We start from the raw sequence: 115,343 nt of genomic DNA, 5'->3' as shown, positions 1-115,343 counted from the left end.
CCTGGAATATCAGTCCAGAATTACTGGAGGATGCAATTTTAAACCGCATCTCCAATGGAAAAAAGCCTAAGGCCATAGTGGTGGTGCACCTTTTTGGTATGCCAGCTAAAATGAACGAGATCCTGGAGATTTCCCGTAAGTATAATATTCCTGTTTTGGAGGATGCTGCCGAAGCTGTGGGCTCGGTCTATGAAGGGGAAATGTGCGGTACTTTTGGACAGATTGGTGTGTATTCCTTCAATGGAAATAAAATCATCACCACCGGAGGGGGAGGAGCACTGATTTCAGATGATACCAACATACTTCAAAAAGCCCGGCACCTATCTACCCAGGCCAGGGAAGACCTGCCGTATTACCAGCATTTAGAGATAGGCTATAATTATAAAATGAATAATCTGGCAGCCGCGGTGGGGCTGGCTCAGTTGGAGAAGCTGGAGAATCAGGTCAAAAGCCGTAGAGCGGTGAATGCCAGGTATAGGGAATTGTTCAAAGACATTCCCGGGATTAGTTTCCATACGGAACCAGACTCCAGCCAGTCTAATTATTGGCTAACAGCGATTTTGATTAATTCAGAAATTCTAGGCTTTGATGCAGCTTGTTTACAGAAGTCCCTGTCCAGACATGGGATAGAAAGCAGGTATCTTTGGAAGCCGTTACACATGCAGCCGGTGTTTGCTGATGCCCAGTTTTATGGTGGTAAAACCGCCCAAAACCTTTTCGAAAATGGGTTGTGCCTGCCAAGTTCAGCTGATCTCAAACTGGAAGATCAGGAAAGGATCTTGGCTGTTATCAAGAAGGAACTCGCCAAATCATTTAAGTAAGTGTTTTACAGGAAGTACATAAAGAGAGCGATGGACATCATCCTTGCTTTTTTGATGTTTTTAATATTTCTCCCCATCTTCTTGTTGGTGATGGTACTGTTGATTTTCCATCACAGAGGAAATCCATTTTTTTCTCAGGAGAGGCCCGGCAAAGATCATATTCCATTCCGAATTCTCAAGTTTAAGACCATGCGGGATCTAGTGGATCAGGATGGGCTGCCCTTAGCAGATTCCTGTAGAATTACAGCCTTAGGTAGAGTGATTAGAATGAGTTCCTTGGATGAGATGCCCCAGTTGATCAATGTGATAAAGGGGGATATGAGTTTGGTGGGGCCCAGACCATTGTTGAAGGAGTACCTGACTTTGTATTCAGAGGAGCAGTCCAGGAGGCATGAGGTGCGCCCGGGTGTCACCGGTTGGGCCCAGGTCAATGGGAGGAATGCCATTAGTTGGGAGAGAAAGTTCAAGTTGGACGTATGGTATGTGGACAATCATGGTTTTTGGCTGGACTGGAGGATATTATTTACGACACTTTTTAATGTTTTGCAAGGCAAGGGCGTGACACAGCAGGGCCATGTGACAGTTGGTAAATTTGAAGGTGCGGGCAAGTGACCCAGCATCTTGGTGGAGCGTAGGGAGTAGTTTGATTGAATGGTTTATAGTTTTTTTAGTTGATAGACGATAGTCCATAGACCATGGAAGATGGTCCATAGTTGACAGACCACGGTCCACAGCCGTGAGTGGTTATATTTAGGCAGGTTGTGCTGCTTCTCATGTTGTGCTGCTTCTCCAGAAGCTGCACTCTGAGGTGTCTGGTGGGGAACTCATATTTGGCGCAAGTCTCATTACTTATCCCTATCCAAATGCAGTATTTAGACTGCCAATCGCCATTCACATCGCTGTTTGAGATTTGTAATCTCGAACCAATCCCGTAGGATTCCAATCTGGTTTTTCGGTATTCTTGCTGGCGTCACGCCTTCGTCTCCGAATCAGGATCTCGGGTCAGCGCTGGTTAACCATTAAAACCTTAATCCCAGGGTTGAAACCCTAGGCACTAATATGAACCGCCCCTATGAGGCTGATTTTCTTTTAGTTATTCCCAAACACCTATCGAGAACCAGAAACTGGATTTTGAACAATAATATATTTCCTTAGAATCAGTTAGCGAATAGGGACTAAAACGCTTCGACTCCGCTCAGCGTGACAGGCTTCCTACCCTTCGACTTCAGGGTTAGGTAAAAATAAGTTCATCTAATTATTATGTGCTTTTAGGAATGGGATTGGGTTTTGTCACCTATCGCTATTTAAAGTATTATTAAAATGTAGTCGTCACTTGGACTGCGCGGTGGGCTGTCGCGGCAGCGGGCCGGGCTGTTGGGATGTGCGGTGGAAGCTTTGCCGCGACGAAGACTTTTGGATACTTTTGGTCTCAAAAGTATCGAGAGAGGAATTTTTAAGTTAAGCCATAACGGTCAACTGAGAAGTTGTCGATTGAATAAAAATAGTTGTCCAATCTGGTTCTCCCGTATTCTTGCTGGCAAAACGCCTCCGTCTCCGAATCAGGATCCCGGGCCAGCGCTGGTGATAAATTGCGATTTTTTACCCAGGGTTGCGTCGTACCTCCTTACCCTGGGCTATTAATAATTTGACCCCTTCAGGGTCAGGTAAAAACCTATTCGTCTCCGACAGTCGATCCAAGGTCCCAAAATCCTGAATCTGCCTATATAGCTGAAAGACAATCTAAACCTGATACTGGAGAGTCATCTTTATCTCCATACTTACAATTTCCCACTTCCTAACTACCAAACTTCCCGACATTTGATACCCGACCTCCAAAATATTGAATTCCGAATGTCAAAGTACCTAAAACGGCAACTTTAAACTTTACATTTTAAACTTTCAACTTTTCCATCTTGCTGGCATGACAATGCCGTCTCCGAATCAGGATCCCGGGCCAGCGCTGGGGGAATCGTTCTACTTTGAACCCAGGGTTGCGTCGTGCCTCCTTACCCTAGGCTACAACAAGGCAGGCCTTCAGCCTGCTTCCAGACTTCCATCTCTGCCACCCTAGCGAATAGGGACTAAAACGCTTCGACTCCGCTCAGCGTGACAGGCTTCCTACCCTTCGACAAGCTCAGGCCAGGCGACTGACAACCGAAAACTGACAACAGACAACTGACTTCCGACTTCCCAACCTCCAAAATTTTGAATTCCGAATGTAAAAGTACCTAAAACGGCAACTTTAAACTTTACATTTTAAATTTTCAACTTGTCCATCTGCGACTGAGTCTAATTCTGGCCAAGCGTATGAGGTTCAGGTTTTAGATTTCATACTTTAGCCATCTGACTTCAAAAGAGATTTCCCCTCGCATCAGCATTTTCGAATAATATAACATCTACGTTTGCTCGTCGAAATGACCCCGGAATCCAATTTTAGTAAACTCGGAAATTGGGTTTGATTCGCGCTATTCGAGATTTGTAATCTCGAAAATATTACCGTAGGATTTATAATCCGGTTCTTAGGTAATTCCCTGTCGTTAAGCGAGCATTAAATTTAAGGATAGGATTTGCCTATATTTGAATCTGCATTCTTGAAAAATTAGCGTTTAGCCTAATTGAAGACTGTACAAATTTTATTCACCACCATGTTCGCTATGATGTCAAAAACTGCTGCACTTATACCAGCCCGATATGCTTCTACCCGTTTACCTATCAAATTGGTTCAAGATCTTGGAGGAAAATCCATTATCCAGAGAACCTACTTGAGTACCGTGGATACTGGGGTCTTTGATGAGGTTTGGGTGGTAACAGATCATGAGGAGATTCATCAACAGATAGAGGAAGTAGGGGGTAAGGTGTTTAGGAGCCAGCAGGAGCATCAAAGTGGTTCGGATAGAATTGCTGAAGCCTTGGGAACTGTAGATGCGGATTTAATTATCAATGTGCAGGGGGATGAGCCTTTTCAGGATAAGCAGTCACTTGAGGATTTGGTCAGGGCATTTGAAGATGAGTCTGTGCAGGTGGCGTCTTTGAAAACGGAGATTTCTGAGCTGGAGGCACAGAACCCTAATGCGGTAAAAGTGGTAACGGATGCGCATGAGAATGCCCTGTACTTTTCCAGATGCCCCATACCCTACAATAGGGAGTCGGCCAAGGTGACCTATTGGAAGCACGTGGGTGTATATGCCTATAGAAGAGAGGTGTTGAGAAAATTCACCCAGTTGCCAAAAAGCAAACTAGAGTCTATAGAAATGCTGGAGCAATTGAGGTTATTGGAAAATGGGTATCAGATCCGGATGGTAAAGACCCTGCATCAGGCAGTTGCCATAGATACCAAGGAGGATTTGATCCGGGCGAGGAAATTGGTGTAAGTAAGTGTTGGAGAGGGCTAGAGAACCGATAGTCCTGCGAGCTTGGCTGGTATTGTATGACTATTCAGCTGTCACTATGGAAAGAAAATATTAAATTATGTAAACTTAATAAAAGTGATTATTTTGTTCGCAAATCTGTATGTGAAAAGCTTGGAAAGAAATAATTAAATATGATTAGATTTCTACTATGAATTTTTTGACTCGGTTAAAAATTCTTCCGCGATGGATTATTGCAACATTGGATTCTATCATATTATTCAATTGCGCTCTGTTTGGTTACCTGGTCAGATTTAATTTTGAGTTAGATCAGATAGAGGAAGGTAATGCTTTAGGTGGAAGTATATTTTTTATGCTTGGTGGATTGCTGGTTATGCAAAATACACATAGTTATGAAGGAATTGTCAGGCATACTGGATTTAGGGATGGTTCAAATATTTTTAAAACAGTCCTGATCAATTTTGTTCTTTTTCTGTTTCTCAGTTTCTTTCATGGTAATTTCCTTAATCAACAGTATTTGTTGCCTACTTCGGTATTGATTATAGCTAGTTTATCTTCCTTGTTTATGCTGATTTTTTACAGGCTTGTGGTAAAGGAGCTATTTGTATACCTAAAGAATGGTTTTCTGGTCAAGGAATTGAAAAACGGAGTGATTTTCGGAGCAGGAGAAGCTGGTATAATAGCTCAGGAGGCTATTAATCGAGACAGTAAAAGCCTTTTCAACACGGTAGCATTTCTTGATGATGATCCAAAGAAAGAGGGAAAGAATATAGACGGAAGACGGATATACAAAGGTCTTTCAGGCCTAGAAAAGTTGGTGGAAGAGTTTGGTGTTACTGAATTGATAATTGCAGTTCGGGATCTTACCGTTCACCGCAAAAATGAGATCATGGACGAGTGCCTGCGCCTGAAAATCTCCGTTTCCATAGTGCCTCCAGTTGATCAATGGCTGAATGGAGGGCTTACTGTAGGGGCCATTCGGGAAGTAAAAATCGAGGATTTACTAAGCCGTGAACCAATTATTTTAGATAATCCAAAACTACACGAGGAATTATATAATAAGGTGATTTTGGTAACAGGAGCTGCAGGCTCCATAGGTTCTGAGTTGTGTAGACAAATCTCTCATTACAATCCTAAGCTATTGGTGATGTTGGATATCGCTGAATCAGCATTATATGATGTGGAGCAGGAGTTTAAAGAAAACCGAATTAACTGCCCTATTAAGGTGGTTTTGGGAGATATCAAAAATAAAAAGAAGCTCAAGGAGGTTTTTAGAACTTTCAGGCCAGAGGTGGTCTTTCATGCCGCAGCTTACAAGCATGTGCCTATGATGGAAAACTATCCAGAGGAAGCCATACTTTCCAATGTTATAGGTACCAAGTTTTTGGCTGATATCTCCGTATTAGCTAAGGTGGAGAAGTTTGTCTTTGTATCCACAGATAAGGCTGTGAACCCTACCAATGTTATGGGAGCCAGTAAGCGGGCTGCAGAAATGTATGTACAAGCTTTGAATGAATATTTGGCTCAAAATCACAATAATTTTCATACCAAATTTATTACTACTAGATTCGGAAATGTACTGGGGTCGAATGGATCTGTTATTCCCTTATTTAAAAAGCAGATTTTAAGAGGAGGCCCCATTACTGTTACCCACCCTGAAATTACCCGGTATTTCATGACTATTTCAGAGGCTTGCCAACTGGTGCTGGAAGCCGGGATCATGGGAGATGGAGGAAAAATCTACGTGTTTGATATGGGTGAACCGGTGAAGATTTTAGAGCTAGCTAAGAAAATGATTCAGCTCTCCGGAAAGAAGGTGGATGAGGATATCAAGATCATTTTCTCAGGACTTCGGGAAGGTGAAAAGCTGTTTGAGGAATTACTTAATGATTTTGAAATCCTTAAAATCACACATCATCCTAAAATAATGATTGCACAAGTCCCCCCTTCTTCCTATCACAAAATTGATGGACAGATTGAGTTGTTTAATGATTTGGTGACCAAGCAATCTGAAAATGAAGTAGTAGCACACCTGAAAGTAATTGTGCCAGAATTCATTTCAAATTCTTCCAGATTCGAGGTATTGGATAGGTTGAATTGATTTATTGAGCAATCGCCAATTTTTTTTGGATTTGCTAAAATGGCCAGTTAGGAGAGTAACAGGTTTATCAGGTGTCTAAATGCTAATTCTCTCCATGATTTTTTCTAACAGAAAAGCAGGGCAACTAACTTCTTTAGATTTTACCAATTATGAGCCCGAAGCTTAATAGAATTGGCATATCACTAGCATTTAGGCTGCTTCAGTCTTCGGTTTGCTGTTCTTTATTTCAAAGTTCAAAGGGAATTTGGTTACAAGTAATATCCAGTATAAGCCTATTTCATTTACTCAATTTCATCCCTTTTACCGCTCGGTAAAGGATACTGTTGTAAAGTAGGAGATTTGAACCTCTGCTGTAATAAAGTCACTGTATTTCTTTTGTTTTTAGATTTTAAAGTTAATTTAGTGAACTGAATCGAAATATTGTTTCGGTCCCTTCATCACGATTAGGTTCTGATGTGGGTTGATTTTTAGTAATCCCAATCTTTTTATGAATGCTGCCTTATGGCCTGCCGTTTAGCTTGTGATTTGTACAAGTTGGACCAAAGCAAGCCCAATGTATGGCTATGTATAGCCATTTTCATAAGGCGCCAGTTTTAGAAATTTTGAATTCCTAACTATTAAACCCTAACTAACCTATGAAATCGAATTTCATTTTTTGCTTGAATCCAAGCAAGTTCATCCTAACGCTACTTCTAATAATGGTCTTTGGAGGTATTTTCTCCAAGGGCATTTTTGCTGCAGATCCTCCGGGTATTCCTGATGGTTGGAGTGATGGATATGCCTATGTCAATGGCATTAGGCTGCATTATTATCAGGCTATCCCTGCGCCTGATAAGCCAGTGGTAGTGATGGTTCACGGCGTTACAGACATTGGTCTTTGCTGGACTACATTGAGCTGGGAGCTGCAGGATGATTATAATATCTACATGCTAGATACCCGTGGTCATGGGCTTTCTGATCCTTTTACCCAAAATGATGATGGAGAAACTCTGGTGAAGGACGTAGTTGGCTTTGTGAAATCAATGGGGTTCGAAAAGCCAATATTAATGGGGCATTCTATGGGGGCTGCTACAGTCATGAGAATAGGAGCAGAATATCCTGATTTGGCAAAAGCTATAGTCATGCTTGACCCTTTCCTAGCACGATTGGAGACGCGCAGAGAAGAACCAGCCACTCCAGCGAAAAAACCACAAGAGGAAACTACTAAACAGGTAAGTGCAAAAAAGATCTCTATCAATATGTTTGGCGATCCAGAGACCTTGGTAAAGCAAAACAACTATGCTTTCGAAGATTTGGTGGAATTGGGTAAAAAGCAAAGCCCTAAATGGGATATAGTAGACGTACAATATTGGGCACTTTCTAAAAAACAATATCATGGAGCTTATACCCCAGAAGCGCAGCGGGCTATGAGCGGAACCATGAGAACGGAAGGAGCTTTGGAGAAAATCCAAGTACCATCACTCATCCTAAAAGCTGATGCATCTCCCGAGGCCAAGGCTGCCAATAACAAGGCAGTTGATGGACTTGAGCTGGTGAAACTCCTGCATCTGGAGGGAACTGGGCACAATTTGCACCACGACGATCTACAAACTACAACTGAGGAAATAAAAGCATTTCTACACGCTTCCCTTTCCTATTAATTCAGATTTACAAGATTTTCATCTACCACGTTTATAAAGTGGGAATTCAGGGTGTTACCCTCGCTAGTTATTGATAGGTAAACACGCTTTTGTGCCATTGAGTCGACTAAAACAAAAATGGCTTAGGTAAATCCTGAATAGATGCGATCATCGAACTCCCCTAGTTTTAATCAAAGAGAATAAGGTCGGTAGAATCTGTATTATCAATTTAGTAATACCAATATTTCAAACCCTACTGGCATCAGTGATGCCGTTCAAAATAAATCTCAAACCTAAAATAATCATGATCAAAAACAGTCTGAAATCCCTAGTAATCATTTTACTAGCAGTTTCATTTAACACATTTGCGCAGAGCGATTCCTCTTCTGAGGCTTTACTTTCTACTTATCCTACTATTACGGTGACAAAGGATATTCCATACCGGAAGGGAGCAAGCGATTCATGGAAGCTAGACTTAGCTATGCCTTCAAATTTTGGCACTGAACTCCGGCCAGCTTTGGTTATAATTCATGGAGGAGGCTGGGCTGGTGGCTCAAAATCTGTAGATGTTTACCAGAAAATGATGGTAGACTATGCAGAAAAGGGATATGTGACCATCAATGTGGAATATAGGCTCACTGGTGAGGCCGGTTTTCCTGCTTGTATAGAAGATGTGAAAAATGCAGTTCGCTGGCTTCGTGCCCATGCCGAAGAGCTAAAGGTGGATCCGGAGCGAATTGGAGCATACGGACATTCGGCAGGAGCACATTTGGCACTAATGATTGGTATGACTCCAGAGGAGAGTGGATTGGAAGGTGAAGGGAGTTACTCGGAGTTTTCCAGCCATGTGAATGCTGTAGCTGCTGGATCACCGCCTACTGAGCTAGGCCGTGATGTCCCTTTGGCAAAAACCGAATGGTGGCCTATAGGTTATATTTCTGCGGCTCACCCTCCATTGTTTTTGATACAAGGAACAGAAGATCCGGTGGTGAAGCCTGAACTGACTCGTGATTTTGTGACTAAAATGAAAGATGCGGGGGCCGATATCAACTACCTGGAAGTCGAAGGAGGACATGATGTGGCTTACTCCAGCCAGTTAAAAGTTACTGATCCGGCGATTTCTGATTTCTTCGAGCAACATCTAACCCGGACTAAGCATTAGGTTTCGTCATAGCCTGTCCCGATTTGTCGGGAAAGGCATTAATTGCAAGAAAATCAGGCTTTGATATCAGGTTTCAGAACCCTGATATACGGACAAAGATCTGGATTTTCAAACCGCTTAAAGTTTTCCCGGCCCAAAACTCTATTCGACTTTATCACTTAATATCCTCAAACCAAACCCATATCAAAAATGACCAAAATGTATTTTGTTAATCCCTTAAGTAATCTTGAAAACTCTCATTCCCTGCCTGCACTTCGGATATTTCTTTCCCTTTGTTTCCTGGCATTAGGCCTATCTAGTGCCCATGCCCAGCGTAGAATGCCGGATGATTCCAAAGGCCTAATCGCTCATGATCCCGTGATGATCAAGCAGGATAGCGTTTATTACCTCTTCATGACTCATGGGGGAATTGCGAAGAGTACTGATCTAGAAAACTGGACCAGAATTCAGTCAGCCCCCAGAGATTTGAAATGGGTGACAGATGATATTGTGCCAGGCCATAGAGGAGGTTTTTGGGCACCTGACATACAGTATTATGATGGCTTGTATTACCTGTATTACTCTCCTTCGGCTTTTGGTAAAAACACCTCGGCGATCGGGGTGATGACCAATAAAACCTTGCATCAGGATAGTCCGGATTATCAGTGGGAGGACCAAGGTATGATAGTTCAGTCCATACCCGGTAGGGATTATTGGAATGCCATTGATGCAAATGTAATCTTCGTAGAAGAGGAGGCCGGCAAAACCGTGGGATGGTTGTCTTTTGGATCTTTCTGGGGAGGCTTGAAACTGGTGAAATTGGGTCCTGATATGAAGTCTGTGGCTGAACCACAAGAGTGGTACAGCATAGCCCAGCGTGAAAATGGCACAGCGATAGAAGCCCCCTTTATTTATTACAGAGATGGATACTATTACCAGTTTGCATCTATAGATTATTGCTGTCGTGGACTGGAAAGTACCTACAAGACCATAGTAGGAAGATCCAAAGACGTCAGAGGTCCTTACCTGGATAAAAGCGAAACGCCTATGACTAAGGGCGGAGGAGAATTGATCGTGGGTGAAACAGATCAGTATGTAGCAGTGGGGCATTGCTCCGTGTATGATTTCGATGGAAAAACTTACTTTGTAGCTCATGGCTATGACAAGGAAGATGACGGAAAATCAAAACTGGTCATCAAGGAGATTCAATGGGATGCTGAGGGATGGCCTGTCCTGAACTTTTAAAGGTATCCATTTCCCCTTTTCAGGAGGGACTTAGGTTCCTGACGTGATTTTATAGGTCAGGAACCTTCCATTTTGGATACAAGACTTTTGATCTAAAACTCCAGAGTCAAACTGCCCTCAAAAACCCGATTATCACCTTATATTTATTTGATTAATAACAGACCATACTATGGAAAATAATACAAGACTTGTCCAACTCATACATCCCTCAGAAGGGCGGAAAGTGGCTTTGGTTCAGGAGCCAAACCTGATCCTGCTTAAGGACTTCGATTCCATTTACCAACTCGCTTTACATGCTTTGGACCATAAACAAAAGCTTGGTGATTTGATCCGAGCATATATTTCTGAAGAAAGTTTCAGCTATGACTCGATATATGAGGGCAGTAGCGATTGGAAAATACTTCCAGCTTTTGATCATCCTGAATCTGCTTTTCAATGTATGGTTTCGGGTACCGGACTGACCCATCATAATAGTGCGCTGAATAGGCAGATGATGCATAGCAATCAGGAGGAAAAGCCTACGGATAGCCTGCTCATGTATGAAATGGGAGTGAAAGGAGGTTCACCAGGCCCAGGGGAAATCGGAACTCAGGCAGAGTGGTTTTACAAGGGAAACGGTTCTGTGCTGAAAGGTCACGGAGAAAGCCTTAGTCTTCCTTATTTTGGGGATGATGGAGGAGAGGAGCCAGAGATAGCAGCAGCATATATTGTGGACAGGGAGGGAAACCCCAGAAGAATTGGGTTTACCACAGGAAATGAATTTTCCGATCATGTGATGGAAAAGAAAAATTACCTGTATTTGGCACCCTCAAAAATTAGGACCTGCGCTATAGGTCCGGAGTTGGTGGTTGATGCAGATTTTGAAAGTTACTCGGGGGAGGTCTTCGTTTCTCGACAGGGAAAACGAATTTGGGAAGCAGAGATCAATACTGGCCAAAAAAATATGTGTCACAATCTGGCAAATCTGGAGTTTCATCATTTCAAATATGATTCCCATAGAATTCCCCTTCAGGCTCATGTTCACTTTTTCGGAGCAGATGCTTTTAGCTTTGGAGCCAAAGTTAGTCTGGAGGATGCTGATCTAATGTCCGTAGCTTGGAAAGGCCTGGGGAGAGCCTTGGTTAATCCTTTGAAAAAAGAAGACCCAAAATCCACTGACTTCAAAAAGGTGTTGCCGCTGTAGCGTTCTTGGAGCAAATGATCGGAGGGCAAAGGAAAGGGATTTGGGATTTAATAGGGATTTGGGTTAATAAATATTTTAAATCAAGTAAATTTAACTTTATTAAAAATATTTACTAACTAAATCTAAGCACTTTGAGTCTTAAAACCACCTTTGCCCAACTACTACTCTTGCTTACCCTCGCGGCCTGTGGGAGCAATACCGAGCAGATAAATCAGGAGATTGCGGATAAACCCGTAATCATGGCCTATTATGTAGCCGAAAGGAATTACAAGCCAGAAGAAATCCCGGTAGAGAAACTTACCCATATCATCTACTCCTTCACCAATGTGATAGACGGTGAAATGAAATTTAGAAGACCCGAAGCCGCAGGTCCCAAGTTGGCAGCTTTGGTAGAGCAAAAGAAGCGTAATCCGGAATTGAAGGTGATGATAGCCTGCGGGGGATGGGGAGCAGACGGGTTTTCAGACATGGCTTTGACGGAAGAAGGTAGAACTAAATTCATCCAGAGTGCCCATGACTTTATCGAGCAGTACCAGCTTGACGGTATGGATATGGACTGGGAATACCCGGGCATTTCAGGTGCAGGTACCATGGCCAGGCCTGAGGATACGCAAAACTTTACAGCCCTGATGAAGGGACTACGTGAGATGCTGGACAGCTTTGATACTCCAAAAGTACTCACCTTTGCATCTGCGGGATGGAAGCGATATTATGATTTTGTGGAAATCAATGAGGTGATGAAATATGCGGATTATACCAATGTGATGACTTATGATCAGGTTTCCGGTGTGTCTATTTACACCGGGCATCATACGCCGCTTGGAGCAGTGACAGCTGATGAAATCACGGGGACTCCCTTTCAGCTACACTTGGATAGCCTGTACCAAAACGGGGATAATCCAGATGCAGATCCAAGGTCAGCGCAAAAGATTGTGGACTTTTTGATTAACGAAGGAGTGGATCCGAAACAAATTGTGATAGGAGGAGCTTTTTATGGAAGAGTTTGGAAGGGAGTGCCACCAGTGAACAATGGTTTGTATCAATTGAGCGGGGGGCTTCATCAAGGCTGGAAAGCTTATCATCAGATCCGTAACGAGTACGAAACAGATCCTGATTTTGTAAGGCATTGGGATGATAACGCAGAAGCTCCGTACATGTATAATGCCAAGGACAGTCTGTTTGTATCTTATGATGACACCGTATCTGTATCCCGTAAAACCAAATATGCCATGGAAAAGGGCATTGGAGGAATTATGTTTTGGGAACTGGGAAATGATACCAAAGAAGAAGGAAGCTTACTGGATGCTATTTTCAAGGCAGCACATTAAGCTTTGGTTTTCTTTCGAATGTATCAAATGGTCTGTGGGTTCGCAGACCATTTTTTTTGCTTTCAAGTCAGTGCTTCAAGTCTCATGACTTGGACCTAATTAGTTGCAGTCTTCAGACTGCTTAATAAATAACAGAGGTTTAAAAAAGCAGCTTACTTTTGAGTAATTTAATAGCAGTATTTTCAGAGCTATTTGAATGAGCAGAAAATATAAAATCCGGGATCAAGGAAAGCTTTACTTTGTGACTTTCACAGTCATAGATTGGATCGACCTCTTCATCAGGAAAGATTATAAAGACATCGTTTTGGGTTCCCTGAAATATTGCCAAAATCATAAAGGATTGGATTTGTGTGCTTATTGTATAATGTCAAGTCACATCCATCTGATAATAGGAAGAAATGGTGAAATAAGCATTAAAGCTATAATCAGGGATTTCAAGAAATTTACTTCCAATCAGCTGATTAAATCCATTGAATCAAATCCTGTAGAAAGTAGAAAAGGATTTTTACTTCTTCATTTTAGCAGAGCTGGAAAACGAAACCCGAATAACACCAATTATCAAATATGGCAGCAACATAGCCATCCGATTGAGCTTAACACAAATGAATAAATCAGCAGGTGTCTCAACTACATCCATCAGAACCCAGTTGTTGCCGGAATTGTCTTTTCTCCAGAGGATTATGTCTATAGTAGTACTGTTAACTATGCCGGATTACCAGAAAAGTTGATTGAAGTAATTCTAATCGAAAATCAATTTTAAATCCATTTTAAAAAATAGCAGTCAGGAGACTGCATTTAGGTGAGTCCAAGTCAGGAGACTTGAACTACTGACGTAAACTTGGTTCTCATGCCTGAAACCCAATCGGTGAAACCCTTCGAGGGTTTAAGATAGGATGAAGGTTATTTAGCCAAATTATACATTTGTCTTTAGAAAAAGGTTAACCCTCGAAGGGTTTATTCAAAAAAAAACCACAAGAGAAAATCCCCTGTGGCTTTGCGCATTTTTTAATTCTTGAAATCAGTTGCTCAAGGTAGCGGTTGCCTGTCCATATTCCCATCGGATCTGGAAACTGTCAGGCTTCACCTCATATACCAGGCGCTCTTCCATGGTAGGGCTTTCGCCGGAAGGAACGCTTACACGAAGTACATCTTCCTTAGAATCGTAATTGAACGCTCCCCATTGCTTGGCCACCTTGTTGAAAATGAAAGTGGACTGGCCTGTCTCACTAGGAATGATGAAGAAACCGTAAGTTCCCGCCGGTAATTTCTCACCCTGCACCATGATGTCTTCGGTGGTGGTAAAAGTGGTAGCCTCATTGGCCCCAGCTCTCCATACCTCATTGAAAGGAACCAAATCCCCCCAGATCATTCTTCCTTTTACAGCTGGGCTGCTGTAATTAATGGTGATTTTGGCGTCGCCTACCATTCCTTCAGCGGTTCTCGCTGGGCTTGGTTTTTCTTGTGCTTTGGCAGCAAAGCCTACAAAAACAAGTAGTACTAATGCTAAAAGACTCTTTTTCAAATTCATTGTTATTGGTTTTAGATTTGGTTTCAAAATACGACAATTTATCAAAACTGAACATCTTCACCTAGACTTTATTAGAAATGTAAAAGGCCGGAATCATGAGAAATATCAAAGTTTCATTTCTCAGATCTCCGGCCTTTGTTTCTAAGGTAGAGTAAGGTTTAACTTAAATCTTCACCCAAGCTTCCTTCGCGTTACTTTCTACTATAGCCTCGCCTATGATCAATTCTCTCAATCCATCTGCAAAGGTAGGGTAGGTAGCTTTCTCAGGCTGTTTGCCTTCTCGTATGGCTGCATAAACCTCCTTGAACAGTTGCTTTGAGGTGTCAGGGAAGCCTTCTTGATGTCCTCCCGGGAAGCTGACCAGTGAGCGTGCACCCTCGTCCACCAGGGCAGGGTCTTTCATGAGTACAGCGTTAGGCTCGTCTCGCTTGCCTATCCATAGCTCATTTGGCTTTTCAGCATTAAATTCAAAGTTGGATTTTGAACCTGCTATTTCAATATTCAGTCGGTTTTTGCGTCCGGCATTTACCTGACTTACGGTGATGGTGCCAGTACGTCCATTATCAAATCGAAGCAGGATAGAAGCAAAATCCTCAGAAGTTACCTCATATTCCTCATAATCTGAAGGATCTAGCGCCTTGCCAGAAAAGGATTCTACTGCCTTCAAAGGCTTCAGTCGTGTAGGGTGAACTATGGAGAAGTCTGCCATCACAGCTGTGATTTTCAGTCCAGTTACATACTCCGTCATATCCAGCATGTGAGAGCCAATATCTGCTACCACTCTGGAGCCTCCGGACTGCTTTGGATCCAATCTCCAGCTGTAATCGGTTTTATGAATCAGCCAATCCTGTAAGTACGAACCCATCACGGAATAAACATCTCCCAAATCGCCTTTTTCGCGCATAACTTTCATCTGGCGCACCATAGGGTAGTAGCGAAGGTTGAAGTGAACTGCATTGATCAGGCCGGTTTCCTTGGCGATAGCAACCAGTTCTTCAGCCTCTTCTATGGTCATGGAAAGGGGCTTTTCACAGACCACATGTTTTCCGGCAAGCATACATGCTTTGGCCTGTGGGAAATGGAGGAAATTAGGCGTACAGATATGTACCACTTGAATGCTGTCATCCTTCAGCATATTTTCAAAAGTGTAGGCATTTGCGATGCCAAGCTCTTCAGCTTTGGAGTCTGCTACTTCTTGATTGACTTCCACAAGGCCGGTTACCTCGATATTAGGAATTCTTCTAAGTGCTTCTAAATGAGCTGGGCCGATAAATCCGGTTCCCACGATAGCAGCTTTGATAGTCTGAGCCATAGGTTTTTTAGGTTGTTTTAGAATAAATATTAAAGTGTCAAATTAGGAAAAATGGCGTAAAAAATGGCAGGGATGATTTCATCAAATTGTGAAAATCTCCGCCATTCGTGCTTCATAGCCTGTATGGTTTACCGGATAAGTTTGGTTTTGATCTGATTTACAGCGTGTTAGTTACTTCTTTTCCACCACTGTGTTTTGGTGGCCAGATTTTCATCCAAAATGATAAAATCCCCGATCACGGGCACCACAATATCCTGCTTGATTTCTTCGGCTTTTTGGATCACCCGGGTCACTGGATCTGTCCAGGAGTGCATGGCCAGGGTGAAAGCTGCCCAGTGAATGGGCATAAACTTTTGGGCTTGTATATCCTGTGCCGCTTGGGCGGTTTCCTCTGGAATCATGTGTATATCGGTCCAGCGTTCGTTGTATTGCCCACATTCCATCATGGCAAAGTCAAATGGTCCGTATTTTTCTCCTATTTCCTTGAAGTGCGGCCCATATCCACTATCCCCGCTGAAGTAAATGCTTTTGGATTTGCCCTTGATCACCCAGGAGCCCCAGAGGGTGGAGAACCTATTGTTCAGGCCTCTTCCTGAGAAATGCCGGGCAGGGGTCAAAGCCAGGAAAACCCCGTTAGCCTGGATTTCATCCCACCATCCCAATTCATGGATTTTGGATGTTTCCACGCCCCATTCTTCAAAGTGTGCCCCCATTCCCAAAGGCATGTAGAAAGCCTTGGTTTTAGACTTTAACTTCTGGATAGACTCATAGTCCAAATGATCGTAATGATCATGTGACATAATGATCATATCTATATGAGGGAGCTTTTCCACCGCGATGGGCAGCTCCTTGCTGTAGCGTTTCTTGCCGAGAATTGGATTGGGAGCGGGCACTTCACTGAACATGGGGTCTATCAGAATGTTCTTGCCCTCGAGCTGAAGCAAAAAGGAAGAATGCCCAAACCACACCAATCGGGTTTCATGGACTTGCTCCGTCAGTTCTAGGGAATCTCTTTTTACCACAGGAAGCTCAAAATCCGGCCTTCTGGAAGGATCGTTTTTGAAAAATTCAGGAAGCATTTTTATTGCTTCGGTGAAATCCATATCCATATTGGTGGGCATCAGGTTATGGAATTTTCCCTGGGAAAAGTAAGAAAGTTGCTGGTATTGCTGCATGTCCTCCTTTGATGGATTGCCGCCAAATTGTGGGCTCAGATTGACAAATAATACGATGATCAACCCAAGGATCAGTACGATTGAAATAAGCGTGATCATAAAAACTTTGATTGTGTGAAGTAGATTTCTACGCATAGAATTTAGCTGCGCTAGTGGTTACTGGTGTGAGATTCTTTGGATAAACTCATTTAGGGTAGAAAAGGTGCAGTCCAGGGGCGAAATAGTGTGGGAATTTCAGTTTTTGTTTCCAATGAAGGATTCACTTTATCCAAATAGTCTGAGAATTTACATGGTAGGTTTTAGCAGCTACCTGTTTTTCTTTAACTTATTATGCGAAACAATAAATAGCCTTATGTCAACATTCAATCTCAAAATCAACGGAAAAACCCACTCCGTAGATGTAGAAGATGATACTCCACTTCTTTGGGTATTACGGGATCATCTAGGTCTGGTGGGGACCAAATATTCTTGTGGAATAGCCCAGTGCGGCGCTTGTACCGTGCATATGAATGGAGAAGCCGTTTTTTCATGCTCCTTACCTGTGTCCAGTGTGGCCTCAGATGAAATCACCACCATTGAAGGACTTTCGGAGAAAGGGGACCATCCCGTACAGAAAGCATGGGATGAGGTAGATGTGGCGCAGTGTGGCTACTGTCAAGCCGGACAGATCATGAATGCGGCAGCTTTTCTGGACAAAAACCCTAGTCCTAGCATGGAGGAAATAGAAAACGCCATGAACAGGAATATTTGCCGATGCGGAACTTATCATAAAATCAGAGAGGCCGTTGCAATGGCTGCTAAATCCAAATAACTATGGCTACACTTACCAAAACCAACCGAAGAGATTTTCTGAAAATCGCCGGTACCACAGCCGGAGGATTGCTGATAGGATTTAATTGGATGAGTTGCGACTCACCGGAGATGCAGGTGCTGAGTACAGACGAGGTTCTGGCTCAGGCAAATAGTTTCAATGCATTTTTGAGCATAGCTCCGAGTGGAGACATAGTGATATACTCACCCAATCCAGAATTGGGACAAAATATTAAAACATCCTTTCCTATGGTGGTTGCCGAGGAGCTGGATGCTGACTGGAAGAAAGTACGGGTGCTGCAGGCAAATCTGGATACGGATAAATATGAGCGTCAGCTTACCGGTGGATCAGGAGCTATGCCGCATTCCTGGGAGAGACTGAGAATGGCCGGAGCTACAGCCCGTCATCTTTTGGTAGCCGCCGCTGCCAAAAAACTGGAGGTTCCCGTCTCGGAACTGTCCACTAGTGAGGGGATTATTTATCATAAGGGAAGTGGAAAGAAAATAGGCTATGGAGAGGTAGTGGCAGAAGCAGCACTGCTGACGGCGCCGGAGGAAGTGACCCTAAAGGATAAAAAGGATTTCAAAATCATAGGTACTCCTGTGAAAAATGTGGAAAATGAGGCATTATTTACAGGGAAGCCGCTTTTTGGGCTGGATTTTCACAGAGATGGAATGCTACATGCCATGGTGCAGCGTGCGCCTTTTGGGATGAAAATTAAATCCCTTGATGATGCAGCTGCAAAGAATGTGGCGGGGGTGAAAGATGTGGTAAGCTTTGACAATAGTGTGGCCATAGTGGGAACTTCCACCTGGCCCCTGATGAAAGCCAAAAAACTGCTCAAGGTAGAATACGAGGCAGATGGAAAGGTAGAAAGCTCAACGGATCACGATCAGATTTTTAAGGATTTATTGGCAAATGGAAAGGCGGAAGTGAAGCGGGAAGATGGAAATGTGAATGCTGCTTTCAATAACGCTGCCCAGGTGGTGAGCGCTGAATACCAGTGTCCTTTTCTCTCTCATTCTCCTATGGAGCCTATGAATTTCTTTGCACATGTGCAAGCAGATAAGGTAGAGTTGATCGGGCCCACGCAAACTCCTGAGCGAGCCAGAGGAACTGCTGCTCAAATAACCGGAATTGCCCCTGAAAATATTACCGTAGAAATTACTCGACTGGGAGGAGGTTTTGGCAGGAGACTTCGTGCAGACTATGTGGAGGAAGCGGTGAAAATATCCCAACTGATGAAGGCTCCGGTGAAGTTGACCTGGAGTAGAGAAGATGATCTTACCGGCGGAGCTTATAGGCCAGCGGTTAGGTATAGATTTGAAGCGGCACTGGATGCAGCAGGAAATATGACCGGCTACAAACTCAGAGGAGTTGGCATGAATGCAGGAAATAGTACCCGAGAGCATAATTTCCCTTCAGGAGCAGTGGACAATGTGCTGATAGAAAATGTGAATTACGAGTCTAGCATTACTACTAATGCCTGGCGCGCTCCGATCACTAACTTTCTGGCTTATGCAGAACAGTCATTTCTGGATGAAGTAGCTGAAGCGGCTAAGAAGGATCCTGTACAGTTTAGGTTGGAGCTGATGGAAAAAGCAAAGGCAAACCCCGTTGGTGGTGAATTGCGATACGATGTGGATCGCATGATAGCGGTGACCAAGGAAGCAGCTCAGCGATCAAATTGGGGTAAAAACCCGAATGTAAAGCAAGGGTTCTCGGTTTATTTCTCTCATAGAACTTATGTGGCTCAAGTAGCTGATATTGAGATGGAAAACGGAACTCCTACACTTAAGAAGATTCACGTGGTCACTGACTGTGGCATGGTGGTCAACCCTACCGGGGCAAATCACCAGGTACGTGGAGGAGTGGTAGATGGGATGGGACATGCGATGTATGGCAACCTGACTTTTGAAGGAGGCTTGCCTACGCAGACTAACTTTGATAAATACCGCCTGATCCGGATGAAAGAGGTGCCGGAGGTGGATACTTATTACCTGGATAGTGGATATGATCCTACCGGTCTTGGGGAGCCTTGCTTGCCGCCTACAGGAGGAGCCATCGCCAATGCCATCTATAGCGCTACCCAGCGAAGGTTAAGAAGCCAGCCTTTTATAGAGCAAAAGGAGTTTCAGGATTTGAATCTGGCGATTAAGAGAGCTTGAAGGGAGTAACAAGTATCTAGTATCAAGTAGAAAGTAACTAGAATCAAGAGCCGAGAGTCAAGAATCAAGAGTTGAGATTAGTAGAAAAGCACTTCCAGCGTTTATTGGAGGTGCTTTTTCTTGAGGTTTATAGCTAGTTATTACTGACTAAATTTCATCCATTTCTCTCTCTGGCCAATACGGGCCTTTGAGAATAAACTGCTTGCCCTGGATCTCAAATGTGATTTTCAATTGTTCCCGCTTTTGCTCATGAATAGCCAAGCAGGCATTGAAGTGAATCAGATCAAATTCCAAATTAAAACTACCCGTTTCCGGATCATTGAAGGTGATTTCTGAGGCTAAATCCACTTTCTCGGCCAGTGCTCCCTCTTTTTTGAAGTAGTAGGAGAGGAAGATCCCTAAGTCCTTCTGGTTTTCTTTTAAGGTTTGCTTGAGTACTTCTGAATTTGGATTTTTAGAGTTGGGGATAGTTAGTGACCAGATTTCTTGCATGGTGGAAATTATGAGAAATATTAGATAAAAGTAAAAATTATTGCTCTAATGTCCGACTGACCACTCCCTGCTGTTGACTTTCGTCTGTGGACCGTGGACATTTTTATATAAAAGACATTAAAAATCCCGATATACAATGGTCTAATAACTAGGCACTACTTACTTTAGAAAATGAATTACCCTATTTACCTAGATTACAATGCTACCACTCCTTGCGCTGCAGAAGTGATTGAAGCGATGATTCCTTGGTTTGGAGCGCATTTCGGGAATGCAGCAAGTAAGTCACATGCTTACGGTTGGGTGGCTGAAAATGCTGTTGAGGAAGCGCGAGAGCAAATTGCAAACTTAATAGGCGCGCAGCCCAAGGAAATCATTTTTACCTCGGGAGCTACCGAAGGTATCAACTTGGCCATCAAAGGCGTTTTTGATTTGTTTCCGGGAGAAAAGCAGCATTATATCACTTGTCAAACCGAGCATAAAGCAGTACTCGATGCCCTTCAATCACTGGAAGAAAGAGGGATAGAAGTCACTTACTTGCCTGTGGATAAAGAGGGGAATATTAGCATTGAAGAACTTCGAGCCAGCATACTTCCGCACACCAAAATGATCTGCCTGATGTGGGCCAATAATGAAACAGGCGTAATTCATCCGGTAGAGGAGATTTCCAAACTCGCTGAGGAAAGAAATCTTATCTTTTTCTCAGATGCTGTCCAAGCTGCGGGAAAAATTCCGCTAACTCTTCAGGGCATACATTTAATGGCGATTTCCGCGCATAAGTTTTATGGTCCTAAGGGTGTGGGGGCACTTTTTATCCGGCATAATCATACTCTGCCAAAGCCTATTGCCCAGATTCATGGGGGAGGGCATGAAAAAGGCTTTCGATCCGGGACCTTAAATGTGCCTGGGATAGTAGGGATGGGAAGAGCCGCAGTGCTTAGAAAATCGGAAATGAAAATAGAATCCCAGCGACTGCAAGAATTACGGGATCTTTTGGAAATGAGACTTCTGGCTATTTCGGACACACGTTTGAATGGGGGGAAGCATAGACTTACTCATGTGAGTAATATTGCCTTTGGTGGCGTGGAAGGTGAAGAGCTTTTGAAAAAAGTCTGCCAGAAAATAGCCGTAAGCTCTGGCTCCGCCTGTACGAGTATTTCCCCAAAACCCTCTCATGTGCTTCAGGCTATGGGATTAGCTACTGATCTGGGAAGAGCTTCTATACGCTTCAGTTTGGGAAGAAATACCACTGAGAAGGATGTACTGGATGCGGCTGAGTGGGTCGAAGAGGTGGTGAAGGACTTGCGGTAGGTTAGAGGCTGCGCTTAGTGACTTTCCAAATTACAAATTCAAATCTCTCAAGTCCTCCTCGGTATCTATATCCACCTTTCCTTTGGGAAAAGAAACGTACTCCATATCATCTTCATGTGCCAAAGCGAGTTTTTTGGCGCCCTCGTCACCGCTAAGCTGCATCAACTCCTTTAAATATGCTTTTCCGAAAAGTATGGGAACTCCAAAGGTTTTAGAATACTTACAGGACACTATGCCTTTTTCGCTTTCCTTCTGCGCTTCGATTAGCTTGTTCAGAAGCTTGGAATCCACAAAAGGTTGGTCACAGAGCATGATGATCACCTGATCGGGCTTGTCAAATTTCAGCATGTATTCCAGCCCGATTTTGATACTGGAAGACATGCCTTTTTGAAAGTTTGGGTTGGGAATGTTAGGAATACTGGCTCCAGAAAAGGTCTTCTTAATTTCGTCCCGGTTTGCTCCCAAAACCACCACTCTTTTCTCTGCATTTGCTCCGTTGGCGGCATCTATCGCCAGTTGCAGTAGGGTTTTACCCTTGTATTGCGCGATTTGCTTGGGGTAGCCCAGTCGGGTGGATTCTCCTGCAGCAAGTATGATTATTCCTGTTTTCATGTGTTTATCATTGTATTAAAATGGCCAGAACCTATCTGGTGACGAAGGGAACGGGATGGAATCTTGCACCATGGGTAATCATCCCCCTTGTGTAGTTCCCAACATCCTCGATTTATCGGTCTTCTTCGTGTATGGGGCCGTCCTTTTGCCGCAGAAAGCTACCACTCTTTCCGGCAAAAACAGCTTTTATTTCTGCCAAAATCGAGAGGGCGATTTCTTCAGACCCTTCCGCTCCTATATCCAAACCCATGGGAGAGTAGATACTGCCTTGATTCACAGGTATTCCCTGAGCGTTCAGTCTTTCCAGCATCTTTTCAGATTTCTTTTTAGGTCCCAGAATTCCTATATAATGCAGATTTTTTGATGCCAAATCTTTCAAAACCAAGGCTTCATACTCGAAATTATGGGTCATAAGCAAGGCAGCGGTATAGGCATCTGTCTGTACATGCTTGACTACTTCATCACCAGAACCTGTGATAATTTCATGGGCTGTAGGAAATCTACCTGGGTTAGCCAGGTTTTTTCTTCCGTCAATCAGTATCAATTCTAAGCCAAGTAAGTCCGCCATCTTCGCCAATGGAAGGGTGTCATTACCGGCCCCAAAAAGTAAAACCCGAATTGCAGGGCGTATGGATTCTATAAAAACCTGAATCCCGTCCAGTTCCGGATAGCTTCGGATGATATGCTGGCTACTTTTGGTATGGTTGATTTCCTGCTCTATACTTGCCCAAAGTTCAATAGCCAACTTTTCCTTTGCTTCGTAAATCCGATTTTCCTTTAACAGCACCTTAGTTCCGATCTGCTCCTGTTTGGAATATTTTACAGAAAAAACGGTGATTAGCCTACAAAATACTCTGTCCTTTAGGGCTATTTTCAGTAATTCAATTGGGTTTATAGTATTTTGATAATCAATAGGTTCTATTAATACGTGGATAATTCCATTGCAGCCTAAACCCACTCCGAATTTTTGGTCATCCTCGTCTGTGGTATCGTAGGTGACGAGCATGGATTTTTGCTGAAATATCACCGTTTGGGCTTTGCGAAGCGCATCTCCTTCCAAGCATCCTCCACTGATGGCTCCAGTAAGTTCCCCACTTGCACTTACAAGCATTCTTGCTCCGGGTCGGCGATAGGCAGACCCATCCACCTGCACCACAGTCGCCAGAGCAGTTTGTGTATTTTGAGTTTTATAGGATTCGTAGGCTCGAATAATAGCTTGAAACTCCTTCATGTACTGATTTTAACAAAATGGATGAATGAACCTGCGGAAGATAAGTCCCTGATCCAATTATTTCAAACCGCTGGTCCTTAAACCCCGGTAAGGTTTGAAATTTGTAAGAAATTAAATGGCAAGTTGTCCAATGTCTGCATTCTAAAACCAAAGTCGAACCTATTTTCCTAAATGCGTATATGTTCAGGTTTTTGACAAAGCGTGCTGATAGATCAGTGAAAATTACCAAAATTTGAAGCAATTAAATCATACGCTACTCCATGCAAATCCCTAGTCTCGCCCAGCTCAAAAAAGACCTCAGTTACCTCAGTGAAAAGGAATTGATAGAATTGCTGGCAGATCTGAGCAAATTTAGTCGGGACAACAAGTCTTATTTGTTTTTCAAACTCAGAGAAAAGTCTGATCCTGGACTCTACCTGGAAATGGTTCAGGAGGAACTGGAGGCTGATTTCCAAACTGCTAGAGCAGATCATTATTATTATGCCAAGAAAGCTGCGCAAAAGCTGAGGCGAAAGATGAATAAGCTCCTGAAGCTATCCAAGGTCAAAACAGATCAAATAGAGCTGCTTTTATTTTTCTGCGAAAAGCTGCGGGAATATGGGTTTATGCGACATAGAAATCAGGTTCTCGATAATATGTATCAAATGCAGCTAAGCAAGGCTGCCACACTAATTTCAGGGCTTCATGAAGATCTACAGTTTGACTATGAGGGCCGGTTGGAGGAACTAATCCCGTAGAAATTTGTCAGGCGGTTTGTGTGGAAAGCATACAAAGGATAATTTGTAGGTATCAAACCTATACCCAATCTAAAACCTAATGCATGAACACCTGTATGAAGTATCTTTTTGTTTTGCCTTTTATGCTTACTTTTTTAGTGCACGGACAAACTTCTCCACCTGATCATTCAACTGAACTCTGGCAAGGCAAACAAGCAGCAGTAGTGCTGACCTACGATGATGCGCTCAATGTGCACCTGGACCATGTGGTGCCAGATCTGGAAGCCCGTGGACTGAAGGGGACCTTTTACTTGTCAGCGTTTTTCCCGGGTAGTAAAAACCGCATCCAAGATTGGAAAAAAGCAGGAGCTCTGGGGCATGAGCTGGGCAATCATACGCTTTATCATCCTTGTGATGCTTCACTGCCGGGTAGGGAATGGGTGTCTCCGGATAATGATTTGCATCAATACACTACGGATCAGATCTTAAAGGAAATAAGAATGACCAATGTATTTTTGGAATCCTTGGACGGTCAGAAGGAACGGACTTTTGCTTATACCTGTGGGGACACTGCCACTGGGGAAGGTTCATTTGTAGCAGCTATCCAAGATGATTTTGTGGCTTCCAGAGGAGTGCGGGGAGCGATGAATAGAATAGGAAATATCAACCTTAGCAATGTAGACAGCTATGGGATCAATGGACAAACCGGTGAAGAACTGATTGCTTTGGTCAAAGAAGCTCAGGAAAAACAAGCCTTAATTACCTTTCTTTTTCATGGGGTAGGAGGAGAACATAGCCTGAACGTCTCACTGGAAGCTCATCGCGAACTCCTGGATTATTTGGAAGCCAATAAGGATTTGATTTGGACGACGACCATGCTAGAAGCAGCCAGGCATGTAAAAGAGCATCAGCAATAAATCTCACTAAACCCTTTAACCTATGAAAACCAACGCAATTCTTGTCTCACTGCTTTTTGGAATCACTGGAGTAGCTTTGGGGCAAAGCTCCAAAATAGACAGCACAAAATACCCCACGCCGGTCACTTTTACCAATCAGCAGGATCACCAAAATATGCAGCAGCAATTGGGTATAAAAGTACTGAGACCAGGGCCCAGTGGTGACGAGTCCGCCCCGAATGCCGCGAATTATGATGAGGCACTGGCGAATCCTTGTCCGGAACTGCCGGATATCTTGACTACCAATGACGGGAGTGAGGTTACCTCAGCGGAAATGTGGTGGGAAACCAGAAGGCCTGAACTTGTGGATGCCTTGGAGCGGGAAGTTTATGGCAAGCTTCCTGAAAATATCCCGGATGTAAACTGGGAGGTGAAAATCACTGATCGAGAATTTGTAGCTAGGACACCGGTAATTGCGAAGCAAATCATAGGACACGTGGACAATAGTTCCTATCCACTGATCAATGTGGATATCAATATGATGTTAGTAATACCTGCCAATGCCAAGGGACCGGTACCTGTGTTGATGATGTTTGGCAGACCCTCATTTCCGGCTCCGGCACAGCCAAATGGGGAGGATATGGAAATTTTGAATTCCTCTTTTAAGGAAATGATGATCAAACATGACCCTTCCCTTCAGGCATTGTTTGATAAATATCCGGCGTATAATCCTGTGACCAGGCTTCCAGGTCCCAATTTCTTTGCACCACCTGTAAATGGGGATTCCCCGTCTACTGAGCAGCTTTTGGCTGCTGGATGGGGGTATGTGACCTTGGATCCCAGTAGTATTCAGGCTGATAACCATGCCGGGATCACGCGTGGGATTATAGGTTTGGTGAACAAGGGGCAGCCCAGGTCTCCGGAAGATTGGGGAGCCTTACGTGCCTGGGCATGGGGAGCAGCCCGTGCTTTGGATTATTTGGAGACTGAGCCTATGGTGGACTCCAAAAAAGTGGGAATCGAAGGAGTGTCCAGGTATGGTAAAGCTGCTTTGGTGACCATGGCGTTTGAGCCAAGGTTTGCCACCGCATTGATTGGCTCCTCCGGAAAAGGGGGGACTACTTTGCATAGAAGAGTTTTTGGAGAGGCTGTAGAAAGTTTGACAGGGGGAGAAAACTATTGGATGGCAGGGAATTACATGAAATATGGTGCAGAGGAATCAGTTTTTGGCAAGATGACAGGTTGTGATTTGCCCGTGGATTCCCATGATATGCTGGCCCTTTGTGCACCTAGACCCGTATTTGTGAGTTATGGTATCCCCGAGAGAGGTGATGCCAAGTGGCTGGATCAGAAGGGAAGCTATATGGCGGTGGTAGCGGCCGGCGTAGCCTACAAGCTTTTGGGAGCTCAGGATCTGGGTGTGAGCAATGATTACATGAAAGAGGAGATGCCCCCATTCAATACAGCTATGCTGGGTGGAGACTTGGCGTGGAGGCAGCACGATGGAGGACATACGGATGGTCCTAATATACAGCACTTTATCCCCTGGGCCAATCGGGTTTTAGGTGTGGGGAAATAAGGATTTCAGAGCCCTGCAATTTTGACCGAATTGCAGGGCTAAGTCTTTGTGAAGAAAATGACAAAGCGTTACATGTTTTAAACAGAAAAACATATAAACGGAATGATGTCAGTACCCTAATTCCCTTTTTCATTAAAGGACGGGAGACTGAAAACTAAAAAGACCCAATACTATAAACCTCTGTATTCTATTTGATTTAGTCATCTTACTGACAGAAAAGCGTATATGCCTATAGAATAATGGGAACTACCACGAGGTTATTGAAGGTGTCCGAAATGGCTTGAGCAGCATACGAAGTAAATCCAGCGGTTATGGAAAAGGAATGTAAGCGTAGGAAAAGTTGAGTCTTATGGAATTTTGATCTTTGACTTTTAGCCGCATTAATTAAAGGGTAGAGCCGTAAAATGTATTGTAAGAGATAGGTTGTCAGATGATTAAGTTTTTTTGTATATTTCTTTTTTTAAGGATTTTTCAATTTAGCGCATCGATAATATGACAGGTTTAGCAGTTTTAGACATTTTTATCAGTTTGGTTTTTGTTTACCTTCTTTACAGTCTATTAGCCATGACTGTGATAGAGGCGATTACTTCTACTTTCAGCTCAAGGGCAAAAAATCTGATTACAGGTATAGATAGATTGCTAGCGGATGACCAGCAGTCCAAGCGGATCAATCACACCATGTTAAATCTATTTTGGGTAGATACTATTAATCCGTTGACAAAGGCTTTTTATGCGCATCCTTCTATCAAATATTTAGGGCACAAAGGGCTTAATTCTAAACCTTCATATATCGCTAAAGACCGGTTTGCAAGTACTTTGGTGGACTTATTGAAAAAAGGTAAATACCTAGATGATGTAGATAACATTGCAGCTACATTAGAACTCATCCCAAAGTTTGACCATACTGAGCTAGAGTCAAAAATAGAGATTCTTGAAAAGGATTTATTGGACTTGAAGCAGTCAGAGTCACCTGATAAATTTGAAATAGAGGCCTTAGTAGATGAGATTGATCATTTGAGATCAGACTTATACAAACGTACCAGTTCGGATTTTGAGTGGGAAATAGACGGCTTATCCATAGGTACGGAAACCAGATACCAACTTAATTTGCTTTGGGCGGAGGCCGCAAACGATATAGAAAAATTCAAAGCATTGATAGAAAACTGGTATGATGACCAGATGGACAGGATCACAGGCTGGTTTAAACGTAAACTCAGGTTTTTTACCTTTGTCATTGGGCTTTTGCTCGCATTTTTATTTCAAGTGGATACTATAGAGTTAGCTGAGAAACTTACTGTAAATGAAGAGTTAAGAGAACTATACGTGGAGGGTGCTAAGGAATTTATTGCTAAGAACCCGCAGGGAATAGATTCGGCAGGTGCTATAAATACCAAGGATTTTATAGCTCAATTTGATACCCTGCTAAAGGCGCACAGCCAAACCTTAAGTACCAGAAAATCAACTACGGATATATCAATACCGTGGTTTGATACAGAGAATTCTCGTAAAATATTGCAATGGCTGGGCTTTTTGATCACTGCATTTGCTATTTCACTTGGTGCTCCATTTTGGTTTGATATGCTAAACAAACTGATGAAAGTTCGGAATTCAATCCAGATTCCCGCTACTCAAAAAGGGAGTGCAGCTCAAGAAGAAATCGAAGATACTACCAAAACTATTGGGTGATGAGTTCATACATAGGATTAGTAACTGCCCAAGTAAATGCTCGAAGGGATTTTCCAGATGTGAATTCTAAAAAGCTTAAAGTATTGAGGAAAAATACTGAAGTGGTGATTTCTCATGCTGTAAAAGGGGAACGCTATATGGATTCCGATATTTGGTATGTGTTGGAGAATAATTGTTTTGTATGGAGTGGTGCCATAAGTACCAGTAGGGACATTCCTTTGATAGAAAAGAGTATTATTGTTACTGCCGATGACATTGGCGTGGTAGAAGAAATAGATATTGGAGCTAAGCTTGCCTTGTACCATGGTTATATCAACTCTTTGGCCGTATTTGTAAATAGACCTAATGATCCAGAAGGAGAGTATTTAAAGGGTTTTGCTGATTCATTAAAAAAACATAAGCGGAGAGGATCTTCCATCAGTCTGTATCAAAGTAGCCATATTGGTTTGCACTTTACGATCACCAGTGGAAAGCCAGTGGCAGATGTTTCAGAAGTGAGGAGCCTAGTAGACTCAGATGGGTTTTTTAGAAGGTTCCATAAGTTTAATATCGACTATGAGGACTCCAACCTGATTGAACAAATCAAAATTGAATTTGATGCACAGTATGAAAGGTTTAAACGTGTTTTTGGACGTGAACCAGATCATTTGACCTCGCATCATGATGTTCATACTTTTAATAAGCCTTTGTTTTACTATTTCCACAAGTGGTCATTAATGCGTGGTATTCCTATTAGAACCCATAAATTTTTGCCATCCAGCAAGAGGTTTTTATATGATCTTTTAGCTGTATCACCCCTTCAGTTAGATTTGCCTTCAATTGATAGCATGAATGTATGGGAAAATGAAATCAGAAAGGAAGGATCTGGAGCACCTGATCATACTTTTGTGGGACATTATGGGCCAGTACCACTTTTTGGGATTTTATGTTATCGTTGGGCTGTGAAGAGGAAACATAGGAGGTTGAGAAAGTGGATGAAGGAATTTTTAACAACTAAGGATTCCAAGGGAGAAATTCTAATTCACCTGATGAAATCTAAATATAAAGATCAGAGAGATTTTAAGAGAGCATATGCTTATCTTGAAGCAGAGTATCCGGGTGTGGAAATAAAGTATTTTGATGGAAGAGTAGCTGAATATAAGTCTTTGGAGGAGTACCAACCTTGGGACTCCTTGAATTCTTTTAATTTAGCTCAAGTTCGGGTGAAATTGGTCTGAATTTGTATTTAAATTATTTCATTCCTGTTCACTTTGGATGACAAATTGAGTAGAGAAAATTGAAGAATTATGGTCCAAACCATAGAAATAAGTTATAGCTAAAATTTAAATGTATGACTACTATCAATCCATACCTGACCTTTGAGGGCAACTGTGAGAATGCCTTTAATTTCTATAGAGCTGTTTTTGGTGGGGAATTCACCTTTTTAGGTAGATTTTCAGATATGCCGGAAGATCCGAATTACCCGGTCTCTGATGAGGCCAGAAATCAGATTATGCATGTTTCCTTGCCCATAGGCGGAGACACCATCCTGATGGGTAGTGACACCGGAGGACATGATTCGGGCAATTTTAATGTGGGGAATAATATATCCCTCTCCATCACAGCCGACTCTAAGGAAAAGGCCGATGAGTTTTTTTCCAAGCTGTCCTCAGAAGGAAAGGTAAGCATGGAAATGAGCTCCACTTTCTGGGGAGATTACTTTGGGATGTGTACGGATAGATTTGGGATCAACTGGATGATCAGCTTTAGAGAAGAGGAGTCGGCTTCCGAATAATTCCTACAGCTTAAAGCCTTACAAAGTACAGAGCTTCTAAGAATTGTTTTACTTTTGGACTTTCAAATAGGACCAAAAAGCAGAACCATGAGCAACAATGACATTCTCCGCAGTTTGCGATACACTTTTGATTTCAATGATTTTCAAATGATTGATATCTTCAAGCTGGCAGGGGAATCAGTGGAGCGCGATTTGGTGGCCAACTGGCTCAAAAGAGATGATGATCCGGAGTTTGAAGAAATTTACGATAGGGAACTGGCCACATTTCTCAATGGGTTTATTATTCTGAAACGGGGCAAAAAGGACGGTCCATTACCCGTAGCTGAGAAAAAGCTTAATAATAATATTGTGCTGCGAAAGCTGAAAATTGCCTTGAATCTCAAAGATGAGGATATGCTTGAGGTGCTCAAGTCTGCTGGCAAGGAAATCAGTAAGCATGAGCTCAGCGCTTTTTTCAGAAAACCAACGCAAAGTCAATTTAGGCCCTGCAAGGATCAAATTCTGAGAAATTTCCTACAAGGGCTGCAGATCAATGTGCGCCCTTCCTGATATTCAGTCTTCCTCAACTATTTCCTTTACTCTTCCCACCTCTCCGCTGTCCAGCATGACTTTGATTCCATGGGGATGCTCAGGGGAGGAGGTTAGGATTTTTTTGACAAAGCCTTCTGTCAGTTCTCCACTTCGCTGATGGTGCTTCTGCACTATGGAGACTTCTGATCCTATCTTGATATTACTTCTCTTGGTTCCTGATAGCATGTGCTTACATTTTTTTCAAAAATAAAGGAATAAACCAAGAATTCATTGCTGGACTTTTGAGCATTTGCAACTATTAGGACAGATCCCAAATATCCTTGTACTCAATTATTCCTCTACGCTACGCTATAAAAAAACCTCCTGAGAAAGTCAGAAGGTTTTTTGATGGGGAAATCATAAAAGGAAGGAAGAAAAAGTACCAAACAGTCCTTCCTTTAAAAATCGTGTCTTTGAAAAAGGAATAGCAAAAGTTGTTTATCACCCAAGACAAATCTACTGAAAAGATTCAAAAGAAAAACAATCTTTTAATTATTCTTATTTAAATAAATATTAATTTTTCCTGATTTAGAATTAATATTCCTTGAAAATCAATAATTCCCCCGTTTACGGCTTATTTGGCTATTTTGTCATAGCTGGCGATTACACCTCGAACCATGGCTGAGCTAAAGCCCTGGTGTTCCATTTCATTCAGTCCTACTATGGTGCAGCCTTTGGGAGTAGTCACCTTGTCTATGGCAGCTTCTGGATGCATGTTTTTTTGGATCATCAGTTCTGCAGCTCCCTTTACGGTTTGGTTAACAATTTTGCTCGCCGTCACTGAATCGAAACCAATCTGAATGCCGCCCTGAATCATAGCCCTCATGAATCTCAGCACATAAGCTATGCCGCAGGCGCCCAAAACCGTGGCAGCCTCCATCAGATTTTCCTCAATGGGAATGGTGAATCCTATCGCGTCAAAGAGGTGGCTTACGGTATTTACTTGTTCCGAACTTGCATTATTGGAGCATATACAGGTCACTGACTCCTGAATATCCGCTGCGATATTTGGCATGGCTCTGAAGGCTACTGCATCATCTGAAAGTACGCCATACATTTCCGCTAAGCTCACGCCAGTGGCCAGAGAGATAATGATTTTACTGGAATCCAAGCCTGGTTTGATTTCATTCAAAATGGGGCTGATGTTATAGGGCTTCACTCCCAGTATGACCAGGTCTGCCTCCTTTGCAGCTTGTATATTATCGCTGTGGACCTGCACGCCCTGTGCAGCAAAATCAGCAAGACTGGCTGTTTGTCTTTTCGTCAGAATCAGGTTTTTAGGATCAAAATCTGCCTTTTTCAGCAAGCCATTGGCTATTGATGCACCTAGATTTCCGCAGCCTATGATGGCGATTTTTTGATTTGAAAGCATAGAAAAGTTAATTGAATTAGGTTTTTGTTGATTAAAGGTACGCAAATCACCTGTTTTTATAGAAAATATGAAATTAAAGCAGGGGTATGTTTTCTAATTCCAATTTTTATACTTCATAAGTTTGAATAGAATATTTGACATAAAGTAAACTTTGTTTTACATTTGGTAAAAACTATTTGACTTATGGATAAGAAATCAATTCTACACGTCCCATTACTTTCACCCTCCTGGAAGAAGCTGGCCTATGTGCTTTTTCCACTTCCGGTATTGTTGGTTTTGGGGCTTGCCTTTGTAAATCCTGACATGGATACAAATGAGGTTCCTCAGATTATTTATGGATTTTGGGGAATTGCTTTTGGGATATTGAATCTGGTGCGGGAGCCAGAGGAGGATGAAATGATCAAATCCTTCCGACTTCAGGCCTTTCAGACCGGTGCATATTGGTTGATCTGGGGGATGGCTGCACTTATGATTATCAATTACCTCCGTTTTCAAAGGTTTACACCAGAGATTTTCACAGCCTATCTCGTTCTGTTTTTGCTCAATGTGTACATCTACGGTGCATTTCAGTATCAGAAATTCATGGCTTCTAAAAATTAAACTATTACCACTATGTTATCCAAAATCTTATTACCTCATTACTGGCAGAGGATAGGATGGATTTTATTCCTTCCCTCTGCCGCACTGGCATTTTATGCCATGTCTGCCGAGTTTGAATTCTCATGGCTTCAGATCGATGGAGTACGGGAAACTGGGCTTTTCGAAAGCGCAGATGAAAACCTTACCAATGAAGTGGCTATTATCAGTCTGTTTCTTAGTTTGTTTTTTATAGCATTTTCCAAGGAAAAATTAGAGGATGAGTACATTCAGAAAATCAGGCTGGACTCCATTCTTTTCGCTTGCTACGGATATTTTCTATTAAATGTAATAGGAGCTCTGCTGTTTTATGGAGTGGACTACCTTTCGTTTATGATGTTCAATATGTTCTCCATTCCGGTTCTTTTTGTACTGCGCTTCAGGTGGGTGATGTTTCGTCAGCGCAATTCTCTTTCACTGACCTTATGAAGAATAGTATAAAAGTAGAGCGTGCCCGTCACAATATGACCCAGCAGGATTTAGCTGAAAGTGTGGGAGTATCCCGGCAGACCATCAACAGTATAGAGGCTGGCAAGTATGTGCCATCCACAGTTTTGGCACTTAAAATAGCCCGAAGGTTTCAGATAGCTCTAGAGGAGATTTTCCAATTGGAAGAAAATGATTAGTCCCGGGCTTTATCAGTAATCAAAAAGCCGATGATTGTTTTATAATCATCGGCTTTTTGATTTGGGATCAGACTCGTTAGTTACTGCTGATTATGCTTACTTTCCCTTCTACCGGTTTTACAAGATCTCCTGCTTTCAGGTCTTTGCTGACGATAAAGTAAGGGCCGGAGATGATTTCCTCTCCCTCTTGCAAGCCTTCCAGTACTTCTATGTTTTGGAAGTCGGAGATACCTGTTTTGATTTCCTTGATTTTGGCTCTGCCACCATCATTTACAAATACCAATTCTTTTGATCGGGTCCCCCCTGTGGCCAAGGTGTCTACTTTGCTCTCCCGAGTAGTGACTGCAGCTAGAGGCACGGAAAGTGCATTGGACTTGGAGTTGGTGATGATTTCCACGGAGGCAGTCATACCTGGTCTGAAGGGGTATTTTTTACCTTCGTCGACTAGGTCTTGGTAGGAATCGTTCAGGATTCTGATTTTCACTTTGAATTCCGTAACTGCATCTGCAGAAGCTTTGGTGTTTGCAGTATTGGCAATGCTGGTGACAATTCCCTTAAAGGTTTTTCCGGTGTAAGCATAGGCATCCACATCTATGATAGTGGTGTCTCCTAAGCTAAGACGGACGATATCGTTTTCATTAACATCCACACGAACTTCCATTTTCGAAAGGTCTGCTATGGTCAGCATTTCAGTACCGGCCATTTGCTGGGTTCCTACCACACGCTCGCCTTGCTCTACCAGCAGGTTTGATACGATTCCGCTTACCGGGGAATATACATTGGTCAGTCGCAGGTTTTCCTCGGCCTCGCTTACAGAAGCTTGAGAACTTTTGACTACATATTCAGAAGCCAACACGCTTTGTTTAGCAGCTTCCAGGTCCTTTTCCGAACCTATGTAATCTGCTCTGGCCTGCTCAAAATCTGCATCAGAAATGGCCTTTTGCTCATATAGGGTTTTCTGTCTGTTGAAGTTGAGTTCTGCTTGGGTAAACTGAGCTTCAGCACGCTGCAAAGATGCCCTGGATTGAGCCAGATTTGCCTGCTGCTGGTTAAAGTTTGCCTTGGTTCTATCCAGTGCAGAGATGAAATTATCCGGACGGATTTTAACCAGAAGCTTTCCAGCCGCCACCGAATCGCCTTCCTCTACATTCAGTTCTATAATTTCTCCAGCTACATCAGGGCTTAGGTTCACTTCTACTTCAGGCTGGATTTCACCTGATGCACTTACTTTTTCTATAATGGAGTTTTTGGAAACCTTGGCTACTTCCACTTCAGTTTCGCTGGCTCCGCCTACCCAGCCGGCGTTTTTGGCTATTACAGCGAAGATGATTAAAACTACAATTCCCCCCAGGAGGTAATACAATAGTTTGTTTGATTTTTTATTGGCCATGTTTAGTTAAGATTAATGGGGTTACCCAGGTAAAAATCAAGTACTTTTACTCTGAAAATATAGGTGTATTTATCATAAACGAGTTGGGACTGAGCCGAAAACAGGTTGTTTTGGGCTACTTGAAAGTCCACAGAATTAATAGCGCCCAGCTCAAATCTCTGCTTGGCAATTCTAAAGGACTCCTCCAGACTTTCTATTCTGCTTAGGGATGCTTGGTAGGATTGCTCGGAAGCCAGTGCATTGGTAAATGCCGTCTCTATATCCTGTCTCAGTTGGTTTTTCGCTTCAAGCTCGGCTACTTCTGCGAGTCGCTTTTGCACATTGGCTCTTTGCACATTGGCTTTGTTACTCAACCTGGAGAAAATAGGGATGCTCAACTGAATCCCCACAGACTGGGAGAAGTTAAAGTCTAGCTGATCAGCAAATTTCTCCTCGTAAATATCCACATAGTTTGTACCCAAATTTGCACCTATTCCCAGAGTAGGATAGTAGCCGGCTTTGGCCAACTTAATGTCATACTCGGCACTTTGTACGCCTAGGGCCGCTGCCTTGATTTCAGGCATGGTTTCCAGTGCAGTACTGTAAATCGTAGATGAAGACTCAGAAATCATAAAGGTATCATCCACAGAAAGCTCTGGTCTTTGGATTTGAAAATCTGGGGTATATGGGATCTGTAGAGACTGGGCCAACGTTAACATGGAGTTGTTTAGTGTAGCCTTGGCATTGATCAGGTCCACATTGTTGGTGGCCAGCTGGGATTGTAGATCCAGTTGGTCGGAGTAGGGGAGAGACCCGGCTTCCACCAGTTTGATGGTTCTGTCCAGCTGTTCCTGCGTGGTTTTAAGCTGGTTCTCTGCGATCTTGACCTGCTCCTGATTGAACACCACGTTGATGTAATTGTTGATTACATTCAGGGTAATGGTGTTTTTGGTAGATTCTATGTTGTACAGGCCCTGTTCCAATAAGGTCTTGGTCTGTTTGATGGTATTATTGATCCTGCCTGCGTTGAAGATCGTAGCGTTGGAAGAAGCATTCAGGTTGATGTTCCCTATTCGTTGCGTTTCAAACAAGTTGGTCGCCGGGTTAATAGATCTACCCCAGTTGAAGTTGGTAGAACCTCCGGCCGTTAAACTTGGATATCTTGCTCCTTGGTTTTGGAGCAAAGTGGCTTCGTTTGATAGTTGGTTCAATTCGCTTCTTTTCAGCGTCAGGTTATTTTCCAAAGCTATAGAAACGGCTGTCTCCAAGTCTAGCGGACCTGTAGGTGTAACGGTTTCTTGAGCAAAACTGGAAAAACCTAATCCGGCTAAAAAAGCTAAACTCAGTAAAGTTTTTTTCATTTGATTAAAATAGTTTTCAGCGGTAATCTCAAAGCGCTAGTAGATTGATTTGGATTCTCTAGGCTTCTTCGATATCATGGTTTTATTATAGGTCTATATCTGGGATATAAATTAATTCTGAAATCCATGGTAAGGATTTCAAATAGGTTAAAGTAATCTCATTGATCCCAGAGTCCATCTCAATGACATGGCAAGCTAAGTCATTTTTGCCTTTTCTGGACACGGACATCGTGGCAATATTAGCTTTTTCCTGTGCGATCACACTGGAAATAAATGCAATGGCTCCAGAAATATCCTTGGCTTTGATAATTAAGGTGTGATTTTGGGCAGAAAAGTTGGCTACAAAACCATCTACTTCAGAAATATTGATCACACCACCTCCTAGGCTTTCACCTTCCACCAGCACAGTTTGTTCCCCCTTTCGAAGCAACATTTTTATAGTATTGGGATGATGAATGGATGAATTACCTATGGATTTAAATTTATAAGAAAATCCATTCTCCTCAGCGATGTCCAGGGCATTTTTTATCCTGGGGTCATCAGTTTTAAAGTCCATTAACCCTCCGATGATAGCCCGGTCACTGCCATGCCCTTCATAGGTGCGGGCAAAGGAATTATAAAAGGTAATCTCAGCATGGTCTGGGATACCACCCAGCACTCGTATGGCTGCTCTGGCTATTCTGACTACCCCTGCGGTATGCGAAGAAGATGGCCCGATCATCACAGGTCCTATCATATCAAAAACACTACTTTTATTTGCCATCTGGCTTATTATGTTCCAATTTTGGTGCTAAGGTAAAATTGATGTGAAGAAATCCTGATAAAAATGCGAAATATTGCCTTCTGTCTGGATGCATCAAGGCTAACTTGACATATTTTAACGAGACTATGCTTCTGACAAATTCAAATTATGATCGATTACGAACACTTTTATGATCGAAAATGAAACATTTCTGATAAAACAGGGTAAAAGTCAGCTTTGGAGTTCGCCTAATTCTGATTTCTTATTCAATAGAGCAGGTAATTTTGGGGATGGACTTTTCGAAACTATGATTGCTGTAGATGGAAAGATCCGCTTTTTTGACAAGCACCTGCAACGTCTGTCTGAAGGCATGGCTTTACTCGGACTGGATTCATGCTGTATTGACCCGGATGAGCTTTCCCAACTCATCGCAAGTAAATCTTTGGGTCAAGTGCTTCGCCTTAGATGGAATGTGTTCCGGGCCGGTGCAGGCAAATACACTCCGGAGAGTAGTACCCTTATTCAGCAACTCATTATATCTGCCCACCAGTCTGGCCCTGCAGTGAAAAACAAAGTGGCCATAGCCAAGACCATGTGCCTGTACCCCACAGTTTGGTCAGCATGCAAAACACTCAACGCCATGCCATATGTACTAGCCAATAAAGAACGCAGGGAAAGAGGGCTGGATGAAATTATTTTAATGGATTACCGTGGCTTTGTAAGTGAAGCAGGGTCATCCAATATTTTCTGGAGAAAAGAGGATGAGTTTTTTACCCCGGCTTTGGCTTGCTCCTGTATCAACGGGGTGAGTAGAAGGGTGATTTTTGAAGCCTTTTTGAAGAAAAAAATAATCCTGCATGAAGGTGAATTTACCTTGGATGAATTGCTACTGGCAGATCAGGTATTTGTGACTAATTGTACGGGAATCAGTTACTTGTCTGAGCTGGATGAAAAGAAATTTGAAATCAGCCCCATAGCAGAACTGGAGGAGCTTTTTCAGATTTTTTGATTTCATTCTAGAATTATATGCTCCTTATGTTGAAAATATTATCTTTATCGGGCAATTTTAGCAAAATTAGTGCTAGCCCAAGATTAACTACCCAGCAAAATAACCTATTAAATATATGCTTCTTGAACCTTTAGATTTAGTCGTTTTTGTCGGCTATTGTTTACTCATCGTAGGGATGGGTATTTTTGTATCACGTGAAAAGAAAGGTCACGTCAAAAATTCCTCAGATTATTTCTTGGCTTCCAAAGCACTCCCTTGGTGGGCAGTGGGAGCTTCCTTAATTGCTTCAAATATTTCTGCCGAACAGTTTATCGGCATGTCAGGATCTGGTTTTGCACTGGGTTTGGCGATCTCCACCTATGAATGGATGGCGGCTGTTACCCTTTTGGTGGTAGCGATCTTTTTCCTTCCTGTTTATATCAAAAAGGGCATCTATACCATGCCGGGCTTCTTGCTGGACAGGTACGATACCAGAGTGCGAACCACCATGGCCATTTTTTGGCTTTTGCTTTATGTTTTTGTCAATCTGACTTCCGTACTTTATTTGGGAGCATTGAGCTTGAATACCATCATGAATGTCCCTATGACCTATGGTATAGTAGGCTTGGCGCTCTTTGCTATGATCTATTCCATTTATGGGGGACTGAAAGCTGTAGCCTGGACGGATGTGATCCAGGTGGTCTTCCTGATCGCCGGTGGATTGGCCACTACTTACATTGCGCTGCAAATGGTGGGTGGAGGTGATGCCTGGGAAGGGTTGAACTTGCTTCGCCAAAAAGTTCCAGGACATTTCTCTATGATTCTGAGTAAGGGAGAAATGATGATTCCTGATGGTGCGGGAGGAGAGCGTGATGCTTACCTTGACCTGCCGGGGATTTCTGTGCTGGTGGGCGGTATGTGGATTACCAACCTGAGTTATTGGGGATTCAACCAATACATCACCCAGCGTGCTTTGGCGGCAAAGAGCCTAGATGAAGCGCAAAAAGGGATGATTTTCGCAGGTTTTTTGAAATTGTTGATGCCGCTTATCGTGGTGATTCCTGGGATCGCAGCCTGGGTGATAGTGAAGGATGGAATTGATGTGGGCTTCATTGAGTCTATGAAAGACCCGGTGACTGGCTTAGTAAAATCCGATAGGGCATATCCTACCTTGCTGCAGTTATTACCGGTAGGTCTGAAAGGACTTGCATTTGCTGCACTTACTGCTGCCATCGTATCTTCTTTGGCCTCCATGGCCAACAGTACCTCTACCATCTTCACGATGGATATTTATAATAAATACATAGGAAAAGCAGAGTCTGAGGCCAAGCAGGTAAGAGTAGGTAGAATCACTGCAGCGGTGGCATTTGTAGTAGCCGCTATAGTAGCTCCGGCTTTGGGACAGCTTGATCAGGCATTCCAGTTTATTCAGGAATATACTGGATTTATCTCTCCGGGTGTATTTGCGATTTTCTTCTTTGGAGTATTCTGGAAAAAAACCACATCCAACGCTGCGCTGACTGCTGCTGCTTCCAGTATTCCTCTTTCTATAGTGCTGAAGGTGGTTTTTCCGGCATTGCCATTTATAGACCGAATGGGAGTGGTATTCCTAGTGCTGGCGGCTTTAATGATTATCATCAGCTTAGTAGAAGGCAAAGGAAAAGATCATCCAAACAGCATAGAAATCAGCTCAGACCTATTTAAAACAAGTACGGCATTCAAAATTGGCGCATTGCTGATTTTGGGAATCACTGCTGCACTTTATATCGTATTCTGGTAAAACCTATTTTCTATCATGAGAACCCTATTGTTAGGGATTGACATTGGAAGCTCCTCTGTCAAGACCTCCCTTTTAGATGCCGATACCGGCAAATCCATTATGTCCAAATCTTTTCCTGAAGAGGAAATGATTATAGAATCCCCGCAGTCTGGATGGGCAGAGCAAGACCCTGAAAACTGGTGGAAGTATGTAAAACAAGCCACTAAGTATGTGCTTCAACAAGCTCAGGTAAAATCCGGAGAAGTAAAAGGAATAGGTATAGCCTATCAGATGCATGGCTTGGTGCTGGTGGACAAAGACCAAAATGTACTCAGACCATCCATTATCTGGTGTGATAGCCGGGCTGTTCCTATTGGAGAAAAGGCATTCCGGGAACTGGGAGAAGAGTACTGCCTGAAAAATTTACTAAACTCTCCGGGCAACTTCACTGCATCCAAACTTCGCTGGGTGATCGAAAATGAACCTGAACTGGCTGCCAAAATCCATAAGATGATGCTTCCCGGAGATTTTATTGCCATGAAGCTTTCAGGAGAAATATTGACTTCTGAAACTGGACTTTCTGAGGGTATATTCTGGGATTTTCAGGCAAATGGTCTTAGCGATCAGGTTTTGGATAATTACAAAATTTCAAAATCCTGGATTCCTGAAGTAGTGCCTTCCTATTCCATTCAGGGCAAAGTCTCTGAGTCAGCTTCCCAAGAAACAGGTCTGGATGCAGGTGTCCCTATCTCATACCGTGCCGGTGATCAGCCGAATAATGCCTTTTCCCTTCAGGTCTTAAAGCCAGGAGAATTGGCTACTACGGCGGGGACTTCTGGTACAGTATATGGAGTTGCGGACAAGCCACTTTATGATCCTTTGTCCAGAGTCAATACCTTTGTGCATGTAAACCACTCGGAGCAGAATCCTTCTTATGGGGTTTTACTTTGTGTAAACGGGACAGGAATTCTGAACAGTTGGTTGAAGAAATTGCTGGGAGCGGGGCACATCGATTACGATGAAATGAACACCTTGGGTAGTGCCGCGCCTATTGGATCTGATGGACTGAGCTTTATTCCATTTGGAAATGGAGTGGAGCGCATCATGAAAAACAAAGCTGTGGGTGCCCACTTGCTTGGCCTGGATCTGTTGAAGCATGACAAGAGGCACATGATCAGAGCAGCACAGGAAGGGATTGTATCTGCTTTGACCTATGGATTCCGCATCATGCAGGAGATGGGCTTGGACCTGAAAACCGTAAAAGCAGGCAAGGCCAATATGTTCTTAAGTCCGGTTTTTCGTAAGACCTTTGTGCATATGAATAAGGTAGTGCTGGAGCTGTATGATACAGATGGAGCGCAGGGCGCAGCTAGAGGAGCTGGAATAGGAGCGGGTGTTTTTGCCAATGAATCCGAAGCATTTGCAGGCTTGGAGTTATTGGAAACTATAGAACCTAATGAAAACTTCTACGAGCAATATGAAGAAGTATATAATCTCTGGAAAGAGCGATTAGAAGCAATCCAGAAAATCGAACTATAAATTAAATCAAACCTAATAAACCGATTAAATTCAAGTAACATGTCAAAGACTTATTTCTCATCTATTGGAAAGATCCCTTTCGAAGGAAAAGAAAGTGATAACCCTATGGCTTTTAGGTATTACGACGAAAACAAAGTGATCGCCGGTAAAACCCTGAAAGAGCATTTCAAATTTGCAATTGCTTACTGGCATTCCTTCTGTGGAACCGGTAATGACCCATTCGGACCTGGAACTATAGTACACCCTTGGGATGCTGCTGCTGATCCTGTTCAGAGAGCAAAGGACAAGATGGATGCAGCTTTTGAATTCATCACCAAAATCGGAGCTCCTTATTATTGTTTCCACGATGTGGATTTAATCGATGAAGGACCTACCGTAGCGGAATATGAGAAAAGAATGCAAATCATCACCGAATACGCTAAGCAGAAGCAAGCGGAAACCGGAGTGAAGTTGCTTTGGGGTACTGCCAATGTATTCTCTAATCCGAGATACATGAACGGTGCATCTACTAACCCGGACTTCAATGTACTGGCTTATGCAGGTACACAAGTGAAGAATGCAATTGATGCTACCATTGCTTTAGGTGGTGAGAATTACGTGTTCTGGGGTGGACGTGAAGGCTACATGTCCTTGTTAAATACAGACATGAAGCGTGAAACTGAGCATCTCGCGCAATTCCTGACAGTGGCGCGTGATTATGCCAGAAAGAACGGGTTCAAGGGTAATTTCCTGATTGAGCCTAAGCCTATGGAGCCTACCAAGCACCAGTATGATTACGATGCTGCTACTGTGGTTGGATTCCTTAGACAGCATGGCCTGGACAAGGATTTCAAATTGAATATTGAAGTAAACCACGCTACTTTGGCCGGACATACTTTCCAGCATGAACTGCAGGTTTGTGCAGATGCGGGAATGCTGGGTAGCATTGATGCGAATAGAGGGGATTACCAAAACGGTTGGGATACCGATCAGTTTGCTTTGAACTTACAGGAATTGACAGAAGCTATGCTAGTGCTATTGACTTCTGACGGAATCCAAGGCGGAGGAGTGAATTTCGATGCTAAAATCCGTAGAAACTCCACAGATATGGATGATCTTTTCCATGCTCATATCGGAAGTATGGATGCATTTGCCAGAGGCATGCTGATTGCCAATGATATCTTGGAAAAATCTGATTACCTGGAAAGAAGAAAGAACCGTTATGCCAGCTTTGATTCAGGCAAGGGCAAGGATTTCGAATCCGGTAACATGACTTTGGAAGAGCTAAGAAACTATGCTGCTGAAGCAGGCGAGCCTGCAATGACTTCAGGTAAGCAAGAATACTTCGAGAATCTTTTAAACAGATTCATCTAAGAAGTAGTTATCTAATTGATTGAAAAGTCCGGTTGAATGTTTTCGATCGGACTTTTTTTGTGGAAGTGATAGGATGATTTAAAGTAATTTTAAAATAAAAGTAAGCTTCAGGAGAATAGAGGTGAATTTTTTCCAAAAGAGCAAAGATGTTTACTTTAATTCTGATAATTTGGGCGATATAGAAAAGGGAGTATGAGAGCAAGGTTGCTAGGTATTTTGATAGGGATTTGGATGTGCTGGGCCGGTGGATTGGTCGCCCAGGATCTGTCTTCTCAATTGGTGTTCAGGAATCTTGATGAAAGTCTGGGGCTGGCCAATGCCAATGTACTGAGCATAGTGCGGGATGCAGATGGAATGATGTGGTACGGAACGGCCTATGGCTTATATCGCTACGATGGCACCAGAATGAAGGCCTTTTTTAATAACGATGACTCTACCTCCTTGTCCAACAATAGCATTTCCAGACTTTTTTTGGGACCGGAGAATATGCTCTGGGTCAAAAACATGAATGGCCTGTATGATATCTATAATCCGGTCACAGAGAAATTCAGTAGAGGTAAAGCGCTTTTTTCGAACACCTACCATTTAGCCTCTGATTCTGTAGGCATGCTGATGGAGGATAGGCAAAATAGGTTTTGGTTTACACACCCGGAGCTGGGATTGAGTATTTACAATCCCGAAACCCGCAAAACCGAATATGTAAGAAAGAATGCTTCCAAGGGCAGCATTACTTCGGATCGCATTGCCTCTGTGGCTGAAGCGCCGGATGGGTTGATTTGGGTGGTTTCCCGCACCGGATTTATAGACCTCTTGGATCCAAATAGACTGATAGTGACGAAGACACTTCGCTTACCCAGTGAGGAGATTCCGGCGCTTGCAAATTTTGAAATACTTATAGACTCCCAAGGAGACGCCTGGATCTATGATCCTGATCGGGATCTGGGGGTTTTTCGGGTGGACGGCTTTTCTCATCAGATAGAAATCAACCAGGAAAACAGGGGGAATTTCAAGCTGAATAACAATTTGGTGAAAACCGTGGTGGAAGCTAAGCCAGGTCAAATCTGGCTGGGAACAGATCATGGAGGCATCAATGTGCTGGACAAGGAATCCGGGGAGGTATCCTATCTATGGAGTGAGAAACTGGGCAATAATAATTTGGTTCATAATGTGATCTACTCCCTGTTCAAAGATGATGAAGGCATTATTTGGGTGGGGACCCATAAAAAAGGTGTAGCCTACTATCATCAAGGATTAGTGCGGTTTTCGCATGTGCAAAAGAACTTTGCCAATCCGAATTCTTTGCCCTACAATGATATCAATGCTTTTGTAGAGGATGAGGCAGGAAACCTATACATAGGAACGAACGGGGGAGGATTGATTTATTTTGACCGAAAGAAAAATACCTATCAGCAGTACAAGCATCGGCCAGATCAGGCCAACAGTCTGCCTGGTGATGTGATTGTGGATTTGATGATGGATCATGAGGGGATTCTATGGATAGGGACATACCTCACAGGCTTGGCGAGTTTTGATGGTACTAATTTCAAACGGTACAGTTACAATCAGTCAGATTCCACTGGTATTCCCGATCCCAGTATTTGGAGGCTTTTTGAGGATAGCACTGGTAAAATATGGATAGGCACCTTGAGGTCCGGTATAGCTATTTTGGATGCTGATCGAGAGACATTCTCAAACCATCCTGCCGGGGCTGCTCCTTTTTATATTAACAACCAATACATCACAGGATTTGCGGAAGATCTAGCTGGTAATGTCTGGGTATCTGGGGGTTCGGGTGTGAATGTGGTGGATTTTGATCAGAAGACTGGACTCTTTTTCTCCGAAACCAGTGAAAACGGTTTGCTGGACGGGAATATCACCGATTTATTTACCGATGATGAAGGAGTGCTTTGGCTTACTACGCTCACTGGATTGCACTACTTTGACTCCAGTGACAGTACTTTTTATCAATATGGAGAAGAGGAGGGCCTTCCAAGCGATTATTTGGTGGATATGCTGGAAGACTCCAAAGGAAACTTGTGGGTGAGTTCCCAGAGTGGGCTCAGCTATGCAGACCTGGACCGGTCGAAAAAGCCATTTGAGATTTCTTTTCAAAATTTTGACCAAAAAGACGGTTTGCAGGCTTCTTTGTTCAACAAGAATGCTGCACTTAAGACCAGTTTGGGAGAATTTGTTTTTGGCGGGCCAAATGGCTTTAACATTTTCAAATCGGAAAACTTTGCTTTCGAAAGCAATAATCCTCCGGTAGTGTTTACGGATTTCCAGCTCTTCAATGAGGAAGTCCAGGTGGGTGATGTATTTGACAAGAGGGTGCTCCTGAGCAAATCCCTGGAATACACGCAGGAGCTGGTACTGAAGCACGATGAGAATATATTTTCCGTTTGGTTTTCAGCCTTGAATTTCCTTTACCCAGAGAAAAACAAATACAGGTATAAATTACTAGGATTCAATGAAGACTGGATTTACCTGAATGATGACTTGGCAAAGGTGACCTTTACCAACCTGGATCCGGGTAACTATACCTTGGTGGTGCAGCCGGGGACGGTATTGGATGGGTGGAGTACCTATGAATATTACTTGGATATCCGGATTTTGGCTCCATTCTGGAAGACTCCCATTGCTTATTTCCTGTATTTCCTGGCAATCGTAGGAGTGATTTGGTATTTCAGAAATCAACTGATACGAAGACAACAGGAGAAGTTTGATCGGGAGCAGGCTATTCAGGAGGCAAATCGGGTTCAGGAGTTGGACAAGTTGAAGACTAAGTTTTTTACCAATCTCAGTCATGAATTCAGAACCCCGCTTTCTTTGATTTTGACACCTACCGAGCATCTGATTTCAGATTCTCCAAATTCCCCCTTGCTGGGGCAGTACCAAATCATCCAGCGGAATGCACGCAGGCTGCTGAAATTAATCAATCAGTTACTGGATGTGAAGAATGTGGAGCGGGGAGGCTTGTCCTTTCATCCCTCAGAAGGAGATGTAGTGGAGTTTGTCAAGGAATGTGTAGCGGATTTTCAGGAACTGTCTGAAAACAAGCATATTCATTTGAATTTTGAAACCAATATCAATAGCCAGCAGGCCATTTTTGATTCGGATAAACTGGAGAAAATCATTTTCAACTTGCTGTCCAATGCTTTCAAATTCACTCCAGAAGGCGGAGTGATCAATGTTTCGGTGGATCTGAATCAGGAAGATGGGGACAAAGGAAGCTTTACCTTAGCCGTAGCTGATACTGGCGTAGGGATAAAAGAGGAGGATCAGGAGAAAATTTTCGAGCGATTCTACACCACTGAGGGACATGGACAACACCTGAATCAGGGAAGCGGAATCGGGCTGTCACTGGTGAAGGATTTTGTACAGGTCATGAAAGGAGAATTGTACGTAGAAAGCAGGCCTGGTGAGGGCGCAGTATTTACCGTGACTATCCCCTTAAGTTTGATTTTGCCGGAAAACTGGGATGAAATAGCAGTTGAGGAAGAACAGATGAATGATCAAAAAGAGGTGCTTTTGATCGCAGAGGATCATGCGGAATTTAGAAATTACCTGAAAGATTGCCTTTCCGATACCTATCATATTCTCACTGCTGCAGATGGTAAGCAGGCTTGGGAACTGGCTCAACAGCACATCCCAGATCTGATAGTCACGGATCTCATGATGCCGCAAATGGATGGAAATGAACTTTGCCAGCAAGTCAAAAAAGAGATCACTACTTCCCATATTCCGGTGATATTGCTTACCGCAAAAAAATCTGAGGAGAACATGCTGCAAGGCCTGGACAGCGGGGCAAATCTGTATTTGACCAAGCCGTTCAACCTGGATGTGCTGCAACTGAGCATTAAAAACCTGCTACGTGAGCGAAATGTCACCCAAGAGCAAAACCGAAACAAGATCCAAATCAATGCATCCGAGGTGAAAATAGATTCCCTGGATGACCAACTGATTCAAAACGCCGTCAGCATAGTAGAAAACCACCTGGAAGATTCCCAACTATCTGTGGAGTTTTTGAGCAAGGAGCTGGGAATGAGTAGGGTACAACTTTACAAAAAACTACAGTCCTTGACCGGCAAAAGCCCTATAGAATTCATTCGCCTGATCAGAATGAAACGAGCTGCTCAGCTGCTGAGTAAGAGTCAATTGAATATTTCGGAGATTGCCTACATGGTAGGGTATAATAATGCTAAATATTTTGCGAAGCATTTTAAAGCTGAATTTGGAACCCTGCCTTCGGAATATGCTGCCCAGCAACAGGAGATTTCCTCTTAATTCGCCCAGAATTAACGATTGCTCCCCTCATTGGAAACAATCCATACCCCTAGCATTCTGCTCCTTCCTGTAATATTGGGTTCAATTAATTAACCCAAAATGAAGAAATTACTTTTAGTACTCTGCGTGGCGATTTGCTCATGCTCTGAAGCGGCAGGTCCGGATCCTACTCCAGCTCCTCAACCTGAACCTGAATTAGCACTTAAAAATGAATTTCACGGGCAGCTGAAGGTCAGTTCCGGACAGCTGACCGACCTTGATGGCGAGGCGGTGATGCTTCGCGGAGTGAGCTTTGGCTGGCATAACTGGTGGCCTAGGTTTTACACTTCCTCCACTGTGAACTGGTTGAAATCTGATTGGAATGTCAATCTGGTAAGAGCGGCCATGGGAGTAGATCCAGATGGTGCTTATCTGGATAATCCTGACTTTGCTAAGCAAAAGGTGAAAGCTGTGGTAGACGCTGCAATTGAAGCGGATATTTATGTTATCATCGATTGGCATAGTCATGACCTGTATCAAGAGGAGGCCAAAGAATTCTTTGCAGAAATGGCACAGACTTATGGTGATCATCCCCATGTTATTTATGAGTTGTTCAATGAACCGGATGATGAATCCTGGGCCGAGGTCAAAGCCTACTCCGAAGAGATTATAGCTGAGATCAGAAAGTACGATCCGGATAATTTGATTTTAGTAGGCAGTCCTACTTGGAGCCAGGATATACACTTGGTGGCTGAGGATCCCATTTTGAATCAGGAGAATTTGATGTATGTGTTGCATTTCTATGCAGGTACGCATAAGGATTATTTGCGGGAGCGGGCAGAGGCTGCTCACCAGAGTGGGCTACCACTCTTTGTATCTGAATGTGCCGGTATGGAAGCCAGCGGTGACGGTCCTATAGATGAGGCCTCTTGGGCGTCTTGGCTGAGCTGGATGGAAAGTCGAAAAATTTCCTGGGCAGCTTGGTCTATTGCGGATAAGGACGAGACCTGTTCCATGCTTTTACCTACTGCTTCTTCTACTGGGGAATGGGCAGATTCAGACTTGAAACCTTGGGCCAAAATCGTCAAATCAGCACTGAAGTGATCCTTCAAAAGGGCAAAAGAGTGGCAGGTGAAAAAAATATTTTACTAATATTTCCCTCATTTCACCTAAAAAGTGCTCAAAAGTGAGAGGTTAATAGTCTGTTTATCAGTTGTTTTAGCCTAAGGGAACATTTGATACCCTTATTGAAAACATTTGAATACCCTCAGAGTCGATTGCTAATTCTACATTTAAATGGATCAAAGCAATAAACCCAGAATCTGATCTTATCCTTTTGGCCTAGAGCTATGCAAGACTCTAGCACTTTACTTCCTAAAAGGATTTCTCACCAGAGATGGGTTGTTAGCGATGATTTTTTATAACGACAAACCCATAAATAATGAAACAACCAACGAAGGATTTGCATCCGCAAAACACAGAGGAAAAACCTTTTCCTACTCGCACCTATTCCTATTACCAATTTTCAAACAATTAAAACCCACATGATGAAAAAACTATTACTGCTTTGGCTCATGCTTTCGGCAGGTGTAGTCCACGCACAGGTTACCGTTACAGGTCAAGTGACCGGTTCGGGTGATGGACTCTCACTTCCCGGTGTGACGGTGCTGGTCAAAGGCACTACCACAGGCGTGGCAACACAAGAGGACGGTACTTATTCGATTACCGTTCCATCCACCAATTCCGTATTGGTGTATAGTTTTATCGGCTTTAAATCCCAGGAGGTAGTAGTCGGTAATCAGTCCCAGATCGATATAGTCCTGGAAGAGGATATTGCTTCCATGGATGAATTTGTAGTGGTCGGGTATGGTACGATGAAGAAACGTGACATGTCCAGTGCGCAGGTTTCCGTGACTTCTGAAGAAATAGAGCGTACTGTAAATACCACCGTAGAGCAAGCCCTGCAAGGTCGTGCTGCTGGTGTGTATGTGACCCAAAATACCGGAGCTCCGGGTGGAGGGATTTCAGTGAACATCCGAGGTGTAAACTCCATTAGTGGTACGAACCAACCACTATATGTAATTGACGGAGTTCAGCTACAGCCATCGGCAGTTTCTTATGGAAATACCTCTTCTACTAATCCACTGGCTGGTCTCAATCCAAGTGATATAGAATCGATGGAAGTATTGCAGGGACCTTCTGCGACGGCTATCTATGGCTCCAGAGGTACCAATGGTGTGATTATGATCACTACCAAGCGAGGTAAAGAAGGGGAGACTAAAATCAGCTACAATTACCTGCATACCCTGCAGGATAAGCCTGAGAGTCTAGACGTGATGAACCTGCAGCAATATGCTGAGATGACCAATGATATCCGTGAAATTACCGGCGGGGATCCACCGGCTGCTTTCTTAGACCCCTCTATTTTGGGTGAAGGTACAGACTGGCAGGAGGCACTTTTCAAAACTGCTCCTTTGAACAAGCATAACATCACCTTGACAGGTGGTAATGAAAAAACAAAGTTCTTCATCTCTGGAGAATATTTCAGCCAGGAAGGTGTCGCTATAGGCTCCTCATTTGACAGATACTCAGTAAGAACAAATATTGACAACCAAACTAGAAAATGGTTGAAAATCGGGCTGAACCTACAATTGTTCCATACCGACGAGCAACTGGCTACAGGTAGCTCCGATGTGATCAATAATGCCATCCAAATGGCACCTAATGTTCCGGTCACCAATCCTGACGGTTCATGGGGTGGTGCTGATCCAGTGAACGGTTCCAGCTTGCAATTTACTCCAGCTAACCCAATCGCCTTGGCTAATTTGCTGGATAGGACCTACAAGAGAAGAGGTGCGCAGGGTGGATTCAACATTGAAGTGGATCTATTAAAAGGCTTGAAGTTCAGAACCATGGTCAATACCAATATCAATTACAATAATGGTAAATTCTTCACGCCAACTTACACCCTAGGTGTGGTGACCAATGATACAAACACCCTGAACCAGGAGACCAGTAACAGTTTCTATTGGAACTGGAACCAAATGTTGACTTACAATGCAGTTTGGAACAAGCATGCTTTGGACCTCATGGCTTCCCACGAGGCTCAGGAGTCACAATATGAATTTATGAATGCAGGTCGTGTGAACTTCCCATCCAATGACTTACCACAGTTAGGCTTGGGGTCTGCACAGGGAGCTACTAACTCCGGTGGAGCTAATCACTGGGCGATGGAGTCGTTCTTCGCAAGAGCTAATTATACTTTTGACGAGAAATACATCTTATTGGCAGCTTTCAGAGCAGATGGTTCTGCAAACTTTGGTCCTGAAAACAGATGGGGCTACTTCCCATCCGTATCGGCAGCATGGAGAGTTTCTGAAGAAAATTTCCTAAGCAATGCGACTTGGATGGATGAATTCAAACTGAGATTTGAAACTGGTCTTACCGGTAACCAAGGTGATGCAGGAGCGATTTTTGCACCGCTTAGTTCACCTAGTGTTCCTACCCAGTGGGGTGGAGGATTCCTGGTTTCCAGATTTGGTAATCCAAACTTGAAGTGGGAAGAAACTTCTACCATTAACCTTGGCTTCAATTTGAATATGTTCAATAACAGAATTCAATTGGAAGGTGATTTCTACCTGAAAAAGACTGATAATTTATTGTTGCCAAACCCACTTCCTTGGTACATGGGTACTTCGGGAGAAGGTAGCATAGGTACTCCTACCGTTAACATCGGTGCTTTGGAAAACAAGGGTTACGGGATTACCATCAATACCATCAATATAGACAATAGAGCTTCAGGATTCTCCTGGACTTCGAATTACAACTTCTCAGGGTTTAAAACAGAGGTAACCAAGTTCTTCTCTGAGGCTGCATTTATTGACCGTACGGCTTGGTGGTTAAATGATTTCACGGCAAGAGCAGTACCTGGACAGGCTCCTTGGTTGTTCTATGGCTATCAGTATGATGGACTTTTCCAGTCCATCGAAGAAGTAGAGTCAAGCGCTAGACCAGTGGATAATTCAGGGAACCCGATTGCTGTAGGCGAAGATGGAATCTATGTGGGTGACATCAAGTACAAGGATCTGAATGAAGATGGCGTGATCGATGAGCGTGATCAGACATTCATTGGTAATCCTTGGCCGAAATTCACCTTCGGCATGACCCAGCAGTTTGCCTATAAAGGTTTTGCTTTGGATATCTTATTTACTGGAGCACTTGGAGTAGATATCTATAACTACAATAGATTCCAGAACATCAATCCAAACAATGTCAATCTGGGCAGAAACATGCTTTTGGAAACCTATGATTATGCGCGTATTGAAATGGACGAATCAGGAAATCCATTCATCGCCAATGCAGGTACAGATATTCCTAGAATCACAGCAACTGACCTGAATGGTAACGGTACCAGAATCTCTGACAAGTTTGTAGAAGATGGTTCTTATGTAAGATTGAAAAACATCAACCTTTCGTATGTATTCCCAAGTGAAATTCTGGGCAAGCAGAATGTAGTCAGAGGATTGAAACTGGCTTTCGGTGTTCAGAATGCTTTTACTTTCACCAAATACAAAGGATATGATCCTGAAGTGGGTGCTTCTGTAGGAAACAACGTGTCAGCAGGAAACCAGCTGATCGGTGTGGATTACGGTAGATATCCGCAGACGAGAATGTATACGTTCAGTTTAGGTGTTGACTTCTAATCCAAAAATCATAAATACATGAAAACAAACACAAAATTCCATAAACTAATCCTTGGGGCGACTTTGCTTCTTGGAGGAATGGCGGGCTGTTCGGAGGATTTCTTGGATAGACCGCCATTAGACGCGATAGTAGATGCCAATTTCTATCAGAATGACGATCAGATTTTGGCAGCATCTGCGCCGCTATATAACATAGTCTGGTTTGCTTACAATGACAAAGCAAGTCACGGTATTGGTGATGCCCGGGGCGGAGTATTGACCTCTGGCTCTTACCAGCTAGAAAACGTACGATTCAATACCACAGGTGAAACAGGTGAAAACGGTGCTTCTTGGAGAGCTTTCTACAATGTAGTGGCTCAATCCAATTCATTGATCAATAATATCAATGCTTTTGCAGGAGAAGAGGTGACCGAAAGGATCAAGAACTACGGTATCTCTGAAGGACGTTTCATGAGAGGTTTGGCTTATTCCTATTTGGTTCAAAACTGGGGTCCGGTTCCCATTATTACCAATAACACAGCTTTGCTTCAGGATACTACGATTGCCAGAAATACCGAGGAGTCAGTTTGGCAATTTATCATCAAGGATTTCCGTTTCGCAGCTGAGAACTTGACTGAATCTCCGGCATTGAACGGCAGACTGACTAAATGGTCTGCGGAAGGTATGCTTGCTAAAATGTACTTGGTACGTGCAGGTGTAGGTGGTACCAGAAACCAGACTTATTTGGATTCTGCAGCCTATTATGCCAAAAGAGTAATCGATAACTCCGGCGCATCCTTGATGGAGAACTATGAAGATCTGTTCAAGACTCAGAATAACAATAACCAGGAGACTCTCGCTGCTTTGCAGTGGGTGTACAATGCCGGTCAGGCTGGTCAGTGGGGAGCTCAAAACTCCGTGCAGGCATTCTTGGCTTATGGATCTGAGATCACCGGGTTCGGTGACGGATGGGGTGGAGATATCGGAGCTTCCAAGTGGATGCTGGATCTCTATGACGATCTGGTTTTTGATGAGCGTAGAAAAGGAACATTCATGTTCCCAGGTGACCATTATCCGTACATCACGCAAGTACCTGCCGGCGGTTCAGCTCAGGAGCTTCGGGTACCGGCTCAGAATACAGATGGTACCAGAGACTTTAATGGAAGAGCCTGGGTGAAAAAGTATGTGGTAGGTAGACCTGAAGACAATGACGGAAAGGTCGTGCAGCAGGGAACAGAAATCAACACTTACATCCTGCGCTTGGCAGATGTTTATTTGACTTATGCCGAGGCAGTGTTGAATACTAATCCTGCCGAAGCTTTGAAGTATGTAAATATGGTGCGCGAAAGAGCCGGTGTAAGTCCGCTCAGCTCGGTGACATGGGAGGATATATTCGAAGAGAGAATTAAGGAGTTTGCCATGGAAGGTCAGGCTTGGTATGAATTTACCAAACTGCACTACTATGATCCGCAGAGAGCTTATGATATTCTCTCCAATCAGGATAGAGGTACTTTCAGAATCTATGCAGACCAGATTCCTGATCCTACTTTGTGGGAAATAGAAATCCCTGAAGATGACACTTCTCCACGGTTCTTTGATGTAAACGAATCAAACTTCTTGATTCCAATACCATCGGCGGAACTTTCCAGAGCTCCAAATCTGAGAAAACCACCTGTACCCTATGATTTTTCTTCTGAAAATTGATAGCTGAGGTTTATTCAAACGAAAACAACATGAAAATCATAACTAATATTAGAAACTCTTCTCACTCCCTGCTAGTAGCCAATGCTTTACTCCTAGTGCTTGTGCTAGGCTCGTGCAAGGAAGAGGATGAAATCAACGTAGGCCCGCCTACCATTGAGCGGGTGAGAAATACAGATCCTACTTCAGCTGATAGTGCATTTACTTCGGCTACTCTAGGAAGTACCCTGGCGATTATGGGTAACAATCTTTTGGGAACACAACAGGTGTACCTGAATGATTATCCCCTGGGAGTGAATACTGCTTATGTGACCAATAATACAGTGATCGTAACGGTGGGTGATTCTGTGCCTACAGTAGCTACCAACCCGGATGTGCCGAATACGCTTAGATTGGTGAACAAAGCCGGGGAAGCCATCATGGATTTCCAGACTTTGCCGCCGGCACCGCAGATTACTCAGGTGAAAAACCAGTACGTAAAACCGGGTGATGAACTGACACTCTTTGGTAGATATTTCTACTTCGTAGATACCGTTTATTTTCCAGGTGAAGACGTTTACGTGACTTCCGGATTCCAGACCAACTCTGCAGGATCCAGTTTAACGGTGACTGTACCTGAAGGACTGGATTTCTCTGAAAGCCAAGCTATAAGTGTGGTCACCAGATCAGGTGGATCAGCTACCAATAGAAATACGCAAATCTATGCTGACAAAGGCATGGTGGCTGATTTTGATACCAACGGCGCACTGGTTTGGCCTTGGGAATGGGGATGGGGCATGTCAGGTGATATGATCCGACCATCTCAGCCGGGTATAGAAGGTATAGATGGAAACTTCGGTGGCATGAATCAGCCTTTCCCGGCAAACTATGGCTGGAACAATGATAAGGTGATCAATTTGACAAACTGGAGTGGATTGCAGATCTTCCCAGAAGGAGAAGGGTATGAACCATCTGCCCCAGCTGCTAGCTTTGACATTAGATTTGAGGTTGCTATCAATACAACTGAGTCTATTGAGGGCTTGGAAATGCAGATTTGGTTCCCTGATGCCAATGGAAATGAACTGAGTTATAACATTCCAATGGCTGATTTTGTTAAGACTACCGATGGAAGCTGGTACACTTTGTCAGCTAACATGACCAGGCTTACCAATGGATCTACCCGACTCAATACCTATGGCGATTTCCTACAAGGAGATGGCTTTGCAAAACAACTTAGACTAGTAGTTATCAATACCACAGCCAATGACATTCAGGCAGTACTTGGTGTAGATAACATACGGGTAATCAGAGCAGTAAATTAAATAGTATAGCATAAGAGGTTTATTATTTCATTCTCCGAGGCAAAGTGTTTTGTCTCGGAGTTTTTTCTAAACCCATATGGTATTCACTGACTACGCAGAATCTGCTACAAAGAGCCCAGCAGCTAAATCTGCCTAATAATCTTTCTTTAAGATACTTACTCTTTTGAGCTTGAACTTCCCATCTATAGTATCCCAAAGCGAACATTTAAGATTCCTCCAAATCCCCCTTTTTGGAGCTATAATGCTATTTTTCGGATGTGTAGATAGGCAGGAAAAAAGTATTCCTACTCTTTTTGAACTGCAAAACACAGACTCCACCAGAGTGGATTTCACCAATCGTATTCAGGAAACTGATGTAGCGAATATTCTGACCTACCAATATTTCTACAATGGAGGCGGAGTGGCTGTGGGAGATATCAATAACGATGGACTTGAGGATCTGTATTTCACGGCAAATCAAGGTCCTAATAAACTTTTTTTGAATCAGGGCAACCTGAAATTTAGAGACATTTCCCTTGCCACCGGTACCGCCGGAAGGGAAAATTCCTGGTCTACCGGGACGGCGATCGTAGATATCAATGCCGATGGACTCAAAGATATTTATGTCTGCTATTCAGGAGATTTGCCTGAGGCGCAGCGAAGAAACCAGCTTTTTGTCAATCAAGGATTGGACAAGCAGGGAATTCCTTTTTTTAAAGAAATGGCATCTGAATATGGCTTAGACGATCCAGGATTCAGTACTGCGGTTTATTTTTCAGATTTGGACTTGGATGGTGATTTGGATATGCTCTTACTCAATCATAATCCTAGTTTGTTTAACAATCTGAATATCAATGCTTTTGAAAGCATGCTTGCTACTGCTGATTCCATGAGCAGTTCGAAGATTTTTAAAAATGAAAATGGCATTTTTAGAAATGCCACTAAAGAATCTGGACTTTCAGAAACAGGCCTTAGCTATGGGCTAGGCGCATCTATCGCAGATTTCAATGGAGATGGTTACCCGGATATTTACCTGGGAAATGATTATTCCGCCCCGGACTATTTATACATCAATCAGCGTGACGGCACTTTTGTAGACAAAATCCATGAAGCGATGGGTCATACCAGTCTGTACACCATGGGAGTGGATGCAGCGGATATTAACCGGGACGGAAAAATGGATCTGCTTTCCTTGGACATGCTTCCGGAGGATAATGCGAGGCAGAAGCTTCTGTTCACGCCTGAGAATTATGAGCATTACAATCTCTTTGTGAAAGCTGGACTCCATCACCAGCTCATGCGGAACATGCTGCAGTTGAATATGGGAGATGGGACCTTTTCAGAAATCGGGCAACTGGCCGGGGTAAGTGCCACAGATTGGAGCTGGGCGCCCTTATTTGCGGACTTTGACAATGATGGCTTTACGGATTTATTTGTGAGTAATGGATTTTTGAAGGATTTCACCAATCTGGATTTCATCAATTATAGAAATGAATACCTGCAAAATTCCAAAGTTACCGCTGAAGGAATTCAAAAGCTGATCGAGCAAATGCCTGCGACCAAAGTGGGTAATTACGCCTTCAAAAACAGCAATGGTCTTCAGTTTGAAAACCAATCGGCCAGCTGGGGATTAGATAGCCCAGGTAATTCCAATGGGGCAGTATATGCAGATTTGGATCTGGATGGGGATTTGGATTTGATTTTGAACAACCTGAACGAGCCTGCACAGATTTACAAAAATCTTACCGCAGAGCGTAAGGAAAGCACCTTTATACAAATCCGCTTAGAAGGAATCGAAGGCAATCTGGATGGCATAGGAGCCAAAGTTTATGTGTATCAAAAGGGTCAATTGAACTATCAGGAACAGCAGGTTTATAAGGGCTATCAGGGCAATGTTACCGCTTTTTTGCACTTTGGGCTTGGAGATGGAGGCGTTGATTCTGTACTCGTGCAGTGGAAAAATAGAAAAGAAAGTAAGCTTATCAATCCAGCGATCAATCAAATTCATACTATTGAAGAGGCTGGTGCGGGGAATAGGATTCCAGAAGAAAACCTCAAAGTAATGAGATTTACGCAAATTGGAAGCTTTCCTATTGCAGGTGAGCCCGCCATTCCCAATGACTTTAAACGTCAATCCCAATTGCTCTATGGGCTTTCCCAGCACAAGAGTTCTTTGCTGGAAGCAGATCTGAATGGGGATGGAGAAACTGAATTGATCATCTCTGATGGGAAAAAGATCTATTCAGTATCAAAAGGAGGAATTGATTTTAATAACTCCCGGTACGAGATCTATGAATTTGATTTCCCGAATATAACGTCCATCACTGCTTTGGATGTGGATGGGGATTCAGATTTGGATCTTATGGTGGGAAGAGGTGGGTATTTTGATTTGGATTCTTCAGATACTCACCAAAGAAACCTGCTCCTGATCAACGATGGAACGGGAGAGTTCGCGGAATCATCATTCGATTTTGGCATTCATCCCACGGAGTTTGTAAGTGCCTGGGATGCCAATGGGGATGGGGTAAAAGATGTTTTCGTAGGTTCTGGCTATGTGCCGGGAAGATGGCCAGAGTCAGCCGCCAGCCAACTTTGGATTTCTGACGGGAAAGGTTCATTTACACTTCATTCTCTGGAAGCTATACAAAGAGTCAAAGAAGTTCAAAGCTTTGACCTGGATCAGGATGGCACAGAAGAATTGATTATAGCCTCAGAGTTTGACCGGATCCGGATTTTGAATTTCCGGAACAGTGAAGTGGTAGATCGATCCGAAGAATTTCTCCCAGGTGCAAAATCCGGCCTATGGTCAGCATTGATGGTGAAGGATCTGGATGAGGATGGTAATCCTGAGCTGATCGCTGGTAATTGGGGCTTGAATTCTAGGCTTCAAACCCATAAGAATGTGCCGTTACAGGTTTATTTCGAAGACTTTGATGGAAATGGATCAGTGGATCCCCTGATGACTTTCCCAGTGATGGGAGAGGAGTATCCTTTCTTTTCCAGAGATGAACTGGCTGCGCAGCTGTACAAAAAGAAAGGGCTTTTTCCTACCCATGAAGGCTATTCCACAGCAAGGATTTCAGACATACTGACTGAAGATGAGCGGAAGCGGGCAGCAGTTCTGCAAGCGCAAAGCCTCCAAACGCAAATGTACACTTTGAAAAACGGCAAATTTGATGAGGTTCAGCTTCCTGTCTTGGTGCAGTCCTCACCTATTCAGGCTATTGCCACTTTGAAAGCTGAAACGGGGTTTGAACTGATGCTTTTGGGGAATCAGGAAAATGCGCGGTTGAAGCTAGGTAGGATAGATGCCAACCCCGGATGGGTGGTGCATAAAAATGAGTCAGGCACCTGGGAGATTTCTGATGTGCGGAGTATGGGACTGGAACTTAGAACTACTATTACAGATGCCTGGTCGCATGAGAATGTGGTATGGGTAGCACAATCCAATTCGGAAATTTTGAAGCTTGGGTTTTACATTAGATAAATACATTTAAGATACTATATTTCAAATAGTTAAGATGAAAATGAATTTGACATTATTAGGTTTTGTGCTAGTGATACTTATAGGCTGTAAGGGTCAAATGGTAGATGATAACCTAAAGGTAACTGAGACTATCCGGCTGAATCAGGTAGGCTTTTATCCAGATGAGCAAAAACTTGCTGTTTTGCTAGATAATGAACAGGCAAAAGGCTTTTATCTGTTGGATCACCATACCAAAGAGATAGTATATGAAGGACCTATTAGTAGCAAAACCTCTCCGACTTTATCGGGAATACCCAGTAGAATTGCAGATTTTTCGGACTTTAGACAGGTAGGTGAATTTGAATTAATCATCAATGGACTGGGCAAGTCCTTTCCATTTCAGATCCAGGAAGAAGTATATGCAGAATTGGGTAGGGCGAGCTTAAAGGCCTTTTATTTTCAAAGAGCAAGTACTTCCCTTCAGGAAAAGGAAGCAGGTGCGTGGGCCAGGCAAATGGGGCACCCTGATGATGAAGTAAGAATTCATGCCTCTGCTGTTTCAGAAAACAGACCTGAGGGTACCGTACTAGCCTCTCCTTATGGCTGGTATGACGCAGGCGATTATAATAAATACGTAGTCAACTCAGGAATTACCGTAGGAACTTTACTTTCCTTATATGAGGACTTTCCAGCCTATTTCCAATCCTTAAATCTGAATATTCCGGAGTCATCCAATCCGAATCCTGATTTGCTGGATGAGATTCGCTGGAATCTTGACTGGATGCTCAGCATGCAAGATCCTGACGATGGGGGAGTTTATCACAAGTTGACCACGGCAAATTTTGAAGGAATGGTAGCTCCCCATGAAGCGACCAATCCGCGGTATTTGGTCGCAAAAGGAACTGCGGCTACTCTGGATTTTGCTGCAGTGATGGCCCAGGCTGCCCGGGTTTATAAAGTTTATCATCCTGAGGAATCTGTCAGGTACCTGAAGGCTGCGGAGAAGGCCTGGACTTGGGCAAAAAAGAATCCTGAGGTACTGTACCAGCAGAATTTGATGAATCAATCCTACGATCCGGATATTACTACAGGCGCCTATGGGGACCGAAATCTGCAGGATGAGTGGGTTTGGGCAGCTGCCGAACTCTTCATCAGCACTCATAATTTGGCCTATTGGGAACAGCTTGAAAATGCCAATCAGCATTTTGTTTTACCCTCTTGGTCCCAGGTTTCTTGGATGGGGTATTATTCCATTCTTCGGCATCAGGAGGATTTGGAGTTGATCTCCCCAGAGTGGGTTTCCACACTAAAGGCCAATCTGCTGGCTGAGGCCAGAACGCACCTGGACCATGCAGAACAGTCTGCCTATCATACTCCGATGGGAGGAAATATTAAGGATTTTGTATGGGGGAGCAATGCTGTGGCTTCGAATCAAGGCATATTACTGCTTTATGCCTATCAGTACAGCGGAGAAAAGGCATTTCTCGCCGCAGCATTAGATAATCTGGATTATATCCTAGGGAGAAATGCGGTAAATTATTGCTATGTCACAGGTTTTGGTAGCCAAAGCCCGCAGCATCCCCATCATAGACTGGCGGCATCCAGACCGGATCTTCCGCCTTTGCCAGGATTTATGGTGGGAGGAGCCAATCCAGGTCAACAGGATGGCTGCGAATACCCGAGTAAAATTGCGGACGAGTCCTACAGTGATGTCACCTGTAGCTATGCCAGTAATGAAATCGCGATCAACTGGAGTGCCCCATTTGCCTATTTAGTGAATGCAGTAGAGGCCTTGGAAGGAAAATAAGCCAAAGTCAAAGTTGAAATGCTAGCTTGAGAATAAATTAGCTTCTATGTTTCAATAATTTTGAGCAAATTCCACTCAGAAACCACTTCACCCATGAGACAGCCCTGGATTATTTTTGCCCTTTTCTTATTGTTTTCCTGCAATCAATCAAAATTTGATTCTGCAGTCACTTTGCCTCGCTTATTTTCTGATGGAATGGTGGTGCAGCGAGATGAGGCTATACGGATCTGGGGCAAAGGAATTCCCGGAGAAAATGTAAGGGTGTCCTTGGCAGGCACTATCAATAGTGGTACTGTGGAGGAGGATAGTACCTGGCTATTAAAGCTTCCCAAACTACCTGCTGGTGGTCCTTATAAATTGGAAGTCAATCAGATAGCAATCAATGATGTGTACGTGGGCGATGTGTGGGTGGCTGGCGGCCAATCCAACATGGAATGGAACTTGAAATCAGCAGTAATCGGAGCCCAGGAAGAATTTGATGAAGGTGGGTTTGAGGAGATCCGGTTTTTCAAAGTGCCAAATTCCTACAGTGCTGTTCCTTTAGAAGATGTAGTTGGCGGGTCCTGGAAGGTGGCAGATTCCGTCAATATGAGGGATTTCTCGGCAGTGGCCTGGTTTTTTGCGAAGCGAAATCACCTGGAGAAAAAAGTACCGGTAGGAGTTATAGAATCCAACTGGGGTGGAACTCCGGTAGAAGGCTGGACCAATGCAGAAATTCTGGCAGAAATGGAAGGATCCTTCAATGAGCAAGCAGAGGATGTCATAGAAAATAGGGCTAGCTGGGATGAAAAACTGAAAGCCAATGAGATGAACCGTCAGAAACGTGATTCTATGGTAGCTAAGCCAGATTCATTACTGGCGAGACAGGCGAGTGCGGTTTCATTTGATGACAGCAATTGGCAGCGTATCAACTTGCCCAGTGCCAATCCACTGCAGGATATTGCATGGGTTCGCAAGGAGTTCAGGCTGAATTCTACGGAGGGAGTCAGCCTTCATTTTCCGTTTATAGACCAGATGGCTTACCTCTACCTGAATGGAGAATTGCTACACTATAAAAATTGGGGGGTAAATGTACCTGACTTGGAAATTCCCTCAGGTATGCTTTCTGAAGGTGCCAATGTGCTCAGCATTCGCGCCATCAACACCTGGAATAATCAACCTAGAATAGGAGCTCAGGGAGAGATGTATCTGACACAGAATGAACAGAAAATCAGTCTAGAGGGCGGCTGGAAGTATTCTTTCTCAGCGGTAGAGCCAGTGCTACCCAAAGTAGAATGGTTTAACTGGATGCCGGGGATGATGTATAATGCTATGATTTTGCCGATATCTCAGTACTCTATCAGAGGATTTCTCTGGTATCAGGGGGAAAGTAATGCAGGTCGGCATGAGGAGTATAGGGCGCTTTTTTCTGCGATGATCAAAAACTGGCGGGAAATCTGGGATCAGGGAGAGTTACCATTTCTTTTTGTACAGCTGGCTAATTTCATGGAAAGGCAAGAAGTTCAGGCAGCTAGCGATTGGGCATTTCTGCGCGAGGCGCAAGCTCAGACTCTGGAACTTCCCAAAACAGGCATGGCCACCATTATCGACATAGGTGAAGCCGATGATATCCACCCGCGAAATAAAAAAGATGTGGGTGAAAGGCTTTGGTTATTGGCCAGAAAAGTTTCTTATGGAGAAGATAATCTAGCTACTGGGCCGGTATTTAAAAGTCTTGAAATTTCCGGGCAATCTTTGATTTTAAGTTTTGGATCTGTAGGTAAGGGTTTGGAATTAAAAAGTGGAGATCAGGTAAAAGGATTTATTATCGGTAAGGAAGGTGGAAAGTTTGAAGTGGCTGAGGCTGCACTAGTTGGCAAAGATAAAATCAGCATTGCCCTTCCTCCAGGCATGGAATCTGGAGAAATTCGATATGCCTGGGCTGATAATCCGGAGGTTAACTTGATTAATCATTTAGGACTGCCGGCAGTTCCTTTTCGACAGATTTTTGGTAAAGAATAAACAGGTCTGGATTGCGTTTTTCAGCTTGCCGGACCTGCTTTTAGATATTTCTGAGACTTTTATTGTTCTATTTTCCCCATAGAATCCTGCACCTCCATCAATCCGTCTATCATTTCCTGGTATTCAGGTTTTGCAGGTATTCCCACCACTTTTTCCAGAAAATCTATAGTAGCAAACATGACGCCCTCCCAGTCTCCGGAGGTAATAGAGCTCGCAATCACGTGGTCGCCGGCATTGGGAAATGCTCTTTCTCTTTTGAGTGATTCTGGAGTTCCCAGTTCTTCATACATTTTCTTCATTTCCGGCACAGAAACTACCCGATCCTGAGCTTCCTCATCTTTGTAATAATAGGCCAGAAACAATGGCTGCTTGATCTTCTCGAAGGTAGCAGGGGTCATATTGCCATAGAGAATCTGAGCCAGGCTTTCATAGGCATGTAGATGGTAATGTTCCGACCAATAAGCGGCTTTTTCGCCTTCTCGCTGCTGATGGATTACACTGTTTTCCATCATGGTTTTTTCCATTAACTTTCCACTCCAAGGTGAGAATAGCGCTTCCAGTTTATTACCATAATCGCGGATAGCCGGGGAATAAACAGCCACTGCTTTGATATCTGGCTGCTGACTGGCCAAAAGTAAAGTCAGGGCACCGCCCATAGAAGTCCCGATTACGATTACCTCGTCACCCAAGCTTTTGCCGATCTGATAGGCTTCGCCTGCTGCGTCTGCCAAGGCCTGCGGAGACAGATACTCCATTCCATTTTCTCTTCGGATTCCATGCTCGGGAAGCCTGGTCACAAAGAGGTTGGCCCCAAAATGTGATGCCACAAAGCGGTGCACCGGATCGCCTTCCATGGGGCTGGCGCCAAAGCCGTGTATGTACACTATGGAGTAGGGCGTTTTGCGCTTATTGCTGCTGTCTGCCCAATGGATGTATGCTTGGTTTCCTTCCTTTAAACCTATCACAGAATCTTCACGCTGGTGGATGTATTCTTCTAATTCTGCTACCCGGGTAGGAACCTCAGGATATGATATGGTCAAAGTTTCTTTATTGAGCTTGGGCCCCAGCATGTAAGTAATGGCCAGAATCATGGCCAAAGCGAAAATACCTAGAAAAATCTTGCGTAACATAAGATTAGTTGGTTAAGAATACCGGAGAGGTGGACTCAAAGGACTTTTGGGTTCCATCGTTGAGATAAAGAATGGTCTTGGTTTTCAGCTGGGAGTTGTTTTCCGGCACAAAGTCAAACTTGAATTCAAGGAATTGAGTTAACCCTTCAAAATTTTCCATATCCGATAATTTTTCTTGTCTACCATTCAGAAAAAGAGTTGAAATATCTGTGCCTGCAGGTATTTCTTTGAAAGGTTCGGTCAGTTCAATTGCTATTCTTGTAATGTTTTTGAAATTATATATAGCAACACAGGAAAGCGCATAGGCCCTACCTGGAAATCCTGCCTGACCTTTAGTTTCTGCAATCACCTCAGGAAAGAGTTCAATATAGTACACAAATTCACTAAATGGGATTTTATCGCTCTCAGTAGCAAATGAACTACCAAGGTATGGTCCATATTTGACTTTTAGGTCAATGGCATTCGCATTTTGAGTAGAGGAGCAGGTACCCATTGGATCAGGGTCAACCTCATCCATGCAGGATACCAATACCATCATACTCATATACAGTCCCATCAGGATGACTGTCAGTTTGAATTTGGGGTGAGTGCTGATTTTCATGGTTTATAGTGTGGCGTAAGTTGGTATAAATTGATTAAGTGGCTTGAATCAATAATTGAAAATTATTTAAAATTTAAGCAATACTTTAAATCTATGCGAGATAGAAAGCGTAAAATTGTATTAATATTTCTAAAATAACCAACTATGAAAACTACCCTTTTAGCATTATTGCTGTGTTTTTTCAGTTTTGCTCTTTTCGCACAAGGTGAAGAAAGTTTGCCGCCTACCAAATCAATTTACGTGGAGCTAGGTGGAGCAGGTCTTCCATATAGTTTTAATTATGATTTTAGATTTGACCAGACCAAAGTCGATTCTTGGGGTATGAGAGTGGGTTTTGGCGGGTATGCCATGGATGGAGATTCCTTTTTTTCCTTACCTGTGCAGGTCAATAAATTAATGGGTAAAGGTCCACATTACTTTGAAATAGGAGTGGGGGCTACATTTTTCGCTTTTTCGGAGGATAACGATACCTACTGTATAGATGGGTATTTCGATGAGGATTCCGGGCAATATATCTGTAATTCTTACGAATCTTATGGTTATAATTTTATCCTGGACGTAGATGGATCTCCTAGTTTGATGGGGACCTTGAACTTCGGGTACAGAAGAGTGCCTACTGATGGGGGATTTACTTGGAAAATAAATATTAACCCCATATTCAATAACAATGGATTTTGGCCATTGTATGGAGGTGTGGGCTTTGGGTATGCTTTTTAGCCCAAAGCTTACTTAGAGAATCCATAGTCCCTTTCCACCATACAGACTCTGGTTTTGTATGCCTTATACCATTTCTCACGGCCCATTCTTTGCGCCAGCAGATGATCTGTTTGCTGCTTCCAGTTGAGAATGGATTTTTCACTTGCCCAATAACTAATAGTGATACCCAGACCATCTCTGACACTTTCATGCCCTAGATAGCCTTCCTGATCTGCTGCCAGGCGTAGCATTTCTTCGGCTGTTTCTGCATAAAGTTCCTCTATTTCTGTTCTGATATTGGTGAAAATAACCGCGTAATAGGGTGGTTTGGGAGTTTTTGCAATCATTTTTTCTCAAGGAGTAGGGGTAAATTAATCTAAGCTTGTCTTAAGCTTTATAGAGGCTAAGGCAAGTGTCTGATTGTTTTTCGATTTCACTGAAAAATACGCAAAAGTTAAGAACTATAATCAGCTGCTGCCAGGAATCTATCTATTACTGCCCCCGTGCAGAAGATGTGCAGTTTGACCTAAATCAATTAATGCTCAGGTGATTAAACAGATTAAGGACAAGCCCCGTATATTTGTATGCATGACGAGTAGTAATATTTTAAAAGTAAAATATTATATCGTTAAGCTTTAAAATTATGAAGTATTTGAAATTTGATCGAAGTCAGAGTTTGCTATTGACCCTAGTACTTGGCATGGGATTACTCAGTTCCTGTGACCTCAACATGGAGTTGGTGCAGAGTATAGACCAGGAATTTGAAGGAATTAATTCCATAGAAATTGAATCTGGGTTTCTGGATGTAAACTACCAGGGACAGGAAGGTGCAAGTGCTGTGGATTTAACAGCAGCTTTGGAGTCCAGTAGGCCAGGCCGATTTACCATAGAATATAGGGTAGAGGAGGATAAGTTAGTGATCTTTCTAGAGCGGCATGGTAGCGGTACTGGGAATCACCGGGGATATGTTAATCTGACTGGTCCTATGGGCATGAATATGGATATTGAGGTAGGTTCGGGAAATATACGAGTACAGGAAGTGGAATCACCGGAATTCAACTTTGAGGGAGGATCCGGCAATTTGACTCTGGCAGGGATTCATGCAGATGAGATCCTGTTAAAGATAAGTTCAGGAAAGATTGAAGCAGACGATTTGACCGGAAATGTAGCCCTGGAGATTTCATCTGGAAATGCCCGAGTGACGGATTTGGATGGTAATATTAACGCAGTGGGCTCAAGTGGCAATTTTACGTTTGACCGAGTAACCGGGGTAGTAAATAGCGCTCTGAACTCAGGCAATGGTAAATTAGACAGGGTACAAGAAATCGGGAAGCTTAAAATTTCTTCTGGAAATTATACGGTATCTGATTCCTATCTCGGCCCTAATACCATTTTAGAAGGGAATTCTGGCAATTTCAGGATTCAGACGGATTCTGATCTGGCAGACTTCAACTTCGATCTCCGAAGTTCTAGCGGAAATCTGAAAGTGGGCGAAAGCAGGGCTTCTAAAGTATTAAAAATAGATAACGGTTCTCCTTATACCGTGTCAGGTGTTGTCTCTAGTGGCAACATAGAAATAAGGAACTAGTGAAAAGTTGTTCACATCACCCCAAAACCCGGCTTCGGCCGGGTTTTTTATTTATTGGGTTTAGCCATCCGGATTTGGTAAAACCGATTGAAAATTGCCCAGCTTGGACAATTTTTTCCCCTTTTCCTGAGGAGTTATTTCGGCAGAAATTCCAGAAAAAATGAACATCTCGGGACTGCCTTTGCTCGTTCTTAGCCTAAAAACCCGGAGAAAAAACAACTAAAGAAGCTGGAATTACTGGATCTTTTTCAGGATAGAGACCGTATCTTTTTCTTTTTTCAGCATAGCCTTATCAAAGGTTCTTTTTTCCCATTCATACTCAGATAATAAGCTCAAGCCCCAACCGGTCATAGTCAATAAGGACCAGTGTCTTCCGCTTTTCCTCCGAAAATCAAGGAAAACCAGACCTGCATTTACAGCCGCAAAGGTGAGGAGTTTTTTAGCGAACTTATTTCTCATTTGCTTACGCTCCACCATTCTATAGGCCAGCTGATATTGTTGTTGTTCGTCAAGGTTCATAATTATCTTAATTCAGTTCAAGGTAAGAATTTACAAAATTTCCATTGGAGGTAGGACCACTAAGGTGCTCACCTTCCTAAATATACCCTTGTTTAAATCCAAATACCTTACCAGCTTACTCAATTCCTGCTTGCGCCTCTAGTTTTAGGTAATTTCCCGTTAAGGCCTCTTGGATGATTAGGTTCCATTTAGCCTGCATGTTTTCGTCTAACCCGTGGCGGGTCTGGCTATCATACGCTTCTTGTACTTTATTCATTTCCCGGTATGCATCCAGGTACAGATCGTTTAGTTTGGCTGCAAAAAGGTAAGGCTCAAGGTTCAGTTGCCTGAGTTTGCGCACCATTCGATCTGCGACCACCCTCACCAGGTCAAAATGCATTTGTTCATGATTTAGAGCGTATCCACTTTTGACTTTTACCCAAGATTGACGGGGGAGCATGTAGGCTTTTACGTGTACTTCCTGCTGTATGGAGCCGGACTCCATATTGCCGGACCCTTCTATGGAAAAACTGGCAAAAATAGTCGCATTGTTCTTACTAAAGGGCTTGGGACGGTCTGTAAAATCCTCCCAGGTCAATGGGCGCTCCGGATCGTAAAAAACAGTATCCCTGCTACTTGGACGTATGGGGTCAAAAACCTTTAGGATCACTTCTTCCGCCAATTCTCTGTGATTCAGCTCCTGGGTCTGAATCCAGGCATCAAAGAATTCCCAGCTTTTCTGAAATAAGTTTCGGACTACCTCATTGATATTATTGAGTTTACCTGGCGACCGTCTGTACTCCAAAGATCCATTGTAATCCACCAGATGCACAGGCTTAGCGTTTCCTTCGGCAAAAAAGCCTAGGCTCAACTGTACATTTCCCCGATACAGCTTGCTATCGGCTTGGTAAATTTCCTTCAGGTCAAAATTATACACTTTGACTTGAATCTGATGAGCTGAACTAGGGGAGGCGGTGTAAAATTGCCTGTAGAAAATAAGCAGATCTCTGGTCATAGAGGACTCAAAAGATACCGGAAGCTTGTCCCTTCTATCGCTGTAAACTATCCCTATGGCCTTTTCTGCTCTTGCGTCAATGATATCAGAAAAATCATATTTCCGTTCTGCCATCTTTGACACTGTGGTAGCAAGATCTAAAACGTATTCTTGTGCCAAAGCAGGGCTGACTAAAAGCAGGAAAACTAGGAATGCGATTATTCTCATGGATAGTTTTACTAAAATACAGGAAAATTGTTTTTATACCGAATGTGAAAAGAATCCGATGTCACTGTGCCAGCTATGCTTATCAAGTAATTGTAATATCTTTACCACATGGAAAATATCCCACCTTGCCCTGCCTGCAATTCGCCTTATGGCTATGAAATGGATGAAAAATTGATTTGTCCGGAATGTAGTTTCGAATGGAAACCTGAAGAATCCGAGGTCGATGAAGGGAATGCCGCTTTGGTTGTTAAGGATGCCCATGGGAACCTCCTTGCAGATGGAGATTCGGTCACCATTGTAAAGGATCTACCAGTGACAGGTGCCCCAAAACCCATCAAGGCCGGGACCAAGGTGAAAAGCATACGATTGGTCGAAGGGGATCACAATATCGACTGCAAGATTGAGGGATTCGGTTCCATGGCGCTGAAAAGTGAATTTGTCAAAAAAGCCTGAGGAATTACGATTTGTGAATTATGATATTGATTACGGGGACAGATACAATTGCTTGATCACGAGTAAGGTGTAGTTTATTTAGCTGTGTAATCATAGGTCAATACTCCTTCTTCTGATTCGAATACGAACTGGATGTTTTTTTGATTGTAGAATTCAATCCAATCCATAGATTGCTGTTCGCAGAAAGACATGGAGTCCAGTTGTATTCCGTTGGCTGCCTGTAAAAGTTGTCCCTTTCTTACTCCAGCAATAAAGGCATCGGATGAATCTTTGACATGTACTACTTTTCCGTTTGCTGTATGGAAGTCCAGCGGGCTTCTGTAGTCCAGAACTGCATCTGTATAGGGCTTGAAGTAAAAACCATCATTGACCAAATCCAGAACAACTACTCCCTTAGCTAGAATTCCGGCACCCAGGATGGAGCTTTCATTCTAAGAATCAAAAGTGGTAACTACCGGATTCAAAAACCCATGTTCACCTATTTGTAGTTTTGGGATATGTACTCTATAATTTATAGAATCATTCTGTGCCCCAATCAGTCCTTTGTTTTTATGGATGAAAGTGGTGTCCAGAATCTGCTTTGTATTTAAAATGCTGTCGGTTAAAAGTGTTTGGAGGGAAGTGTTGCTGAGCCTAAGCAAGTCATTTAAAGCCCCGGTGTCAAACAGTACATTTTCAGTGTTGGTGGATTCGGAGTAGTGAATATCAATGTAAGGTCTTTTAGTTCTATTTTTGTAGTTTATTGGAAGTGGGGAGCCAAAGTTTTCTTCCAAAAATGAAATGGCAGAAGCTACAGTCAGCTCACCTTTTCTCAGGTCTATTTTTAAGACTTGACCATCAAAATACTCTAAGCCAAGAATCCCATCGATTTTGATGTCGCAAAACTGAAAATTTTGAAGAGGTCTCAGAATAGCAACTTCCAAATTTTCTCTGGAAAGCTGAGCCAAGGTCAATTCAGGTAGGCTAGAAGTGGGAATTGTTGCGCTATTTCCATAAAAATCTACCATCTGATAATTCCCAATAGAATCCAGTCCATATTTCTCCTTAAGCTCAGGTGAAACAATAGTTCCGGCACCTGTATCAAAGAAAAAATCATAGGTTTCTCCTTCTATTTCCATATCAAAAATCATGGAATGCCTGATGACCTCAAATGGGATAACCACAGGTACATTCCTTACATATTTGCTGTAAAAAAATGCAGCAACAGCCATTAAAATAATAGCTACAAAAAGTCTTTTTATCATGGTGCTGAAATCATTAAAGCCCAGTAATTAAACTAGCACTTAGTTCAACCACTGGGCTTTAAAATTTTAAATTTCAAACTTCAATTTATTCACTTACCAATCGGTGTTTCATCTACTTCCACATCCCCGGCTACATACTGAAGTGCATCTAGAAAATAAGCTAGAATTGATGAATTTTCGAAACTTTGCGCATTGTGCGAAGTCGAAATGTACATCGCTCTTCCTTTGCCGTCTTTTCTGATCCATGACACATAAGTTTTGCCTGAAGTTTTCTCCTGACCTTTTCTTTGACCTTCGATTTCTGCATTGTTGAAGTAAGTCAGGGGATGGAAGTCTAAGTCATCGTAGGCATTCTTATAGAAATAAGGCTCATCTACATGATTATATCCTTCAGCAGGAAGAGATTGTACCAGTGGATGCTCAGGATTTACCAGTCTTACTTGAAAGGCCTGCTGTTTGGTATGATAATCAAAGCTTCCTCCTGTTAGTTTGGAGAATTCCATGGAGTTGTTCAGCATGGTGTTTCCGCCGTGCACCAGCAGGATTCCTCCACCTTTTTTCACGTATTGGATGATGTTGTTTTCTAGCTCATTTGCTTTTTTCCAAACGGCCACACTGTCCATAGATGGGTCTTCGCTGAACACATCCACGAATAGGTTTCTGTACTTTGGTTTTGAGTTAGTGTTATCAAAAACCACAGCGTCAAATTTCTTCAACTGGCTTTTTTCCATCATGGCTACGTCCGTACTGGTAGTCACTTCGAAGGCACCACTTTTCTCACCTAGAATCTCTATCATGGCTGCAGTATGTGGATTTACCCAGTGCCAAAAGCCTGTGTGCAAGGAAAACACGAGGATTTTCTTTTTCTTCTTTACTGGGAAATTTGGCTCTTCGGGTGCCAATTCTGTGATTTTGTCTTTCCAAGCTTGATCCAGCGGAATCTCTTTTGGGTTTTGCGCAAGGGCAAAATTCACACTAGCTAGGAAAACGATTCCGTAGATAATAATCTTCTTCATGGGGTAATTGGATGAACGGGTTAGTCGATAAATGAGATTTATATATCTTTAAAACTCGATCCCAATAACCTGAATTTTATATGATATTCAAAAGAATTTTCTGCGTACCAGCACTTTACTTATGTTTAATGGTACCGGTTTTAGCACAAAAAGTCACCCTGAATGAGACAAATAACGGAATTGATTTCGTGATTGATAATCAGACCGTTTTGACCTATCAAACAGCTGTAGCGGAGGTGCCGGAAGGCGTCAAAAAAGATTTTGCCAAATCTGGATTTATTCATCCGCTGAAATCCCCATCGGGTCAGGTACTGACTAGAATCCAACCTAAAGACCACTATCACCACTATGGAATCTGGGGTCCCTGGACCCGTGCTACCATTTCAGGACGAGAGGTGGATTTCTGGAACCTTGGGGATGGTAAAGGAAGGGTGGATTTTGCTGAAGTGCTTTCCAAGAAGCAAAATAGAAAAGGCGCTGAACTGGTAGTAAGACAAAACCACTTGGATCTAAAAGCCCCTGAATCTGAGCGTCTCGCCATAGCAGAAGATCTCAAGATAAACGTAAAGCCAGCTGACAAAGGCAGGTATATGGTAGATTATACCAGTACTATTGAGACCAGCATTCCGGGAGGAATCATGCTGGATGCCTATAGATATGGAGGAGGAATAGGCTTCAGAGCCACAGAAAAATGGGGCAAGGATAACAGCTCAGCGTTGACATCTGAAGGAAAGGTGAAGAAGGAAGCTGATGGCACCAATGCCAGATGGATATTCGTACAAGGCGAAACAAATGATGCATCCGGAGAAAGCGGAATTTTGTTTCTCAGTCACAAAGACAATAAATCACACCCTGAACCGCTTAGAGTTTGGCCGGTGGACCAGTATGATGGGGAGGGAAATGTCTTTATAGAATTTACCCCTATCAGACACGAATCTTGGGAGATCAAGCCAAATAAACCCTATTCATTAAAATACAGAATGATAGTTTACGATGGTGAAATGACTGCGGAGGAAGCAGAAGCGTACTGGCAATCCTTTGTGAAGTAGGATTTAGATTCCTCAATTATTAACATGGATATACGGAAGGATGCCAGTAACCAATATTTCTCTGTGCAACCGGCCAGAAGACCGATTACTCCCGCAGGAGCGGGACAGGCTGAAGTGGCCTCAATTCTTAAGTTTAACATATCCTATGCAGCTTTTGCCTCCATACTGGCAGAAAAGTAGATATACATAAGTATTAAATAAACGAAAAGTGATGAATTGCTTATCATCCAAAACCATAAACCCCTTAATTGCTCTATTATGAAAAGAAGAGAATTTATCAAAAACACTACACTAGCGAGTGCTGCAATAGGTTTCCCGACCATTGTGCCCGCTTCAGTCTTTGGAAAAAATGCACCGAGTAACAAAATAAACGTAGGCCAAATAGGATGTGGTCGTATAGCCAGAGATCATGATTTGCCAGGTACCATGCGTCATGATGTGGCTAGAGTCATAGCCGTTTCAGACCTGGATAGCAATCGCATGGCTGATGGCAAAAAGAGAGTAGAAGAATACTACGCTAAAAAAATGGGCAAACCATACCTGGATGTGCTGCAGTACGGAGACTACAAGGACATGCTCCAAAATAAGGACATTGATGCCATAGTGATCAGTACTCCTGATCACTGGCATTCTCAGCCTGCTATGGAAGCTGCCCTTGCTGGAAAGCATGTTTACCTTCAGAAACCGACCTCACTGACTATTCGAGAGGGCAGACAGTTGGTAGACGCGGTGAATAAATCAGGCGTTGTACTTCAGCTGGGTACGCAGCAGCGTTCCAGTGAGCAGTTTAGAATTGCGGCTGAGTTGGTGAGAAATGGCAGAATAGGTAAGCTGCATACCGTGAAAGTCGGTCTACCTGGAGATCCTTCCGGACCTGAAGCAGAACCTATGGCCGTGCCGGCAAATCTAAATTATGACATGTGGCTGGGATCTACCCCTGTAGTTCCATACACTGAGATTGGTGTACATCCTGAGCATGGATATAGCCGGCCTGGCTGGTTGAGAAGAGAGCAGTTTGGTGCGGGAATGATCACCGGATGGGGACAGCACCACTTTGATTCTGCAGCTTGGGGGATGGATACAGAGCTGACCGGACCCAAATATATTCAGGCAGTGGCCCAGTTCCCTACTTCAGGTCTTTGGGATGTTCATGGAGACTTTATGGCCAAAGCTGAATATGAAAATGGCATCACCATGTACACTAGTGGTGGGTATCCTAACGGTATCCGATATGAAGGTACAGATGGCTGGATTTGGGTATCCAGAGGAAACTATGTGGCCTCTGCCAGTGATCCGGTAGATGTGAGCAAAAGTGCCAAAGCGCTGGATGCTTCTGATCCTAAGATACTAAAATCTGTAATCGGCCCGGATGAGATTCATTTGACTAGAAGTGATGAGCATCATGGCAACTGGCTAGGGGCGATCCAAGGGAACAATGAATTGCTTTCTCCAGTGGAAATCGGCCATAGATCTTGTTCCGTTTGCTTGATTACCCATATTTCTATGAAGCTGGGAAGAAAGCTAGAATGGGATCCTAAAGCGGAACGATTTGTCAATGACGAGGAGGCAAACTCAATGTTGGAAAGACCACAGAGAGCGCCTTACGGAACAAACTATGTAAAAGTATAATTACCAATATTTTGAAAAATACTGCTCTAGTAGCTATTGCTGCGGGAATTTTGATGTCCTGCGAAAATAAAGAAACAGTGAGTCAAGATCATAGCTCAGCACCTGCCATTACCATCATGACCTTGGATCCAGGGCATTTTCATGCAGGATTGATTCACAAATCTATGTATCCACAGGTAGATTCTACGGTGTATGTTTTTGCGCCGCAGGGGCCAGAACTCAAGGATCACCTGAGCCGGCTGGCTGGATACAACGAGCGTGAAGAAAATCCTACCGCTTGGAATCTACAGGTGGAAACCAGTCCTGAATACCTGGAAGAAATGATTGCTTCCAAACCTGGCAATGTGATGATGGTCGCAGGCAAAAATGACCGAAAGATCGACTACATATCTGCGGCCATTTCCAATGGCATCAATGTATATGCAGATAAGCCTTTGGTTATTAATAAGGAGGGATTCAATAAGCTGGTCAATGCTTTTGATGAGGCAGCCGAAAAGGATCTTTTGCTGTACGATATCATGACTGAGCGATTTGAGATCACCACCATCTTGCAGAGAGAATTGTCACTGGTTGCAGATGTCTTTGGTACATTGGAGAAAGGAACTCCGGATAATCCAGCGATTACAAAGGAATCCGTACACCATTTCTTCAAATATGTTTCAGGCAAGCCTCTGGTTCGGCCGGATTGGTTTTTTGATACGGATATAGAAGGGACAGGTATAGTGGATGTGACCACGCACCTGGTAGATTTGATCCAATGGGAGGCATTTCCGGGGGTGACATTGGATACCTCGGACGTGGAGATGCTCAAGGCTAAACTTTGGGCGACGGAGATGGATTTGGATCAGTTTAAACTGGTGACAGGCAAAGCTGAATTTCCGGATTTTCTCCAGAAGAATGTTACCAATAATACCTTAAGTGTGAATAGTAATGGTGAGATGAACTACACGCTCAAAGGAGTTCATTCCAAAGTCAGTGTGATCTGGAACTTTCAGGCACCCGAGGGAGCCGCAGACACCCATTATAGCATGATGCGGGGTACCAAAGCCAATCTGATAATTCAGCAAGGTGAAGCGGAGGGGTATGTAGCCACGCTCTATGTGGAATTACTGGAAGGTCAAGATGAAGCCTTAGTTTCAACTATCAAGACTGAGCTTCAGGATAGATTTCCGGGGCTGGATCTGGAGAAAACCAGTGAAGGAAATTATAAAATCTTGATTCCGGAAAAATACCATAATGGGCATGAAGCGCATTTTGCGCAGGTTACTGAGAAGTACCTGGAATATTTCACTCAGGGAAATATGCCTGCTTGGGAGGTGCCAAATATGATTGTAAAATACTATACAACTACAGAGGCTTTGGAAAAAGCACAAGAAAAATAGTAGAATCCTAAACAGGAAGCCCAATTAATAGGTTGGTTAGTTAAGCTCTTGACTTATGAGTAAAACTGATCAACCTATTTCTGTTCATAAACCTACCATTGCTATCGCCGGGGCTGGAGGGTATGTGGGGCGCTGGTTTATTTACCATTTCAGGCACAAGTACAAGATCATCGCCCTCAGTAGGAAAAAGGTAAAGCAGAATCCATATCCTGAGGTGACCTGGAGGCAGGTGGAGTTGTATTCCATTTCAAGCACTACCGAGGCTCTGAAGGGAGTGGATGTCGCGATTTATTTGGTCCATTCTATGAATGCTTCCACACGGCTAAACCAAGGAAGTTTTGAAGATACGGATCTCCTGCTTTCGGATAATTTCAGTAGAGCTGCCCATCTGAATCAGGTGAGTCAGATTATTTACCTGGGAGGGCTTTTGCCCAAAGAATCTAAAGTAGGACTCTCCCGACATCTGAGTAGTCGCTTAGAGGTAGAAAAAACGCTGGGCTCCAGATCTGCTAGCCTTACGGCTATCCGCGCATCCATTATAGTAGGGCCGGGAGGTTCATCCTTTGATATGATCAAAAATCTGGTCAATAACCTCCCCGTGCTTATGTGTCCCAAGTGGACCGAGTCCCTGACCCAGCCTATTTCTCTGCGGGATACCCTGGACATCATAGATACCTGTATCCACAATGAAAATGTCTATGGAAAAGCTATAGAAATAGGTAGTCCAGAGGTAATATCCTATCGTAAAATGCTGGAACTGACCGCAAAGTCTATGGGCAAGAAACGCCTGGTCTTTTCTGTACCGGTATTTTCACTAGGTCTATCTAAGCTTTGGGTGGGGTTTTTCGGAGAATCTCCTCCACAGCTGGTTTCCCCTTTGGTAGAAAGTTTGAAACACACCTTGACGGTGTCTGATGAACTGCGTTTCAATGAAAAGAAAATCGATTACCTGAGCTACGAAGAATCTGTCAAATATGCCTTGCGGTCTGATGTCAAGCCAGAGCAACCCACTTTTCATCCTCAGAAAAAAGAAAAAAACACCGTACGCAGTATTCAGCGTATGGCCAATCCTCTGGGAGATTCCGCGACCTGGGTGGCTCATAGGTATAATACCTGGTTACCCACTTTTTTCAAATTTTGGATCAATGGGGAAAGAATGGAGAGTGGGGAGATAGTCTTCCGACTTCTATGGAGTAAAAAGCCCATGCTGCAGCTGACCATGATTCATGACAGAAGCGAGGAAAGCAGGCAGCTGTTTTATATATCCGGAGGCTGGCTGGTCAAGCGATTTGATTATGGCTGGCTGGAATTTCGCGGAGTTTTAGAAAATAAGTATATCATTACCGCTATACACGAGTTCGTTCCGCGGCTGCCCTGGTTCATTTATGTTAGCACGCAGGCAAAAATACATTTGTGGGTGATGAGTAGATTTAAGAAATATCTCGCAAATCGGGTTAATTAACGATAGGCTCTTTATTTTTATAAACCATATAATTTTTAACAAACCATGGAATCGAGCCTTACTGAAGCAAATAGTTCTGCTGGTAATGTGACAAACCGCTTGGCTTTCAGCATTGGGGGATTCCATTTAGTACTCTTTGTAAGGGGACAGGTTAGGACCATATATAAACAACAATAAACACATGAAATCGAGCATGTCGTAAGCGACACACAGAGGGATGATTATCGCCCAGGCGAGATTCCATCCCGTTTCCTTCGTCACGGGACAGGTTATGGCCTTTAAAAGACAAATTATAATCATATGAAATCAAGCATGACCCGAAGCGACACACAGAGGGATGATTATAATTCATGCGAAGATTCCATGTGACCTTAAAAAAAAATTATAAACACATGAAAAACTTAAGTTTTAAAAATGGGGATAAGCTTCCGATTCTAGGTCTGGGTACTTGGAAAAGCAAACCTGGAGAAGTTAGTCAGGCTGTTTTCTGGGCTATAGAAGCAGGGTATAGACACATAGACTGTGCGGCTGTTTATCAAAATGAGAATGAAGTAGGGGAAGGCATAGCAAAGGCAATAGCTTCTGGATTGGTCAAGCGGGAGGAACTATTTGTTACTTCCAAGCTATGGAACAATTCTCACAAAAAAGAGGATGTACTTCCCGCACTTCAAAAATCCCTCTCTGACCTCAAGTTGGATTATGTGGATTTGTATTTGGTGCACTGGCCCATAGCATTTAAGGCGGGCGTAGGATTTCCAAAAGAGAGAGATGATTTTTATACCTATGAGGAGGTGCCAATAGCAGAAACCTGGAAGGCCATGCAGGAGCTTCAAGCAAAGGGGCTGGCAAAGCACATAGGTGTATCTAATTTCAACCAAGCTAAATTGAAAGAAGTACTGGAAATCCCCGGGCAAACTCCGGAGATGAACCAGGTAGAAATGCAGCCCTATTTACCGCAAGAGGGATTGGTGAGCTTTTGTGAGGAACATGGGATTTTAATGACTGCCTATTCTCCTTTGGGCTCACCAGATTCCAGAGCAGAAAAGCATGTAAATGACCCGAAGCTGCTGACTGATCCTGTGGTGATAGAGCTAGCCAATAAACATCAAGTGGAGGCGGGGCAGATTTTGATCGCGTGGTCTATCGCCAGAGGGATAGCAGTAATCCCCAAATCCGTCAATCAAGGAAGAATAATAGGGAATTTAGCCGCGGCCAAAAGCAATCTGGACGATCATGATATGATGGAGCTCAGGGATATTGGGATTTCGCATCGATTCATAGACGGTTCCTTTTTTACGGGAGACAATAGCCCTTATAATTCCTCGGATTTGTTTGATAAATAGGATTAATGATATAGTCCAAAAAAAAACAAAGGCTAATGATTGAATTCATTAGCCTTTGTTTTTTTAATTTATTACTGATTAATATTCTTCTTCCTCTTCCAGTGCTTCTAGTATATCTGCCAGTTCATCAAAATCCTTTAGTCCGGGTTTGATTTCATCTCCTCCGGTCAGGGAAATCCCGTAGAGGCCCAAGTCCTCGATCAGCTGGTTTACGTTTTCAGCGGTGATTCCTGCATCCAAAATCACCTTACAGTGAGCTGTTAATTCCCTTATGGCTTCAAAATCAATCTCAGTAAGTTCTTCGTGAAGGCTGGTGAGGTGAAAAATCACCCCCATAGAACTTAATCTTTCAGCCACTTCATTTTCGATCTGCCGCACTTCCTCCAGTCCCATTTTGTATAGGAGCCCAAAGCCTTTGCCTTCCAAATCCTCCAATGCCTCCAAGCGATCATGTTCTATCCACTTTACAGTAGGATATGCTTTGACCACTTCTAGGATTTGCTCCGATGTGTAGGTTTCAAATTCGCCTACAAACTCCAGCCCGGAAACCCAACCGGTGATTTCGCTATATTCTTCTGGGCTAATGAATTTCTCATTTTCCTTTTCCAAGGAAAACCCCAGTAAATCCACATACATTCCGGCGCAATATCTGGCGTCGGAAAGGTTGGTAATCCCACTTATTTTCACAAAAGTCTTTAATGCCATAGCTTGAAATTTCAGGGCGCTAATATAAGGAGGGAGATTTCCGGATGAAAGCAATTACAGACTGCCGGTACTCCAGGTAAAGGAATTTCAGGAAATAACTAGTATTTTTAGTCTTCTATTCAACTTATGAATAAAACCTTACCACTTTTAATTACCTGCTTGCTGATCCTTTTTGGTTCCTGTGATAGGGAAATCGAGGAGGGGCCAATAGACCTTGGGTATGATTTTCAACCTTTAGAAGTAGGTTTGTTTTGGATATATGAGGTGGATCAGACGATTTACTTTGGAGAGAATGATGCTGAACAGTCCCAGTTTTTTTACCGGGACCAAATCAGGAGCTTTTATCTCAATGCAGCGGGAGAGCAGGTTTTTGTGGTGGGCAGGTCAAAGTCTGAAGATTTGAATGCTTGGGAAAATGTCCTGCAATATACCTTAATCCCCAGAAGTAAAAGTCTGGTACGTAGCGTGAATAATGAGGCGTTGGTTACCTTAGTCTTTCCGCCCAAGGATGGTCAGGTCTGGGATGGGGAAATCTACAGCGCAGATCAGCCGGATGATTTTCAAATGGAAATGGACCTGAATGCTAATACCCTAAGGGTAATCCAAGAGGAAAGTGATGATGAAGTGACTTATAGAGACCATCGGTTTGAAACTTATGAGCGAGGAATCGGGATGGTGGAGAAGTATGATGAGGTATTGACATATTGCTCCAGAAATGATTGTTTGGGCCAGCAGCTGATAGATTCCGGATTTAAAATCCAGCTAACTTTGAGTGACTATGGAAAGAACTAGATTTTTACTGTGTTTTTTAGTTGTGTTTTTTGTTTCAGGCTTTGTTTCTGCACAAAATCGCTATGCGGTGTTTTATAAATATAAGCCGCAAACTTCGCTTTCTCTGGAAGAACCAGCTGCTTTTCTGACCTCCAAGGCTTTAGATAGGAGGAGTAAGGAAGGTGTACCTGTGGATAGTTTAGACTTGCCTGTTGCTCAGAAATATGTGGATGAAGTCTATTTGCACTCCAACTATATTTTATATTCTAGCAAGTGGTTCAATGCGACCGTCCTGGTCACAGACGAAGCAGGGGTATTGGAGCTGGAATCTCTGCCCTTTGTAGATCGTGTGGAGCTAGTAGCCCATGGCTATATTCCTAGCCCCAATGCCCGTGTGGGTAGAGGAATTTACGCTTCTGTCACGCATAAACTTTGTCCGCCTTCTGCCCAAAACGCCAGAACTCTTGCTGTAGATGAAAATGATTACGACTTCCAAAATGAGCTACTGGGCATAGATGAAATGCACGAAGATGGTTATACAGGAAAGGGGGTTACCATTGCTGTTTTTGATGCGGGGTTCCCGGGTACTGATACTGCTAACCCTTTGGCACACCTTCAAAGCAATGGACAAGTGATAGCGACGCAGGATTTGGTTCGGCCTTGGAATCAGGATATTTATTCCCAGCATCAGCATGGTACCAATGTCCTGTCTCTGATTGCTTCCAATGAACCGGATGTCATGGTAGCAGGAGCTCCGGATGCGGATTTTATTTTAATGATGACTGAAGAAATCGCCACAGAATACAGAGTGGAGGAATACAACTGGGTGAGAGCGGCAGAAATTGCAGACAGCCTGGGTGTCGATATTATCAATAGCTCCGTGGGGTACTGGGATTTTGATGATCCTGAAATGAATTATACCACGGAAGATTTAGATGGAGAGACCACGGTAATAGCCCGAGGTGCAGCTATGGCTGCCTCCAAAGGCATTTTGGTGGTAAACAGTGCCGGGAACTCAGGACCTTCCGAATTTACGCTGAATTCTCCCTCTGATGCCAAAGGGATTTTGGCCATAGGTGCGGTGAACAGCGAGCTCAATGTTTCCAGTTTCAGTTCCCGGGGCCCTACAGGAGATGGTAGGATCAAACCTGATCTGGCTGCTTTTGGAGATGGTACGGTTCTGGTCAGGTCTTCGGGTGAGGTAGGTTTTTCCAACGGAACCTCCTTTGCAGCTCCGCAGATCGCTGCTTTGGCGGCTGGACTTTGGGAAGCAAAGCCGGAGTGGACCAAAGATGAGCTAATGGAAAACCTGCTCAATAGCGGTACTCAGGCTGCTGATCCGGATAATTTGCTGGGTTTTGGAATTCCCAACTATAAAAAGGCACTTTACGGGGAGATTTTGAGTGTGGAAAATGAAGAGGTTTTGCCCTGGTATATTTACCCAAATCCTATGCTGTCTGACCAGCTGAATATTCACTTTGGGAATAGCCTGGAAGCAGAGTTTTACCTGATAGAAATGAATGGGCGTACTTTGGATTACAGTACACTTAAGCGTACTTCCGTCAAAGAGCCTTACCAGATCAATTTGCAAGGAATCAAGCCAGGAATTTATTTGATTCAAATGCAGGATGGGGCTTTATTGAAACAAAGCAAGCTGATCCGTCAATAAGAGTTTGTATAAATAATTAGTAGAGTAAATTCTTAAAAAAAACATCACTACATATGTCACCCCTGATTTCCCCGTCAATATTAGCAGCAGATTTTGCCAACATACAGCGAGAAGTAGAAATGCTGAATGAGTCTGTTGCCGATTTTATCCATGTGGACATTATGGACGGGGTGTTTGTTCCCAATATTTCATTTGGAATCCCCGTCACCGAAGCGATCCGCCAGCATGCGCAGAAGCCACTGGATGTGCATTTGATGATAGTGAATCCTGAAAAGTACCTGGCAGCCTTTAGAAATGCCGGGGCAGAAATCATTACGGTTCACTATGAAGCCTGTACGCATCTTCATCGGACTTTGCAGGAAATAAAAAGCCTGGGTGCCAAAGCCGGTGTGGCGATCAATCCACATACGCCGGTAGAAACATTGATTGATGTCATTGAAGAAATAGATTTGGTGCTGATCATGTCTGTAAATCCTGGATTTGGAGGCCAGAAGTTCATCCCAAACACTTTTTCCAAAATCACCCGACTGAAGGAGATGATCCTGCAAAAAAATGCTGCTACTAAAATAGAAATAGATGGGGGCGTGACAGCGGCAAATGCCGGTCAACTGGTGGCTTCCGGAGCAGATATTTTGGTGGCTGGGAGTTTTGTCTTCAGGTCAGCTGACCCTGCGCAGACCATTAAGGACATGAAATCCATTCACTTGGTTTGAACCAGCGACTAGACCATTTATCATAAAAATCCTTAAAAAGGGTCATAAATACTTGAATTTTTGGCTTTAGGGCATTTTATTGAAGATTATACAGAAATTAAAATCAAATAGTTTATGAAAAAAGTACTGCTTTTCGGAGCGTTTTTCGCGTTCCTAGGTTTTGCTTCTTTTGCACAAAGTGCAGAGGAGGATGTTGTTACAGACGAGGATCTTACAAAATATGCAAATGTAGAAGTGATGACTTCTACCTATGTGGAAAATAAGACAGAGGAATTGAGAAATATGATTCTCAATAATGAGGTGATTGACGGAGGTGCTCGATACAATGAGATCAAAGCAGCTTGGGGAGATGAGGCGAAAATGGAGGAAGCTGAAGTAACTGAAGAAGAAAAGGCGGCTTACCAGGCGATCAAGGATTTTCAGGACTCTTTGCAGGATTCTGTAAAAGAATATAAGACGGAATTGATCATGGATGACGAGATTTTGGGAGCAGGTACTTATAATAAAGTTTTGGCTGCAACTAAGGAAGACCCAGCAGTAAAGGAAAAGCTGGATACTATGATCGCAGAAATGAAAGCAAAGCAGGATGCTGAAAAAGAAGATACTGCTGAAGCTACAGACGGAAAATAATTAAGCTTGTAATCTTAATTGAAGATGCCTTCCATTTGGGAGGCATTTTTTTTTAATTTCACACCAATATGCTCCGAACAACGTTAAGTTAAGTATGATTTCAAAAAAGCACGCCCTGTCTATTCTTCTATGCTTTGTCCTTTCTGGTGTTTTTGCGCAGCAAGAAGATATTTTTGGTATTTCAGAAAAAGCTAAAAACCCAAAGAGCGAATCGGGTTTTGGGAATGCTGCCAGGAACATATTGGAGATGTTCAGCTTAGAGCTTTCCGGCGGAGCAGCCTACCAGCAGTTTGGGACCTCCTTTTATTCGGATAATACCAGCTTGTATCCTAATTTTTCGAGGTATCAGAATCTGGATGGGGACCCTTTGGATATTTCAGCAGAAAACCCACTCGATATGAGTGGGGGAGATTGGGTGTTTCCGCTTTGGAATGGTGGGGTGAGAATAGATCTTTTTCATCTGATTACCATAGGTGGAGGTTTTGGTCAGGAGTGGGGAAATCTCAGCCCAATGCAGGGAGGAGATTACCAGTTTGATTTTGAAGGAGCTACTTATCAGGTGAGTAAACTATATGGTACGGTAGGTCTGGTACTTTATGATGCAAACAGGAGGAGGTCTTTTTTGAACTGGAAGTATAGAAAATATTCCTCTTCGAACCTGTATATGCAATCCGAGCTCCGTCAGCGGGCGAGAATGAACTACCCCTGGAGGTTTATCTTAGAAGCGGAATTTGGGAAACTCACTTTGAAAAATGCCTATGATCCGGCTTTGGTTTCGGCAGGCATGCCTTACGAACCTAGATTGGCAGTATCGGATAAGAACTATTACGGGATTGGGCTTAGAATCGAGCGGGATTTTTCTGAATACACTAAGATGTTTGTCAAAGGAGGAGCAGACTTCAGAAAGTTTACCTATGCAACTTCTGATTTTTCTGAGTTCCAAGAGCTTGATCAGCAGGTGTATGCGATGCAGGTCGGGCTTGCGGTGAGGTTTCCCGGAACTAAGCGCTGCAAGATCGCTGGTTGTGGGGTAGTCATGAAGCACATGCACAATGGCATAGAATACCGGGGAAGCGGTATTTTCAATTTCCAAAACCGCAAAATCGGTCAATGGTACTAAGGGATTATTAATCCTAATTGCACTTTACAATCTCTTTTCAAAACCAGTCGGATTTTACTATCTTGCAGCCTTAATCTACCCGTGAATAGCATTATATGGCTCAAGGAGAAAACGAGAACATCATACCCATTAATATTGAAGAGGAAATGCGTGGAGCCTACATCGATTATTCGATGTCGGTTATTGTTTCAAGAGCGCTTCCAGATGTCCGAGATGGACTGAAACCGGTACACCGCAGAATCCTTTTTGGAATGCAAGAACTGGGAGTTTTACACAACAAACCTTATAAGAAATCTGCTAGAATAGTGGGGGAGGTACTTGGTAAGTATCACCCGCATGGTGATTCGGCGGTATACGAGACTATGGTTCGTATGGCGCAGCCCTGGTCACTACGCTACCCTTTGGTAGATGGTCAGGGAAACTTTGGATCTGTGGATGGTGATAATCCAGCTGCGATGCGTTACACCGAAGCTAGGCTGAAGCGAATCGCTGAAGAGCTATTGGTGGATATCAACAAAGAGACGGTTGATTTTCAATTCAACTTTGACGATTCACTGAAGGAGCCAGTAGTATTGCCGGCCAAAGTCCCCGCTCTTTTGTTGAATGGTGCATCCGGTATCGCAGTAGGTATGGCGACCAATATGGCACCGCACAACCTAGGTGAAGTGGTGGATGGAATCATCGCCTTTATAGATAACCGTGAGATTACGATTTCTGAACTGATGGAACACATTGTGGCTCCGGATTTCCCTACGGGAGGAATTATCTATGGCTACAATGGTGTAAAATCTGCATTTGAAACCGGTCGCGGCCGTGTGGTGATGCGTGGCAAAGCCAACATAGAAACCAAAGACAATGGCAATAAGGAAATGATTGTCATTACCGAAATCCCATATTTGGTCAATAAGGCAAGCATGGTGGAAAAAACTGCTGCTTTGATCAATGAAAAGAAAATTGATGGGATTTCTGCTATCCGAGATGAATCAGATCGCTCAGGCATGCGGATCGTGTATGAACTTAAGCGCGATGCCATTTCCAGTGTTGTATTAAATAACCTTTACAAGCATACTCAGTTACAGACTTCATTTTCAGTGAACAACGTGGCCCTGGTGAAAGGAAGACCACAGACATTGAATCTGAAGGATATGATTACTCACTATGTGAATCACCGCCATGAGGTGGTCATTCGCAGAACAGAGTATGAATTGAGAGAGGCTGAAAAAAGAGCTCATATTCTCCAAGGATACCTCATTGCATTGGATCATCTGGATGAGGTGATAGCCTTGATCAGAAACTCCGCAGATCCAGAAACAGCCAGAAATGGCCTGATGGAAAAATTTGAGCTGAGTGAGATCCAAGCCAGAGCCATCCTGGATATGCGTTTGCAGCGATTGACAGGAATGGAGCGCGATAAGATCATCAATGAGTACAAAGAGATCATGGCATTGATCGAAGAACTCAAAGAGATCCTTGCCGATGAAGATAAACGAATGGAAATCATCAAAACGGAGCTATTGGAGATCAAAACCCGCTACGCAGATGATAGAAGAACTGAGATCGAGCACAATGCAGAAGATTTCAGCTACGAGGATATGATTCCAAATGAGGAAGTGATCATTACGGTTTCTCATCATGGATACGTGAAGCGTACTGCTTTGACAGAATATAGAACGCAAGGAAGAGGAGGCGTAGGATCTAGAGGGGTAAGCACCAAGCAGGATGACTTCACCGAATACCTTTTCACAGCGTCTACCCATAATTACCTGTTGATTTTTACGGATAAAGGGAAATTATTCTGGCTAAAAACCTATGCGATTCCAGAAGGAAACAAAACATCCAAAGGTCGCCCTATACAGAACCTGATCAGCATTGAGCAAGATGATAGAATCAGGTCCATCATTCAGGTGGCTGACTTGAATGACCAGGATTATTTGAATAACCACTTCTTAGTGATGGTGACCAGAAAAGGAGTCATTAAGAAGACCACATTGGAGCAATACTCTCGTCCGCGTACCAACGGTATCATCGCTTTGAATATTCGTGAAGACGATCAACTGGTGAACGTGGAAATGACCAATGGAGATCAGCACATCGTTATTGCTGCCAAATCAGGAAGAGCTATTCACTTCCATGAGTCAGCAGTGAGACCTATGGGACGTACCGCCACAGGTGTCAAAGCCATGAAGTTAAATGATGATAACGATTTTGTGATTGGCATGGTATGTGCATCCGAAGAAAATGCAACATTGCTTGTAGTTTCAGAGAAAGGCTACGGCAAACGCTCCTACCTAGAAGAGTACAGAATCACCAATCGAGGCGGAAAAGGAGTGAAAGCAATGAGTGTGACGGAGAAAACCGGAACACTGGTAGCTATCAAGGAAGTGGTAGAATCTGATGATCTGATGATTATTAACAGATCAGGAATCACCATAAGAATCTCTGTAGATGGCTTGCGAATAATGGGGAGAGCCACACAAGGGGTTCGACTCATCAAAATCGGAGAAAATGACGAGATTTCTTCTGTAGAAAAAATTTCCAAAGTCGAAGTGGAGGAAGCTGAGTTGGTGGAAGGAGAAACTCCTGAAGCTAGTGATGATAATCCTACCAAGGATGAGGGAGATTCTGCAGATGAATCAAATGAAACAATTGAATAACCAACCAAACAAGAAAAATACGCTAAAATGAAGAAGCTAATTCTATCAATGGCCTTAATCGGTGTAACGACTCTGGCTTTTGGACAAAAAAAAGTGGTTCGTTCGGCATCGAAAAATTTCAAAAACGGTGAGTTGACCGAGGCACTCACAGAAATTGAAGCAGCCACAAATGATCCGGAAACAGGATCTGACCCTGAGACATACCTATTAAAGGCCCAAATCGAAACCAAGCTTTTTGGTACAGATTCCTCCAATACTGCTTCGACGGTAGAGGTTGGTCATGCTGCCTTAAATACATTTAACAAAGCTTTCGAAATGGGCGGAAGCAATAAAGAAGATGGAGTAGGTGAAGAGATTTATGCAGAGGATATGCCTGGTGTTCCGGAAAATCTTAGACCTTATTCTATTTATACCCTGAAAAACACCGCTTTTGACAAAGGTATAGATCGATACAATGCTGAAGATTTGGAGATGGCGTATTCCTTCTTTGACCTTGCAGGTGAAATCGACATTACAGATACTACTGTTCACTATAATGCCGGTTTCCTGGCAAATGATTTAGGTAAATATGAAGAAGCTAAAAAGCATTTCAACTACCTATTGGATGTAGAAGAGTATAATAAGTTAAACGCTTACTATTTCATGGTTCAAATCCTTAGCGGTGAAGATCAAAATCCTGAGGGAGCTTATGACATCGTCATGAGAGGTCGCGAAGATTACCCTGAAGATAAGATCCTAGCTGAGTATGAAATCCAGTTGCTTCTTCAATTGAATAAGATGGATGATGCGATGGCATCTATTCAGGAAGCATTGAAAAATGATCCAAACAATGCCGGTATTTTGCTTAGATCAGGATACTTGAAAGAGCAGTCCGGTGATGTGGATGGAGCGCTGGAAGACTATAAAAAGTCTGTAGAAGCAGATCCTGAATTCTATGATGGAAACTATTATACTGGAGCACTTCTATTGGAGAAATCCAGAGAAATTCTAGCTGAACTCAACTCTCTTTCTGATGAAGAGTGGGAAAAGAGATCTGAAGAAATGGGAGCTGCAGCAAATAAAAACTACGAGGATGCAGTGCCTTACTTCGAAAAAGCATTGGAAATCCGACCTGACAATACTGAATTGATGGCAATTCTTTACCAAGTTCATACTCGACTGAAAAATACTGAGGAAGCTGAAAAATATAACAGCAAGTTAGTAGAGCTGCAAGGGGCGAACTGGCAAGAAAGTATGTAATTGGGTTCCTCTCAATTCACTGAAAAAGAGACCTCTGGGAGTAATTCCAGAGGTTTTTTTTATGTTTTAGAAAGTACAGGACAGTTAATTCTTTGGGATTTTGAAAATTTGGAGATAATTGGATAAAAGTTGAATTATTGGCAATTTGGCTCTGTATTCAATTGAATATTTCTCAAACCTATTAATTACCAAAACCCTGTTTTATGTCAAATTTAAATTTCCCTAAGGAGGGAGGAATTCCGGAGGAATTCAAATTGCGAGAACCTGTCCTGCAAAAGTCCTACCTGTGCAATGGAGAGATGAAGTCCTGGACCGGAAAGGCTCATGACGTGTTTTCACCAGTCTGTGTAGAAAAGCCATCTGGGCTATCCAGAGTTTTCGTGGGCTCGTATCCGGTCTGTACGGAAGTAGAAGCCATGCAAGCGCTAGATGCCGCAGAAGCTGCCTACAAAAATGGGCGTGGTGAATGGCCTACCATGAGTGTGAGTGCCCGCATCAAATGCATAGAGAAGTTTACGCAGAAAATGCTGGAAAAGCGTGAAGAAGTGGCGAAACTGATCATGTGGGAAATCGGCAAAACCTATGCAGATTCCCTGAAGGAATACGATAGGACGGTAGAGTATATCTATGCCACGGTGGATGCGCTGAAAGACCTGGATAGGCAGTCCGCAGGATTTGATATCGTAGACGGTATTGCTGCTCAGATTCGACGTTCCCCACTGGGGGTAGTGCTCTGCATGGGACCATTTAATTATCCTTTGAACGAGACTTTTACCACCTTGATCCCAGCGTTGATTATGGGGAACACGGTGCTGTTTAAGCCACCAAAGCATGGGTCACTTTTGCACTTTCCTTTGCTGGAAGCCTTCGCTGAATGCTTCCCAAAAGGTGTGGTGAATACCGTGTACGGAAGAGGTGCCAATATTATTCCGCCTCTGATGAAGTCGGGAAGAATCAATGTGCTGACTTTGATCGGTTCTAGTAAAGTGGCAGATCAACTGAAAAAACTGCACCCCAAAGTAAACCGGCTGCGTGCCATCCTAGGTCTGGACGCCAAAAACGCAGCGATTGTGACCGCCAATGCGGATTTGGATCAGGCCGTAAAGGAATGCTTGACCGGTTCTCTGTCTTTTAATGGACAGCGATGCACGGCCATTAAGATTATTTTTGTGCATCAGGATGTAGTCCATACTTTCAATGAGAAGTTTGTGGCTGCTTTGAAAACACTCAAACTGGGAATGCCTTGGGAAAGTGGTGTGAATATCACCCCTCTGCCAGAGCCACAAAAGCCTGCTTACTTGACTGAATGCATCCAAAATGCCATTGAAAATGGAGCGCAAGTGCTTAATGAAAACGGAGGCGAAGTGAACGAGTCTTTCGTTTATCCAGCGGTGGTATTTCCTGTGAATGAAAAGATGAAACTCTATCGGGAGGAGCAGTTTGGGCCGGTAATTCCGATTTTGCCCTTTGAGAGTATAGAAGAACCTATAGAATATCTGATCGAATCCCCGCACGGGCAGCAGGTCAGTCTGTTCAGCAGTGACTCTGAGGAACTGGCTGATTTGATTGATCCCCTGGTCAATCAGGTAAGCCGTGTGAATATCAATTCGCAGTGCCAAAGAGGACCAGATGTTTTCCCTTTTACCGGAAGGAAAGACAGTGCAGAGGGGACATTGTCTGTATCCGATGCGCTTCGTTCATTCAGTATCCGCTCCTTAGTAGCAGCAAAGCTTACAGATCAAAATAAGGCTTTGCTGAATGATATCATCAGCGACGAGGAGTCGAACTTCCTAAGCACCAAATTTATTTTCTAAATCTAACAGCCGGCTTTGTTTCAAAGTCGGCTTTTTTTTTACCATTCTTTTTATCTTTGCCCACAGTCGAATGTCACGGAGCAAATGCACTTTAGAAGTTTATTACCAATTCTGATTTTATTTTTTGGATTTTTGGTACAACAGTCCGAAGCACAGGATAAAGCTCAAAAATTCTTTGAGATTTCATATGATCAGGGGCCTATAATCGGCAATAACAAAGACTGGGCGGATGAATTGATCGATCGGATCAGTTATGCTGCCGTAGATTTGCGCATGGGCTGGAGAAGCCCCAAGAGTACTGTTTACAATTACGTCAACCGCTATCCTAGCTATGGCATTGGGTTCACTTCAAATTTAAAATACTATTCTGAAATTGGTCGGCCTATGGCGATTTACGGCTTTGGAGAGTTTCCGTTTGGAAAGGAGAGTTATCTGAAGAAACTAAATTTCAGTTATTATGCTCAAGTGGGATTGGGTTTTGGCATGAACCCTTATGATGCAGAATCAAATGCACTGAATGGGTTTGTAGGTACGGGTATGAATATTCATGTGGGTGTGGGGTTCAAAGGTTTTTATCAGCTAGCTGAAACGGTAGGGATCTTCGCATCTGCCGGACTTAAGCACTATTCAAACGGTTCTATAAAAAAACCGAACTCAGGGATAAACTTTGTCCCCATAGCGCTTGGAGTTCGATTGAAAATGGGCCAGGAACCGTTTAGCCCCGTGGCTAAGCCGGAGTTTCCACAGAAAGATTATAAGGGGTATTGGAATATAGCTGCTTATGCTGGTGCCAAAAGTTATGAAATAGGAGAAAAGGCCTACTTCCGCGGAGGTTTGGGGGTCAATTACCTTTGGGATTTTTCTTATAAATACAAGGCGGGAATCGGGATCGACTGGTTTTATGGTGCAGGTGCATCCGAGCGGTATCCTACTGAGGATGTGAAGTTTACGGATATCAATTCTTTTGCAGTAGTGGGTTCCTGGGAATGGCAGTTAACGGAGCGATTTTATATGCCTATAGCTTTTGGAGTGTATCTGAGCAAGGCTCATTATAATCAAGAGGCGGCCCAGTATTATGAGCGGATAGGAGTCAGGTATAGGGCAAAAAATAACCTCTTTGCCGGTTTGCAAATCAAAGCCCATAAAGCAAAAGCGGACTTTTTTGAATTTACCTTTGGGTATACCATCCCGGGAGGAAAGCGATAAGAATAGGGCCGTCCAGCTTATTTATTCCATTAATCACAAAACATTTTTTTTTCCAATACGCTTAATTTAGCTTGTAGAGGAAAATTTTGCCCATTTATGACCCAACCAAAAGTACTGGGCTATCTGATAGCTCTTGTTTTCTTGAATCTTGGCTTTTCAAGTTTTGCCCAAAACCTAACTTCATCTCAAATCTATCACCAGCTGTTAAGGCTTAAAGAAACCAAAAGGGTGCTTTACGTGGCGGCTCATCCCGATGATGAAAATACCAGACTCATAGCTACGCTAGTTAATGGCGAGCATGCAGAAGTAGGCTATTTGAGTCTTACCCGAGGGGATGGAGGTCAGAATCTTTTGGGAAAACAACTTGGAATAGAACTGGGACAAATCAGAACCCAGGAGCTTTTGAAGGCCAGAGAAACTGATGGAGGAAGACAGTTTTTCACCAGAGCAATGGACTTTGGGTATTCCAAAAACCCAGACGAAACTCTGCAAAACTGGGATAAGCAAAAAGTATTGGCAGATGTGGTCTGGACAGTAAGAAAGTTTCGACCGGATATCATGATCACTCGGTTTAATACTATTCCAGGAGGAAATCATGGGCATCATACTACTTCGGCTATACTTGCTGGAGAAGCATTCGAATTGGCATCAGACCCGACGGCATTTCCTGAGCAACTTCAGTATGTGGAGCCTTGGCAGCCAAAGCGGCTTTTTTGGAATACCTACAATTTCGGTGGCGATTTTGAGCCGGAAGTAGGGGTGAAGTATGCGGTTTTTGAAGTGGGAGAGTTTAATCCCTTGTTAGGTAAAACTTACAGTCAAATAGCAGCAGATAGCCGGACTATGCATAAATCCCAGGGATTTGGGGCTACAGCTTCTATTGGTGAGGCTAAAGATCACTTGGAGTTTTTGGAGGGGGATTCTTTTGAGGAGTCAGCCTTTGAGGGGATTTCTGATAGATGGGGGCAGATTTCAGGGGGTGAGGACATTAAGTCTTTGCTAGACCTTGCGATCAAAGACTTTGATTTTCAAAATCCAGTTTCAAATTTGGATCAACTGCTGAAAATCAGGCAAGCGCTTTTAAATCTGGACTCCAAGCCTAGGTGGGTGCTGGAAAAAACGGAGCATTTGGAGGCTTTGATTTTTGCTGTGCTGGGATTGGATATGGAATTGACTACAAATACTGAGTTGGGATATCCTGGTAGTGAAGTCAAAGCCAATTTGGTGTTTAACAATCCTTCCGATGTGCTGATTTCGGATATTTCCCTGGATATGCTAAAGTCAAAATATGCGGCAGAAATAAAGTCAACCCTACATAATAAACCTATTAGTATTCCAGTAGTTTTTCAGTTGACTGAGGATGCTCCCTTATCTCAGCCTTATTGGCTAGAGCAGCCTGTGAAGAATGCGATATACGATGTGCGGGATCAGAAAATGATAGGTAAACCCTTTCAGGAGATGAAAGTAGGGGGCAAGTTGAGCTTTACCCTGAAAGGGCAATCCTTCACGCGCGCTATTCCATTGATGTACAAATTCAATGACCAGGTGGACGGAGAAGTGCAGCAGCCTTTTACCATTGTGCCAAAAATAGATCTGGAGGTTTCTGATGAGAACGTCTTTATTTTGCCTGGGAAAAGCCCTTTGGTGACTATCTCTGTAAACTTTCGGGACAAAGTAGAAGCAGGGCGATTGACTTTTGAAAATTTAATGGAAACCGAATATGAAATTTTGGGCGAAACGCAGCTTCCCGGAAGGAAGATTTTTAGCGTCTCCTTTCAGTTAGAACAAAATCAGAAGAAGGAAATTACTGCAAATTACATCACAGACGATGGCGAGAAATATGATCAGATCGTTCATAGAATCTCTTATCAGCACATTCCTAATTTGACCTATTTTTCACCAGCTTCTATTAACCTGATCCAGGAAGACTGGAAGATTTCTGGTGACCAGATCGGTTATATCATGGGGGCTGGAGATGATGTGCCATCAGTGCTGCAGTCTTTGGGCTACCCAGTGATACAATTGGGAGAAAGTGATTTTAGTCTGGAAAACCTACGTCAATACCCTACTATCGTAGTAGGTATCCGCGCATATAATACCAATAAAGCCTTGGCAGACAACCACGAAGTACTAATGGAATACGTCAAGCAGGGTGGTAATCTGGTGGTACAGTACAACGTCAGCAGACCGCTACTTAGCAATGAACTGGGGCCGTACCGCTTTGATATCAGTAGAGATAGGGTGACTGTGGAAGGTTCACCTTTTTCAGCTGATTTTGATCATCCGGTTTTGGCTGGGCCAAATCAAATTGAAAAGGAGGACTTTGAAGGATGGATTCAGGAGCGAGGCTTATATTTTGTCACCAATCAAGCACCGGAATACTCCAGCCCTTTGAGCTTTCAGGATCCGGGTGAAGATCCTACACATGGCTCCCTGATTTTTGCTGAGTATGGTGAAGGAACCTTTACCTATACGGGCATTTCCTTTTTCAGAGAGTTGCCAGCTGGAGTCCCTGGAGCTATTAAATTATTCATTAATCTGATCGAGCAATAATTGTGGAAGAGAAACCTATACGTTGGAAAAACCTTTATGCAGGTTTATTGGCCTCACTCGTCCTGGTCATCTTATTGATGTATTGGCTTAAAGATGCATACGCATGAGTGGATTAGACTGGGTCGTACTATTCGGTACCCTTGGGCTGATTACGTCCTATGGGGTTTATAAAACTTACGGAAAAAACAGCCTGGATTCCTATTTGAGAGGAAAAAACTCCATGAACTGGTGGACCATTGGCCTGTCCATCATGGCTACTCAAGCTTCAGCAATTACCTTTCTGAGTACTCCTGGGCAAGCTTATGAAGACGGGATGCGTTTTCTCCAGTTTTACCTGGGGCTTCCACTAGCGATGATTATCATTTCGGTGACCTTTATCCCTATTTATTATAAGCTGAAGGTTTACACAGCCTATGAGTTTTTGGAAAACAGGTTTGATCTCAAAACCCGTACTCTAGCGGCTCTCTTATTTATCATCCAAAGAGGCCTGGCAGCAGGTATTACCATTTATGCTCCAGCTATTATCTTATCTACCCTATTGGGGTGGAATCTCACTTTTACCAATGTACTGATAGGTTCTATTGTGATCCTTTATACCGTTTCTGGGGGAACAGAGGCAGTATCAATTACCCAAAAGCAGCAAATGGCTGTGATGATGGGGGGAATGATCTTGGCCGGAATTATTGTGATTCAGATGCTTCCGATTTCTTTTCAGGAGGCCATGCATGTAGCCGGAAAAATGGAAAAACTCAATCTGGTCAATTTCGAATTTGATATTTCTGACCGATACAACGTATGGTCTGGAATGACCGCTGCCGTTTTTCTCTTTCTATCCTACTTTGGTACAGACCAAAGTCAGGTTCAGCGATACCTGTCTGGTCAGACTCTATCCCAGAGCCGTATGGGGTTGATTATGAACGGGTTTTTAAAAATCCCCATGCAGTTCATCATCTTGTTTATCGGGGTGATGGTATTTGTTTTTTATCAGTTTTTTATGCCTCCGGTGGTTTTCAATAAGGTACAGACAGATAAGCTGAGAGCTAGTGAATATGCTGGGCAGTTTGAGGTTTTGGAAGAGAAGTATGCACTGAATTTTGAGGAAAGTAAAGCTTCCTATCTGGAGATGCTTGATGCGATTAATGCGGACAATGAACCCAAGACAAGGGAACTTCAGGCGGATTTGAAAAGCCTAAAAAAAGAGCAGGGAGCAATACGAGAAGAGGTGAAGGAATTGATTGTCACAAACGACCCCGTGGCAGAGACTAGAGATACCGACTATGTATTTATGCGATTTGTGATGGATAATTTACCTAAGGGTATAATAGGGTTGCTTTTCGCGGTGATCTTTTCAGCAGCCATGTCATCTACAGCATCTGAGTTGAATGCACTGGGATCCACAACTACAGTGGATCTGTACAAGCGCTCCGTGAAGAGAAATGCCAAAGACAGGCACTACCTCTATTCTTCTAAGTTGTTTACTGCATTTTGGGGGATAGGAGCTATCTTATTTGCGACTTATGCTTCCTTGTTTGAAAATTTGATCCAAGCGGTAAATCTCTTAGGTTCTTTGTTTTACGGGACTATTTTGGGCGTTTTTTTGGTGGCGTTTTTTATGAAGTGGGTAAAGGGAAATGCGGTATTTATAGCAGCTCTTCTTTCTCAGGCTTTGATTTTATTTGTCCATTTCAATAATGGGAATGTTTCGGATGGTAATCTATGGAACATAGGTTTCCTATGGTACAATCCTCTTGGTTGCATAGCTGTGATGTTCTTTTCTGCCATACTGCAGCTGTTTATTCCAAGTAAAAAGTAATAGGAATATGCGGGGGGCTTGCCCGTAGCTGAATTTCCTTTGTTTCAGAGGAAGGCCGGAGCCGGAAGACGGAAGACTGATGGAGACGGAAGACAACTTATGTTGAGCAAATCCTATTTTGCTAAAAGCTCATTTCTGGTGAAAAAACGAAGAATCACAGGACAAATTAAAAACGGCCAAGATCTATTCGATTTTCTTGGCCGTTTTTTTAGAGAAGAACTGATATTAGCGTAGGGACTGGATCAGTCGCTCATTGAGGCGTACGTAGTCAGGATTTCCAGCCTCTTCAGCCAGTTCCATTCCGTCTTCAGCTGTCTCTACAGCTTCTGTTTTCATGCCTAAAGCTGCTTCTATTTTCGCTTTGAGGTGTACTGTCCAGTACTGAGGATCCTCGTCTACGGATTGACTGATCCAGTTGTATGCTTTGTTTAGGTCTTTGTCATTGCTGTAGTAATAGTTTGCAGCCGCATAGAGCTGTCCTGCTTCTGGATCAGGATTTTCGATCACATATTCCTGTATTTGCGCCATAACTATGGGATCCACTTCCGTTTCTATACGGAAGGCTACCCGGGTTTTTTCCCATTCGAGCGAGATATCAGAGCCTGAATCACTGATGTTTTCAAACCTGATTTCGAAAGTTTCCTGATTGTTTTTCAGTTTTTGCGGTTCCGCAGTAAATCTCAGTACATCATCTGAGGGATCATAGCCGATTGCCCCCCAGAGTTCTGTATTTGTAGTCAAAATCAAGGTCCAGGAAGTTTTCTCAGGTATGGAATAGAGGGCGTACTTACCTGCCGGTACAGTATTGCCGTCAATGCTCACATCTGTAGTGAAGGTCAGCGTGGTAGCTCCATTGGCTCCGGTTCTCCAGATATTTCCAAAAGGAACCAGCTCTCCAAAAATCTTTCTGTCCTTAGTGCTAGGTCTACTATAATCCACGGTCACATCTGTCAGTCCTACCTTTTGGGTGATTCTAGCCGATGGTGAAGCCTGTGGCATTTGGATTTGCTGAGCCGTACTGAAACTAAAGCTGAGCAAAAGAAGCATACAAAGTGTTATTAGTTGTTTCATTGCGTTTGAATATCTAATTTGGTAAAGAATAAAAACATGATTCAGCGCGGGCGCTACTTAATTTCCATGTCGCAATTTGCTGCATTTCAAATCAAAAATAATAGCAGGCGTGCTTAATTCTACTGAAATTAACAGGTTTCTGATTTTTATTCAATTTTTAACTACAACTAACCAACAACCATGAGTTTAGCTATCATTTCCCCTGGTAAAAATCCAGACGTTTGGATTGAAGAATTCAAATCTTTGGCTCCAGATTTATCAATCGAAGTTTATCCGGAAATCACCGAGCCAGAGCAGGTGGAGTACGCATTTCTATGGCAGCACCCGGAAGGAATACTTTCAGACTTTCCCAACCTGAAAATGATCAGTAGCATGGGGGCAGGCGTAGATCATATTTTGCGTGATAAGACCATCCCCGAGTCTATTCCTATTGTGAGAATAGTAGATGAAAAGCTGACCTGGTCCATGACTAATTATGTGGTGATGGCTGTTCTGAACTTCCATAGGCAAACTCCTAGATATCAGATCAACCAGACCAGGAAGGTTTGGGATATGAGTGCCCCAGAACTGGATGTGACCATAGGTGTGATGGGAGTGGGGGCGCTAGGAAAAGATGTGTTGGAGAAATTGGACTTTATGGGTTTTCCAGTGGCCGGTTTTGGTTTTTCTGAGAAAAAAGATTTTCCCTTCCCTTATTATTCCAAAGACCAACTTGGAGACTTTCTGAAGAAAGTAAATGTATTGGTTTGTTTGCTCCCGCTCACTCCAGAAACGGAGAATATTCTAAACAAGGATCTTTTTGCCCAGTGCAATCCGAATACTTACCTTATCAATGTGGCCAGAGGAAAGCATCTGGTAGATGATGACCTGTTAGAAGCTATAGAAAACGGCCAAATATCCGGTGCCGCTCTGGATGTGTATCGAGAGGAACCTCTGCCTGAGCGCCATCCTTTCTGGGAAAACTGGAAGATTGCTATGACTCCTCATATAGCCAGTGTCACCAATCCTCAGGCAGCAGCACCTCAGGTGATTGAAAATATAAATCGCCTGGAATCCAACAGAGAGCTGAAGAATGTCGTTAATCGTTCCAGAGGTTATTGAGCTATGCCATGCAGGATACTTTTACCATATTATGCCCCACAGACTTTTCAGAGTGCTCTTTGAATGCTATTGAATTTGCGACTCGATTGGGAGAAAAATACAATGCTGAGTTGATCCTTTTTCATGTGCTAAACCGGGAGGATTATGAAAAACTTTCCCCTAATGATACTACTGGTAAAAATCAGTTGGAGTTTGTCACAGAAAAACTGAGTAATCTGAAAAAAGCAGTTTCCAAGGAAGCTCTGGATAAAGGCTTAAAAAGCTGCCTGATATCCATCAAACAGGGAAATGTGGTCAAGGAGACGCTTAATTATGCCGCTGAAATCAGTGCAGATTTGATCATAGTAGGGACAGAGGGCGTCAATGATTTCAGAGAAAACATCATAGGGTCCAGAGCCAGCAATATCGTAGAAAAGTCTGCTCAAGATGTCCTGGTGGTGCCCAGAAAAGTTTATTTCAAGTCGCCCAGAAAGCTGGTGTATGCTTCAGATTACATGGAAGAGGATAAACTGGCCATTCAGAAAGTGGTGGAAGTCGCACGCTTTTTCGATTCTGAAATTGACGTCATACATGCCAGTTCCACGCACAAGGCTCTGGATAAATCCCTGCATATGACCATGGTGGACGAGATTAAGCCGTTTATAAAGTACGAAAAAGTGAATTTTGTACTAAAATCTTTTCGGGACGACTTAGCGTTAGGTTTAGAGAATTACCTGCAGACGGCAAAGGGAGATATTTTAGTGACACTCAGCGAGAAAAAATCATTCTTTGATCAGATTTTCTCGAAAAACTTATCTAAAAAAATGGCTTATTTCATCAATAAGCCACTTTGGGTAATCAAGTCTTTCTAAAGTTTTTAATTAACCTGCTTTGCCTGAGTTTTTTCCAGCAACCAAGCTTTTCAGGTATAAAGCAAATTCCTTTCGCGTCTTGGCGTCTGTGAAAACAGACTTTAAGGTGGAAAAAAAGTGATTTAAAGTCATCTCCTTTTGTTCTGTCTCAACTTCCAGGTTGGCGTTTTCATTTACCTCAGGAGTCTTGGGAGCTTTTCCATCGGCTGATTCAGCGGGCTGGCTGCTGGGTTTGTACCCTACCAGATCATCAGCTTTTTCAAAGCTTTTCTTTGAGGCTTGCTTGTATCCGAGTTTTTCTTCTACCAATCCCTTATTGTTATGTGAGACCGCATCTTCAGGATCTAGAGCTATGGCTTTTTCGTAGTCCTCAATAGCCCCTTTCAGGTCACCAATTCTATCCTTCAGAAATGCCCGGCTGCTGTATCTGTAAGGATTTTTTGGGTCAAGGTTGGCAGCTCTATCCAGTTCTGCCAGCGCCTCTTCATTTCTTTTAAGCAGGTGAAGCACTACTGCCCTGTCAGATATGTAATCCGTGTTATAGGGCTCCAAGGCGAGGATCAGGTCAAATTCCGCCAGTGCCATTTCTGTTTTCCCCATTCGGGAAAGTATCCTTCCACGGTTTAGGTGCAAAGGAGCCTGACCTGGGTTGTTTTTGATCAACTCATCAAAAATGGCCAACGCCTCTTGAAATTTACCTGTTTTATATAAGTCTATACCTTTTTCGAAGCTCATATCCTTGTTTGATTGTTTGCTATGCTGTTTTTCTAAGTTGATTTTAGTTTAGGTAAACGCATGGCAGGTTGAAATTACACTCAAGCCTATTTTTATTGAAATCCCGGAGGAATTCCTAGCCTGACTAGTAAGAATACAAAGGTAAGGCCTGAATAGTTTAACAAATAATCTTTCGGCGGTTTTTGGGGGCAAAAGGAAAGTGCTATTATCTTTAAGACTTGAGAATTCTGCGAATTTATGCCCCAAACGCCACAAACTGTACTTAAGGATCTGAAAGCGAAAAAGTTTGCGCCCATTTACTTCTTAGATGGAGAGGAACCTTTCTTCATTGACCAGATTACGGATTATATAGAGAAGAATGCCATCCCTGAGCATGAGCGGGGATTCAATCAAGTGGTGCTATATGGAAAAGATGCCAATGTGGGTCTGATCCTGAACAATGCCCGCAAATTCCCCATGATGGCGGAGCGGCAGGTGGTGATCGTGAAGGAGGCCCAAAGCCTGGCAGACCTCAGCAAAGATGAATCTCAGCAGCTTCTGATTAGCTATCTGGAAAATCCACTGCCTAGTACCATTTTGGTTTTTGCGCATAAATACAAAAAGCTGGACGGCAGGATGGCTCTGGGAAAGGTGCTGGATAAAAAAGCCGTCTATGTAAGATCTGATAAGGTCAAAGATTTTAAACTGATTGAGTGGGTAGAAGGCTATATTAAGGATACCGGGCATACTATTGATAGGCAGTCAGCCCAGCTTCTAGCTGATTCTATAGGAAATAACCTGGAAGTACTGACCAATGAGATCGGTAAAATGCTGATCAATTTTCAGGAACCTACAAAAATCACCAGTGTGCATATTTCGAAATATGTGGGGATTCACAAGGATTACAATAATTTCGAATTCATGAAAGCCATAGGTTTCAAAGACGTGATGAAGGCGAATAAAATCATAAATTATTTCATCCAGAATCCCAAAGCCCATCCGGTGATTCCCATGTTTTCCTTGATGTATAATTATTTCACCAAAATAGCCTTGATCCATCAGGCACAACGAAATAATAGTTCGGAAGGGCAGTTGGCAAGTATTCTGAAGCTTCCTCCTTTTGTGGTAAAAGAATATGTGGCGGCATCTAGAAACTACAAATTGGGCAAGGTAATTGAGGTGTTTGGATACATCAAAGAGGCTGATCTTCGTTTTAAAGGAGTTGACTCCGGAAGTTTAAGCGAAGCAGAAAACCTCCGCGAGCTTGTTTACAAGATTATGCACTGATTACCTAAGCCAACTTATGAAATATCACCTGGTGCTCCTGGCGAGCCTTGGGCTAAGTTTTGAAGCCTTTTCCCAGTCCAGCCTCTATCAGACTAGTCCGCAACAAACACTAGATCACAATCTGGGACTTTTTGATAAGCAGCTTTTCACGGCCAGCATCTATGATAATACCAGACTGCTGGATCAAAGACTGAGCAATACGCAAAGTAAATCAGCCGAACTTAACCGTGCGATGGCTGCTTTGCAAATAGAAAGTCCAGATGGTCCGGGACTGATGAAAAGCTACATTTATGATCATGGAAACGACCCTTCAGTCACTACTGCAGGACTTTACCTAGGGGACCATTTTTTCTATAAAAGAAACTTCAGTGAGGCTATAGAAGCGTACGCTTTGGTCAAGACCGATCAGCTAGCTGAGCCCAGCCGGGCAGACGTTTTCTTTAAGCAGGGGTATTCCTATTTTCAGATGAATGATTACGCCAGTGCTGCTCCTTATTTCGATCAGGGCAAAGCACTGAATCAGCCCGCAAGTTTTGACTCTTATTACTACAGCGGGTTTATAGCTATGGAAAACGGCAACACGGCCAAAGCCATTGCCGATCTGCAAACTGCCTCCCAATCGCCTTATTATGCAAACAAGGTCCCTTACCTTTTGGCTGCCTTATATTACAGACAGGGAAGTTACGATCAGCTGATCAGCTATGCGGAGCCCAAACTTACCAATGGACAAAACCTAGAGAAAAAAGAGCTGATTTATCTGTATTTGGCAGAAGCTTACTATGCCAAAAAGAACTTTGCGAAAGCTGCTGAAAATTATGACGCTTTCATCAACTCCAGAAAAGGTGAACTAGGTAGAGAGGAGATTTATAAAGCAGGGATCTCCCAATTTGAAATCAAAAACTACCAGAGAGCTACGGATTACCTGAAAGTTTCTGCCTCCGCCACTGACGAGATAGGGCAGGCTTCCAGCTATTACCTGGGGCATGCATACCTGAATCTGGAAAATTATCAATTTGCCTCTACCAGCTTTCAGTCGGCCTCCAAATCTGATTTCAATCAGGAAATTAAAGAAGAAGCGATTTTCAACTATGCTAAAGTGAATTTGCAAAAGGGAAGTTTCCAGTCTGCGATATCGGCTTTGGATGAGTACATAGAAAACTATCCAAACGGAAAATATAAAGCAGACGCGGAGTCTTTACTTTCTGAAGCGCTGGTCAACACCAGTGATTACCTAAGGGCCATTGAACAAATGGACAGAATTACCACTAAATCTCCTAGAATTCAGGAAGCATACCAGAAGGTTTCATTTTATCAAGCCATGGTTTATTACCGGGATCAAAAATGGAATCCGGCAATTGCATATTTGGATAAATCATTGAAATTCCCTGTAGATAATAACCTGGTTTTGGATGCTCATTTTTATAAAGGCGAGGTTAATTCTGCTGCAAATAAGCTTCCTGAGGCTATAGCAGCTTATCAGACGGTTTTGAGGCAAAGACCATCCGGAAACAATGGCACTGTGAACAGTACCTATTATGGATTAGGTTATGCCTACTTTAATACCCAGCAATACGCCAATGCCGAAGAGCAGTTCAGACGCTTCACCGAAAACAGACAGATCATAGCCAATAAGCAGCAATATGACGATGCGTTGTTAAGATTGGGGGATTGCTATTACGTGCAAAAGCAATTTGCGCAGGCAGCATCCATATTCCAGCGGGCCATTAATGAAGGCAACGCTGGGGTGGATTATGCATTTTACCGATTGGCGGTGGTTCAGAATTTCCAAACTAGAAATCAGGAGGCTTTAGGACAATTGGACGCTTTGATATCCAGGTATCCGAATAGCCTTTATATAGAAGATGCGCTTTACCAAAGAGGCCAGATCTATATGGAAGAGACCAGTTATCAGGCTGCTTCCATCAGTTATTCAGATCTGATCAATAGCAAGCCCAACAGTCCATTTGTCCCTTACGCTCTGGAAGGCCGGGCTGTAGCCAATTTTTCCCTGCAAAATTACGAGCAGACCATCTCTGATTATAAAACCATTCTAGACCAATATCCCAATGCTCAAAATGCAGAAACTGCCCTGAAGGGACTTCAGGAGACGCTTTCTCTGCAAGGAAGGTCAGCTGAGTTTAGCGATTACCTGGCCAGGTATAAAGGGTCTAATCCGAGTAGTGGAAGTGTTCAATCTTTGGAGTTTGAGGCTGCCAAAGGGATGTATTTTGATAAGAATTTTGCTCAGGCGACCCGTGGTTTTGAAAATTACCTGAAGAGTTATCCTCAATCCGCCCAGCGAGCAGATGCCTTGTATTTTCTAGGAGATAGTTACTTGCAGTTGGGGGATGAAGAACAGGCGCTGGCTCAATTTAAAGCGCTGGAGAGAGAACCTGCATCTCCACAGAGAATTCGGGCCATGCAGAAAATAGGTGCTATAGAACTGGCAAGAGAGAATTATGCACAGGCGATTCCTTATTTGGAAACATCGGTAGAAAATGCACGCAGTAAACCCGAAGAAGCAGAAGCTGTCAAAGGACTGATGCTGGCTAATTTCGAAACCAGGAATTACCAGCAAGCTATTTCTTATGCGGAACGCATGTCTGGACTGGATGGGGTGATACCCGAATCCTCTCCAATGGCGCTTTTGATCAAAGCCAAATCCCAAAAAGAACTGAATCAGGTAGCTCAGGCAGAACTGACATTGACTGCTTTGGTGGCCGATTATAAAACTGTGCAAGGTGCCGAAGGGCTTTATGTTTTGGCGGATATCACCCAAGAAAGAGGAGATGTCACTGCTTCTAATGAATTGATTTTTGACCAATCCGGAGCCTTTATCAATTATGACTATTGGTATGGGAGAATATTCCTATTGCTCGCAGATAATTATGTGAAAGCAGGAGAGGAGTTTCAGGCTAAAGCTACCCTGGAATCCATCGTGGAGAATTCTACCAATGCTGAAATCAAACAAATGGCTGAATCTAAACTCCAAACCCTTAAGTAATACCATGAAAAAGCTAGCGAAAACTATTCTTTTTACAGGCATCATTGGTTTGAGTTCAGGCGCAGTACTTGCACAAACCCAGCAAAGAGGGGAAATCACTGATCAGGAATTTGTCATCCGTAAAGACCGGGTATTGACGGTACCCGTCCAGCCTAGATTGTATCAAAAACTTCCTACCCTTCCTCAGCCTACGGGTTTACAGGATTTTAGGTATTTGGTATCTCAATATCCGCTAAATCTCAAGCCTATGGAGCTGGAGGCAGAACCTTCGCAAAAGGTTTATACCCCAGATCGATTAGATCTATATCCGGGCTATGTCAGGGCTGGATATGGCAATTTCGAATCTCCGCTGATAGAAGCCCGGTATATGGGGACGGAAGTGGCAGACTTTAACTATGCACTGCAGTTCAACCACCAGAGTTTTGGTAAAGGGCCTGTGTTGGGAGAGGAGTCTAAGGAATCCCATACCGATTTTGGTGGGGATTTAAGTTATTTCGCCGAATTCTTCGAAGTATTTGGCGGCTTGGCTTGGAAGCAGGATAGTTACCAGTTTTATGGAGAAGATCCCAATTCACTTTTGGATGAAAATGATCAGTTTGTGGGTTTTGGGTCCAATGTACAGACAACTATAGAGGCGAAAGCAGGTATCCGGGAATTGGAGAAAGTAGGTCCTTTTTCTTATGAAGGACAATTGAGCTTTAGGAATTTCAAGGATAGCTACATGGCTAGGGAAAATCAACTGGGCGTAGAAGCCAGCGGAACTTTCAGACCAGTGGAAGATTGGAAGGGAAATGTAGCGCTTGCTTATTTTACCACAGATCCGGAGGATGTGACCTATTCACTCAACAGAACTTACTTTGCGGTTCGCCCTTCTGTTTCCTATCAATATGAAGCATTCAACTTTACTGCGGGGCTGAATCTAGTTTCAGAAAATGATTCAATTCAGGATAAATCAAGCGATTTCCACATCTTTCCAAATTTGAAGGCTTCTTATCAGTTTGCTGAGGAGTTTGGTTTCTACGGGGAGTTCTCAGGAGACGTGCAGCGCAATACTTATTATAGTTTTGTACAGGAAAACCCATATTTAGGACCTAGCGATCAGCTGTTGAACACTATTAACAACTATAAAATCGCGGGTGGGATAGAAGGTCAGTTTCAAGAAAGTGTAAGCTATAGAGCGGGTGTGGATGTGAGTAGGTATAACCAGCTTTATTTCTTTGTAAATAACTATACCAATAATCCACTGACCAGTGATTCGGCGCATTTTAGTCTGGTTTATGATGAAAAGTCCACGGTTTTTAATATAAATGCAAAGGTGGGTTTTCAATTCTCGGACATATATACAATGACTAGTAGACTGGATTTGTATCAGTATGATTTAAGTACTCAGGCAGAGGCCTGGAATAGACCCATTTGGGAGGTGCGAGTGAACAATCAGTTTACTCCAATTCCACGCTTGCTGGTCCAGGCCAATTTGAACTTGATGGGAGGGATAAAAGCCAGAGGATATGATTTGAGTGATACTGTAGGAGATACGGGACCTTTTCAAGTGGTGAAGATGAAAACTCTAGCGGATTTGCAGCTTAAGGCTGATTATGGGATTACAGACCGGTTCTCAGTTTTTGCCGAAGGCAATAATATCTTCAATGCACGCAATGCCAGATGGCTGAACTATCCTGTCCGGGGTATTCAATTGATCGGGGGAGCGGCATTTAAATTCTAAGATGTTGAAATTTGGGTTGGGGTTTAGCTTCAATTCCTTTAGTTTCGTGAGATTCCCGTGAATAGCATGACTGGCAAAGAAAAAGAACTCAAGCAATGGCCTGATCCAAAGGATTTTGGGCTTCCTGTGGTAGAAATTGCACCCTTAAAAACCAAAGCAGCATCTAAAGCTCAAGAAGCATCCAGTTCTGTACCTATAGATGTTAAGCAGGTCAGGAAAAACACTGTAGATGCTATGGCTGCGAAAGCTGCTGCCTCAGAACAACCGAAGTCCCCAGAATTTAAAGTAGAAGAAAAAAAATCCTCCAATTCCTGGATTTGGATCGCAGCTGCTGTAGCAATAGCAACTGTTTTGGTGATAGTCTGGCAAATGAATAAGCCCTCCGAAACCATCGAGTCTACGGAAGTCTTAACTGCTTCAGCCGTGGAGCCAGCCGTGGAGCCGGAAAACGAATCCACTTCGGTAAATTCTATTTCAAGTGAAGAAAGCCAAGGTGTTAGTAATCAGGATTCTATATCAAATTCTACAAGTTCTCCAAATGTAGTGGCTGAAACGCCTCAAACTGGTACAACTATTGATCATAACGTGTCTGAATCTTTGGTTCGGATCACTGAAAAGGCCTCTAGACCATATTTCTATATAATAGTAGGCTCCCTGCCAAACGAAGAACTGGCAATCAAGGAAGCTGCACAATATATGGATAGAGCAGAGACCCTTTATTTGATCATGCCATACGAAGATGTACCGCATTATCGTTTGGCAATAGCAGGCTCTATTGGTTTTACAGCCATGAAGGAAGAGCTAGCCCGTGTCAAAGATCAGTACACAGAGGATTTATGGATTTTGAAATACTAATATGATTTTACTTCAAACGCTCTCTACAGATTCACTATCTGCAGCAGACAGCCTGGCGATGGGTGCCTCAGAGGAAAGTATAGGTTTGCTGGATCTTCTGATCAAAGGCGGATACATGATGGTTCCGCTATACCTTTTATTCATTCTGGCTATTTTCATTTTCTTCGAAAGGCTAATCACCCTGAAAAAAGCATCTACCAATTCAGCGCCATTAATGGATCAGGTGAAGGTTTTGGTACAAAGCGGCCAAACCGAAAAAGCTAAAATCCTATGTGCAGGCGCCAATACTCCGGTGGCCAATATGATTGCCAAAGGAGTGGAGCGTATAGGTTCTCCGCTGAAAAACATAGAGGTTTCCATAGAGAATGTGGGGAAAATCGAAATTTACAAACTGGAAAAGAACTTGAATTTGCTTGCGACTGTTTCAGGTGCAGCTCCTATGATAGGGTTCCTGGGAACAGTAGCGGGGATGATTCAAGCTTTCATTGCCATAGCGCAGGAAGAGGGTATGGTCTCGCCAAAGTTACTTTCTGAAGGAATCTACGAAGCCATGATTACCACAGCTGCAGGCTTGGTGGTGGGTATTGTAGCTTACCTAGGTTACAATTACCTGGTATCTCAGGTGTCCAAATTGGTGCACAATATGGAGTATTCATCCATAGAATTTATTGATTTGCTACAAGACAAATAAGCATGGGACTTCAGGCAAAAAACACAGTAAATCCTTCTTTTAGCATGTCTTCCATGACAGATATAATCTTTCTGTTGTTGATATTCTTCATGCTGACATCCTCTTTCATTACTCCATCGGGCTTGCCGGTTAACCTGCCGTCTAGCGAGACTTCGGATATTGTAATGCAGGAGGTGACTGTCACAGTGACCAAGGATTTCAAGTATTCGGTGAATGACCGCATTGTACCTAGGGATCAGATCAAATCAGAATTGACTTCTCTGCTGAAGGATAAAAAAGGTCAGGTTGTTTTGCACATTGATAAGGAAGTTCCCGTTGAATACCTAGTAGAGATAGGTGGCATTGCAGCCGGTTTGGAAGCAAATGTTTCCATCGCGACAAAACCATTTTAATCATGCAAACCTGGAATGCAGATAAAATAGAACGTGATAGCAAAAAGAAGTCCTGGATAATAACCATTGTCCTGAACCTCTTGCTATTACTTGCTTTCTATTTTATCGTGGTTTGGAAACAACCCGTTCCTCCTTTGCCAACTTTTGGGCTGGAATTAAACTTGGGCTTTACAGAAACAGGTTCTGGGGAAAGAAACAGCCCCAATGCCCCCTCTGAAACGCCCACTCCAGTAGTGGAAGCGGCAGCACCTGGGGAAATAGCTCCAGAGATCACCAAACCCGCTACGCCAGCCCCAAGCCCCAAGACAGAGACAGCAAAGCCAAAAGCTCAAACCCAGCCCGCTGTCAATAAAGCTGTGACTACCAAGCCTTCGCCTATTAAGGGCGAAGAAAAAGCCACAGAGCAGGCCAAGAAGCCTGAGCCTGTGAAAACTGAGCCGGCTAAACCGGTTAACACACCGGCAAAGGCAGAAGCCGAAAAAACCGAACAAAAAGCTCCTGAGCAGCCTAAAATTGATCAAAGAGCGATCTTTGGTGCGGGAGGCAATTCAGGTCAAGGGAAAACTCCAGCTTCGGGAGGCGCACAAGGATCCTCCAAAGAAAAAGGAGATGAAGGAGATCCTAAGGGTACGGTAGATGGACGTGCCATTATGGGGGTGGGCTCTGGCAAAGGAGAAAGTTCAGGTGCTGGATACAGTTTGGATTTAGCAGGCTGGGATTTTGCGGCCAAACCAAATATCAATGACCGGGTTTCCACTAGGAATGGTCGAATAGTTTTTAAAATCACCATTGACGATGGAGGAAGAGTAGTGCAGGCGGTACCGTTGGAGTATAATGTGTCCAATGAAGTATTGGCCTATTACCGTCAAGTAGTCAATCAGATTGCTTTCAAAAAACAAGGTGGAGCGGCAGCAGAATTTTCCACTGGTAAAATCACTTTTATTATTAAGGTGGATTAATAATGAACTACCAGGAAACACTGGATTATTTGTTTAATTCCCTTCCCATGTTCCAGAGAGTGGGGGGTGCAGCATTTAGAAAAGACCTGAAAAGCACCCTTGCGCTCTGTGAAAATCTAGGTCATCCAGAAAGAAAATTCAAATCCATTCATGTGGCCGGCACCAACGGCAAAGGTAGCAGCTCGCATGCTTTGGCAGCTATTTTTCAAAGCGCAGGGTATAAGACCGGTCTGTACACTTCTCCCCACCTAAAGTCATTCACGGAGCGTATTCGCATAGATGGTCAGCCAATTAGCGAAGAGTTAGTAGTTGATTTTGTAGCCGAACAAAGGGCCTTTTTGGATGAGCTCAAGCCTAGTTTTTTTGAAATGACGGTAGGGATGGCCTTTTGGTACTTTGCGCAGCAAAAGGTAGATATAGCCATAGTAGAAGTAGGCATGGGCGGCAATTTCGACAGTACGAATGTGATCAGCCCCGAGCTTTCTTTGATCACCAACATTGGCTTTGACCATGTACAGTTTTTAGGGGATACTTTGCCTTTGATTGCTGGTGAAAAAGCTGGAATCATTAAGGGAAAAGTACCTGTAGTCATCAGCGAAACGCATGAAGAGACGAAGTCTGTTTTCATAGAAAAGGCCCATGCGATGAATGCTCAAATTACTTTTGCAGATGAAAACTGGACTGCTTCAAAAGTTTCTGAAGAGGAAGGCAAAGCGAAGTACAAAATCCTTACTAGAGAAGAGTCAGAGCGGTCTGGAAAGACACAGACCGGGGCACAGGGAGAGGAAACGATTGAATTGATTTTTGGCCTAAATGGAAATTATCAGAAATATAATCTCCCAGGAATACTTGAGTCTGTCTCTCAGATGAAAAGACAAGGCTGGAATCTTCCAACTAAAGCAGTGTTGGAAGGTTTGCAAAATGTGACTGAACTGACGGGTTTGAAAGGTCGCTGGCAAACGCTTTCGGATTCGCCCAGGGTGATTTGTGATACCGGGCACAATGAAGCTGGTATCCGAGCGATTTTGGATCAATTAGCTACCTATTCCTTTGCCCAACTTTGGATTATTATAGGGATGGTTCAGGACAAGGATATTTCAAAAGTGCTCAGCATGCTTCCAAAAACTGCAAGGTACATCTTTTGCGAAGCTAAGTTACCAAGGGCCTTGCCGGCTGATCAGTTGGCTGAAAAAGCTATGAATTTACACCTGCATGGTGAGATTTTACCAGATGTAAATGAGGCTTTAGCCTTTGCAAGAAAAAATGCGAGTGAAGATGACTTGATTTTTGTAGGAGGCAGTACTTTTGTGGTTGCAGAAATCGAAGAGCTATAGATGAGTAGAAAGAAATTAGTTCGCTTCAAACAAAATGAAGAGAATCCCAATGTGGTACAGGATGGCAAGCCCATATTTGAAACCATAAAAGGAAACTGGAATACACAGCAGTTTCAAAATGAACATCCTATCGTAGTTGAGTTAGCCTGTGGTAGAGGAGAGTTTACCGTGGGACTGGCCCGTCAATTTTCCGATCAGAATTTCATAGGCGTAGATATTAAGGGCAGTAGGATCTGGAAGGGAAGTTCTACCGCTACGGCAGAAGGAATCCATAATGTGGCCTTTCTCCGAACGCAAATTGAGCTCTTGGATAGGTTTTTTGCTGAGGACGAGATAGCAGAGTTGTGGATTACATTCCCTGACCCTTTTCCTAGAGATGGAGATGAAAAGCGCAGGTTGACTTCTCCGCGCTTTTTGGAGATGTACAAGCCCCTCCTGAAAAGTGAAGGAATATTGCATTTCAAGACTGATAATACAGATTTATTTAATTACTCACTGGAGTTGTTTCAGAGCAGAACGGACATAGAAGTGCTGGGTTTTACCCATGATTTCTATCAGAGCGAATGGAAGGATGATCACTTTGGGATACAGACTAGGTATGAAAAGATGTTTTCGGAAAAAGGAGAAAAGATTAAGTACCTGAAGTGCAGGTTTATTTAAAGGTTCTTTGCCCAAGGTTTGAACTGATCAGAATCCCAAATTGTGCTAAAGCCTAAACTTTCAAGGTCTGAATTTTATTTGCAATAACCTGAAAATATGTCAGTAATTGCAGATGTCCTGCTAGAATAACTATAGTCATGCGTAGAAAGAAACATTTGGTGGTGTTGAGTGGAGCAGGAATCTCAGCCGAAAGCGGGATCAAAACTTTCCGTGATTCCGGAGGTTTGTGGGAAGGCCATGATGTGATGGAAGTAGCTTCTCCTGAAGGCTGGAAGCGAAATCCCCAGCTGGTTCAGAATTTTTATAACCTTCGCAGAAAGCAAGCCAGGGAATGCCTACCCAATGCCGCTCATCGTATTCTGGCAGATTTGGAAGAGCATTTTGAGGTGAATATCATCACCCAAAATGTGGACGACCTGCATGAGCGAGCCGGTTCTAGTCAGGTTACCCACCTTCATGGAGAACTGAACAAGGCCCAGAGTTCTTTAGACCCAAGTTTGGTTTATACACTGGATCACTGGGAGATCAAAGAAGGGGACCAATGCGCTAAGGGAAGTCAGCTTAGGCCACATATAGTCTGGTTTGGGGAGCAGGTGCCCAAGATGGAAATTGCCATGCAATTGACTCAGAAAGCAGATTTTTTTGTGGTGATCGGGACCTCCTTGCAGGTCTATCCCGCTGCAGGACTTTTGGACTTTGTGCCAAAGAGGACCAAGATTTATTTGGTCGATCCAGCTAAACCCCATATGAATTTTGGCAGCCAGATGGAATTTATTCAAAAAACTGCCACAGAGGGGATGAAAGACTTGGAAAAAATGCTAAAGTCTTTGATTTAATTTTTGACTCCTGAGTAAATCCTATAAATTGAAGGGTAAACTTTTAACTATGGCAACTAAAAAGAATTCTTGGCCGGTACTAAATTTTGAAGAAAGCAAAGACACGATATATCTGCTGCACCAGTGGACCCAAATAGTAGGGAAGGTGAGGTTGAAAAAGTCCCCTTGGCAAAATCATTCTTGGCACGTGAGCCTGTATGTGGATTCGCAGGGACTTACCACAGGGTTGATTCCCTATGAAAATGGGGTCTTTGATATCAAATTTGACTTTATCCATCATGAGCTGAAAATCAAAACCAGCAATGGTACCCGCGATCGGTTTGCACTGGGTGGGCAAACTGTTGCCAGCTTTTATGAGCAGTTGATGGAGAAACTGAAGTTTCTGGGCATTGCTGTGGAGATTGTCACTACGCCCAATGAAATTCCAAATCCCATTCCCTTTCCCAAAAACAAAAAACGCTTAGTTTATCAGGCAAATGCAGCACAAAGTCTCTGGAAAGCCTTGGTGCAGATTCAAACTGTTTTTAGGGTTTTTGAAGCGAAATTCACTGGCAAATCCAGCCCAATCCATTTTTTCTGGGGATCATTTGATTTGGCTTATACCCGGTTTTCCGGGCGAAAGGCGCCCGTATTTACGGCGGAGGTTCCGAATATTCCCTTGGCAGTCATGCAGGAAGCATATTCACATGAGGTTTTCAGTGTAGGGTTTTGGCCAGGCAGTGAGCAGTCTCCGGAAGCTGTGTTTTATGCCTATTGCTACCCGAATCATCCGGAATTTCAAGCGCAGCCGGTGCTGCCAGAAAAAGCCTTTTGGCAACAGGACATGGGCGAATTCATGCTGCCCTATGAGGTAGTGCAGAAGTCCAGCAAACCTCAAGAGATCTTACTGCAATTTTTGGATTCTACCTATTCTGCTGCTTCCAAAGTAGGGGATTGGGATAGAGAAAATCTGGATTGTGACTTCACGCAGTTCGAACAGTAGTTTTAGCAGCTAAAGAATATTCATACCTTACTCATTGGAAATCAACTTCATCCATTGAAAGGATATTCTGATGGCAAAAACACTTAAAATCATAGCACTTGGCTTGGTATTGTGGCTGGCTGCTTTTTTGATTTGGGAATGGTGGCAGAGTTATCCCAAAGTCAGAGCTAAACCCGTACTAAAGTCAGCCGATCTCAAGTCAGGAATAGATTCTATCCTGAGCAAATCCATACCTGAATTTTTGCTTCCCGGGGTTTCTCTGGCGATTGTCAAAGATGGAAAAGTTATCTATTTGAATGCTTTGGGCTATGAGAATCTGGAAAGCAAGGATTCCTTAAAAGTTCACAGCAAAATCCCTGTGGCCTCTGTGTCAAAGTTGTTTACTGCTTTGGGTTTGGCACATGTGATGGCTGAGGACAGCATACCTGTCTCCAGCCCAGTAAACACCTTACTGTCTCCAGGCTTAAGTGCTCTGCCACCTATTCAGAATCATAATTTCAGGCATTTTCTGAGTCACAGATCTGGACTTCGTGATCAAAATTACAGAGAGATGATTTTCAGGTCTGGCAAGACCATCAGGCTGGAGGAATGGGCACGGGACTTTTTGGCTCATAGCGCTACCTATTATTCAGATTCCAGTCGATATCACTATGCAGATAGCAATTTTGATTTGATAGGCTACTTTTTGGCAAGGCATAAAGGCGAAGATTTTGATTTGGTTATGCATGAGAATCTATTTTCTCCAGCAGGAATGCTTAATTCTGAGTTTGTCAAGGAATGGCCAATGCCTGAAAATGCCCTCCAAGGCTATGAAAAAACCTTCCTATGGAAAAGAAGCCTTCCCACTAGCATGCGGTTCGGGTCCCTGCCTTCTCCATCTTCAGGCCTGGTGACTACTACTGCTGATATGAGCCTGGCCATGATCCATTTGCTACGTGGGGAGATGGGGATTTTTCAAGAGGAGCTGGCATGGCTGACCGAATCAAAGTCTGGGCCTATTCTGGGTTTTCAAGAGCTTGAGCTGAACGGAAGCTTATGGATGGGGCATTTTGGTGGTCAGGCAGGATTTTCCAGTTTTTTGTTCTTTTCCAAGCAGAAAAATATGGGTATATTCCTATTCGCTAATACCCGGGATCAGGCAGATTTTCGCTTGGCACTAGCTGGTCAAATTGAATCTTATATTTCTCAGAAATTTTTTGAATGAAGCTTTCCTTTCCGCATCCCATTGTCATTCTTTTGACTTTTATCCTTTTAGCTGGAGCTTCTAGCTATTTCATACAGTCAGGCGTTTATGACCGGGTTTTGGATTTGGAAACCGGCAGAGAAGTTATTGTTCCGGGCAGTTTTCATACTATTGAAGATCAAAATGCTTCACTTTATGATATTGCTTTGGCTGTCCCGGAGGGGATCATTTTAGGTGCGGATATAGTCGTACTGATTTTATTGTTGGGCGGAGCATTTTACGTCATTGAGAAGACCGGGGCTTTGCAGGAAGGGGTGGAATCCTTGATTTATAGATTTAGGACAAAGAAGTACTTGTTACTCTATTTCATTGGGTTTGTTTTTGCTTTTTGTGGAGCCACTATAGCGATGCAGGAGGAGCTGATTGCAATGGCTCCCATGTTTTTGCTTTTGGCCAAAAAGATAGGATATGATATCCGCTCCATCATTGCTTTGGCACTTGGATCCGCCCTAATCGGCGCTAGTTTTTCACCTGTCAATCCTTTTGGTTCTTTATTGGCACAAACCAATGCAGAGCTAGATTTTCAAGAAGGGCTAGTATTCAGGCTGATTTTTTTGATTGCAGCTATATTTCTCTGGTGCACTTACCATATACGCTACGGTAAACTGAAAAGTGAATCCTCGGAAGTTCCAAAGCTAACTCCCAAGAAAATCTCCGTTCGACATAGTTTAATTCTGATTTTTACCTTTGGTGGAATAGGCGCGATGGCCTGGGGGATAGTTTATAAAGATTGGGGATACAATGAAATGAGCGCGTTATTTTTTGTGGTGGGCGTGAGCTGCGGGCTGATTGGAAAGCTAGGGTTAAACGGTACCGCTAGGGCATACTCAGCGGGTTTTAGTGAAATGATCTATGCCGGAGTGATTGTGGGTTTGGCGCGAAGCGTTTATTTGGTGTTGCAGGATACCGCTATCATTGACCCGCTCATTCATGCCATGTTTGTTCCGCTAGAAAGTTTGCCTGTGCAGCTTGCCGCTATTGGTCTTTATATCAGCCAGGCTTTAATTCATATTCCTGTTCCTAGCACTTCTGGACAGGCCGTATTGACCACACCTTTGGCAGTGCCCTTAATGGACTTGCTGGGCGTATCCAGGCAAATCGCAGTGCTTACTTATCAGTATGCAGCCGGGATGATGGACTTGATCTCACCTACCAACGGAGGAATGATGGCGATCATTGCGGCAGCTGGTATTAAGTTTAACCATTGGATCAGCTACTTATGGAAAAGTTGGTTAATCCTGATGGGCTTAGGTTTGATTTCAGTATTAATCGCTCTATTTTGGTTCACCTAAATCTAACCAACAAACCTAAAACAAATGGACATTAACGATCATTCTCCACTATTACCCTACCAGCCTGCTGGTGATAGATATCATCAGATGAAGTACAGGCGCTGTGGAAATAGTGGGTTGCTATTGCCGGAAATCAGTTTGGGGCTTTGGCATAATTTCGGCCATAATGCGGATTTCACACTGGGTCGATCTATTCTGCGCCGGGCTTTTGATCTCGGGATATGTCACTTCGATTTAGCCAATAATTATGGGCCTCCATATGGCTCTGCTGAGGAAAACTTTGGCAGAATTTTGAAGAAAGACTTTGGTGCGCTAAGAGATGAATTGATAATTTCTTCCAAAGCTGGCTGGGATATGTGGCCTGGTCCTTACGGAAATCATGGTTCCAAAAAGTATCTGGTAGCCAGCTGTGATCAAAGTCTGAAAAGAATGGGACTGGACTATGTGGATGTTTTCTACCATCATAGACCGGATCCGGATACCCCACTGGAAGAAACCATGGCGGCATTAGACCTTTTGGTGAGGCAAGGAAAAGCGCTTTATGTGGGGATTTCCCAGTATAGCGCTGAAGACACCGCCAAAGCTTACCGGATTTTGAAAGAAATGGGGACCCCACTGCTGATTCATCAGCCTAGGTATTCTATGATCGACAGATGGGTAGAAAATGGCCTCCTGGACGTGCTTGGAGAGAAAGGAGTAGGGAGTATTGCTTTTTCACCTTTGGAGCAGGGCTTACTGACTGATAAGTATCTAAAGGGTATTCCGGCTGATTCCCGTGCGGCAAAGGACGGTAGATACCTGAAGGCCGAACAAATTTCAGAAGAAAAGATCCAGATGATCTCCAAATTAAATGATATTGCTCAGGGTAGGGGGCAGAGTCTTGCTCAAATGGCCATTGCCTGGTTATTGAAAGATCAGCGGATCACCTCTGTTTTGGTGGGAGTTTCCAAGCCTGAGCAGTTGGACGATAATGTGGAAGCAGTTAAGAATTCAGAATTTTCGAAGGATGAAATTGCCGTCATTCGAACCATTCTAGGAGCGTGAAAGCTTTAATATCTTCGCGAAGTGCCCTGATTTTGATTGTCATCGCTCAATTTCTCGGCACTTCGCTTTGGTTTGCAGGGAATGCAGTGGCACCGGAGATCAGTAGCCTTCTCCAAAATTCGGACATTTTAGCCTCCATTACCTCGGCAGTCCAGCTGGGATTTATTGTAGGTACCTTGCTTTTTGCCATATTTTCTATCCCTGACCGCTTTGCACCTGCCGATGTGTTTTTCTTTAGCAGTATTTTAGCCGCTTGCTTTAATCTGCTCATCCCTTTATTGCCCCTCAGCTTAGGTACTGTTTTGGTTTGTCGGTTTATGGTGGGCTTCTTTCTGGCGGGAATTTACCCTGTAGGGATGAAAATAGCAGCTGATTATTTCGAAAAGGGGCTTGGGACAGCTCTAGGTTTTTTGGTAGGAGCCTTAGTACTGGGTACAGGATTTCCGCATTTGCTCAAAGCCCTGGACCTGAATTTTTCCTGGAAATTGGTTTTATGGACCACCTCAGGTTTAGCTATTTTGGGAGGAGCGATGCTTGGGTTTTATGTACCTAGTGGACCGTTTCAAAAGCGAAATTCCAAGTTTGATATTCGGCTCATTCCGAAATTGCTCCGAATTCCGGCATTGAAGAGTGCTGCTTCAGGATATTTTGGGCATATGTGGGAACTGTATACCGTTTGGGCGTTTGTGCCTGTGCTGATAGTTTACTGGAGAGAAAAAACCTCCTTGGAAGCTTCGGATAGTTTATTGGCTTTTGCAGTGATCGCCATAGGCGGGATTTCCTGTGCGCTAGGTGGGATTTTCTCGCGTAGATATGGGAGTAGGGCTATTGCCAGCGTTTCCTTGATGGGTTCGGGATTGTGTTGTGTTTTGTTGGTGTTTTTTGGACAGTTTCCGGAGTGGGCATGGATTAGTTTAGTGTTGATCTGGGGGATGCTGCTTACTGCAGACTCTCCACAGTTTTCCAGTTTGGTAGCCCAAAGTGTCCCTGCCGAATTCCGGGGTACTGCATTGACTTTGGTGAACTCCATAGGTTTTGCGATTTCTATTGTGAGCATTCAGCTAGGGCAGTTGCTGTTAAATTGGTTTCCCGTGGACCAAATGCTAGCGAGCTTGGTGATAGGTCCCCTATTGGGTGTTTTCTTTTTCCAGAGGTTTTATCGAGCTTTTCAGTAGTGCTTGTTTATTGTCTTTAGGCCTTGGGCTTAGCGGTCTCGGGTATGAAACGTAGGGTATTCCGGAGCTGCGTACTTGTCCGCCGAGACAAAGTTTGTTAAGAACCCGAAACTTGCGAAAAACACTGTCCGCCCTATGTTTTATACCCAATGTGTGTGCCCAGCATGGGCATCTGATATCGAAGATATCAAATTATTCCAGAGGGTGAAAGTCCCTTATGTGCGGGGGTAACGCCCCGAAGCATTAGCAAGTCGCAAGGTGGTTTGTCGTGAGACATGCACTGAAGGAAGCGAGACTGCAAACCTTGGTTCCAACGAAGA

The 115,343-nt window shown here is 43.3% G+C and carries 94 protein-coding genes (1 of these 94 cut by a window edge); 72 read left to right on the top strand and 22 right to left on the bottom strand.

Annotation, left to right across the window (positions count from 1 at the left end):
• The 10 genes from PBT90_RS10720 to PBT90_RS10675 form a co-directional block, all read left to right on the top strand.
• A protein-coding gene (locus PBT90_RS10720) for an aminotransferase class I/II-fold pyridoxal phosphate-dependent enzyme (RefSeq protein ID WP_270129006.1) crosses the window boundary here: on the top strand, window positions 1–821 show its 3' portion. The gene continues 319 nt to the left of window position 1, outside the view; 821 of the gene's 1,140 nt are visible here — the last part of the coding sequence; its start codon lies off the left edge, out of view; the stop codon is at window positions 819–821.
• A complete protein-coding gene (locus tag PBT90_RS10715) occupies window positions 822–1,433 on the top strand; it encodes a sugar transferase (RefSeq protein WP_270129001.1) in 612 nt (203 codons plus the stop codon). It abuts the gene before it with no gap.
• 2,003 nt (window positions 1,434–3,436) lie between these two features.
• A complete protein-coding gene (gene kdsB / locus PBT90_RS10710; RefSeq protein WP_333482144.1) occupies window positions 3,437–4,192 on the top strand; it encodes a 3-deoxy-manno-octulosonate cytidylyltransferase in 756 nt (251 codons plus the stop codon).
• Window positions 4,193–4,379: 187 nt separating this feature from the next.
• A complete protein-coding gene (locus tag PBT90_RS10705; protein ID WP_270128996.1) occupies window positions 4,380–6,290 on the top strand; it encodes a polysaccharide biosynthesis protein in 1,911 nt (636 codons plus the stop codon).
• Between the two features lie 635 nt (window positions 6,291–6,925).
• The gene (locus tag PBT90_RS10700) at window positions 6,926–7,930 is read left to right on the top strand and encodes an alpha/beta fold hydrolase (protein WP_270128991.1); all 1,005 of its coding nucleotides are present in this window, start codon (window positions 6,926–6,928) and stop codon (window positions 7,928–7,930) included.
• Window positions 7,931–8,213: 283 nt separating this feature from the next.
• Entirely contained in the window at window positions 8,214–9,071 is an 858-nt protein-coding gene (locus tag PBT90_RS10695) for an alpha/beta hydrolase (protein WP_270128986.1), read from the top strand.
• A 189-nt stretch (window positions 9,072–9,260) separates the two neighbouring features.
• On the top strand, window positions 9,261–10,295 hold the full coding sequence (locus tag PBT90_RS10690) for a family 43 glycosylhydrolase (RefSeq protein ID WP_264810533.1): 1,035 nt from the start codon (window positions 9,261–9,263) through the stop codon (window positions 10,293–10,295).
• Between the two features lie 169 nt (window positions 10,296–10,464).
• The gene (gene araD1 / locus PBT90_RS10685) at window positions 10,465–11,478 is read left to right on the top strand and encodes an AraD1 family protein (RefSeq protein ID WP_270128978.1); all 1,014 of its coding nucleotides are present in this window, start codon (window positions 10,465–10,467) and stop codon (window positions 11,476–11,478) included.
• A gap of 131 nt (window positions 11,479–11,609) precedes the next feature.
• Window positions 11,610–12,806: a glycoside hydrolase family 18 protein gene (locus PBT90_RS10680; RefSeq protein ID WP_270128973.1), complete on the top strand. Its 1,197-nt coding sequence runs from the start codon at window positions 11,610–11,612 to the stop codon at window positions 12,804–12,806.
• Between the two features lie 196 nt (window positions 12,807–13,002).
• Complete coding sequence (locus PBT90_RS10675; RefSeq protein ID WP_270128967.1) at window positions 13,003–13,416, top strand: transposase; 414 nt, start codon at window positions 13,003–13,005, stop codon at window positions 13,414–13,416.
• A 408-nt stretch (window positions 13,417–13,824) separates the two neighbouring features.
• On the opposite strand, the gene PBT90_RS10670 is transcribed toward PBT90_RS10675, so the two are convergent.
• The 3 genes from PBT90_RS10670 to PBT90_RS10660 all read right to left on the bottom strand — a co-directional run bounded on the left by PBT90_RS10670 (window position 13,825) and on the right by PBT90_RS10660 (window position 16,920).
• Complete coding sequence (locus tag PBT90_RS10670) at window positions 13,825–14,334, bottom strand: DUF2911 domain-containing protein (RefSeq protein WP_264810528.1); 510 nt, start codon at window positions 14,332–14,334, stop codon at window positions 13,825–13,827.
• A gap of 163 nt (window positions 14,335–14,497) precedes the next feature.
• Window positions 14,498–15,646, bottom strand: coding sequence for a Gfo/Idh/MocA family protein (locus PBT90_RS10665; RefSeq protein WP_264810526.1), 1,149 nt, complete (start codon window positions 15,644–15,646; stop codon window positions 14,498–14,500).
• A gap of 167 nt (window positions 15,647–15,813) precedes the next feature.
• Window positions 15,814–16,920 carry an MBL fold metallo-hydrolase gene (locus tag PBT90_RS10660; RefSeq protein WP_270128958.1) on the bottom strand — a complete coding sequence of 369 codons (1,107 nt, stop codon included), beginning with the start codon at window positions 16,918–16,920 and terminating at the stop codon, window positions 15,814–15,816.
• Window positions 16,921–17,173: 253 nt separating this feature from the next.
• Between PBT90_RS10660 and PBT90_RS10655 the strand changes: the two genes are divergently transcribed.
• Both PBT90_RS10655 and PBT90_RS10650 read left to right on the top strand, forming a co-directional pair.
• A complete protein-coding gene (locus PBT90_RS10655; protein ID WP_264810522.1) occupies window positions 17,174–17,632 on the top strand; it encodes a (2Fe-2S)-binding protein in 459 nt (152 codons plus the stop codon).
• 2 nt (window positions 17,633–17,634) lie between these two features.
• Entirely contained in the window at window positions 17,635–19,800 is a 2,166-nt protein-coding gene (locus PBT90_RS10650; protein ID WP_264810521.1) for a xanthine dehydrogenase family protein molybdopterin-binding subunit, read from the top strand.
• 147 nt (window positions 19,801–19,947) lie between these two features.
• On the opposite strand, the gene PBT90_RS10645 is transcribed toward PBT90_RS10650, so the two are convergent.
• Window positions 19,948–20,292: a hypothetical protein gene (locus tag PBT90_RS10645; protein ID WP_264810519.1), complete on the bottom strand. Its 345-nt coding sequence runs from the start codon at window positions 20,290–20,292 to the stop codon at window positions 19,948–19,950.
• Window positions 20,293–20,463: 171 nt separating this feature from the next.
• Here PBT90_RS10645 and PBT90_RS10640 point away from each other — a divergent pair, with 171 nt between their 5' ends.
• Complete coding sequence (locus PBT90_RS10640) at window positions 20,464–21,600, top strand: cysteine desulfurase family protein (protein ID WP_264810517.1); 1,137 nt, start codon at window positions 20,464–20,466, stop codon at window positions 21,598–21,600.
• 30 nt (window positions 21,601–21,630) lie between these two features.
• Here PBT90_RS10640 and PBT90_RS10635 read toward each other — a convergent pair whose 3' ends face one another.
• A complete protein-coding gene (locus PBT90_RS10635) occupies window positions 21,631–22,212 on the bottom strand; it encodes a nucleotidyltransferase family protein (RefSeq protein WP_264810516.1) in 582 nt (193 codons plus the stop codon).
• Window positions 22,213–22,324: 112 nt separating this feature from the next.
• Window positions 22,325–23,443: an XdhC family protein gene (locus PBT90_RS10630; protein ID WP_270128935.1), complete on the bottom strand. Its 1,119-nt coding sequence runs from the start codon at window positions 23,441–23,443 to the stop codon at window positions 22,325–22,327.
• A 260-nt stretch (window positions 23,444–23,703) separates the two neighbouring features.
• Here PBT90_RS10630 and PBT90_RS10625 point away from each other — a divergent pair, with 260 nt between their 5' ends.
• The 7 genes from PBT90_RS10625 (at window position 23,704) to PBT90_RS10595 (ending at window position 30,643) form a co-directional block, all read left to right on the top strand.
• Window positions 23,704–24,180 (top strand): hypothetical protein, encoded by a 477-nt coding sequence (locus PBT90_RS10625; RefSeq protein ID WP_270128930.1) that lies wholly within the window; start codon window positions 23,704–23,706, stop codon window positions 24,178–24,180.
• An 83-nt stretch (window positions 24,181–24,263) separates the two neighbouring features.
• On the top strand, window positions 24,264–25,076 hold the full coding sequence (locus tag PBT90_RS10620; protein WP_270128925.1) for a polysaccharide deacetylase family protein: 813 nt from the start codon (window positions 24,264–24,266) through the stop codon (window positions 25,074–25,076).
• A 22-nt stretch (window positions 25,077–25,098) separates the two neighbouring features.
• On the top strand, window positions 25,099–26,634 hold the full coding sequence (locus PBT90_RS10615) for a glucuronyl esterase domain-containing protein (RefSeq protein ID WP_270128921.1): 1,536 nt from the start codon (window positions 25,099–25,101) through the stop codon (window positions 26,632–26,634).
• A 492-nt stretch (window positions 26,635–27,126) separates the two neighbouring features.
• Complete coding sequence (locus PBT90_RS10610; protein WP_270128917.1) at window positions 27,127–28,320, top strand: hypothetical protein; 1,194 nt, start codon at window positions 27,127–27,129, stop codon at window positions 28,318–28,320.
• Between the two features lie 59 nt (window positions 28,321–28,379).
• Entirely contained in the window at window positions 28,380–29,537 is a 1,158-nt protein-coding gene (locus PBT90_RS10605) for a ChbG/HpnK family deacetylase (RefSeq protein WP_270128914.1), read from the top strand.
• A 113-nt stretch (window positions 29,538–29,650) separates the two neighbouring features.
• Entirely contained in the window at window positions 29,651–30,094 is a 444-nt protein-coding gene (locus PBT90_RS10600; RefSeq protein ID WP_270128909.1) for a VOC family protein, read from the top strand.
• 87 nt (window positions 30,095–30,181) lie between these two features.
• Window positions 30,182–30,643 carry a YehS family protein gene (locus tag PBT90_RS10595; protein WP_264810505.1) on the top strand — a complete coding sequence of 154 codons (462 nt, stop codon included), beginning with the start codon at window positions 30,182–30,184 and terminating at the stop codon, window positions 30,641–30,643.
• Between the two features lie 3 nt (window positions 30,644–30,646).
• Here the strand turns inward: PBT90_RS10595 and PBT90_RS10590 are convergent, their stop codons facing one another.
• Both PBT90_RS10590 and proC read right to left on the bottom strand, forming a co-directional pair.
• Entirely contained in the window at window positions 30,647–30,850 is a 204-nt protein-coding gene (locus tag PBT90_RS10590) for a YwbE family protein (protein ID WP_264810504.1), read from the bottom strand.
• A gap of 388 nt (window positions 30,851–31,238) precedes the next feature.
• Window positions 31,239–32,036 carry a pyrroline-5-carboxylate reductase gene (gene proC, locus PBT90_RS10585; protein ID WP_264810503.1) on the bottom strand — a complete coding sequence of 266 codons (798 nt, stop codon included), beginning with the start codon at window positions 32,034–32,036 and terminating at the stop codon, window positions 31,239–31,241.
• A gap of 183 nt (window positions 32,037–32,219) precedes the next feature.
• Between proC and PBT90_RS10580 the strand changes: the two genes are divergently transcribed.
• The 3 genes from PBT90_RS10580 to PBT90_RS10570 are packed head-to-tail and all read left to right on the top strand — an operon-like array spanning window position 32,220 to window position 33,298.
• On the top strand, window positions 32,220–32,636 hold the full coding sequence (locus tag PBT90_RS10580; protein ID WP_264810501.1) for a hypothetical protein: 417 nt from the start codon (window positions 32,220–32,222) through the stop codon (window positions 32,634–32,636).
• A gap of 12 nt (window positions 32,637–32,648) precedes the next feature.
• Window positions 32,649–33,101 carry a hypothetical protein gene (locus PBT90_RS10575; RefSeq protein ID WP_264810499.1) on the top strand — a complete coding sequence of 151 codons (453 nt, stop codon included), beginning with the start codon at window positions 32,649–32,651 and terminating at the stop codon, window positions 33,099–33,101.
• Window positions 33,098–33,298, top strand: coding sequence for a helix-turn-helix transcriptional regulator (locus PBT90_RS10570; RefSeq protein WP_264810498.1), 201 nt, complete (start codon window positions 33,098–33,100; stop codon window positions 33,296–33,298). Before PBT90_RS10575 ends, PBT90_RS10570 begins: the two co-directional genes overlap by 4 nt.
• 76 nt (window positions 33,299–33,374) lie before the next feature.
• Here the strand turns inward: PBT90_RS10570 and PBT90_RS10565 are convergent, their stop codons facing one another.
• The 3 genes from PBT90_RS10565 to sdaAB form a co-directional block, all read right to left on the bottom strand.
• Window positions 33,375–34,688, bottom strand: a complete 1,314-nt coding sequence (locus PBT90_RS10565; RefSeq protein WP_270128891.1) for an efflux RND transporter periplasmic adaptor subunit — start codon at window positions 34,686–34,688, stop codon at window positions 33,375–33,377.
• 2 nt (window positions 34,689–34,690) lie between these two features.
• Complete coding sequence (locus PBT90_RS10560; protein ID WP_264810495.1) at window positions 34,691–36,028, bottom strand: TolC family protein; 1,338 nt, start codon at window positions 36,026–36,028, stop codon at window positions 34,691–34,693.
• Window positions 36,029–36,113: 85 nt separating this feature from the next.
• A complete protein-coding gene (sdaAB, locus tag PBT90_RS10555; RefSeq protein WP_264810493.1) occupies window positions 36,114–36,791 on the bottom strand; it encodes an L-serine ammonia-lyase, iron-sulfur-dependent subunit beta in 678 nt (225 codons plus the stop codon).
• A 169-nt stretch (window positions 36,792–36,960) separates the two neighbouring features.
• Between sdaAB and PBT90_RS10550 the strand changes: the two genes are divergently transcribed.
• From PBT90_RS10550 to PBT90_RS10495, 12 genes are all read left to right on the top strand, one after another.
• A complete protein-coding gene (locus PBT90_RS10550; protein WP_264810492.1) occupies window positions 36,961–37,779 on the top strand; it encodes an aminotransferase class IV in 819 nt (272 codons plus the stop codon).
• A gap of 115 nt (window positions 37,780–37,894) precedes the next feature.
• Complete coding sequence (locus PBT90_RS10545; RefSeq protein ID WP_264810490.1) at window positions 37,895–39,538, top strand: sodium/sugar symporter; 1,644 nt, start codon at window positions 37,895–37,897, stop codon at window positions 39,536–39,538.
• Window positions 39,539–39,553: 15 nt separating this feature from the next.
• The gene (locus PBT90_RS10540; protein WP_264810488.1) at window positions 39,554–41,056 is read left to right on the top strand and encodes a xylulokinase; all 1,503 of its coding nucleotides are present in this window, start codon (window positions 39,554–39,556) and stop codon (window positions 41,054–41,056) included.
• 39 nt (window positions 41,057–41,095) lie between these two features.
• Window positions 41,096–42,409, top strand: coding sequence for a xylose isomerase (gene xylA, locus PBT90_RS10535; protein ID WP_264810486.1), 1,314 nt, complete (start codon window positions 41,096–41,098; stop codon window positions 42,407–42,409).
• Between the two features lie 192 nt (window positions 42,410–42,601).
• Complete coding sequence (locus PBT90_RS10530; RefSeq protein ID WP_264810484.1) at window positions 42,602–46,693, top strand: hybrid sensor histidine kinase/response regulator transcription factor; 4,092 nt, start codon at window positions 42,602–42,604, stop codon at window positions 46,691–46,693.
• Window positions 46,694–46,792: 99 nt separating this feature from the next.
• Window positions 46,793–47,776, top strand: coding sequence for a glycoside hydrolase family 5 protein (locus PBT90_RS10525; RefSeq protein WP_270128865.1), 984 nt, complete (start codon window positions 46,793–46,795; stop codon window positions 47,774–47,776).
• Between the two features lie 440 nt (window positions 47,777–48,216).
• Window positions 48,217–51,375, top strand: a complete 3,159-nt coding sequence (locus PBT90_RS10520; RefSeq protein ID WP_264810482.1) for a SusC/RagA family TonB-linked outer membrane protein — start codon at window positions 48,217–48,219, stop codon at window positions 51,373–51,375.
• Window positions 51,376–51,393: 18 nt separating this feature from the next.
• The gene (locus tag PBT90_RS10515) at window positions 51,394–53,058 is read left to right on the top strand and encodes a RagB/SusD family nutrient uptake outer membrane protein (protein WP_264810480.1); all 1,665 of its coding nucleotides are present in this window, start codon (window positions 51,394–51,396) and stop codon (window positions 53,056–53,058) included.
• Window positions 53,059–53,087: 29 nt separating this feature from the next.
• Window positions 53,088–54,356, top strand: coding sequence for a glycan-binding surface protein (locus PBT90_RS10510; RefSeq protein ID WP_264810479.1), 1,269 nt, complete (start codon window positions 53,088–53,090; stop codon window positions 54,354–54,356).
• 241 nt (window positions 54,357–54,597) lie between these two features.
• Window positions 54,598–57,822 (top strand): VCBS repeat-containing protein, encoded by a 3,225-nt coding sequence (locus PBT90_RS10505; protein ID WP_270128852.1) that lies wholly within the window; start codon window positions 54,598–54,600, stop codon window positions 57,820–57,822.
• A gap of 40 nt (window positions 57,823–57,862) precedes the next feature.
• Complete coding sequence (locus PBT90_RS10500) at window positions 57,863–59,608, top strand: glycoside hydrolase family 9 protein (protein ID WP_264810476.1); 1,746 nt, start codon at window positions 57,863–57,865, stop codon at window positions 59,606–59,608.
• Window positions 59,609–59,701: 93 nt separating this feature from the next.
• Window positions 59,702–61,609, top strand: coding sequence for a sialate O-acetylesterase (locus PBT90_RS10495; protein WP_264810475.1), 1,908 nt, complete (start codon window positions 59,702–59,704; stop codon window positions 61,607–61,609).
• 59 nt (window positions 61,610–61,668) lie between these two features.
• Here PBT90_RS10495 and PBT90_RS10490 read toward each other — a convergent pair whose 3' ends face one another.
• The gene (locus tag PBT90_RS10490) at window positions 61,669–62,739 is read right to left on the bottom strand and encodes an alpha/beta hydrolase (RefSeq protein WP_264810473.1); all 1,071 of its coding nucleotides are present in this window, start codon (window positions 62,737–62,739) and stop codon (window positions 61,669–61,671) included.
• A gap of 4 nt (window positions 62,740–62,743) precedes the next feature.
• Complete coding sequence (locus PBT90_RS10485) at window positions 62,744–63,340, bottom strand: hypothetical protein (RefSeq protein ID WP_264810471.1); 597 nt, start codon at window positions 63,338–63,340, stop codon at window positions 62,744–62,746.
• Window positions 63,341–63,484: 144 nt separating this feature from the next.
• On the opposite strand from PBT90_RS10485, the gene PBT90_RS10480 reads away from it, so the two are divergent.
• Complete coding sequence (locus PBT90_RS10480) at window positions 63,485–64,057, top strand: hypothetical protein (protein WP_264810470.1); 573 nt, start codon at window positions 63,485–63,487, stop codon at window positions 64,055–64,057.
• Between the two features lie 8 nt (window positions 64,058–64,065).
• On the opposite strand, the gene PBT90_RS10475 is transcribed toward PBT90_RS10480, so the two are convergent.
• The gene (locus tag PBT90_RS10475) at window positions 64,066–64,383 is read right to left on the bottom strand and encodes an antibiotic biosynthesis monooxygenase family protein (protein ID WP_264810468.1); all 318 of its coding nucleotides are present in this window, start codon (window positions 64,381–64,383) and stop codon (window positions 64,066–64,068) included.
• 296 nt (window positions 64,384–64,679) lie between these two features.
• On the opposite strand from PBT90_RS10475, the gene PBT90_RS10470 reads away from it, so the two are divergent.
• Window positions 64,680–65,624: a DUF4097 domain-containing protein gene (locus PBT90_RS10470; protein WP_264810467.1), complete on the top strand. Its 945-nt coding sequence runs from the start codon at window positions 64,680–64,682 to the stop codon at window positions 65,622–65,624.
• A 234-nt stretch (window positions 65,625–65,858) separates the two neighbouring features.
• On the opposite strand, the gene PBT90_RS10465 is transcribed toward PBT90_RS10470, so the two are convergent.
• Together PBT90_RS10465 and PBT90_RS10460 are read right to left on the bottom strand one after the other, a co-directional pair.
• Entirely contained in the window at window positions 65,859–66,143 is a 285-nt protein-coding gene (locus PBT90_RS10465) for a 2TM domain-containing protein (protein ID WP_264810465.1), read from the bottom strand.
• 115 nt (window positions 66,144–66,258) lie between these two features.
• Window positions 66,259–67,344 (bottom strand): DUF922 domain-containing protein, encoded by a 1,086-nt coding sequence (locus PBT90_RS10460; RefSeq protein ID WP_264810463.1) that lies wholly within the window; start codon window positions 67,342–67,344, stop codon window positions 66,259–66,261.
• A gap of 108 nt (window positions 67,345–67,452) precedes the next feature.
• Between PBT90_RS10460 and PBT90_RS10455 the strand changes: the two genes are divergently transcribed.
• On the top strand, window positions 67,453–67,797 hold the full coding sequence (locus PBT90_RS10455) for a zinc ribbon domain-containing protein YjdM (protein ID WP_264810461.1): 345 nt from the start codon (window positions 67,453–67,455) through the stop codon (window positions 67,795–67,797).
• A 74-nt stretch (window positions 67,798–67,871) separates the two neighbouring features.
• Here the strand turns inward: PBT90_RS10455 and PBT90_RS10450 are convergent, their stop codons facing one another.
• The 3 genes from PBT90_RS10450 to PBT90_RS10440 all read right to left on the bottom strand — a co-directional run bounded on the left by PBT90_RS10450 (window position 67,872) and on the right by PBT90_RS10440 (window position 70,057).
• The gene (locus tag PBT90_RS10450) at window positions 67,872–68,171 is read right to left on the bottom strand and encodes a hypothetical protein (RefSeq protein ID WP_264810459.1); all 300 of its coding nucleotides are present in this window, start codon (window positions 68,169–68,171) and stop codon (window positions 67,872–67,874) included.
• A 57-nt stretch (window positions 68,172–68,228) separates the two neighbouring features.
• Window positions 68,229–69,041, bottom strand: coding sequence for a retropepsin-like aspartic protease (locus tag PBT90_RS10445; protein ID WP_264810456.1), 813 nt, complete (start codon window positions 69,039–69,041; stop codon window positions 68,229–68,231).
• 89 nt (window positions 69,042–69,130) lie between these two features.
• Window positions 69,131–70,057: a ThuA domain-containing protein gene (locus PBT90_RS10440; RefSeq protein ID WP_264810455.1), complete on the bottom strand. Its 927-nt coding sequence runs from the start codon at window positions 70,055–70,057 to the stop codon at window positions 69,131–69,133.
• Window positions 70,058–70,137: 80 nt separating this feature from the next.
• Between PBT90_RS10440 and PBT90_RS10435 the strand changes: the two genes are divergently transcribed.
• From PBT90_RS10435 to PBT90_RS10410, 6 genes are all read left to right on the top strand, one after another.
• Window positions 70,138–71,106 carry a DUF6807 domain-containing protein gene (locus PBT90_RS10435; RefSeq protein ID WP_264810453.1) on the top strand — a complete coding sequence of 323 codons (969 nt, stop codon included), beginning with the start codon at window positions 70,138–70,140 and terminating at the stop codon, window positions 71,104–71,106.
• Between the two features lie 24 nt (window positions 71,107–71,130).
• Entirely contained in the window at window positions 71,131–71,286 is a 156-nt protein-coding gene (locus PBT90_RS10430) for a hypothetical protein (protein ID WP_264810450.1), read from the top strand.
• Between the two features lie 78 nt (window positions 71,287–71,364).
• Complete coding sequence (locus PBT90_RS10425; RefSeq protein ID WP_264810448.1) at window positions 71,365–72,735, top strand: Gfo/Idh/MocA family protein; 1,371 nt, start codon at window positions 71,365–71,367, stop codon at window positions 72,733–72,735.
• Between the two features lie 53 nt (window positions 72,736–72,788).
• Complete coding sequence (locus PBT90_RS10420; RefSeq protein WP_270133151.1) at window positions 72,789–74,117, top strand: putative oxidoreductase C-terminal domain-containing protein; 1,329 nt, start codon at window positions 72,789–72,791, stop codon at window positions 74,115–74,117.
• A gap of 55 nt (window positions 74,118–74,172) precedes the next feature.
• Entirely contained in the window at window positions 74,173–75,579 is a 1,407-nt protein-coding gene (locus PBT90_RS10415; protein WP_270128793.1) for a Rossmann-fold NAD(P)-binding domain-containing protein, read from the top strand.
• Window positions 75,580–75,971: 392 nt separating this feature from the next.
• Window positions 75,972–76,922: an aldo/keto reductase gene (locus PBT90_RS10410; RefSeq protein ID WP_270128788.1), complete on the top strand. Its 951-nt coding sequence runs from the start codon at window positions 75,972–75,974 to the stop codon at window positions 76,920–76,922.
• Between the two features lie 78 nt (window positions 76,923–77,000).
• Here PBT90_RS10410 and trpF read toward each other — a convergent pair whose 3' ends face one another.
• The gene (gene trpF / locus PBT90_RS10405) at window positions 77,001–77,627 is read right to left on the bottom strand and encodes a phosphoribosylanthranilate isomerase (protein WP_264810439.1); all 627 of its coding nucleotides are present in this window, start codon (window positions 77,625–77,627) and stop codon (window positions 77,001–77,003) included.
• A gap of 126 nt (window positions 77,628–77,753) precedes the next feature.
• Between trpF and PBT90_RS10400 the strand changes: the two genes are divergently transcribed.
• From PBT90_RS10400 to PBT90_RS10350, 11 genes are all read left to right on the top strand, one after another.
• The gene (locus tag PBT90_RS10400; protein ID WP_270128779.1) at window positions 77,754–78,419 is read left to right on the top strand and encodes a hypothetical protein; all 666 of its coding nucleotides are present in this window, start codon (window positions 77,754–77,756) and stop codon (window positions 78,417–78,419) included.
• The gene (locus PBT90_RS10395) at window positions 78,406–80,067 is read left to right on the top strand and encodes a S8 family serine peptidase (protein WP_270133116.1); all 1,662 of its coding nucleotides are present in this window, start codon (window positions 78,406–78,408) and stop codon (window positions 80,065–80,067) included. Before PBT90_RS10400 ends, PBT90_RS10395 begins: the two co-directional genes overlap by 14 nt.
• A 53-nt stretch (window positions 80,068–80,120) precedes the next feature.
• Window positions 80,121–80,780 (top strand): ribulose-phosphate 3-epimerase, encoded by a 660-nt coding sequence (rpe, locus tag PBT90_RS10390; RefSeq protein WP_270133114.1) that lies wholly within the window; start codon window positions 80,121–80,123, stop codon window positions 80,778–80,780.
• Window positions 80,781–80,894: 114 nt separating this feature from the next.
• Window positions 80,895–81,410, top strand: a complete 516-nt coding sequence (locus PBT90_RS10385) for a hypothetical protein (RefSeq protein WP_270133110.1) — start codon at window positions 80,895–80,897, stop codon at window positions 81,408–81,410.
• Between the two features lie 94 nt (window positions 81,411–81,504).
• Window positions 81,505–82,530, top strand: a complete 1,026-nt coding sequence (locus PBT90_RS10380) for a hypothetical protein (RefSeq protein WP_270133108.1) — start codon at window positions 81,505–81,507, stop codon at window positions 82,528–82,530.
• A 95-nt stretch (window positions 82,531–82,625) separates the two neighbouring features.
• The gene (gyrA, locus tag PBT90_RS10375) at window positions 82,626–85,184 is read left to right on the top strand and encodes a DNA gyrase subunit A (RefSeq protein WP_264810430.1); all 2,559 of its coding nucleotides are present in this window, start codon (window positions 82,626–82,628) and stop codon (window positions 85,182–85,184) included.
• A 27-nt stretch (window positions 85,185–85,211) separates the two neighbouring features.
• Entirely contained in the window at window positions 85,212–86,423 is a 1,212-nt protein-coding gene (locus PBT90_RS10370; RefSeq protein ID WP_270133106.1) for a tetratricopeptide repeat protein, read from the top strand.
• Between the two features lie 203 nt (window positions 86,424–86,626).
• Window positions 86,627–88,237 (top strand): NADP-dependent glyceraldehyde-3-phosphate dehydrogenase, encoded by a 1,611-nt coding sequence (locus PBT90_RS10365; protein WP_264810428.1) that lies wholly within the window; start codon window positions 86,627–86,629, stop codon window positions 88,235–88,237.
• Between the two features lie 132 nt (window positions 88,238–88,369).
• Window positions 88,370–89,443, top strand: a complete 1,074-nt coding sequence (locus PBT90_RS10360; protein ID WP_264810427.1) for an acyloxyacyl hydrolase — start codon at window positions 88,370–88,372, stop codon at window positions 89,441–89,443.
• 96 nt (window positions 89,444–89,539) lie between these two features.
• The gene (locus tag PBT90_RS10355) at window positions 89,540–91,996 is read left to right on the top strand and encodes a PIG-L family deacetylase (RefSeq protein ID WP_270133102.1); all 2,457 of its coding nucleotides are present in this window, start codon (window positions 89,540–89,542) and stop codon (window positions 91,994–91,996) included.
• Window positions 91,997–92,099: 103 nt separating this feature from the next.
• The gene (locus PBT90_RS10350; protein WP_264810423.1) at window positions 92,100–93,809 is read left to right on the top strand and encodes a sodium:solute symporter; all 1,710 of its coding nucleotides are present in this window, start codon (window positions 92,100–92,102) and stop codon (window positions 93,807–93,809) included.
• A 225-nt stretch (window positions 93,810–94,034) separates the two neighbouring features.
• On the opposite strand, the gene PBT90_RS10345 is transcribed toward PBT90_RS10350, so the two are convergent.
• The gene (locus PBT90_RS10345) at window positions 94,035–94,880 is read right to left on the bottom strand and encodes a DUF2911 domain-containing protein (protein WP_270133099.1); all 846 of its coding nucleotides are present in this window, start codon (window positions 94,878–94,880) and stop codon (window positions 94,035–94,037) included.
• Between the two features lie 180 nt (window positions 94,881–95,060).
• Between PBT90_RS10345 and PBT90_RS10340 the strand changes: the two genes are divergently transcribed.
• On the top strand, window positions 95,061–95,981 hold the full coding sequence (locus tag PBT90_RS10340; RefSeq protein WP_264810420.1) for a 2-hydroxyacid dehydrogenase: 921 nt from the start codon (window positions 95,061–95,063) through the stop codon (window positions 95,979–95,981).
• Between the two features lie 8 nt (window positions 95,982–95,989).
• A complete protein-coding gene (locus tag PBT90_RS10335) occupies window positions 95,990–96,832 on the top strand; it encodes a universal stress protein (RefSeq protein ID WP_264810419.1) in 843 nt (280 codons plus the stop codon).
• Between the two features lie 9 nt (window positions 96,833–96,841).
• Here PBT90_RS10335 and PBT90_RS10330 read toward each other — a convergent pair whose 3' ends face one another.
• On the bottom strand, window positions 96,842–97,567 hold the full coding sequence (locus tag PBT90_RS10330) for a tetratricopeptide repeat protein (protein ID WP_264810418.1): 726 nt from the start codon (window positions 97,565–97,567) through the stop codon (window positions 96,842–96,844).
• 237 nt (window positions 97,568–97,804) lie between these two features.
• Between PBT90_RS10330 and holA the strand changes: the two genes are divergently transcribed.
• The 15 genes from holA (at window position 97,805) to PBT90_RS10255 (ending at window position 115,023) form a co-directional block, all read left to right on the top strand.
• The gene (holA, locus tag PBT90_RS10325) at window positions 97,805–98,833 is read left to right on the top strand and encodes a DNA polymerase III subunit delta (RefSeq protein WP_270133096.1); all 1,029 of its coding nucleotides are present in this window, start codon (window positions 97,805–97,807) and stop codon (window positions 98,831–98,833) included.
• Between the two features lie 16 nt (window positions 98,834–98,849).
• Complete coding sequence (locus tag PBT90_RS10320; RefSeq protein ID WP_270133094.1) at window positions 98,850–101,837, top strand: tetratricopeptide repeat protein; 2,988 nt, start codon at window positions 98,850–98,852, stop codon at window positions 101,835–101,837.
• Window positions 101,838–101,841: 4 nt separating this feature from the next.
• Window positions 101,842–103,560 (top strand): TonB-dependent receptor, encoded by a 1,719-nt coding sequence (locus PBT90_RS10315; protein ID WP_270133091.1) that lies wholly within the window; start codon window positions 101,842–101,844, stop codon window positions 103,558–103,560.
• A 66-nt stretch (window positions 103,561–103,626) separates the two neighbouring features.
• Window positions 103,627–104,415 (top strand): hypothetical protein, encoded by a 789-nt coding sequence (locus PBT90_RS10310; protein ID WP_264810411.1) that lies wholly within the window; start codon window positions 103,627–103,629, stop codon window positions 104,413–104,415.
• 1 nt (window position 104,416) lies between these two features.
• Window positions 104,417–105,106 (top strand): MotA/TolQ/ExbB proton channel family protein, encoded by a 690-nt coding sequence (locus PBT90_RS10305; RefSeq protein ID WP_264810409.1) that lies wholly within the window; start codon window positions 104,417–104,419, stop codon window positions 105,104–105,106.
• 2 nt (window positions 105,107–105,108) lie between these two features.
• Window positions 105,109–105,498 carry an ExbD/TolR family protein gene (locus tag PBT90_RS10300; RefSeq protein ID WP_264810408.1) on the top strand — a complete coding sequence of 130 codons (390 nt, stop codon included), beginning with the start codon at window positions 105,109–105,111 and terminating at the stop codon, window positions 105,496–105,498.
• 2 nt (window positions 105,499–105,500) lie between these two features.
• Window positions 105,501–106,457, top strand: coding sequence for an energy transducer TonB (locus tag PBT90_RS10295; RefSeq protein WP_264810407.1), 957 nt, complete (start codon window positions 105,501–105,503; stop codon window positions 106,455–106,457).
• Window positions 106,458–106,459: 2 nt separating this feature from the next.
• Window positions 106,460–107,791, top strand: coding sequence for a bifunctional folylpolyglutamate synthase/dihydrofolate synthase (locus PBT90_RS10290; protein ID WP_264810404.1), 1,332 nt, complete (start codon window positions 106,460–106,462; stop codon window positions 107,789–107,791).
• Complete coding sequence (gene trmB, locus PBT90_RS10285) at window positions 107,792–108,451, top strand: tRNA (guanosine(46)-N7)-methyltransferase TrmB (RefSeq protein WP_264810402.1); 660 nt, start codon at window positions 107,792–107,794, stop codon at window positions 108,449–108,451.
• A gap of 137 nt (window positions 108,452–108,588) precedes the next feature.
• On the top strand, window positions 108,589–109,287 hold the full coding sequence (locus tag PBT90_RS10280; protein WP_264810401.1) for an SIR2 family NAD-dependent protein deacylase: 699 nt from the start codon (window positions 108,589–108,591) through the stop codon (window positions 109,285–109,287).
• A 49-nt stretch (window positions 109,288–109,336) separates the two neighbouring features.
• The gene (locus PBT90_RS10275) at window positions 109,337–110,269 is read left to right on the top strand and encodes a DUF5996 family protein (protein WP_264810400.1); all 933 of its coding nucleotides are present in this window, start codon (window positions 109,337–109,339) and stop codon (window positions 110,267–110,269) included.
• A gap of 70 nt (window positions 110,270–110,339) precedes the next feature.
• On the top strand, window positions 110,340–111,473 hold the full coding sequence (locus PBT90_RS10270) for a serine hydrolase domain-containing protein (protein WP_264810398.1): 1,134 nt from the start codon (window positions 110,340–110,342) through the stop codon (window positions 111,471–111,473).
• Complete coding sequence (locus tag PBT90_RS10265; RefSeq protein WP_270133083.1) at window positions 111,470–112,804, top strand: YfcC family protein; 1,335 nt, start codon at window positions 111,470–111,472, stop codon at window positions 112,802–112,804. The genes PBT90_RS10270 and PBT90_RS10265 overlap by 4 nt, the downstream gene beginning before the upstream one ends.
• Before the next feature lie 24 nt (window positions 112,805–112,828).
• Window positions 112,829–113,848, top strand: coding sequence for an L-glyceraldehyde 3-phosphate reductase (gene mgrA, locus PBT90_RS10260; RefSeq protein WP_264810395.1), 1,020 nt, complete (start codon window positions 112,829–112,831; stop codon window positions 113,846–113,848).
• Window positions 113,845–115,023: an MFS transporter gene (locus PBT90_RS10255; protein ID WP_264810393.1), complete on the top strand. Its 1,179-nt coding sequence runs from the start codon at window positions 113,845–113,847 to the stop codon at window positions 115,021–115,023. The genes mgrA and PBT90_RS10255 overlap by 4 nt, the downstream gene beginning before the upstream one ends.
• Window positions 115,024–115,343 lie beyond the last annotated feature (320 nt).

The organism is Algoriphagus sp. TR-M9 (assembly GCF_027594545.1).
Lineage (GTDB): Bacteria > Bacteroidota > Bacteroidia > Cytophagales > Cyclobacteriaceae > Algoriphagus > Algoriphagus halophytocola.
This window is presented reverse-complemented; position numbering and strand designations above follow the sequence as displayed.

Coding starts and splice junctions, on each gene's coding strand:
- PBT90_RS10705 (WP_270128996.1), top strand. CDS start 4,380: ATGAATTTTTTGACTCGGTTAAAAATTCTTCCGCGATGGATTATTGCA.
- PBT90_RS10700 (WP_270128991.1), top strand. CDS start 6,926: ATGAAATCGAATTTCATTTTTTGCTTGAATCCAAGCAAGTTCATCCTA.
- PBT90_RS10695 (WP_270128986.1), top strand. CDS start 8,214: ATGATCAAAAACAGTCTGAAATCCCTAGTAATCATTTTACTAGCAGTT.
- PBT90_RS10690 (WP_264810533.1), top strand. CDS start 9,261: ATGACCAAAATGTATTTTGTTAATCCCTTAAGTAATCTTGAAAACTCT.
- araD1 (WP_270128978.1), top strand. CDS start 10,465: ATGGAAAATAATACAAGACTTGTCCAACTCATACATCCCTCAGAAGGG.
- PBT90_RS10675 (WP_270128967.1), top strand. CDS start 13,003: ATGAGCAGAAAATATAAAATCCGGGATCAAGGAAAGCTTTACTTTGTG.
- PBT90_RS10670 (WP_264810528.1), bottom strand. CDS start 14,334: ATGAATTTGAAAAAGAGTCTTTTAGCATTAGTACTACTTGTTTTTGTA.
- PBT90_RS10665 (WP_264810526.1), bottom strand. CDS start 15,646: ATGGCTCAGACTATCAAAGCTGCTATCGTGGGAACCGGATTTATCGGC.
- PBT90_RS10660 (WP_270128958.1), bottom strand. CDS start 16,920: ATGATCACGCTTATTTCAATCGTACTGATCCTTGGGTTGATCATCGTA.
- PBT90_RS10655 (WP_264810522.1), top strand. CDS start 17,174: ATGTCAACATTCAATCTCAAAATCAACGGAAAAACCCACTCCGTAGAT.
- PBT90_RS10650 (WP_264810521.1), top strand. CDS start 17,635: ATGGCTACACTTACCAAAACCAACCGAAGAGATTTTCTGAAAATCGCC.
- PBT90_RS10645 (WP_264810519.1), bottom strand. CDS start 20,292: ATGCAAGAAATCTGGTCACTAACTATCCCCAACTCTAAAAATCCAAAT.
- PBT90_RS10640 (WP_264810517.1), top strand. CDS start 20,464: ATGAATTACCCTATTTACCTAGATTACAATGCTACCACTCCTTGCGCT.
- PBT90_RS10635 (WP_264810516.1), bottom strand. CDS start 22,212: ATGAAAACAGGAATAATCATACTTGCTGCAGGAGAATCCACCCGACTG.
- PBT90_RS10630 (WP_270128935.1), bottom strand. CDS start 23,443: ATGAAGGAGTTTCAAGCTATTATTCGAGCCTACGAATCCTATAAAACT.
- PBT90_RS10625 (WP_270128930.1), top strand. CDS start 23,704: ATGCAAATCCCTAGTCTCGCCCAGCTCAAAAAAGACCTCAGTTACCTC.
- PBT90_RS10620 (WP_270128925.1), top strand. CDS start 24,264: ATGAACACCTGTATGAAGTATCTTTTTGTTTTGCCTTTTATGCTTACT.
- PBT90_RS10615 (WP_270128921.1), top strand. CDS start 25,099: ATGAAAACCAACGCAATTCTTGTCTCACTGCTTTTTGGAATCACTGGA.
- PBT90_RS10610 (WP_270128917.1), top strand. CDS start 27,127: ATGACAGGTTTAGCAGTTTTAGACATTTTTATCAGTTTGGTTTTTGTT.
- PBT90_RS10600 (WP_270128909.1), top strand. CDS start 29,651: ATGACTACTATCAATCCATACCTGACCTTTGAGGGCAACTGTGAGAAT.
- PBT90_RS10595 (WP_264810505.1), top strand. CDS start 30,182: ATGAGCAACAATGACATTCTCCGCAGTTTGCGATACACTTTTGATTTC.
- PBT90_RS10590 (WP_264810504.1), bottom strand. CDS start 30,850: ATGCTATCAGGAACCAAGAGAAGTAATATCAAGATAGGATCAGAAGTC.
- proC (WP_264810503.1), bottom strand. CDS start 32,036: ATGCTTTCAAATCAAAAAATCGCCATCATAGGCTGCGGAAATCTAGGT.
- PBT90_RS10580 (WP_264810501.1), top strand. CDS start 32,220: ATGGATAAGAAATCAATTCTACACGTCCCATTACTTTCACCCTCCTGG.
- PBT90_RS10575 (WP_264810499.1), top strand. CDS start 32,649: ATGTTATCCAAAATCTTATTACCTCATTACTGGCAGAGGATAGGATGG.
- PBT90_RS10570 (WP_264810498.1), top strand. CDS start 33,098: ATGAAGAATAGTATAAAAGTAGAGCGTGCCCGTCACAATATGACCCAG.
- PBT90_RS10565 (WP_270128891.1), bottom strand. CDS start 34,688: ATGGCCAATAAAAAATCAAACAAACTATTGTATTACCTCCTGGGGGGA.
- PBT90_RS10560 (WP_264810495.1), bottom strand. CDS start 36,028: ATGAAAAAAACTTTACTGAGTTTAGCTTTTTTAGCCGGATTAGGTTTT.
- sdaAB (WP_264810493.1), bottom strand. CDS start 36,791: ATGGCAAATAAAAGTAGTGTTTTTGATATGATAGGACCTGTGATGATC.
- PBT90_RS10550 (WP_264810492.1), top strand. CDS start 36,961: ATGATCGAAAATGAAACATTTCTGATAAAACAGGGTAAAAGTCAGCTT.
- PBT90_RS10545 (WP_264810490.1), top strand. CDS start 37,895: ATGCTTCTTGAACCTTTAGATTTAGTCGTTTTTGTCGGCTATTGTTTA.
- PBT90_RS10540 (WP_264810488.1), top strand. CDS start 39,554: ATGAGAACCCTATTGTTAGGGATTGACATTGGAAGCTCCTCTGTCAAG.
- xylA (WP_264810486.1), top strand. CDS start 41,096: ATGTCAAAGACTTATTTCTCATCTATTGGAAAGATCCCTTTCGAAGGA.
- PBT90_RS10530 (WP_264810484.1), top strand. CDS start 42,602: ATGAGAGCAAGGTTGCTAGGTATTTTGATAGGGATTTGGATGTGCTGG.
- PBT90_RS10525 (WP_270128865.1), top strand. CDS start 46,793: ATGAAGAAATTACTTTTAGTACTCTGCGTGGCGATTTGCTCATGCTCT.
- PBT90_RS10520 (WP_264810482.1), top strand. CDS start 48,217: ATGATGAAAAAACTATTACTGCTTTGGCTCATGCTTTCGGCAGGTGTA.
- PBT90_RS10515 (WP_264810480.1), top strand. CDS start 51,394: ATGAAAACAAACACAAAATTCCATAAACTAATCCTTGGGGCGACTTTG.
- PBT90_RS10510 (WP_264810479.1), top strand. CDS start 53,088: ATGAAAATCATAACTAATATTAGAAACTCTTCTCACTCCCTGCTAGTA.
- PBT90_RS10505 (WP_270128852.1), top strand. CDS start 54,598: ATGCTATTTTTCGGATGTGTAGATAGGCAGGAAAAAAGTATTCCTACT.
- PBT90_RS10500 (WP_264810476.1), top strand. CDS start 57,863: ATGAATTTGACATTATTAGGTTTTGTGCTAGTGATACTTATAGGCTGT.
- PBT90_RS10495 (WP_264810475.1), top strand. CDS start 59,702: ATGAGACAGCCCTGGATTATTTTTGCCCTTTTCTTATTGTTTTCCTGC.
- PBT90_RS10490 (WP_264810473.1), bottom strand. CDS start 62,739: ATGTTACGCAAGATTTTTCTAGGTATTTTCGCTTTGGCCATGATTCTG.
- PBT90_RS10485 (WP_264810471.1), bottom strand. CDS start 63,340: ATGAAAATCAGCACTCACCCCAAATTCAAACTGACAGTCATCCTGATG.
- PBT90_RS10480 (WP_264810470.1), top strand. CDS start 63,485: ATGAAAACTACCCTTTTAGCATTATTGCTGTGTTTTTTCAGTTTTGCT.
- PBT90_RS10475 (WP_264810468.1), bottom strand. CDS start 64,383: ATGATTGCAAAAACTCCCAAACCACCCTATTACGCGGTTATTTTCACC.
- PBT90_RS10470 (WP_264810467.1), top strand. CDS start 64,680: ATGAAGTATTTGAAATTTGATCGAAGTCAGAGTTTGCTATTGACCCTA.
- PBT90_RS10465 (WP_264810465.1), bottom strand. CDS start 66,143: ATGAACCTTGACGAACAACAACAATATCAGCTGGCCTATAGAATGGTG.
- PBT90_RS10460 (WP_264810463.1), bottom strand. CDS start 67,344: ATGAGAATAATCGCATTCCTAGTTTTCCTGCTTTTAGTCAGCCCTGCT.
- PBT90_RS10455 (WP_264810461.1), top strand. CDS start 67,453: ATGGAAAATATCCCACCTTGCCCTGCCTGCAATTCGCCTTATGGCTAT.
- PBT90_RS10445 (WP_264810456.1), bottom strand. CDS start 69,041: ATGATAAAAAGACTTTTTGTAGCTATTATTTTAATGGCTGTTGCTGCA.
- PBT90_RS10440 (WP_264810455.1), bottom strand. CDS start 70,057: ATGAAGAAGATTATTATCTACGGAATCGTTTTCCTAGCTAGTGTGAAT.
- PBT90_RS10435 (WP_264810453.1), top strand. CDS start 70,138: ATGATATTCAAAAGAATTTTCTGCGTACCAGCACTTTACTTATGTTTA.
- PBT90_RS10430 (WP_264810450.1), top strand. CDS start 71,131: ATGGATATACGGAAGGATGCCAGTAACCAATATTTCTCTGTGCAACCG.
- PBT90_RS10425 (WP_264810448.1), top strand. CDS start 71,365: ATGAAAAGAAGAGAATTTATCAAAAACACTACACTAGCGAGTGCTGCA.
- PBT90_RS10420 (WP_270133151.1), top strand. CDS start 72,789: ATGTCCTGCGAAAATAAAGAAACAGTGAGTCAAGATCATAGCTCAGCA.
- PBT90_RS10415 (WP_270128793.1), top strand. CDS start 74,173: ATGAGTAAAACTGATCAACCTATTTCTGTTCATAAACCTACCATTGCT.
- PBT90_RS10410 (WP_270128788.1), top strand. CDS start 75,972: ATGAAAAACTTAAGTTTTAAAAATGGGGATAAGCTTCCGATTCTAGGT.
- trpF (WP_264810439.1), bottom strand. CDS start 77,627: ATGGCATTAAAGACTTTTGTGAAAATAAGTGGGATTACCAACCTTTCC.
- PBT90_RS10400 (WP_270128779.1), top strand. CDS start 77,754: ATGAATAAAACCTTACCACTTTTAATTACCTGCTTGCTGATCCTTTTT.
- PBT90_RS10395 (WP_270133116.1), top strand. CDS start 78,406: ATGGAAAGAACTAGATTTTTACTGTGTTTTTTAGTTGTGTTTTTTGTT.
- rpe (WP_270133114.1), top strand. CDS start 80,121: ATGTCACCCCTGATTTCCCCGTCAATATTAGCAGCAGATTTTGCCAAC.
- PBT90_RS10385 (WP_270133110.1), top strand. CDS start 80,895: ATGAAAAAAGTACTGCTTTTCGGAGCGTTTTTCGCGTTCCTAGGTTTT.
- PBT90_RS10380 (WP_270133108.1), top strand. CDS start 81,505: ATGATTTCAAAAAAGCACGCCCTGTCTATTCTTCTATGCTTTGTCCTT.
- gyrA (WP_264810430.1), top strand. CDS start 82,626: ATGGCTCAAGGAGAAAACGAGAACATCATACCCATTAATATTGAAGAG.
- PBT90_RS10370 (WP_270133106.1), top strand. CDS start 85,212: ATGAAGAAGCTAATTCTATCAATGGCCTTAATCGGTGTAACGACTCTG.
- PBT90_RS10365 (WP_264810428.1), top strand. CDS start 86,627: ATGTCAAATTTAAATTTCCCTAAGGAGGGAGGAATTCCGGAGGAATTC.
- PBT90_RS10355 (WP_270133102.1), top strand. CDS start 89,540: ATGACCCAACCAAAAGTACTGGGCTATCTGATAGCTCTTGTTTTCTTG.
- PBT90_RS10350 (WP_264810423.1), top strand. CDS start 92,100: ATGAGTGGATTAGACTGGGTCGTACTATTCGGTACCCTTGGGCTGATT.
- PBT90_RS10345 (WP_270133099.1), bottom strand. CDS start 94,880: ATGAAACAACTAATAACACTTTGTATGCTTCTTTTGCTCAGCTTTAGT.
- PBT90_RS10340 (WP_264810420.1), top strand. CDS start 95,061: ATGAGTTTAGCTATCATTTCCCCTGGTAAAAATCCAGACGTTTGGATT.
- PBT90_RS10335 (WP_264810419.1), top strand. CDS start 95,990: ATGCAGGATACTTTTACCATATTATGCCCCACAGACTTTTCAGAGTGC.
- PBT90_RS10330 (WP_264810418.1), bottom strand. CDS start 97,567: ATGAGCTTCGAAAAAGGTATAGACTTATATAAAACAGGTAAATTTCAA.
- holA (WP_270133096.1), top strand. CDS start 97,805: ATGCCCCAAACGCCACAAACTGTACTTAAGGATCTGAAAGCGAAAAAG.
- PBT90_RS10320 (WP_270133094.1), top strand. CDS start 98,850: ATGAAATATCACCTGGTGCTCCTGGCGAGCCTTGGGCTAAGTTTTGAA.
- PBT90_RS10315 (WP_270133091.1), top strand. CDS start 101,842: ATGAAAAAGCTAGCGAAAACTATTCTTTTTACAGGCATCATTGGTTTG.
- PBT90_RS10310 (WP_264810411.1), top strand. CDS start 103,627: ATGACTGGCAAAGAAAAAGAACTCAAGCAATGGCCTGATCCAAAGGAT.
- PBT90_RS10305 (WP_264810409.1), top strand. CDS start 104,417: ATGATTTTACTTCAAACGCTCTCTACAGATTCACTATCTGCAGCAGAC.
- PBT90_RS10300 (WP_264810408.1), top strand. CDS start 105,109: ATGGGACTTCAGGCAAAAAACACAGTAAATCCTTCTTTTAGCATGTCT.
- PBT90_RS10295 (WP_264810407.1), top strand. CDS start 105,501: ATGCAAACCTGGAATGCAGATAAAATAGAACGTGATAGCAAAAAGAAG.
- PBT90_RS10290 (WP_264810404.1), top strand. CDS start 106,460: ATGAACTACCAGGAAACACTGGATTATTTGTTTAATTCCCTTCCCATG.
- trmB (WP_264810402.1), top strand. CDS start 107,792: ATGAGTAGAAAGAAATTAGTTCGCTTCAAACAAAATGAAGAGAATCCC.
- PBT90_RS10280 (WP_264810401.1), top strand. CDS start 108,589: ATGCGTAGAAAGAAACATTTGGTGGTGTTGAGTGGAGCAGGAATCTCA.
- PBT90_RS10275 (WP_264810400.1), top strand. CDS start 109,337: ATGGCAACTAAAAAGAATTCTTGGCCGGTACTAAATTTTGAAGAAAGC.
- PBT90_RS10270 (WP_264810398.1), top strand. CDS start 110,340: ATGGCAAAAACACTTAAAATCATAGCACTTGGCTTGGTATTGTGGCTG.
- PBT90_RS10265 (WP_270133083.1), top strand. CDS start 111,470: ATGAAGCTTTCCTTTCCGCATCCCATTGTCATTCTTTTGACTTTTATC.
- mgrA (WP_264810395.1), top strand. CDS start 112,829: ATGGACATTAACGATCATTCTCCACTATTACCCTACCAGCCTGCTGGT.